102 protein-coding genes, 1 tRNA gene and 1 riboswitch (1 of these 104 running past the window's edge) are annotated in these 115,343 nt (G+C 67.0%); of the genes, 56 read left to right on the top strand and 47 right to left on the bottom strand.

What is annotated here, in order from left to right; all coding sequences use genetic code 11:
* From B9C43_RS38255 to B9C43_RS38270, 4 genes are all read right to left on the bottom strand, one after another.
* The coding region (locus B9C43_RS38255; RefSeq protein ID WP_143446895.1) for a sigma factor-like helix-turn-helix DNA-binding protein at window positions 1-233 on the bottom strand (233 nt) is incomplete at its 3' end.
* A 315-nt stretch (window positions 234-548) separates the two neighbouring features.
* A tRNA-Val gene (locus B9C43_RS38260) sits at window positions 549-620 on the bottom strand.
* A gap of 37 nt (window positions 621-657) precedes the next feature.
* The gene (locus B9C43_RS38265; RefSeq protein ID WP_033383559.1) at window positions 658-1,119 is read right to left on the bottom strand and encodes a peroxiredoxin; all 462 of its coding nucleotides are present in this window, start codon (window positions 1,117-1,119) and stop codon (window positions 658-660) included.
* Window positions 1,120-1,213: 94 nt separating this feature from the next.
* Window positions 1,214-1,645 (bottom strand): DUF3052 domain-containing protein, encoded by a 432-nt coding sequence (locus tag B9C43_RS38270; protein WP_033383571.1) that lies wholly within the window; start codon window positions 1,643-1,645, stop codon window positions 1,214-1,216.
* 345 nt (window positions 1,646-1,990) lie between these two features.
* Between B9C43_RS38270 and aceE the strand changes: the two genes are divergently transcribed.
* A complete protein-coding gene (gene aceE, locus B9C43_RS38275) occupies window positions 1,991-4,765 on the top strand; it encodes a pyruvate dehydrogenase (acetyl-transferring), homodimeric type (protein ID WP_033383560.1) in 2,775 nt (924 codons plus the stop codon).
* Here the strand turns inward: aceE and B9C43_RS38280 are convergent.
* The gene (locus B9C43_RS38280; protein ID WP_235039090.1) at window positions 4,708-5,988 is read right to left on the bottom strand and encodes an MFS transporter; all 1,281 of its coding nucleotides are present in this window, start codon (window positions 5,986-5,988) and stop codon (window positions 4,708-4,710) included. The genes aceE and B9C43_RS38280 overlap by 58 nt on opposite strands.
* Before the next feature lie 344 nt (window positions 5,989-6,332).
* On the bottom strand, window positions 6,333-7,568 hold the full coding sequence (locus B9C43_RS38285; RefSeq protein ID WP_084431983.1) for a M14 family metallopeptidase: 1,236 nt from the start codon (window positions 7,566-7,568) through the stop codon (window positions 6,333-6,335).
* Between the two features lie 80 nt (window positions 7,569-7,648).
* On the opposite strand from B9C43_RS38285, the gene B9C43_RS57005 reads away from it, so the two are divergent.
* The gene (locus B9C43_RS57005; RefSeq protein WP_160096996.1) at window positions 7,649-7,813 is read left to right on the top strand and encodes a hypothetical protein; all 165 of its coding nucleotides are present in this window, start codon (window positions 7,649-7,651) and stop codon (window positions 7,811-7,813) included.
* Here B9C43_RS57005 and B9C43_RS38290 read toward each other — a convergent pair.
* Together B9C43_RS38290 and B9C43_RS38295 are read right to left on the bottom strand one after the other, a co-directional pair.
* Window positions 7,810-10,203, bottom strand: coding sequence for a helix-turn-helix transcriptional regulator (locus tag B9C43_RS38290; protein WP_327224251.1), 2,394 nt, complete (start codon window positions 10,201-10,203; stop codon window positions 7,810-7,812). The two genes, B9C43_RS57005 and B9C43_RS38290, sit on opposite strands and share 4 nt — an antisense overlap.
* The gene (locus tag B9C43_RS38295) at window positions 10,200-11,639 is read right to left on the bottom strand and encodes an Hsp70 family protein (RefSeq protein ID WP_084431989.1); all 1,440 of its coding nucleotides are present in this window, start codon (window positions 11,637-11,639) and stop codon (window positions 10,200-10,202) included. The genes B9C43_RS38290 and B9C43_RS38295 overlap by 4 nt, the downstream gene beginning before the upstream one ends.
* A gap of 445 nt (window positions 11,640-12,084) precedes the next feature.
* Between B9C43_RS38295 and B9C43_RS38300 the strand changes: the two genes are divergently transcribed.
* The 3 genes from B9C43_RS38300 (at window position 12,085) to B9C43_RS38310 (ending at window position 16,727) form a co-directional block, all read left to right on the top strand.
* Complete coding sequence (locus B9C43_RS38300) at window positions 12,085-13,404, top strand: IniB N-terminal domain-containing protein (RefSeq protein ID WP_084431992.1); 1,320 nt, start codon at window positions 12,085-12,087, stop codon at window positions 13,402-13,404.
* A 117-nt stretch (window positions 13,405-13,521) separates the two neighbouring features.
* On the top strand, window positions 13,522-15,321 hold the full coding sequence (locus B9C43_RS38305; RefSeq protein ID WP_084431995.1) for a dynamin family protein: 1,800 nt from the start codon (window positions 13,522-13,524) through the stop codon (window positions 15,319-15,321).
* The gene (locus B9C43_RS38310) at window positions 15,318-16,727 is read left to right on the top strand and encodes a P-loop NTPase family protein (protein WP_084431997.1); all 1,410 of its coding nucleotides are present in this window, start codon (window positions 15,318-15,320) and stop codon (window positions 16,725-16,727) included. The genes B9C43_RS38305 and B9C43_RS38310 overlap by 4 nt, the downstream gene beginning before the upstream one ends.
* A gap of 52 nt (window positions 16,728-16,779) precedes the next feature.
* On the opposite strand, the gene B9C43_RS38315 is transcribed toward B9C43_RS38310, so the two are convergent.
* Window positions 16,780-20,856, bottom strand: coding sequence for a LamG-like jellyroll fold domain-containing protein (locus B9C43_RS38315; protein ID WP_084432000.1), 4,077 nt, complete (start codon window positions 20,854-20,856; stop codon window positions 16,780-16,782).
* A gap of 61 nt (window positions 20,857-20,917) precedes the next feature.
* The gene (locus B9C43_RS38320) at window positions 20,918-21,892 is read right to left on the bottom strand and encodes a helix-turn-helix domain-containing protein (protein WP_033383578.1); all 975 of its coding nucleotides are present in this window, start codon (window positions 21,890-21,892) and stop codon (window positions 20,918-20,920) included.
* 271 nt (window positions 21,893-22,163) lie between these two features.
* Here B9C43_RS38320 and B9C43_RS38325 point away from each other — a divergent pair, with 271 nt between their 5' ends.
* Window positions 22,164-26,612 (top strand): S8 family serine peptidase, encoded by a 4,449-nt coding sequence (locus tag B9C43_RS38325; RefSeq protein WP_160096999.1) that lies wholly within the window; start codon window positions 22,164-22,166, stop codon window positions 26,610-26,612.
* 115 nt (window positions 26,613-26,727) lie between these two features.
* Window positions 26,728-26,886, top strand: a complete 159-nt coding sequence (locus B9C43_RS57010; RefSeq protein WP_160097001.1) for a hypothetical protein — start codon at window positions 26,728-26,730, stop codon at window positions 26,884-26,886.
* Here the strand turns inward: B9C43_RS57010 and B9C43_RS38330 are convergent, their stop codons facing one another.
* Window positions 26,887-28,062, bottom strand: coding sequence for a GNAT family N-acetyltransferase (locus B9C43_RS38330; RefSeq protein ID WP_084432007.1), 1,176 nt, complete (start codon window positions 28,060-28,062; stop codon window positions 26,887-26,889).
* 38 nt (window positions 28,063-28,100) lie between these two features.
* On the opposite strand from B9C43_RS38330, the gene B9C43_RS38335 reads away from it, so the two are divergent.
* Window positions 28,101-29,141 carry a saccharopine dehydrogenase family protein gene (locus tag B9C43_RS38335; protein WP_084432010.1) on the top strand — a complete coding sequence of 347 codons (1,041 nt, stop codon included), beginning with the start codon at window positions 28,101-28,103 and terminating at the stop codon, window positions 29,139-29,141.
* Here the strand turns inward: B9C43_RS38335 and B9C43_RS38340 are convergent.
* The 3 genes from B9C43_RS38340 to lipA all read right to left on the bottom strand — a co-directional run bounded on the left by B9C43_RS38340 (window position 29,133) and on the right by lipA (window position 31,265).
* Complete coding sequence (locus tag B9C43_RS38340) at window positions 29,133-29,423, bottom strand: hypothetical protein (protein WP_084432013.1); 291 nt, start codon at window positions 29,421-29,423, stop codon at window positions 29,133-29,135. The genes B9C43_RS38335 and B9C43_RS38340 overlap by 9 nt on opposite strands.
* Window positions 29,424-29,474: 51 nt before the next feature.
* Entirely contained in the window at window positions 29,475-30,164 is a 690-nt protein-coding gene (locus B9C43_RS38345) for a DedA family protein (RefSeq protein ID WP_084432016.1), read from the bottom strand.
* Between the two features lie 99 nt (window positions 30,165-30,263).
* Complete coding sequence (gene lipA / locus B9C43_RS38350) at window positions 30,264-31,265, bottom strand: lipoyl synthase (RefSeq protein WP_084432019.1); 1,002 nt, start codon at window positions 31,263-31,265, stop codon at window positions 30,264-30,266.
* A gap of 140 nt (window positions 31,266-31,405) precedes the next feature.
* Here lipA and B9C43_RS38355 point away from each other — a divergent pair, with 140 nt between their 5' ends.
* Window positions 31,406-32,890, top strand: coding sequence for an alpha/beta hydrolase (locus B9C43_RS38355; protein WP_143446897.1), 1,485 nt, complete (start codon window positions 31,406-31,408; stop codon window positions 32,888-32,890).
* Between the two features lie 66 nt (window positions 32,891-32,956).
* Window positions 32,957-35,509: a M14 family zinc carboxypeptidase gene (locus B9C43_RS38360; RefSeq protein WP_235039091.1), complete on the top strand. Its 2,553-nt coding sequence runs from the start codon at window positions 32,957-32,959 to the stop codon at window positions 35,507-35,509.
* Here B9C43_RS38360 and B9C43_RS38365 read toward each other — a convergent pair.
* Both B9C43_RS38365 and B9C43_RS38370 read right to left on the bottom strand, forming a co-directional pair.
* Window positions 35,493-36,404 carry an oxidoreductase gene (locus B9C43_RS38365; RefSeq protein WP_084432029.1) on the bottom strand — a complete coding sequence of 304 codons (912 nt, stop codon included), beginning with the start codon at window positions 36,402-36,404 and terminating at the stop codon, window positions 35,493-35,495. The two genes, B9C43_RS38360 and B9C43_RS38365, sit on opposite strands and share 17 nt — an antisense overlap.
* A 19-nt stretch (window positions 36,405-36,423) precedes the next feature.
* Window positions 36,424-36,924: a hypothetical protein gene (locus tag B9C43_RS38370; RefSeq protein ID WP_084432031.1), complete on the bottom strand. Its 501-nt coding sequence runs from the start codon at window positions 36,922-36,924 to the stop codon at window positions 36,424-36,426.
* A 130-nt stretch (window positions 36,925-37,054) separates the two neighbouring features.
* Between B9C43_RS38370 and B9C43_RS38375 the strand changes: the two genes are divergently transcribed.
* The 5 genes from B9C43_RS38375 (at window position 37,055) to lipB (ending at window position 40,994) form a co-directional block, all read left to right on the top strand.
* Entirely contained in the window at window positions 37,055-37,648 is a 594-nt protein-coding gene (locus B9C43_RS38375; protein ID WP_033383598.1) for a TetR/AcrR family transcriptional regulator, read from the top strand.
* A gap of 14 nt (window positions 37,649-37,662) precedes the next feature.
* Window positions 37,663-38,595 carry an LLM class F420-dependent oxidoreductase gene (locus tag B9C43_RS38380; protein WP_084432033.1) on the top strand — a complete coding sequence of 311 codons (933 nt, stop codon included), beginning with the start codon at window positions 37,663-37,665 and terminating at the stop codon, window positions 38,593-38,595.
* A gap of 175 nt (window positions 38,596-38,770) precedes the next feature.
* Complete coding sequence (locus tag B9C43_RS38385; protein WP_084432036.1) at window positions 38,771-39,661, top strand: TIGR01777 family oxidoreductase; 891 nt, start codon at window positions 38,771-38,773, stop codon at window positions 39,659-39,661.
* Complete coding sequence (locus B9C43_RS38390; RefSeq protein WP_033383593.1) at window positions 39,658-40,272, top strand: phosphatase PAP2 family protein; 615 nt, start codon at window positions 39,658-39,660, stop codon at window positions 40,270-40,272. The genes B9C43_RS38385 and B9C43_RS38390 overlap by 4 nt, the downstream gene beginning before the upstream one ends.
* Entirely contained in the window at window positions 40,269-40,994 is a 726-nt protein-coding gene (gene lipB, locus B9C43_RS38395) for a lipoyl(octanoyl) transferase LipB (protein WP_033383595.1), read from the top strand. The genes B9C43_RS38390 and lipB overlap by 4 nt, the downstream gene beginning before the upstream one ends.
* Window positions 40,995-41,177: 183 nt before the next feature.
* On the opposite strand, the gene B9C43_RS38400 is transcribed toward lipB, so the two are convergent.
* Window positions 41,178-41,513 (bottom strand): hypothetical protein, encoded by a 336-nt coding sequence (locus B9C43_RS38400; RefSeq protein ID WP_033383602.1) that lies wholly within the window; start codon window positions 41,511-41,513, stop codon window positions 41,178-41,180.
* A 187-nt stretch (window positions 41,514-41,700) separates the two neighbouring features.
* On the opposite strand from B9C43_RS38400, the gene lpdA reads away from it, so the two are divergent.
* The 3 genes from lpdA to B9C43_RS38415 all read left to right on the top strand — a co-directional run bounded on the left by lpdA (window position 41,701) and on the right by B9C43_RS38415 (window position 46,480).
* Window positions 41,701-43,071, top strand: a complete 1,371-nt coding sequence (lpdA, locus tag B9C43_RS38405; RefSeq protein WP_033383603.1) for a dihydrolipoyl dehydrogenase — start codon at window positions 41,701-41,703, stop codon at window positions 43,069-43,071.
* Window positions 43,072-43,123: 52 nt separating this feature from the next.
* On the top strand, window positions 43,124-44,860 hold the full coding sequence (gene sucB, locus B9C43_RS38410) for a 2-oxoglutarate dehydrogenase, E2 component, dihydrolipoamide succinyltransferase (RefSeq protein ID WP_084432039.1): 1,737 nt from the start codon (window positions 43,124-43,126) through the stop codon (window positions 44,858-44,860).
* A gap of 105 nt (window positions 44,861-44,965) precedes the next feature.
* Window positions 44,966-46,480, top strand: coding sequence for an LVIVD repeat-containing protein (locus B9C43_RS38415; protein ID WP_084432042.1), 1,515 nt, complete (start codon window positions 44,966-44,968; stop codon window positions 46,478-46,480).
* Between the two features lie 45 nt (window positions 46,481-46,525).
* Here the strand turns inward: B9C43_RS38415 and B9C43_RS38420 are convergent, their stop codons facing one another.
* On the bottom strand, window positions 46,526-48,004 hold the full coding sequence (locus B9C43_RS38420; protein WP_084432045.1) for a leucyl aminopeptidase: 1,479 nt from the start codon (window positions 48,002-48,004) through the stop codon (window positions 46,526-46,528).
* Window positions 48,005-48,181: 177 nt separating this feature from the next.
* Here B9C43_RS38420 and B9C43_RS57015 point away from each other — a divergent pair, with 177 nt between their 5' ends.
* Genes B9C43_RS57015 through gcvT form a run of 3 tightly spaced genes read left to right on the top strand, consistent with a single transcriptional unit; the run spans window position 48,182 to window position 51,016 of the window.
* Complete coding sequence (locus tag B9C43_RS57015; protein WP_160097003.1) at window positions 48,182-49,435, top strand: APC family permease; 1,254 nt, start codon at window positions 48,182-48,184, stop codon at window positions 49,433-49,435.
* 26 nt (window positions 49,436-49,461) lie between these two features.
* The gene (locus tag B9C43_RS38435) at window positions 49,462-49,914 is read left to right on the top strand and encodes a DUF2269 family protein (protein ID WP_033383611.1); all 453 of its coding nucleotides are present in this window, start codon (window positions 49,462-49,464) and stop codon (window positions 49,912-49,914) included.
* A gap of 10 nt (window positions 49,915-49,924) precedes the next feature.
* Window positions 49,925-51,016 (top strand): glycine cleavage system aminomethyltransferase GcvT, encoded by a 1,092-nt coding sequence (gcvT, locus tag B9C43_RS38440; protein WP_084432057.1) that lies wholly within the window; start codon window positions 49,925-49,927, stop codon window positions 51,014-51,016.
* Here gcvT and B9C43_RS38445 read toward each other — a convergent pair.
* Window positions 51,013-51,303, bottom strand: coding sequence for a hypothetical protein (locus B9C43_RS38445; protein WP_084432060.1), 291 nt, complete (start codon window positions 51,301-51,303; stop codon window positions 51,013-51,015). The two genes, gcvT and B9C43_RS38445, sit on opposite strands and share 4 nt — an antisense overlap.
* 101 nt (window positions 51,304-51,404) lie before the next feature.
* Here B9C43_RS38445 and B9C43_RS38450 point away from each other — a divergent pair, with 101 nt between their 5' ends.
* Window positions 51,405-52,496 (top strand): branched-chain amino acid aminotransferase, encoded by a 1,092-nt coding sequence (locus tag B9C43_RS38450; protein WP_033383615.1) that lies wholly within the window; start codon window positions 51,405-51,407, stop codon window positions 52,494-52,496.
* A gap of 357 nt (window positions 52,497-52,853) precedes the next feature.
* Here B9C43_RS38450 and B9C43_RS38455 read toward each other — a convergent pair whose 3' ends face one another.
* A complete protein-coding gene (locus B9C43_RS38455; protein WP_033390177.1) occupies window positions 52,854-53,051 on the bottom strand; it encodes a hypothetical protein in 198 nt (65 codons plus the stop codon).
* Between the two features lie 64 nt (window positions 53,052-53,115).
* Between B9C43_RS38455 and cobU the strand changes: the two genes are divergently transcribed.
* The 4 genes from cobU to B9C43_RS38480 all read left to right on the top strand — a co-directional run bounded on the left by cobU (window position 53,116) and on the right by B9C43_RS38480 (window position 56,945).
* The gene (gene cobU / locus B9C43_RS38460; protein ID WP_033390178.1) at window positions 53,116-53,643 is read left to right on the top strand and encodes a bifunctional adenosylcobinamide kinase/adenosylcobinamide-phosphate guanylyltransferase; all 528 of its coding nucleotides are present in this window, start codon (window positions 53,116-53,118) and stop codon (window positions 53,641-53,643) included.
* A 12-nt stretch (window positions 53,644-53,655) separates the two neighbouring features.
* Window positions 53,656-54,693 carry a nicotinate-nucleotide--dimethylbenzimidazole phosphoribosyltransferase gene (cobT, locus tag B9C43_RS38465; RefSeq protein ID WP_084432063.1) on the top strand — a complete coding sequence of 346 codons (1,038 nt, stop codon included), beginning with the start codon at window positions 53,656-53,658 and terminating at the stop codon, window positions 54,691-54,693.
* Window positions 54,693-55,406 carry an adenosylcobinamide-GDP ribazoletransferase gene (locus tag B9C43_RS38470; RefSeq protein WP_084432066.1) on the top strand — a complete coding sequence of 238 codons (714 nt, stop codon included), beginning with the start codon at window positions 54,693-54,695 and terminating at the stop codon, window positions 55,404-55,406. The genes cobT and B9C43_RS38470 overlap by 1 nt, the downstream gene beginning before the upstream one ends.
* A gap of 552 nt (window positions 55,407-55,958) precedes the next feature.
* Window positions 55,959-56,945 (top strand): aldo/keto reductase family protein, encoded by a 987-nt coding sequence (locus B9C43_RS38480; RefSeq protein ID WP_033390181.1) that lies wholly within the window; start codon window positions 55,959-55,961, stop codon window positions 56,943-56,945.
* A 51-nt stretch (window positions 56,946-56,996) separates the two neighbouring features.
* On the opposite strand, the gene B9C43_RS38485 is transcribed toward B9C43_RS38480, so the two are convergent.
* Window positions 56,997-57,644: a DUF3043 domain-containing protein gene (locus B9C43_RS38485; protein WP_084432073.1), complete on the bottom strand. Its 648-nt coding sequence runs from the start codon at window positions 57,642-57,644 to the stop codon at window positions 56,997-56,999.
* A 56-nt stretch (window positions 57,645-57,700) separates the two neighbouring features.
* On the opposite strand from B9C43_RS38485, the gene B9C43_RS38490 reads away from it, so the two are divergent.
* Together B9C43_RS38490 and B9C43_RS38495 are read left to right on the top strand one after the other, a co-directional pair.
* The gene (locus B9C43_RS38490) at window positions 57,701-58,744 is read left to right on the top strand and encodes a glycerate kinase family protein (RefSeq protein WP_084432076.1); all 1,044 of its coding nucleotides are present in this window, start codon (window positions 57,701-57,703) and stop codon (window positions 58,742-58,744) included.
* 92 nt (window positions 58,745-58,836) lie between these two features.
* On the top strand, window positions 58,837-59,202 hold the full coding sequence (locus B9C43_RS38495; RefSeq protein ID WP_033390186.1) for a HesB/IscA family protein: 366 nt from the start codon (window positions 58,837-58,839) through the stop codon (window positions 59,200-59,202).
* Between the two features lie 62 nt (window positions 59,203-59,264).
* Here the strand turns inward: B9C43_RS38495 and B9C43_RS38500 are convergent, their stop codons facing one another.
* A complete protein-coding gene (locus B9C43_RS38500) occupies window positions 59,265-59,456 on the bottom strand; it encodes a hypothetical protein (protein ID WP_143446898.1) in 192 nt (63 codons plus the stop codon).
* Between the two features lie 165 nt (window positions 59,457-59,621).
* Here B9C43_RS38500 and B9C43_RS38505 point away from each other — a divergent pair, with 165 nt between their 5' ends.
* Together B9C43_RS38505 and B9C43_RS38510 are read left to right on the top strand one after the other, a co-directional pair.
* Window positions 59,622-60,554: a carbohydrate kinase family protein gene (locus tag B9C43_RS38505; protein ID WP_033390188.1), complete on the top strand. Its 933-nt coding sequence runs from the start codon at window positions 59,622-59,624 to the stop codon at window positions 60,552-60,554.
* Window positions 60,551-61,030 carry an XdhC family protein gene (locus B9C43_RS38510; protein WP_084432079.1) on the top strand — a complete coding sequence of 160 codons (480 nt, stop codon included), beginning with the start codon at window positions 60,551-60,553 and terminating at the stop codon, window positions 61,028-61,030. The genes B9C43_RS38505 and B9C43_RS38510 overlap by 4 nt, the downstream gene beginning before the upstream one ends.
* On the opposite strand, the gene B9C43_RS38515 is transcribed toward B9C43_RS38510, so the two are convergent.
* Window positions 61,023-62,375, bottom strand: coding sequence for a decaprenylphosphoryl-beta-D-ribose oxidase (locus B9C43_RS38515; RefSeq protein WP_200825894.1), 1,353 nt, complete (start codon window positions 62,373-62,375; stop codon window positions 61,023-61,025). The two genes, B9C43_RS38510 and B9C43_RS38515, sit on opposite strands and share 8 nt — an antisense overlap.
* A 3-nt stretch (window positions 62,376-62,378) precedes the next feature.
* Window positions 62,379-64,304 carry an asparagine synthase (glutamine-hydrolyzing) gene (gene asnB / locus B9C43_RS38520; protein WP_084432082.1) on the bottom strand — a complete coding sequence of 642 codons (1,926 nt, stop codon included), beginning with the start codon at window positions 64,302-64,304 and terminating at the stop codon, window positions 62,379-62,381.
* Between the two features lie 198 nt (window positions 64,305-64,502).
* Here asnB and ctaC point away from each other — a divergent pair, with 198 nt between their 5' ends.
* Together ctaC and B9C43_RS38530 are read left to right on the top strand one after the other, a co-directional pair.
* Window positions 64,503-65,435 (top strand): aa3-type cytochrome oxidase subunit II, encoded by a 933-nt coding sequence (gene ctaC, locus B9C43_RS38525; protein ID WP_051897082.1) that lies wholly within the window; start codon window positions 64,503-64,505, stop codon window positions 65,433-65,435.
* 20 nt (window positions 65,436-65,455) lie between these two features.
* Window positions 65,456-65,854, top strand: a complete 399-nt coding sequence (locus tag B9C43_RS38530; protein ID WP_033390192.1) for a cytochrome c oxidase subunit 4 — start codon at window positions 65,456-65,458, stop codon at window positions 65,852-65,854.
* A gap of 176 nt (window positions 65,855-66,030) precedes the next feature.
* On the opposite strand, the gene trpD is transcribed toward B9C43_RS38530, so the two are convergent.
* A complete protein-coding gene (gene trpD, locus B9C43_RS38535; protein ID WP_084432085.1) occupies window positions 66,031-67,071 on the bottom strand; it encodes an anthranilate phosphoribosyltransferase in 1,041 nt (346 codons plus the stop codon).
* 5 nt (window positions 67,072-67,076) lie between these two features.
* Entirely contained in the window at window positions 67,077-67,487 is a 411-nt protein-coding gene (locus B9C43_RS38540) for a hypothetical protein (RefSeq protein WP_033390194.1), read from the bottom strand.
* A 130-nt stretch (window positions 67,488-67,617) separates the two neighbouring features.
* Here B9C43_RS38540 and ctaE point away from each other — a divergent pair, with 130 nt between their 5' ends.
* The 5 genes from ctaE (at window position 67,618) to qcrB (B9C43_RS38565) (ending at window position 73,705) form a co-directional block, all read left to right on the top strand.
* Entirely contained in the window at window positions 67,618-68,247 is a 630-nt protein-coding gene (ctaE, locus tag B9C43_RS38545; RefSeq protein WP_084432088.1) for an aa3-type cytochrome oxidase subunit III, read from the top strand.
* Window positions 68,248-68,308: 61 nt separating this feature from the next.
* Window positions 68,309-69,148, top strand: a complete 840-nt coding sequence (gene qcrC, locus B9C43_RS38550) for a cytochrome bc1 complex diheme cytochrome c subunit (protein ID WP_084432091.1) — start codon at window positions 68,309-68,311, stop codon at window positions 69,146-69,148.
* A 47-nt stretch (window positions 69,149-69,195) separates the two neighbouring features.
* A complete protein-coding gene (qcrA, locus tag B9C43_RS38555; RefSeq protein ID WP_051897083.1) occupies window positions 69,196-70,335 on the top strand; it encodes a cytochrome bc1 complex Rieske iron-sulfur subunit in 1,140 nt (379 codons plus the stop codon).
* Window positions 70,332-71,990: a cytochrome bc1 complex cytochrome b subunit gene (gene qcrB, locus B9C43_RS38560; protein WP_084432094.1), complete on the top strand. Its 1,659-nt coding sequence runs from the start codon at window positions 70,332-70,334 to the stop codon at window positions 71,988-71,990. Before qcrA ends, qcrB (B9C43_RS38560) begins: the two co-directional genes overlap by 4 nt.
* 128 nt (window positions 71,991-72,118) lie before the next feature.
* Window positions 72,119-73,705 carry a cytochrome bc1 complex cytochrome b subunit gene (gene qcrB, locus B9C43_RS38565; protein WP_084432097.1) on the top strand — a complete coding sequence of 529 codons (1,587 nt, stop codon included), beginning with the start codon at window positions 72,119-72,121 and terminating at the stop codon, window positions 73,703-73,705.
* Here qcrB (B9C43_RS38565) and B9C43_RS38570 read toward each other — a convergent pair.
* Complete coding sequence (locus tag B9C43_RS38570; RefSeq protein WP_033390200.1) at window positions 73,702-73,989, bottom strand: Lrp/AsnC family transcriptional regulator; 288 nt, start codon at window positions 73,987-73,989, stop codon at window positions 73,702-73,704. The genes qcrB (B9C43_RS38565) and B9C43_RS38570 overlap by 4 nt on opposite strands.
* A 34-nt stretch (window positions 73,990-74,023) precedes the next feature.
* Window positions 74,024-74,410: a cupin domain-containing protein gene (locus B9C43_RS38575; RefSeq protein WP_033390201.1), complete on the bottom strand. Its 387-nt coding sequence runs from the start codon at window positions 74,408-74,410 to the stop codon at window positions 74,024-74,026.
* Window positions 74,411-74,462: 52 nt separating this feature from the next.
* Here B9C43_RS38575 and B9C43_RS38580 point away from each other — a divergent pair, with 52 nt between their 5' ends.
* Window positions 74,463-75,425, top strand: coding sequence for a helix-turn-helix domain-containing protein (locus tag B9C43_RS38580; RefSeq protein WP_084432100.1), 963 nt, complete (start codon window positions 74,463-74,465; stop codon window positions 75,423-75,425).
* Here B9C43_RS38580 and B9C43_RS38585 read toward each other — a convergent pair.
* Together B9C43_RS38585 and B9C43_RS38590 are read right to left on the bottom strand one after the other, a co-directional pair.
* The gene (locus B9C43_RS38585; RefSeq protein ID WP_084432103.1) at window positions 75,422-75,922 is read right to left on the bottom strand and encodes a hypothetical protein; all 501 of its coding nucleotides are present in this window, start codon (window positions 75,920-75,922) and stop codon (window positions 75,422-75,424) included. The genes B9C43_RS38580 and B9C43_RS38585 overlap by 4 nt on opposite strands.
* Window positions 75,923-75,965: 43 nt before the next feature.
* On the bottom strand, window positions 75,966-77,663 hold the full coding sequence (locus B9C43_RS38590; RefSeq protein ID WP_084432106.1) for a DEDD exonuclease domain-containing protein: 1,698 nt from the start codon (window positions 77,661-77,663) through the stop codon (window positions 75,966-75,968).
* A 175-nt stretch (window positions 77,664-77,838) separates the two neighbouring features.
* Here B9C43_RS38590 and B9C43_RS38595 point away from each other — a divergent pair, with 175 nt between their 5' ends.
* From B9C43_RS38595 to B9C43_RS38615, 5 genes are all read left to right on the top strand, one after another.
* Window positions 77,839-79,182 carry an NYN domain-containing protein gene (locus B9C43_RS38595; RefSeq protein WP_084432109.1) on the top strand — a complete coding sequence of 448 codons (1,344 nt, stop codon included), beginning with the start codon at window positions 77,839-77,841 and terminating at the stop codon, window positions 79,180-79,182.
* A gap of 7 nt (window positions 79,183-79,189) precedes the next feature.
* A complete protein-coding gene (locus B9C43_RS38600) occupies window positions 79,190-81,331 on the top strand; it encodes a tetratricopeptide repeat protein (RefSeq protein WP_084432113.1) in 2,142 nt (713 codons plus the stop codon).
* Between the two features lie 155 nt (window positions 81,332-81,486).
* A complete protein-coding gene (locus tag B9C43_RS38605; RefSeq protein ID WP_084432115.1) occupies window positions 81,487-84,219 on the top strand; it encodes a glycosyl hydrolase family 95 catalytic domain-containing protein in 2,733 nt (910 codons plus the stop codon).
* Window positions 84,220-84,280: 61 nt separating this feature from the next.
* Window positions 84,281-85,042 (top strand): hypothetical protein, encoded by a 762-nt coding sequence (locus B9C43_RS38610; protein ID WP_033390209.1) that lies wholly within the window; start codon window positions 84,281-84,283, stop codon window positions 85,040-85,042.
* Between the two features lie 10 nt (window positions 85,043-85,052).
* Entirely contained in the window at window positions 85,053-87,014 is a 1,962-nt protein-coding gene (locus tag B9C43_RS38615) for an NPCBM/NEW2 domain-containing protein (protein WP_033390210.1), read from the top strand.
* A gap of 58 nt (window positions 87,015-87,072) precedes the next feature.
* Here the strand turns inward: B9C43_RS38615 and B9C43_RS38620 are convergent, their stop codons facing one another.
* The 6 genes from B9C43_RS38620 to B9C43_RS38645 all read right to left on the bottom strand — a co-directional run bounded on the left by B9C43_RS38620 (window position 87,073) and on the right by B9C43_RS38645 (window position 94,136).
* On the bottom strand, window positions 87,073-88,698 hold the full coding sequence (locus B9C43_RS38620; RefSeq protein WP_235039092.1) for a glycoside hydrolase family 13 protein: 1,626 nt from the start codon (window positions 88,696-88,698) through the stop codon (window positions 87,073-87,075).
* 46 nt (window positions 88,699-88,744) lie between these two features.
* The gene (locus tag B9C43_RS38625) at window positions 88,745-89,614 is read right to left on the bottom strand and encodes a carbohydrate ABC transporter permease (protein ID WP_084432118.1); all 870 of its coding nucleotides are present in this window, start codon (window positions 89,612-89,614) and stop codon (window positions 88,745-88,747) included.
* A complete protein-coding gene (locus tag B9C43_RS38630) occupies window positions 89,614-90,579 on the bottom strand; it encodes a carbohydrate ABC transporter permease (protein ID WP_084432121.1) in 966 nt (321 codons plus the stop codon). The genes B9C43_RS38625 and B9C43_RS38630 overlap by 1 nt, the downstream gene beginning before the upstream one ends.
* A complete protein-coding gene (locus B9C43_RS38635; protein WP_084432124.1) occupies window positions 90,557-91,915 on the bottom strand; it encodes an ABC transporter substrate-binding protein in 1,359 nt (452 codons plus the stop codon). Before B9C43_RS38635 ends, B9C43_RS38630 begins: the two co-directional genes overlap by 23 nt.
* A gap of 111 nt (window positions 91,916-92,026) precedes the next feature.
* A complete protein-coding gene (locus B9C43_RS38640; RefSeq protein ID WP_033390214.1) occupies window positions 92,027-93,034 on the bottom strand; it encodes a LacI family DNA-binding transcriptional regulator in 1,008 nt (335 codons plus the stop codon).
* Between the two features lie 55 nt (window positions 93,035-93,089).
* Complete coding sequence (locus B9C43_RS38645; protein WP_084432127.1) at window positions 93,090-94,136, bottom strand: HEAT repeat domain-containing protein; 1,047 nt, start codon at window positions 94,134-94,136, stop codon at window positions 93,090-93,092.
* A gap of 60 nt (window positions 94,137-94,196) precedes the next feature.
* Here B9C43_RS38645 and B9C43_RS38650 point away from each other — a divergent pair, with 60 nt between their 5' ends.
* The 5 genes from B9C43_RS38650 (at window position 94,197) to B9C43_RS38670 (ending at window position 100,185) form a co-directional block, all read left to right on the top strand.
* Window positions 94,197-95,789: a D-alanyl-D-alanine carboxypeptidase family protein gene (locus B9C43_RS38650; protein ID WP_235039093.1), complete on the top strand. Its 1,593-nt coding sequence runs from the start codon at window positions 94,197-94,199 to the stop codon at window positions 95,787-95,789.
* A gap of 129 nt (window positions 95,790-95,918) precedes the next feature.
* Window positions 95,919-96,119 carry a hypothetical protein gene (locus B9C43_RS38655; protein WP_051793850.1) on the top strand — a complete coding sequence of 67 codons (201 nt, stop codon included), beginning with the start codon at window positions 95,919-95,921 and terminating at the stop codon, window positions 96,117-96,119.
* 414 nt (window positions 96,120-96,533) lie between these two features.
* On the top strand, window positions 96,534-97,586 hold the full coding sequence (locus tag B9C43_RS38660) for an NlpC/P60 family protein (protein WP_033390218.1): 1,053 nt from the start codon (window positions 96,534-96,536) through the stop codon (window positions 97,584-97,586).
* Between the two features lie 97 nt (window positions 97,587-97,683).
* Window positions 97,684-99,021 (top strand): hypothetical protein, encoded by a 1,338-nt coding sequence (locus B9C43_RS38665; RefSeq protein ID WP_084432130.1) that lies wholly within the window; start codon window positions 97,684-97,686, stop codon window positions 99,019-99,021.
* Between the two features lie 9 nt (window positions 99,022-99,030).
* On the top strand, window positions 99,031-100,185 hold the full coding sequence (locus B9C43_RS38670; protein ID WP_084432133.1) for a glycosyltransferase family 4 protein: 1,155 nt from the start codon (window positions 99,031-99,033) through the stop codon (window positions 100,183-100,185).
* Between the two features lie 71 nt (window positions 100,186-100,256).
* Here the strand turns inward: B9C43_RS38670 and B9C43_RS38675 are convergent, their stop codons facing one another.
* Genes B9C43_RS38675 through B9C43_RS38700 form a run of 6 tightly spaced genes read right to left on the bottom strand, consistent with a single transcriptional unit; the run spans window position 100,257 to window position 104,383 of the window.
* Window positions 100,257-101,210 carry an ROK family glucokinase gene (locus B9C43_RS38675; RefSeq protein WP_033390223.1) on the bottom strand — a complete coding sequence of 318 codons (954 nt, stop codon included), beginning with the start codon at window positions 101,208-101,210 and terminating at the stop codon, window positions 100,257-100,259.
* Window positions 101,204-101,584: a hypothetical protein gene (locus B9C43_RS38680; RefSeq protein ID WP_084432136.1), complete on the bottom strand. Its 381-nt coding sequence runs from the start codon at window positions 101,582-101,584 to the stop codon at window positions 101,204-101,206. The genes B9C43_RS38675 and B9C43_RS38680 overlap by 7 nt, the downstream gene beginning before the upstream one ends.
* A complete protein-coding gene (locus tag B9C43_RS38685; RefSeq protein WP_084432139.1) occupies window positions 101,581-102,741 on the bottom strand; it encodes an ArsA family ATPase in 1,161 nt (386 codons plus the stop codon). Before B9C43_RS38685 ends, B9C43_RS38680 begins: the two co-directional genes overlap by 4 nt.
* Before the next feature lie 8 nt (window positions 102,742-102,749).
* Entirely contained in the window at window positions 102,750-103,190 is a 441-nt protein-coding gene (locus tag B9C43_RS38690; RefSeq protein WP_033390226.1) for an SRPBCC family protein, read from the bottom strand.
* Window positions 103,191-103,213: 23 nt separating this feature from the next.
* Entirely contained in the window at window positions 103,214-104,002 is a 789-nt protein-coding gene (locus tag B9C43_RS38695; RefSeq protein ID WP_084432142.1) for a metallophosphoesterase family protein, read from the bottom strand.
* Window positions 104,003-104,011: 9 nt separating this feature from the next.
* Window positions 104,012-104,383, bottom strand: a complete 372-nt coding sequence (locus tag B9C43_RS38700; protein ID WP_033390228.1) for a hypothetical protein — start codon at window positions 104,381-104,383, stop codon at window positions 104,012-104,014.
* 41 nt (window positions 104,384-104,424) lie between these two features.
* On the opposite strand from B9C43_RS38700, the gene B9C43_RS38705 reads away from it, so the two are divergent.
* On the top strand, window positions 104,425-106,218 hold the full coding sequence (locus B9C43_RS38705; protein WP_084432145.1) for an AMP-dependent synthetase/ligase: 1,794 nt from the start codon (window positions 104,425-104,427) through the stop codon (window positions 106,216-106,218).
* A 4-nt stretch (window positions 106,219-106,222) separates the two neighbouring features.
* On the opposite strand, the gene B9C43_RS38710 is transcribed toward B9C43_RS38705, so the two are convergent.
* Entirely contained in the window at window positions 106,223-106,774 is a 552-nt protein-coding gene (locus tag B9C43_RS38710) for a hypothetical protein (RefSeq protein WP_084432148.1), read from the bottom strand.
* A gap of 241 nt (window positions 106,775-107,015) precedes the next feature.
* Between B9C43_RS38710 and B9C43_RS38715 the strand changes: the two genes are divergently transcribed.
* From B9C43_RS38715 to B9C43_RS38725, 3 genes are all read left to right on the top strand, one after another.
* Complete coding sequence (locus B9C43_RS38715; protein ID WP_033390231.1) at window positions 107,016-107,768, top strand: lysophospholipid acyltransferase family protein; 753 nt, start codon at window positions 107,016-107,018, stop codon at window positions 107,766-107,768.
* A 20-nt stretch (window positions 107,769-107,788) separates the two neighbouring features.
* Window positions 107,789-108,292 carry a polyadenylate-specific 3'-exoribonuclease AS gene (locus B9C43_RS38720; RefSeq protein WP_033390232.1) on the top strand — a complete coding sequence of 168 codons (504 nt, stop codon included), beginning with the start codon at window positions 107,789-107,791 and terminating at the stop codon, window positions 108,290-108,292.
* Between the two features lie 194 nt (window positions 108,293-108,486).
* Complete coding sequence (locus B9C43_RS38725) at window positions 108,487-109,512, top strand: 6-phosphofructokinase (RefSeq protein ID WP_033390233.1); 1,026 nt, start codon at window positions 108,487-108,489, stop codon at window positions 109,510-109,512.
* A 189-nt stretch (window positions 109,513-109,701) separates the two neighbouring features.
* Here B9C43_RS38725 and map read toward each other — a convergent pair whose 3' ends face one another.
* From map to B9C43_RS38740, 3 genes are read right to left on the bottom strand one after another with little or no spacing between them, the layout of a single operon-like run.
* Window positions 109,702-110,469, bottom strand: a complete 768-nt coding sequence (map, locus tag B9C43_RS38730) for a type I methionyl aminopeptidase (RefSeq protein WP_033390234.1) — start codon at window positions 110,467-110,469, stop codon at window positions 109,702-109,704.
* Between the two features lie 40 nt (window positions 110,470-110,509).
* Window positions 110,510-111,202, bottom strand: a complete 693-nt coding sequence (locus B9C43_RS38735) for a hypothetical protein (RefSeq protein WP_084432151.1) — start codon at window positions 111,200-111,202, stop codon at window positions 110,510-110,512.
* Window positions 111,183-111,416, bottom strand: coding sequence for a pyridoxamine 5'-phosphate oxidase family protein (locus B9C43_RS38740; protein ID WP_084432154.1), 234 nt, complete (start codon window positions 111,414-111,416; stop codon window positions 111,183-111,185). Before B9C43_RS38740 ends, B9C43_RS38735 begins: the two co-directional genes overlap by 20 nt.
* A gap of 92 nt (window positions 111,417-111,508) precedes the next feature.
* Between B9C43_RS38740 and B9C43_RS38745 the strand changes: the two genes are divergently transcribed.
* Window positions 111,509-111,739 carry a helix-turn-helix domain-containing protein gene (locus tag B9C43_RS38745; protein ID WP_084432156.1) on the top strand — a complete coding sequence of 77 codons (231 nt, stop codon included), beginning with the start codon at window positions 111,509-111,511 and terminating at the stop codon, window positions 111,737-111,739.
* Complete coding sequence (locus B9C43_RS38750; RefSeq protein WP_033390237.1) at window positions 111,736-112,320, top strand: pentapeptide repeat-containing protein; 585 nt, start codon at window positions 111,736-111,738, stop codon at window positions 112,318-112,320. The genes B9C43_RS38745 and B9C43_RS38750 overlap by 4 nt, the downstream gene beginning before the upstream one ends.
* 26 nt (window positions 112,321-112,346) lie before the next feature.
* Here B9C43_RS38750 and B9C43_RS38755 read toward each other — a convergent pair whose 3' ends face one another.
* Window positions 112,347-113,036 (bottom strand): group II truncated hemoglobin, encoded by a 690-nt coding sequence (locus B9C43_RS38755; RefSeq protein ID WP_084432158.1) that lies wholly within the window; start codon window positions 113,034-113,036, stop codon window positions 112,347-112,349.
* Window positions 113,037-113,089: 53 nt separating this feature from the next.
* Here B9C43_RS38755 and B9C43_RS38760 point away from each other — a divergent pair, with 53 nt between their 5' ends.
* Window positions 113,090-113,431, top strand: a complete 342-nt coding sequence (locus B9C43_RS38760) for a winged helix-turn-helix transcriptional regulator (protein WP_084432763.1) — start codon at window positions 113,090-113,092, stop codon at window positions 113,429-113,431.
* Between the two features lie 20 nt (window positions 113,432-113,451).
* A riboswitch (cobalamin riboswitch) is annotated at window positions 113,452-113,646 on the top strand.
* Window positions 113,647-113,755: 109 nt separating this feature from the next.
* A protein-coding gene (locus B9C43_RS38765; protein ID WP_200825895.1) for a ribonucleoside-diphosphate reductase subunit alpha crosses the window boundary here: on the top strand, window positions 113,756-115,343 show its beginning. Its footprint extends 1,865 nt past the window's final position; 1,588 of the gene's 3,453 nt are visible here — the first part of the coding sequence; it begins with the start codon at window positions 113,756-113,758; its stop codon lies beyond the right edge, outside the window.

Genomic DNA, 115,343 nt, shown 5'->3' on the forward strand with positions numbered 1-115,343 from the left:
ATCACCGTCGCCGGCATCGTCGGAAATGCCTGCAGCAACTCACGAATCCGCGGTTCCACAGCATCCACAATGGACCCCTTCGGCTGCCGCACGTACTTCGGCGGCGCATCCGAGGCCAACGCGGCGCGCACCGTGTTCCTTGAGACGCCCAACACCCGGGCGATCGCCTTGATCGGCAACCCTTCCGCCCGGTGCAACCTGCGAATCTCAGCCCAATCTTCCACGGACAACACCCTTCGTCCTCCCTGGCTCGGCTCGAGCCAGAGTCACCGGACAGGGGGTCAAAATTCGGATGCCACGCCGGGGTCAGTTTTCACGTGCCGTCGACAAAAGGTGAGGAGTGCGCACCGTGGAAGGTCTTGAGCTCGTCCCAAAAGAAGGGGCCGAGGCGGCGAAGCCGCGTGCGCTGGTCCAGACGAAACGCGCCCAGCGCTGGAAAGTGAGGAGCTCGCACCGTGGGGGGTTTGGGGGGCTCGGCCCCCCAAAATGATGACGGCCGACCCGGCGAGCCCGAGCAAAGCGAGGCGAGCAGGGTCGGCCTGAGGCCGTGGGCGCAGCAGGGTTCGAACCTGCGACCCCCTCCTTGTAAGGGAGGTGCTCTTCCGCTGAGCTATGCGCCCTTCTCCGGCGGTACCGCTTGGGTACCGCCGCTGACAATCATGCCAGGTCGGCTACAGCTTTTTTCCAGCCCTCCTGGTCGCGTGCGTCTCCGGGCTGGTTGACCTCGGTGAAGCGGACGACTCCTGCCTTGTCGATCAGGAAGGTGCCGCGCACGGCCATGCCCGCCTTGTCGTTGAACACGCCGTAGGCCTTGGCGACTTCGCCGTGCGGCCAGAAGTCCGAGAGCAGGGGGAACTGGTAGCCCTGCTGTTCGGCCCATGTCTTGAGGGCGAAGACGTGGTCGACCGACACGCCGAGGACCTGGACGTCGGCGTCGTTGTACGTCGCCAGTTCGTCCCGGACCTGGCAGAGCTCGCCTTGGCATTTGCCGCTGAACGCGAACGGGTAGAACACCAGCAGCACGTTCTTCTCGCCTTGGAAGGACGAGAGAGTCACCGGCTGCTTGTTGTAGTCGTTGAGCGTGAAGTCCGGTGCCTTCGTGCCGACCTCGACTGTCATACCCGTGTCCTCCCAGGTGCTGCGCGGAGTCTGTCGCTGCCCAGCCTAGTGCGCCCGTCTGGGCGACGTCCCAGACGGTTCGCTCCTTGGGATCTCAGCGGCGGGTGTTGGCTGACTTCGGCGACACCAACCTGGTCGCGGTCCAGTCGTCGCCGACACTGATGTTCGACGTCTGCGCCATGCCAGCTGTCGACACCGCCTCCGAGATCTCGCTCGGCTCCACGTGCCCGTCGCGCCCCGTTTTCGGTGTCAACACCCAGATGACCCCGGTGTCGGCGAGCGGACTGCGGACATCAAGGAGCGTGTCGGCGAGGTCTCCGTCGTCTTCCCGCCACCACAGCAGGATGACGTCCACCACCTCGTCAGCGTCCTCATCCAGCAGGTCGCTACCGCTGCGCTCTTCGATGGCGGCACGCACGTCGTCGTCGACGTCCTCGTCCCAGCCGATCTCCTGGACGACAATGCCTGGTTCGATCCCAAGCTTCTCGGCGACGCCTGCTTTGCCGGCGTCTCCCGCGGCCACCACGGCTTCCACTCCTCCATGTGAACCAATGCGGCGCCGGAGGCACCGCGTGTTAGGCGATAGCGAACACTTTCAGTACCCGACTGCGCAACCGTCCACACCGGTTCAAGCCCCAACTGTGTCCGCGCGGGAGTCCAACCGTGCCCGCACTATGGTGACGGTATGCATCGGATCGTCCCGTGCCATGTAGAGGCAATACCACTCCTGTGAGTGTGGGGGACACCGCCATCGGGTTACTCACCAGTAGTGATGACGTGAGACCCGATCGGGACGACGATGAGGTATGACGCACGCCAACCGGGTTGAATTGGCGTAGGAAACAACGAGAGAACCAGGCGAGGAGACCCCTTGGCCCCGCAGACCAACTCAAACAGCGCCAGTGCCCCTGGCAGGGTGCACGTTATCCGCGACGGCCTCGCCGCCCACCTGCCCGACATCGACCCGGAGGAGACGTCGGAGTGGCTTGAGTCGTTCGACGCCGTGCTCAAGGACGGCGGGCAGCAGCGTGCTCGCTACCTGATGCTGCGGCTGCTCGAACGCGCTCGGGAGGGCCGCGTCGGCATTCCGTCGCTGACGAGCACCGACTACGTCAACACCATCCCCACCGAGCAGGAACCGTGGTTCCCCGGTGACGAAGAGGTCGAACGCCGTTACCGTGCGTGGATCCGCTGGAACGCGGCGATGACCGTGCACCGGGCGCAGCGCCCCGGTGTGGGTGTCGGTGGCCACATTTCGACGTACGCGTCCTCCGCGACGCTCTACGAGGTCGGGTTCAACTGGTTCTTCCGTGGCAAGGACCACCCTGGCGGGGGCGACCACGTCTTCTTCCAGGGCCATGCGTCGCCCGGTATGTACGCGCGCGCGTACCTGGAGGGCAGGCTCGCGGAGAACCAGCTCGACGGCTTCCGGCAGGAGTACTCGCACGCCGGGATGGGCGGCGGCCTGCCGTCGTACCCGCACCCGCGGCTGATGCCGGACTTCTGGGAGTACCCGACGGTCTCCATGGGTCTTGGCCCGATGAACGCCATCTACCAGGCCCGGTTCAACCACTACCTGCACGACCGGGGCATCAAGGACACGTCCGACCAGCGAGTATGGGCGTTCCTCGGCGACGGTGAGATGGACGAGCCGGAGTCGCGTGGCCTGATTCACGTCGCGGCCAACGAGGGCCTGGACAACCTGACCTTCGTGATCAACTGCAACCTGCAGCGGCTGGACGGCCCGGTGCGGGGCAACGGCAAGATCATCCAGGAGCTGGAGGCGTTCTTCCGCGGCGCGGGCTGGAACGTCATCAAGGTCATCTGGGGCCGTGAGTGGGACACGCTGCTGCACGCCGACCGCGACGGTGCGCTGGTCAACTTGATGAACACCACACCCGACGGCGACTACCAGACCTACAAGGCCAACGACGGTGCCTACGTGCGTGAGCACTTCTTCGGCCGTGACCCGCGGACCAAGGACCTGGTGCTCAACCTGGACGACCAGGAGATCTGGAACCTCAAGCGCGGCGGCCACGACTACCGCAAGGTCTACGCGGCCTACAAGGCGGCCACTGAGACGCACGGCGCGCCGACGGTGATCCTGGCCAAGACGATCAAGGGCTACAACCTCGGCTCGCACTTCGCGGCGCGCAACGCGACGCACCAGATGAAGAAGATGACCCTGGACGACCTGAAGGGCTTCCGCGACACCCTGCGGATCCCGATCAGCGACGCCGAGCTGGAGAAGGACCCGTACCTGCCGCCGTACTTCCACCCGGGCATGGACTCCGCGGAGATCCAGTACATGGTGGAGCGGCGCCGTCAGCTCGGCGGATTCGTGCCGGAGCGCCGCGCCAAGTCCAAGACGCTGGTGCTGCCCGGCGACAAGGTCTACGACGTGATCCGCAAGGGGTCGGGCAAGCAGGAGGTCGCCACCACGATGGCGTTCGTCCGGCTGGTGCGCGACCTGGCCAAGGACCCGGAGATCGGCGCGCGGATCGTGCCGATCATCCCGGACGAGGCCAGGACCTTCGGCATGGACTCGATGTTCCCCACGCAGAAGATCTACAACCGGCAGGGCCAGCTGTACACGTCGGTGGACGCCAAGCTGATGCTCGCCTACAAGGAGAGCGAGCGCGGCCAGATCCTGCACGAGGGCATCAACGAGGCCGGGTCGACCGCGTCGTTCACCGCCGTGGGCACGTCGTACGCCACGCACGGCGAGCCGATGATCCCGATCTACATCTTCTACTCGATGTTCGGGTTCCAGCGCACCGGTGACGGCCTGTGGGCCGCCGCCGACCAGATGACCCGCGGGTTCGTCCTGGGCGCCACGGCAGGCCGTACGACGCTGACCGGTGAGGGCCTGCAGCACAACGACGGCCACTCGCTGCTGCTCGCGGCGACCAACCCGGCCGTCGTCTCGTACGACCCGGCGTGGTCGTTCGAGGTGGCGCACATCGTCAAGGACGGTCTGCGTCGGATGTACGGCGATCAGGCGGAGGACATCTTCTACTACCTGACCGTCTACAACGAGCCGTACCAGCAGCCCGCCGAGCCGGAGGACCTGGACGTGGAGGGCCTGCTGCGCGGGCTGTACCACTACAAGGGAGCGCCTGCGGGCAACGGCCCGAAGGCGCAGATCCTCGGTTCCGGTGTGGCGTTGCCGTGGGCGCTGAAGGCTCAGGAGATGCTGAACGACGAGTGGGGTGTCCAGGCGCACATCTGGTCGGCCACGTCGTACTCCGAGCTGCGTCGTGACGCCGTGGATGTCGACCGGCACAACCTGCTGCACCCGGAGGCGGAGCCGCGCGTGCCGTACGTGACGTCGGTGCTCTCGGAGACCGAGGGCCCGGTTGTGGCGGTGTCGGACTGGATGCGTGCGGTTCCGGACCTGATCCGGCCGTGGGTGCCCGGCGACATGGTCAGCCTCGGCACGGACGGGTTCGGCTTCTCCGACACCCGCCCGGCCGCGCGGCGGCACTTCCTGGTGGACGCCGAGTCGATCGTCGTGGGTGTGCTGGCCGCGCTGGCCCGCCGCGGCGAGGTCGACAAGGCCAAGGTGGTCGAGGCGACCAGGAAGTATCAGCTGGACGACGTGTCCGCGGCCGGTCCGCAGACCTCGGACCCCGGCGTCGCCTGAGTCGTCGCCGGAGTCACCGGTGGCGTAGGTGTGGGCGGCCTTTTCCGGCCGCCCACAAGCGTTTCCGGGGCAAGGGTCCACAAGCCGAGCGCCAGCACCGAGATGACCGCGGACATGGTGAAGGCGGCCTGGTAGGACCAGAAGTCGGCGACCGCGCCCGCCAGCAACGGCCCGATGATGGCGCCGAGGTCGGTGGTCATCTGGTAGAACGCCAGCACTGGGCCGCCTCGGACATTGGTGCCGATCAGGTCGGCGACGGTCGCTGTCTGCGCCGGGCTGATCAAGCCCGATCCGACGCCCGCGACGAGCGAGGCGACGTAGAACATCGGCAGTGAGGCCGCGAACGCCAGCAGCAGCGACCCTGCCGTGAGGATCACCAATCCGGTCACCACAACCGGTTTACGCCCGCGCAGGTCGGCGATCCGGCCCGAGATGAGCAGGACGGACGCGGTGCCGACGGCGTAGATCGACAATCCGATGCCCGCGGCGGTGCTGGACTCGTGCAGTGCTGCGACCACGAACAACGGGATGAGGGAGAACCGGACTCCGAAGGAGATCCAGCCGACCGCGAACGCCGACGCCAAGGACGAGCGGTACGCCTTGTGCCGCAGTGCCTGCCGCACCTTGAATTCCGGCTGGTCGCGGATGTCCGAGGCGTTCTTCTCACCGGACTGCTTGAGCAGCAGCCAGATGACCACGGCGGCGAGCATCGTGCCGGAGCCGTAGATGATGAACGGCAGGCGGATCGACTCACCCGCGAACACACCGCCGGCCAGCGGGCCGGCCATGTTGCCCAACAGGAAGCTCGTGGACCACAAGCCGGAAACCCGGCCCCGCAAGCCGACCGGGCTCAACCGGAGAATGAGCCCGACGCCCGCGACGGTGAACATCACCGACCCGATGCCCGCGACCGACCGGAACACGAGCAGCTGCCAGTACGTCTGGGCCCAGCCGCACGCGCCGGTGGCGACGGCGTTGATCACCAAGCCCCACAACAGAACGGGCCGCTCGGCCAACCGGGAGATCAGCTTGCCGCTCGCCGGGGCGAAAGCCAGCCGGACGATCGCGAAAGCGCTGACGACAAAGGAAGCGGCGGTGACCCCGACGCCGAAAGTGGTCGCGAAAGCGGGAACGACCGGCGCCATCATCCCGAACCCAATGGCCACGAGGAAGCACGCCAGCACCATCACCCAGACTTCGCCGGGTACCCGTTCACGACTCACCAGCACATCCCCAGAGTTATCCACAAGGACATCAAACCCCCAGGCCAGTCCGGGTGGGTGGCCGTGTGAGCGCGACCACCCACCCATTTCCTGTCACACCTGCCCGGTACTTTGGGTCATCGGGGGGTGCTCGATTCGGACTCGAGTTTCTGTCGGTGCCCTCCGCTAGCCTGCCAGCGGAACTCTGCCTACGCGCGGCACCAAGCCAGCTCCCTTTCCTCGAATGCCACATCATTGAGGGCACCGAGCACTCCAAACGACCCCGCAGCTCGAACGGCACCTGAGCCAGCGGCAACCGTGCTCCCAAACGTTGGTGGCATTGAGCGCTCCCAGCGCCGAACCTTTCAGCAGCGGGCGACTGGCGTGCCTGCGACCAGTTCGAAGTCGGCGCGGGCATCAAGCAGCAACGGGATCAGCGGCCGGGCCTGTTGGGCCAAAGGCACGAGCCTGCCGTCCCCGTCACGCCGAGAATCCACGCCGTGCAACGACAACTTCTCGGCCACCTGCGTGTACTGCGTCGCGGTCAAGCGATACCCGCAAGGCGGGTTCGGCTCGACCTCACCGGCCGGCGGTGCCTCGTTGTCCGCGCCACCGAAGAAGATCGGACCACGCTGGAAAGGCGCGGTCAACCGGCTCACCGTGGTCGCGGTCTCCAGTTGAACGCGGCGCTCGACGACCAGTTTCAGAGTCCCGTCAACCGCGTACTGATGGGAAACGACGCGGCGCCGGGCGGCCGCGGGCACGTCCTCGCCGGGGTTCGGGTCGACGTTGGTCTCCACGAGCAAGCCGAGTGCGTGCTTCAAACCCGTGGTGTTGCGCAGGATCCGCTCTTGCCCGTCACCGGCGATCTGCTCGGTCGGCTCACCGGTCACCGGGTCGATCAGGAAGCCGTACACGCCACTGGTCAGTCCCCGTGATTCCACCGCGGGACGGATGTACGACCGGGACAGCACCTCAGACTCGTCATGCACCCGCTTGTGCACGTTCAGGTTCCGCGGCCACAGCCACAGCACGTCCTTGTCGTACACCAACGGCCGGGGCCCGAACTCGTGCAGGTCGTGCACGATGTCCGGCTGGTAGTCCCGGATCACCCGCGCGAACGTCCGGCCCTCGGGAGTTTCCAGAGCGATGTGGTCACGGTTGATGTCGACACCGTTGGCGTTGCCGCGTGTGTCGGCCTCCCGCCCGTCGGGGTTGGCGTTCGGAATGAACAAAAGCGTGGTTCCCGGTGGGACGGAGTCCTTGCCGTAGGCCAAGTCCCGGATCTTGATCAGGCACGCCTCCCGCCCGGCCGGTTCATCGCCGTGCTGCGAGCACAGGAACAGCACGGTCGTCGGCCCGCCTCGGCCGACCCGCACCAGATGGATCGGACGGCCCTGCACGGACGTGCCGATCTTGCTGACGTTCACCTTGCGGCCCAGCTGCCCCAGCAACTGGTGTTCCTCGGCCATCGTGGTCCACCGGGCGCCCTTGGACAGCTCGAAGCCCGTGCGTGGCAAGTCCCCAGTGGCAAGTGCAGGTAAGCCCGACAACAGTAGGCCGGCCGCGGTCAGCGCGGCCAGTTTTCCGGATATACCCATGTCATGGGACGTCACCAGACGGCGACACCGGCTGTCAACGGTCGCCCGTAGGGTTGCTGTTATCGTGCTGAATGCTTTCGGTGAAAGCGATCTTGCGCTTGGTCCAGCTGACCGTCCGGACGCGGCATGTTCCGCCGAGGTCGTTGGTGACGTCGTCGGAGAACTGCCAGGAATGCGCCCGCCGCTGGCAGCAGTCGGGTTACGACCCGGCGGCCAGATGCCCCAAGCACCCGATCGGGTATTAATTCCGGGTCGTCAGCGCGCGCAGCTGGTTCAGCAGTTCGCTGCGGCTGCTGGCGCCGAGGCGTTGGCGCATCCGGGCCATGTGGTGCTCCACGGTCTTGGCCGAGATGAACAGCTGGTCGCCGACCTGCTTGTACGTCATGCCCTGCAGCACCAGCGCGGCGACTTCCTGCTCCCGTTCGCTCAACGGCGAAGTGGCGGCCGGAGCCGGGTCGGTCACGGCCTGTTTGCCTTGCAGTTCACGCGCGCAGTCCAGCAAGGTCACCATGGCCTTGCGGTCCGAGGTGCGGATCGCGGCCTGACCGGCCAGCCGCGAGCCGTCCCAGACCAGGCCCATGTCGTGCAGGCCACGGGCGGCGGCTTCGGCGCGGACCGGGTCGACCTTGCCTGACACGATGTCGAGCCAGCACTGCGCGGCTTCGCCCAGTGCGCGTCCGAACCGGCTGTGGTTCTTGGCAAGCGCGGCAACGTGGTCCGCGGCTTCCGAAGGCTGTTCGGCGACGATCGCGGCGTGCAGGCCACCCCAGTGCAAGGTCGTGGTCCACAGTCCCGGGTCGCCGAGCTGCGCGGTCAGGGCGTACGCCTCCCGCAGGTGCGGACCGAGGCGGGCCTGGTCGCTCAGCTTCGCCGCGGCCACGACGAATTCGCCGAGCGGCAGGATCGTGAACAGGTCGACCGGGTGCCGCACAACGGCTTCGCACGCCTGCGCCCAGATCCGGCGCAACGCCTGCACGTCGCTGCTGCGCCGAGCGATACCGACCTCAAGGGCCACGGCGAACAGCCAGTCTCGTGGCTCACGTGGCCGTGTCTCGGCCAGATGCTCCGCGGCAGTGGACAGTTGGCCACGGATCATGCAGATCCACGCCTGCAGCAACCGATGCCGCGTGGCCAGCAACGGCCCGCCCATGTTCGACTGCACGGCCCGGTCGAGCACGGACTCCGCGACGCCCAGTTCACCGCAGTGCAAACCGACCAGCGCGGCCAGCGCGGCGGGACTGTCCGGCAGCAGGACTCCGCGCCCGGCAGGCTCGAGCAACCCGGCCGCACGGACCAAAGAGGACAGTGCGTCGACCGGGGAACCGCAGACCGATTCGCGAACGCCTTGTGCCATCAGGGAAGCGGCGCCCGACAGCAATGTGGGCAGGCCGTCCGGCGAGTCGACGTCGACCAGCTGACCGGTCCCGATCAGGCCGATCGCGGCGAATGACGTGTCACCGGACCAGCGGTACAGCTCAGCGCTCCGGCCGAGCTGGCCGCGATGCGCCAGCGCGGTCGCCGCGACCCTTGCGCCGTCCGCCTTGTCCTCCGAGCCGGAAATCGCCTGGTCAGCAAGGCGCATCGCGGAATCGAGGTCACCGGCCAGCGCGGAAGCGTGCGCCCAACCGGCGGCGCACTGCGCCACTGGACGCCCAGCGGACACGGCCGCGGCGAACAACTTCGCCGACAACGCTGGGTCCTCGGTCAGCGATTCGTGTGCGGCGGCGTTGAAGGCAGCCGCGACACCAGCACCACCGACACCGCTGCCGAGCAGCGAACGAGCCAACGGCAGCACGGACTCGCCGCGCTCCAGCAGAAGCTCGGCAAGCCGTTGCCGGACAGCCAAAGCGCGCTCGGCGGGAATCACCGCGCGGATCGCCCGGTGGCAGATCGGCAGCAGGGTGCCGTCGTGCCCGAGCAATCCGGTGGCCCGGGCCGCCTCCATCACGGTTACGACATCGTTGGCATCCCGGCCGAGCAGGCTCGCCAGCAGATCGGTCCGTAGCCCGGCCCCGGCCTGCGCGGCCAGCACGTACTGCAGGACGTCCGGCTCGAGGAGATCCAGGTCGTAGCGGAACGCCGCCAGGGCCGCGTCCGGGACTTCGGTCACCGGCCGTGACGACATCGCCGACACGAGACGATCCACGTACGCCGGAACACCGCCGGTCTGTTTGAACAGGAACTCCACGAGTTCAGCCGCGGGCGCCGCGCCGAATGCGCCGGACGCATGCGAACGAACTTGAGCGCGGTCCATCGGCGCGAGCATCACGGTCTGCCCGAGCGTCCGAGTGAGCTCGCTCAGCTCGGTCGAGCGGGGCCACGGCCGCAGCGCGATGATCAGCCGCGGCACGTCCGCTTCGGCAAGTTCCCGCAGGCGGGCGGCGGGCAGCTTGTGGGCGTCGTCGATGACCACGGCCGCCTCCGCATCCCCAGGACGGTCGGTCACGCGGATGCCCGCGTTCTCGTACACGCGCCGGAAAGCCTTGAGAACAGTGGTTTTGCCATAACCGCCCGGGGCGATGACCGCCAGCGCCACGGGCGCCAAGGGGTCGGCCTCGGTCGCGTCCAGCACTCTCTTCGCCGCCTCGTCCATGACGGTTGTGGTTCGTGCTCGGGTCGCTGTTCGTTGGCTCAACGGCCGTCCTCGCCTGTCTTGGTGGCAGTGGATGACTTGGTAGCGCTGGACTTCTTCGACGACGACGAAGAAGAAGGCGGTGGCTGGCTGGGTGTGGCGGTCGGGGTGACGGCCGGGCCCGACAAGGGCGTCGGCTTGCTGTTGTTGACCGGCGCGACCGCGGAGGACCCGGGAGCCGGTGGTTTCGGGGGATCCTCACTGCGCATGTAGAACGTCAGACCGACGCCCGCGGCCAGCACCAGCGCGCTGACTCCGCCGACGAGCTTAGGTTTTCCGGTCAAGGCCCGCATCGCCTTGCGCGGCGCGGGCAGTTCCAGCGGCGTGACCTCGATGTGCGGCCGTGGCGGCGGTGGTGGTGCCTCGTCTGAGGAGGTCACGGGTGCCGGCGCGGCCTGCGGGGCTGGTGCGAGACGGCTGGCCACGATCGCCGCGCCGCGGGCGCATGCGAGTTCAGGCTCCGGTGCGATCACCGTGCGGCTGGGCACTTCGGCTTTGACGAGCTCGCTGACCAGCGGAATCCGGGCGCTGCCGCCGGAGACTACGACCGTTTTCAGGTCGGTGGCCGGACGGATGATCCGCAGCAGTTCCTCGATGCCCGCCTGGACCGAAGTCCGGATCATCTCCTCGAACTCTGCCCTGGTCAGCAGTATTTCCCGGACTGTTGCCTCGGTGCTGGCCGACAGGAACTCCTTGGCGGCGACGCATTCCTGGCGCAACCTGGCCAGTTTCGGCCACGCGTCGGGGTCGGCGGGGTCGATCCCGCCACCTTGGTTGCGCACGTACTCGAAGACCACGTCGTCGAAGCTGTAGCCGCCGTTGGAGTCGACGCTCTCCGCGGAGTTGAGCACGTCGAACGTGCCGACCTGGGAGCGGCGGACCACGGCGACGGCGAGGCCCGACGCGCCGAGGTCATAGACGCCCAGTGCGTCACCTGGCTGCACGTCTTCCGCGGCGGCGTGGTTCTCGCTGATGGCGACGGGTTCGGGCAGCAGCGTGACGTTGTCGAGGTTGGTCTGGCGCAGTGCGCGGTGCAGCAGGCGCCTGCGGTGATTTCCCCAGTCCGCGGGGTGGGTGACCACCACATGCTTAGGGGGTTCGCCCTCAGCGGTCGACACCTCGTTGACCGCCCAGGTGATCAGCACGGCGGTGAGCGTCTCGGCCGTGCAGACCTCACGCCCGACCATCAGGGGAACTTCGTCGCCGATCCGCCTGGCGAAATCGCGCGCGGCGTTGGCGGGGTCGCTGGCCGCGTTGCGGTCGGCCGCGTCGCCGACGACCACCGTGCCGTCAGCCGCGAAGTACACCACCGTCGGTGCGGTGGCGGTGCGCTCGCCGAGCTGCACAGCCTCGGCGTCGCCCCAGGTAGAGCCGTTCTGACGGCAGAGCGCGGCCGCGGTGCGGCAGGTGCCAACGTCGATCCCCAAGACGTATGGCATGCAGGAGTGCCTTCCGTACTAGATCGATCGGGCCCCCGTCCGGGTTACCCCCGAATGGGTCACATCTTCATACCAACCCCGCGCTCGCGGCGGTGAATCGGATCGGAACTCATAGGGGGATACCCTAATGCCCCTAATGGGGGAAACAGCCTAACCCTAGTCGGGGGTGGTGATGACTCGGAGTGATCCCCGATGCCGGGGGTGGGCCCCAGGCCATAACTTTCTGGGGCATCGCCGGGCAGCCATGGCCTGGCTCACTGACCAAGATCGACAACGGTGTCGCCCTCGGTGAGTGGAACGAGCAGCTTGTGGTGACCGCCGAAACACCGGTGTCGATGGCCTGCAGTGGATATGCACTGGCTGGCCCCGGGTGCCGCACCGTCGGATCGAGATCACCGCACTGCTGCCCGGTTGTTGCCCCTGTACCCCACTAGGAGAGATTCCCTTGGTTCGCGACGAGGCTCCCCAGCCGACCCCTGCCCCTGCTCCGGCCGCCGAGGCGACTGCGACCGCCCCTGGCGCCGAGGCGTCGGCCGGTGGTTCCGCGGAGCCCACCACGCTGCACGACTTCTGCCTGAACCTGCTCAACAACGCCGACGCGATGAAGGCGTTCGAGCTGGACCCGCAGGGCTGCCTGGACAAGGTCGGCCTGGCCGACATCACCCCGGCCGACGTGCACGACGTTCTTCCGCTGGTGACCGACCTGGTCCCGACCGGCGTCGGTGACCTGCCCGCACTCAACGGCCTCGGCGGCGTCGGCGACGTGTCCGGCCTCGACGCGCTTGGCGGCCTGCCCAGCCTGCCGAGCGTCCCCAGCCTGGACAGCCTGACCAGCGGCGTGACCCTGGACGGCGAGGCCGGTGCCGACGGTGGCTGGGCCCAGCTCGGTGCCGAGACCCCGCTGGGCGCGACCGGCGCCGCCGGCGGCCTTGACGCCTCCCTTGACGGTGCCCGTCTGGGCTACCAGGCCGGCCAGAGCACCCCGGTGGGTGACTTCGGCGTCGGCGGTGAGGTCAACGCCGGGCTGGACAGCGTGTCCGCGAACGCCGGTGTCTTCACCCCGTTCGGCAACGTCGAGGCCGGTGCGCACCTGATCGACGGCGACGCGGGCGGCCTGGCCTACGGCGGCATCTCGATCGAGGGCCCGCTGGACAAGGACATCAGCCTGACCACCACCGACGGCATCGGCCTCAACCAGGAGATCATCCCTGGCCTGTCCGGCAACGTCACCGACATCGCGGGCAAGGGTCTGTCCGACCCGACCGCGGTCACCGGTGCGCTGCTCGGCGCCGTGCCCGCGCTGCCGGCCATCCCTGGCCTGCCGCAGCTGCCGATCAGCGACCTGCCGATCCCGGAGCTGCCCGTGGACCTGCCTGTCGACCTGCCTGTCGACCTGCCGCTGCCGGCCAACGCGCCCGCCGCGGTCGACAGCCTGCCCACCGACGCCGTCACCGACGTGGTCAGCGACGTCCAGGGTGCCGTTCCGACCGACGTCGTCGGTGACCTGCCCGCGGTCGGCGACCACCTGCCGAACGTCGGCGGCCTGCTGCCCGACCTCCCGGTCAACCTGCCGGTGGACCTGCCGTCGGTCAACGTGCCGAACGTTTCCGACGTCGTGTCGAACCTGCCGGTTGTCGGCGGCGACGCCAGCGGCCACAACGTCGTCGGCGACGTGGTCGGCCAGACCGGTCTCGGCAATGTGATCAACGACAACCCGGTCACCGACGTTGTCCACAACGTCGTCCCGGACCTGGGCCTGCTGTAAAGAGCCCAGCTCAAACGGCCGGAGGCCGGGTTCTCCCTCGGGGGGCGGACCCGGCCTCCGGCTTCTTTTGCCTCCGATGGTCTTCACCCGATCGGTCGAGCAGGGCACACTGTTCGGGTGACTGCGGCGACCTGGCTCGAGGTGCTGGACCAGACCATCGGGGCATCCGTCGTCCACCACAGACCTGATCTGGCCGAACGCCTGCGGGCCAAACGGGCCCAGCTGCTCGACCCGCAGATCAGGGTGATGGTGATCGGCGAGGCGAACCAAGGCAAAAGCCAGCTGGTGAACGGCTTGGTGAGCGCTTCGGTGTGCGCGGTCGGCGACGACGTGACGACTGTGGCCCCCACGATCGTGCGCTACGCCGAGAAACCTGTGGCCGCGCAGTTGCTGCACGACGGCCAAGGCGCGGAACCACAACGCATGCCGATCCCGGTCGACCAGGCGACCAACCGCGGCAGCGACTCGGTGATGACCGAAGTCCGGATCCCGCGCCAGATCCTCGCGGCCGGGCTCGTGCTCATCGATACGCCCGCTGTCGGCAATCTGCACCAAATGCGCGCGCAGAACACCTTCGCGGCGCTCAGCGGAGCCGACGCGGTGCTGCTGGCGTCGGACGCGTCGCAGGAGCTGTCCGCGACGGAACTCGAGTTGCTGCGCCAAGTTCACCGGATGTGCCCGACGATCCTGGTGGCACTGACGAAGATCGACCTGACGTCGCGCTGGCGGCAGGTGGCCGAGCGCAACCGGGAACACCTTGCCAAAGCGGGACTCCAGGCCTCGGTGGTGCCGGTGTCGTCGGCGCTGCGGCTGCGTGCGGTGGCCAACGACGACGAAGCGCTGAACGCGGAGTCCGGCTTCCCCGACTTGATCCAGCGGCTGCGCACGGACGTGTTGCCGGTCGCGTCGAACCCGACCGCGCGCCAGAACTTCGCCGCGATGACGGGAACGGTCCTCGCGGAACTCGTCGGCCAGGTCAACAAGGAACTCGCCGCGCGGCCGGACGACCGCAACTCGCCCGCGGTCGCGGAGTACATGGACGCCCAGAAGAAGATGGCGGACCTGCGGCGCCGGTCGACCAAGTGGCAGAACGTGCTGGCCGACGAGATGGCGGACCTGGTCGCCGACCTTGAGTACGACCTGCGCGACCGTACCCGCAAGATCCTGCGGGAAGTGGACAACGCCTACGACGAGGCGGACCCGGCGAAAACCTGGGACCAGTTCGAGGAATGGCTCAACGAGAACCTGACCGAAGCGGCCCAGACGAACTTCAACTGGCTGGTGGAACGGTCGTGGTGGGTGGCCGACCGGGTGGCGGAGTGCTTCCCGGAGCGCACGGACCTGTTGCCCGACAGCGTGATCCCGGCGGACGCGGACATGGATCCCGGCGACCCGAACCGGCCGAAGCTGGAAGCCTTCACAGTGGGCCAGAAGGTTTTCAGCGGTATGCGCGGTTCGTACGGCGGTGTGCTGATGTTCGGTCTGATCACCACCCTGGCCGGACTGCCCCTGCTGAACCCGATCTCCATCGGTGCCGGTCTGGCACTGGGCGCGAAGGGCATCGGGGAAGACGGTGAAGCGCGGCTCAAGAGGCGCCAGCAAGCGGCGAAAACGGCCGCCCAGCGGCACGTGGACGACTTCTTCCTGAGGTTCTCCAAGGACTGCAAGGACGCCGCCCGCCGGATCCAGCGCGGGCTGCGTGACCACTTCGCGGAGCTGGCGGAGCAACTGCAGCAAGGACTGGCGGACGCGGCGGCGGCGGCGCAGAAGTCGGCGCAGGTGGAACTGGCGGCCCGGCAGCGCCGCGACCAGGAGCTGCGGCAGGCGTTGACGCAGTTGAAGGAACTGCACGGGCAGATGACCCGGATAGCGGGGGCACTGCCTGCGTCGAGGAACCCATTGGAGATCTCCGCGTGACCCGTACCGTCGACGAGGCGGTCTGGGCGATCCTGCACGAGGCTTTGCGGCTCTACCAGGACAGCCCACGAGCAACGAACTGGCTGCGTCACCACATCACCAGGTTCGATTCGCCACTGCGGATCGCGGTGGCCGGGCGCCCGGGAAGCGGGAAGTCGACGGTGGTGAACGCGGTCGTCGGGGACGAGGTGGCCCCGCTGGAAGTCGACGGCCCGGTCTTCACCTGGTACCAGGACGGTCCGCAGCCAAGGGCGACGGTCTACATGCGACACGGACCGCCGGTGGAGCCGCCGATCGGCCGGATGGGCCGGCGGATGGACATCGACCTGAGCCAGTTCGAATCCGGTGGCGTCAACCGGATCGTGGTCGACTGGCCGGCGCGGGTGTTGCGAGACGCGACCCTGATCGACACACCGCCGATCGCCGACGAGATATCGGAGCAGATCGCGGCGGAAGCCGACGCGCTGTTGTACGTGACGCCACAGGTGCACGTCATGGACGTCCGGTTCTTGCAGTCCACACAGGACCATCCAGTGGCCCGCGCGGCACCCGTGAACGGGATCATGCTGTTGTCCCGCGCCGACGAGGTCGGTGGTGGCAAGATCGACGCATTGACCACGGCCAAACAGATCGCCCGCAGGTATCGGCGTGATGCCCGGGTGCGCGGCCTGTGCCAGAACGTGGTGGCGGTGTCGGGATTGATCGGCCAAGCAGGCCGGACAATGCCGGACGAGGAATACCAGTCGTTGGCCGCACTGGCGACAGCACCTCGTGCGCAGACAGAGGAGTTGCTGCTGTCAGCCGACAGGTTCACCCGCGCCGAGCACATGTTGTCGGCCTCAACGCGCCGGGAGCTGGCAGACCGGCTGGGGATCTTCGGAATCCGCTTGGCGCTGACGTTGATCAGGCAGGGTGCGGACAGCCGGAACAAGCTGGCGTCGGAGTTGGTGCAGCGAAGCGGGTTGAATGAGCTACGAGACTCCATTGGCCGGTTGTTCGTGGACCGCCGCGAGGTTTTGAAGGCCCGGTCGGCGTTGCTCGGCTTGGACGTCGTGCTGCGGATGGAGCCTCGGCCGGGCGCGGCGAAGCTGGTGACTGAGGTGGAGCGCGTCCTCGCGGGCGCGCACGAGTTCCACGAGCTCCGGCTTCTCGGCGGGTTGTTGTCCGGCCGGACTCGCCTCCCGGAGGAGCTCGGTACCGAGGCCCAACGGCTGATCGGCGGTTATGGCACGGATTTGGATGCCCGCCTGGGGTTTGACCGCGAGGCTACGCAGGCCGAGGTGCAGAACGCGATTTACGACGCGTTGGCGCGTTGGCGTGAGCAGTCGGAGAACCCGATGCTGGGTAGTGCGGAACGTGACGCGGCGAGGGTAGTTGTGCGCAGCTGCGAGGCGATGCTGACCTAGGAAAGGTTGAGGCGCGACGGCCGTACGGCCATCGCGCCTCACCCTCGCCCGTCTAAGACACCGGGGTGGTTCGATCGCTGGCGATCTCTGCAGCCGAGAGCGTCCGGTTGTAGACCCGGACATCATCGATCAGCCCGGAGAAGTACTCACCCCAAATCAGGTTCCCGCCGATCCGAAGTGGATTCCCGGACACGGTCATGCTCTCGGCGCTAGGAGCCGTGGCAACCTGAACCCCGTTGACGTACAACCGAATAGTCGTAGCGTCATAAGTCACGGCAAGGTGAGTCCACGTGTTGGCAGGCACGGCCGCCGTACCGTCAACAAACCGGTCATCCGCGCCAACTCGCAGCCACGCCGAAGGGCGAGAACCCGCGTTGTCACTGTAAAGCCCGTACGACAGACCGTCAGGTCGTTCCTTCAACAACACTGTCCGCCAAGCGGCCCCGACGGACGACGGGCGAACCCAGGCCTCAAGTGTCATCCCGTTCGTGAGATCCAGCAGGTTCGAGTCCTCAATGGTCACGAGGTCGTTGACGCCGTCGAACGAAAGAGCCCCGCCGGTGTTCCCTGCGCCCCATGAGGCCCCGGCGATCGTCCCGTGATGCCCGTTGCCAGTCCGGTCATTCAACACCGAACCAGAGCCCTCGTTGAAGTTGTACGCGGCAACTGGCGGAGGAGGCCCGACGTTGTTGACCGTCACCGAAACCGCAGCCGACGTAGCCGAGTTGCCGACAGCATCCCGCGCCACCGCGGTGATCTGGTGCGGACCGTTGCCCACGGATCCGCTGTTCCAACTGAGCGTGTACGGAGCCGCGGTGTCCTCAACCCCGACATTGACACCGTCAACCCGGAACTGAACGCCAGCAACGCCACCGGCGTCCGAAGCATTGGCCGTCACATTCACTGTCCCGGCGACGGTGGCGCCGTTCGCCGGAGCCGTGACCGAGACAGTAGGCGGAGTCGAGTCGCCAGTGACCGCGGCGGAAGCCTGATTCGAAGCAGCCGACGAGTTCCCTGAAGTGTCACGGGCGACGACCCGGTAGTAGTACGTCCCCGCGGCCAACCCGGTGTCCGTGAAGTTGGTCGTAGTCACGGTCGCGACCTTGTTGGCAGGGCTGGGAACGGACACCGGGTTGGCGAACCGGTGCACGTCATACCCGGAAACGCCCACGTTGTCCGTAGACGCGGCCCACGACAGCGCCACAGTCCCGACTCCGCCTGTGGCGGTCAGGCCCACAGGTGCCGTTGGCGGAACCCCGTCGCCGGCAACGGGAACGTCCTTGTTCGCCAGGACTTCAGCCGCGGACAGCGCCCGGTTGTAGACCCGGACGTCATCCATCTGCCCGGCGAAGTACTCGTTCCACAACAGGTTTCCGCCCAGCCGCAACGGCGACGTCGATGTGGTCATCGGCCCGGCGGCCGGAGCGGTGGCGACCTGTTCTCCGTTCACGTACAGCCGCAAGGTGGTTCCGTCGTAGGTCACCGTGAGATGCGACCACGCGTTGGCGGGCAATGCTGGCCCGTTGACGAACCGGTCTCCGCCAGAACTCGTGAACCAGGACGAGGAGTAGCCCGGCCCAGAGGAGTAGAGGCCGTAGGACAGATTGTCCGGACGTTCCTTCAGAATCACAGTCCGCCAGTCGGTCACTGCGGAAGGCCTGACCCATGCCTCCAATGTCATCGCGTTGGTCAACCGCAGGTCTGGAGCGTCCGCAATGGTCACCAGGTCGTCGACACCGTCAAACGACAGTGCACCACCGGTGTGCCCAGCGGCCCAGGCTGCCCCGGAGATCACCCCGTTGTGCCCCTTGCCAGTCCGGTCGATCAGCGCCGACCCAGCACCGTCGTCGAAGCTGTAGGCCGCCACCAGGGAAGGATCTCCGCCGGAGACCCGGGCGAAGTCGGCCCGATAGGTCGTATCGGTTGTCCCCACGAAGATGTCCTGAACCCGTGGCCCGCCGTGCGCCCAGTTCTGGAACTCGTACGTGTCCGCGCCGGCGACCTGAGTCTGTGCGGCGGACAGCGACAACCGGGATCCTTGAATTCCTTGCAGCGTGAACGGAGCCGGTCCGGACTTGCCGCTCACCGAAGCCGTCAAGCCGGACGGGTTCGTCTCGATCGTCAAGGTGCTGACGCGAGGATCCAAGCGCTTGCTCGCCGTGGTCACCGCACCGGTCCGGTCTGCCGCGGTGAGACGCAACTCAAGGTAAGCGGGATACTCGTGATCGGGGGCGGGGAAGCTTCCACTGGCCACGCCAGGGAAACTCGTCAGCTGGTGCTGGTGGCAGTTGTCGATCGTCGGGCAGTGGTGCAGGACTACCTGCCAGTTCAGCGCCGACGCGGGCAGGGCGCCTTCCTCAGGATCCACCGCGGTCCCGCTGAAGTTGACCGTGTCCCCGACAGCCCAGGACGTGACCGGCGTATTGATGGTCACGTTGGGCGGAGTCGTCCCGGCGAAGACCCGCTTCGAAGCGACATCGCTCAATCCGGCTGGGTCGCTGACCCGCACGGAGACGTTGTACACCTTGGCGGTTGTATAAGTGCGGGAGATCGTGGCACCGGTGCCGTCGTTGAAGTTCCCGTCGCCGTCCAGGTCCCACGCGTACGACAGCGTCGCACCTTCAGGATCGTTCGACGCCGACGCGTTGAACGACACCGTCAAAGGCAGGTTGCCTTGGGCGGGCGAAGCCGTGATCGCGGCGACCGGAGGCTGGTTGCCGGAGTTGTACCGGAACCGCCGAACCTCGCCCGCCGCGATGTCCACATAGAACAGATCGCCGTTCGGGCCGATCTTCAGGTCCACCGGGAAAGCGTTGTTCTTGAAGGCGATCCGGGTGGCCGGGTCCGGCACGCCGCCCGCTCCCGGGAACATCGTCCAGATGCAGCGCCTGCTGTAGTCGGCGAAGAACAACGCACCCTTGTACTGCGCGGGGTAGGAGTTACCGTTGTAGAAGGCCGCGCCGGACACTGCGGAACCGGTCGCGGTCTCACATCCGTCGCCCGGCACAACCGCATCACCGTGGTTGTACGTGTAGTGCGGGGGAGTGTTGGGCACGGCCCCGCTGTAGATCCGTTCACACATCGTCAAACCGAAGTTGTACCCGCCGGACCGCTGGTTGCCTTCCATGCACGGCCAGCCGAAGTTGTCGATCGAACCGTCGATCGGGTTGGTGATCCGGTTGATCTCCTCCCAGGTTCCCCAGCCGACGTCCCCTGCGTAGATCTCGCTCGTCCCCGGCCGGAATGCGAACCGGAACGGGTTACGCAACCCGGCCGCCACAACCCGGCGCGCGTTCGCGTCGGGGCTGCTGATCATCGGGTTGCCGGGAGCGCCTTGTCCCGTGGTCGGGTCGATCCGGATGACGGTGCCGTCGAGCCCCATAGGGTCGCTCATGGTCTGGTAGTCCTGCGAGCGCAACGCGCCGCCTTCAGCGGTTGGCGCCGTCTGCGTACCGCCAACCGGAACAGGCGGGTCGCCGCACGGGTTCTTCGGGCTCCCGGCTTGTCCGTAGTCCGCCCAGTTGAAACTCGCGCCGTCACCGGCGCTGGCGTAGAGGTAGCCGTCCGGCCCGAACTTCAGGTCACCGACCGAGTGGCTGGGGAACTGCTGGCACCAGTCCTCGATCAGGACGTGTTCGGCACCTGAGGCATCCAATCTGGACAAACGGCCCGAAATGACACAACCGTCACCGGTCGCGCCGGGCGGATTGGGACACGAGTCACTTGTGGCATTTGGCGTACCCCATCGCGGTGCTGTCGCACCGATAGCCGCGTCGTGTGCGTAAAGCACATACACCGACGGGTCGTTCGGGAAGCTTGGCGACAGCGCGAGACCCATCATGCCGCGGTCGAGTTCGTTGTAGACCTTCGTCCGCATGTCGGCGAACACGCTCGGCGTGGCGTCGCCGAGGCCGTCGAACACCTTGATGACACCGCTTTTCTCGGCGACGAAGACGCGGCCGTCCTCGCTGAAGTCCACCGACATCGGCTGTTCCAGGTTACGGAAGATGGTCTGCTCGGTGAACCCGGCCGGCAGTGCCGATGCCTGCGGCGCGGCCGTGGAGATGACCACGAGCGGCGCGAGACCGCAGACGAGCGTGATGGCAAGGGGTTTCCACTTTGGCCGCATACGCCCCTAACCGTTGATAACGCGGGTTTCGTTACGTGCCGGGAAAAACGAAAAACGGGAACTAGATCCAGCCGCGTTTGGTGGCTTGCCAGATGAGCTGGATTCGGGTACGGACACCGGTGATCTTGATCAGGTCGTGTAACCGGCGTTGCACCGTTCGGGTGCTCAGGCCCAGTTGCGCGGCGATCGACTGATCGGTGAGACCAGCCAGGAGTAACGAGAGCAGCCGCATGTCACCCGCGGTCGGCTCCTCACCGGCGTGATCTTCGTCCAACTGCCCGGCGGCGCCGACCAGGATCGGTGTCGAGGACTGCCAGAGCGTCTCGAACAACGCGATCAGGGCGGCCAGCAAGCCGCTGGGGTGCAAGAGAATCGCGGTGGTCTCGTCACCCGGCTCCGCGTCGATCACCGGGACGATCGCCAGGTCGTCATCGCCGATGACCAGCTTCAGCGGCAGGTCGGCCGCGATACGTGCCTCCTCGCCACGGGAAACGGCGTCTGAGACCTCGTACGGATCTCCTGGCAGCAAAAGCAGTTCGCGGTCGTAGATGACCCGGAACCGGACCCCTTCGGCGAGCGCGTCGTACTCAGCGTCATTGTCCTGCGCGGAAACCGCCACGACTGGCGGCTTGACGAGGCCGCGCACCTCCTTGCGGGCATTGCGCTGCAACTGGTCCACACGCTGTGCGATCGCTTTGGCGCCGTGCACCACTTCCACGAACCCGGATGGGTCAGCGCGGCTTCGATACTCGTTGGTAAGCAAGGTGATCCGGGCCCGGATCTCACGCAGTTCCTGCTCCCTGCTCTGCACGAGCGGGCCGAAAGCAAGGTCCGGAGGGGCAGGTCTGTACCGCCTTTCCGGGCCGGGCATGACGGTGGCCATGCCCCGGGTTTCCAGCGACAGCAGCAGTTGCGCCGCCTGCAGGGGATCGATCGCCAGATCTTCGGCAAGTTCAAGGTCGGTGGCCGCGGACAGTCGCAGCAAAGCGCGGTAGGCGGTTTCCTCGGTGGCGGTCAGGCTTGCGACGTCATGCATGCGACCCCCTTGTTGGTTCTTTTCCTGCTACTTCGTTTCTCCGCCGGAAAACGTGACGGAATCACGCCATGTCATCAGTCCGCCACCGTCAGGCATGGAGCGCAGCGTATCCGACTGCACACAATCCGAAGATCCCTCCGTGTTACGTCTTGGCGATCGATGGGGGTGAATGTCCTTCTCGGAGGGCCGAAAAGTGTTTTGACGGCCGTGCTTTGCGCCGAGCGGCCCAATGTCGCGGCCCATTCGCGGATTGCCGCGAGACAGGAGCGCTATGTCCACGCGTAGACGGAGCGGCGGGTTACTCAGGGCGGCTTTGGTCGCAGTGCTCGCTTTCGTCCTTGCGACTGTGTATTCGAGTCATGCAACGGGTTCCGCTGGTCCGAACAGCGGAACTTCGGCGGCCGGACAGGTCAACCCGGCGTCCAAGATTGACAGTGCTGTCACGAAATCACTGACAGCGGCCGGTTCCATCACCTTCTTCGTCGAACTGGCCTCGCGGGCCAACCTCAGCGCGGTGTCCTCGACCGGCAGGGCGGGCACCCAGCGGACCGCGGATGTGTTCGCCACGTTGACATCCCACGCGGACCAGACCCAGGCCGGGCTGAGGGAACTGCTCACCTCCCGGGGCGCGGAGTTCACCCCGTTCTGGATCGTCAACACCATCAAGGTCACTGGGGACGCCGCGCTGGTCGACGAGATCGCCGCGCGGCCCGAGGTCAAGCAGATCCTGCCCGAGCGGTCCTACGAGCTGCCGCAGCCGACGCCCGCCGAGGAGCTGGCGCAGATCAACGCGGTGGAGTGGAACATCGACCGGGTACGGGCCAACAAGGTCTGGAGCGACTTCTCGGTCCGGGGCGAGAACGTCGTCGTGGCCAACATCGACACCGGCGTCCAGTACACGCATCCCGCTCTGGTTGGGAAGTATCGCGGGAACAAGGGCGACGGCACCTTCGACCACAACTACAACTGGCACGACCCGTCCAAGGTCTGCGGCAACCCGTCGCTCGCGCCGTGTGACAACAACAACCACGGTACGCACACGATGGGCACCATGGTCGGTGACGACGGTGGCGCCAACCAGGTCGGTGTCGCGCCGAACGCCAAGTGGATCGCGGCCAAGGGCTGCGAGGCCAGCAGCTGCTCCAACACCGCGCTGCTGTCCTCCGGCCAGTTCATCGTGGCGCCGACCGACCTGAATGGACAGAACCCACGGCCGGACCTCGCACCGGACGTCGTGAACAACTCCTGGGGCGGTGGCGGCAACAACCCGTGGTACCAGGCGACGGTGGACGCCTGGGTCGCCGCGGGCATCTTCCCGGCGTTCTCCAACGGCAACAGCGGTGCGCTGGGCTGCAACAGCTCTGGCTCACCGGGTGACTACGCCGTGTCCTATTCGGCCGGTGCGTTCGACGTCAACAACGCCATCGCGTCGTTCTCCTCGCGTGGCCCGGGTGCGGGCGGCTTGATCAAGCCGAACATCGCCGCGCCGGGTGTCGCGGTCCGCTCGTCCATCACCAACAACGGTTATGGCTCGTTCAACGGGACATCGATGGCCTCGCCGCACGTGGCCGGTGTGGTCGCACTGATCTGGTCGGCGTCCCCTGCCCTCGCGGGCGACATCAACGCCACCAAGGCGTTGCTGAACCAGACCGCCGTGGACACGGACAGCGCCCAATGCGGTGGTACCCCGCAGAACAACAACGTCTGGGGCGAAGGCAAGCTGGACGCGTTCGCGTCGGTCGAGTCCGCGCCGCGCGGTCCGACAGGTGCCATCGCGGGCACGGTCGTCAGCGGCGGCAAGCCCGCGGACGGTGTGAAGATCGAGATCAGCGGCCCGGCCACGGTGGTCAAGACCACTGGTGCGGACGGCAAGTTCACCCTCGACCGGGCCCCTGTCGGCAGCTACACGGTCAAGGCCAGCAAGTTCGGCCTGGTGACCAAGGAGCAGAAGATCGTCGTGGAGGAAGGCAAGACGGTCGCGGCCGACTTCGACCTCGCCGCCGCGCCGAGCTTCACGATCAAGGGCGTGGTCAAGGCTCCGGACGGCTCGGCTCTCGGCGCCGCCGAGGTCTCCGTGGCCAACACCCCGGTGGCCGCGGTGAAGACCGATCCCGCCGGTGCGTACACGCTCAGCGTTCCCGCTGGGACCTACGAGGTTGTCGCGGACTACGGCCGTTGGCTGCAGCCGCAACGCAAGAGCGTCAACGTCAGCGGAAACGTGACCGCGGACTTCTCGCTCGAACCCAAGGTCGACGCTTACGGCTACACGCCACGGCATGTCGCGCCGTCCTGGGTCGCCGCGTCGACCGCGCTGTCGCTGACCGGTGACAACGCGTCGGCGAACGTCACCTTGCCGTTCCCGGTTACGTTCTACGGCAAGACATACAAGACCGCAGCCGTGCACACCGACGGTTACCTCGCGTTCGCGGGTGTCGGTGCGCCTGGTGGCGCGATCCCGGCACCGGCCGCCCCGAACGGCGCGATCTACGCCTTCTGGGACGACCTGGTCGTGGACGCGCAGGCGAGCGTGCGTACGCAGACCGAAGGTGCCGCGCCGAACCGCCGGTTCATTGTGGAATGGCGGGACGTGACGGTGAAGTCGGCGCCGGGCAGCCGCCTGTCCGTCGAGTTGATCCTGACCGAGGGCGGCCGTCTTCAGCTGCAGTACCAGGGCATCGACCCGTCCAACCCGGCTGAGTCCGGCGCGGGCGCCACAGTCGGCCTTGAGAACGAGACCGGCACGGTCGCGTTGCCGTACTCGGTGAAGAAGGCCTACCTGGCCGACACCACCGCCATTTCGGCGCGGGTGCCGAACACCGGTCTGGTCCGCGGCACGATCATCGACGCCAACGACAAGCAGCCGATCGCCGGCGGCTCGGTGGCGTTGCAGCGCTCGGGCAAGACCGTGAACGCGGTGTCCGACTCGACCGGGTTCTTCCAGGCCGAGGTCGCTCTGGGCAGCTTCACCGTCGTGACGAGCCAGCGTGGCTACGAGACCGATCGGGCCAACCTCACTGTCGGCTCTGAAGGCACTGTCCTGGTCAAGGACTTCGCCCTGCGGACACCGGCTTTCGAGGCGAACCCGTCGGCGCTGGAAGTCATCGTGCCCGCGGGGGAGACCCGCAACCGCACGGTGACCATCCGCAACTCCGGGTCCGCCACCGGAGCCTGGGAGTTCAAGGAGGTCAGCGGCGGCACGACCGGTGAGCCGGAGGCACAGGCCAAGGGCTTGGTGGCGAAGGCAAAGGCACAGGGCGTGAAGGGTTACGACCCGAACGCCCGTACCACGGTCGGCCTGGACACCGCGGACGTCAGCAAGGCGGCGGCACCGCTGTCGCCGGGTGACTCGCTGAAGTCGTTCCCGCTCAACGAACTCACCAAGGGCTGGGGCGCGGGCTTCAGTTCGGGCAACGTATGGGTGTCCGACGCGAGTGCGACGACCTCCGGCGCGGTCGCGCGGTACGGCACCGACGGCGCATTCGGCCAGACCTTCCCGTCGAACTTCGGCGGGTGGCCGGGCGACTTGGCGTTCGTGCCCAGCCGCAACCTCGTCTGCCAGGTCACTGTCGGCGGGGACAACGCGATCAAGTGCCTCAACCCGCAGACCGGTGCGCTGGTCAGCAGCATCACCGGCAGCCCGTGGACCTCGATCTCGCAGCGTGGTCTGGCGTACCGGGCCGACGATGACACGTTCTACATCGGCGGCTGGAACGAGGGCACGATCTACAAGGTCAAGGGTCTGTCCTATCCGGACCCGGGTGCGCTGGTCAGCAGCTGCCGTCCGGCGGCGAGCCTGACTGCGATCTCCGGCCTGGCGTACTCACCGCGCGGTGTGCTGTGGGTCGCGACGAACTCGTCGACCGACACGATCGCCGCGCTGAACCCGGACACCTGTGCCCAGGTGGCCACGGTTCCCGACCCGGACGCGACGACGACGTTCTCCGGTGCCGGTCTTGAACTCGACGAGACCGGGAACCTGTGGGTGATCTCGCAGTCGTCGGCGGGCAAGAGCAAGGCGACGCTGATCGAGTCCCCGATCCCGAGCTTCGCCGATGTCCCGTGGCTGTCGCAGAGTGCCGTGACGGGCACCCTCGCGGCGGGTGTGGGACAGCAGATCGAGGTCAGCATCGACGCGACCAACCTCAAGCCGGGCGTGCACGGCGCGAGCATCTTCCTGGTGACGAACTCGGCCAAGCGGTCGACGATCACCATCCCGGTGAAGGTGATCGTGCCCAAGGCCCGGATCGGCGTCGACGCCGGTGGTAGTGGCGGTGTGGACGCGCTCGGCGACACCTGGAGCCCGGATCAGGCGTACTCCACCGGTGGCCTCGGCTGGCTCGGCCAGTCGTCCAAGCCGGTGAGCACGACCGAGGCGATCTCCGGAACGTCCGAGCAGTCGCTGTACCAGACCCAACGGGAAGGCGCGTACGAGTACCGCTTCGACGGGCTGGCCAAGGGCGTCTACCAGGTCGAGCTGAACTACGCCGAGCTCGGCTGGACCGACCCGAACGCCAGGCTGTTCGACGTCATCATCGAGGGCAGGCTCGTCACGCCCGCGCTGGACGTCGCCGGTGAGGTCGGCGGGTTCGCGGCCCTGGCCACTTCGCAGTTCGTCCAAGTGGACGACGGTCAGCTCAACGTCCGGTTCGTGACACGGGCGGGTGCGCCGATCGTCAACGGGGTGCGAGTGACCGAACGGCCTGATCGCACTACTCCGTAACGCTGATTGCTGAAGGTGGCCCTTGCCCGGCATGATCGGGCAAGGGCCACTCTTCGCTGCTGTGGTGAGGTGGAAGTGTTACAGGACACGGACATCACCGCGATCGCCGGCAACGATGCCGTCCAGCTTTCGCTGGAGCCGCCGGGAGTACAAAAGCGTTCTCGCCGCGCGGCGCGAGCTGCTGGGTGACGACCATCCCGACACGGTCGCCACCCGCCACTCACTGGACCGGCTGCGCCAGGGCGGGGTGGTCGCCGCCAGCCATCTGGTGTGATCAGAACTCCGAAAAGAAGTACGGGACATTCCGCGGGAACAGCTTGGCCAGCTCCGAGACCGCCTCCGCGGGTACGGAACCGAAGCCGCGCACGGCAATGTCCTCCGGAGAAAGCACTCCGTAAACCAGGCCGGAGAAACCCGCCGCGGTCAGTGTCACGGTCGGGTCGCCGGACGTGACCTCCAGACTGCTGGATGTGCCGTCCAGCATGTACTTCCCGGCGATGAAGTCGTCGTCGACGATCTCGACGCCCACGCGGCCCTCGCCGACCTGCATGCCCTGCAACGCTTCCACGGACAGCACCCGGGCCATGGGCGCGCCCCCGGTCGGGAACGACACTTTCGTCTCCACGTGCACAGCCAGGTCCGTGGCCCACAGCTCGGGGAACTCGTCCGGCGCGACCGTGACCTCGATGTCGGCCACTTGGTCCACGTGCCGGGCGAAGAACTGCAGCAGCAGCGCGCGGCCCAGCGGGCTGGTGTACAGCAGGTTCCGTGCCTGGAGCGTCCCGCCATGATCAGTGATGCGGTAGACCGACGCACCGATGATCTCGTCGCCCGATTTGGCGGTGAGCAGCCAGTTCTCGTTCTTGTCGCGCAGCTGGACGGCACGCTCGTCGGGGAACACCGAGAAACCGTGTCGCTGGGACAGCAGACGCTCGGTGAATTCGCGGTAGAGCGGGTAGCCGGAGTCGATCTGCTGCCACTCGGTGCTGCCGGGCAAGTCCGCTCGCAGCAGATGGCCGAGGTCGGCGGGGTTGAACCGGACGTTGCGGACCTTGGGCGTGCCGACGAAGCCGAGCCTGCCGTAGAACGACGCCCGGAACGGGTACAGCGCGGACACAACATGGCCCTCGTCGCGTACCTGGCCGAACAGCTCAGTCAGCAGAGCCCTGATGTGCCCCTTACGTCGCACGTGCGGCTGCGCGGCCACGGCCGCGATACCGGCCATCGGGTACACCGTGCCGCGGACGTTCTGCCGCATCGAGATCGAGGTGCCTTCCGCGACGGCGACGCCGTCCTCCTCGGCGACGAGGGTCAGTCCGCCGCCGGCGTAGTCGACGCGGCCCTCTCGCATCTTCGTGCGGCCCTCCTCGGGGAGAGGTGAGCGGCTGAAGGCGTATTCCAGCGTCCGGAAGTCCTCGCGTTCGTCCGCAGGGACTCTGCGAATCTGCATCCAGTGCAACCTATCTACTCGGCGGTAGCATCTCGCGTATGACGTGGATGGTGTACGGCGCCAACGGGTATACCGGCAAGTTAGTTTCCCGGCTGGCCGTGGCCCGAGGGGAACGGCCGATCCTCGCCGGGCGCAGCCCCGAGGTCCGGGAATTGGCCGCTGAGCTGGGCCTGAACCACCGGATCTTCACGTTGGGCGCAGCCGCGGACAACCTCGACGGGGTCGACGCGGTGGCGCACTGCGCGGGCCCGTTCTCGGCGACCTCCAAGCCGATGGTGGACGCGTGCCTGGCGACCGGGACGCACTACCTGGACGTCACCGGCGAGATCGACGTCTTCGAAGCGATCTTCGCCCGGTCCGACGAGGCCGCCGCGGCCGGAGTCGTGCTGCTGCCCGGTTCGGGCTTCGACGTGGTGCCCAGCGACTGCCTGGCGGCCTCGCTGGCCGCGGCGCTGCCCGGTGCCGTGGAGTTGAAACTGGCGTTCATCGCCGGCGGCGGGTTCAGCGGCGGCACGCTGAAGACCACGGTCGAGGGAATGGCGACGGGTGGACGGGTCCGCAAGGACGGCGTGCTCACGACTGTCCCGATTGGACACTCGACCTTGGTGGTGCCGTTCCCGTCCGGCAAGCGCAGCGTGCTGTCGTTGCCGTGGGGCGACATCTCGACCGCGTACCGGTCGACCGGAATTCCGAACATCACCAACTACATGGGCGTCGGCCTGCCCGCGGGCGTGGTCAGCCAGGTGCAGCAGCTCTCGGCGCCGCTCATGCGGACACCCTTGGCGCAGCGGATCGGCAAGACGGTGGTCGGGCTGATCTCCGGGCCAGGGCAGAAGCGCCGAGCCGGCAACCGCTCCGAATTCTGGGGTGAGGCTCGTTCCGAGGACGGCCGAACCGCCAGCGCCACCCTGGTCACGCCCAGCGCCTACGACATCACGGCCGATGCGGTCGTCCGGATCGCCACCGGGATCGGCGGGGTCGAGCCGGGTTCGCACACTCCGGCCACGGCGTTCGGCGCGGACTTCGTGAAGACCTTGGACGGCGTGACCGCCGGTCCGATCACGGTCACCTCAGGCTGACCTCGTGAACCGCAGGAGCCACGCTCCCTCGGTGATCTGATCGGAGTCGAACCGCCAGCCGTGCTGCTCCGCGAGCTTGATCAGGTCCTGTTTCGGTACTTCGCCGAGCCGGAACCAGTCGAACTCCAGGGCCGGCCCGGTGGCGGCGCCGAAGAAGCCGGTCGCGGCCGTCCGCTGGTCCTGGTCGTTGCGCCTCCTTGGCAAGAACATCGTCACGATGGCGCACAGGATGATCAGGCCCATCGAGCCCAGGAACAGGGCGTAGCCGATGTCAGAGGTCAAGGCGGATCCAGGCCATGACCAGGGTCATGGCGACTCCCGCGACCAGCACGCTCAGGCTGACTCGGTCGCGGGTTCCTCGATCTTCGCGGTCGCCGCGGCGAGGGCCGCTGCCTTGGCCTTCTTGCGCTTGCGGATCGTCCACACCACGAACAGCGCCAGCACCAGCCCGGCCACCACGACCAGGCCACCGGTGTTGAGGTACTTCTCGATCTGCTTGGCGGCCTCGCCCAGTGCGGCGCCGATCGAGATGTGGGCGAGTGACCACGAGGCGGCGCCGAGCACCGCGGCGGGCAGGAACTTGCGGTACGGCAGGCCTGCGGTTCCGGCGGCGGCAGGCATCAGCGTGCGCACGACCGGCAGCCAACGGCCGAAGAACACCGCCCAAGCCCCGCGTTTACGCAGGATGCCGGTGGTCTTGTCCCAGCCTTCCGCGCCGTACTTCTGGATCAGCTTGGTCTCCCGCAGTGACGGCCCGAACCGGCGGCCGATGGCGTAGCCGATCGAGTCACCACAGGCCGCTGCCACCGTGACCACGGCCCACAGGATCAGGAACCGGGACAGCGAGAAGCCGCCAGGGCCGGCGGACACCGTGGTCGACGCGATCAGCAGACCGGCTTCACCCGGGGCGATGAACCCGAGCCCGATCGTGCATTCCAGCAGGATCAGCCCACCGGTCGCACCCACAAGCGCGGGCTGCGGAAGCTGCGCGAGCCATTCGAGTACGTCGCTGACCAAGGCCACGGGTTACGTCCCTCCCCTGTTTCGGGCTGTTCGCCCATTGAGAGACGCGTATCCCAGTACCGCGGTTGCACGGACGTCCCCCAGATCTTGGCGTCCACCCTACCGGGAAAGCAGCGAGCCGATCTCCTGGCTGGCCGGGCCCTGCTCGGCCAGGTGCGCGAGGTGCTCGGGAACCGGCTGGCCGCGGTGGGCCATGGCCTGGGCGTAGAGCCGTCCCGCGCGGTAGGAGGACCGCACCAACGGCCCGGCCATCACGCCGGCGAACCCGATCTTCTCGGCCGCCTCCTTGTGCTCGACGAACTCCTCCGGCTTCACCCACCGGTCGATCGGGTGGTGCCGCGGCGACGGGCGCAGGTACTGGGTGATCGTGACGATGTCGGTGCCCGCCTCGTACAGGTCACGCAGCGCCTCGGTGACCTCTTGCGGCGTCTCGCCCATGCCCAGGATCAGGTTCGACTTGGTGACCAGGCCGAACTCACGGGCCTTGGTGATCACCTCGAGCGAGCGCTCGTAGCGGAAGCCCGGCCGGATCCGCTTGAAGATCCGGGGAACGGTCTCCAGGTTGTGCGCGAGCACCTCCGGCCGCGAGCCGAACACCTCGGCCAGCTGGTCGGGGTCGGCGTTGAAGTCCGGGATCAGCAGCTCGACGCCGGTGCCCGGGTTCAGCTCGTGGATCTGGCGGACCGTCTCGGCGTACAGCCAGGCGCCGCCGTCCTCCAGGTCGTCACGGGCGACACCGGTGACCGTCGAGTACCGCAGGCCCATCGCCTGAACCGACTCGGCCACCTTGCGCGGCTCCTCGCGGTCCAGCGCGGCGGGTTTGCCGGTGTCGATCTGGCAGAAGTCGCAGCGCCGAGTGCACTGGTCGCCGCCGATCAGGAACGTGGCCTCCCGGTCCTCCCAACACTCGTAGATGTTGGGACAGCCGGCCTCCTCGCACACCGTGTGCAGGCCTTCCCGCCGGACCAGGCCTTTGAGCTCGGTGTACTCCGGGCCCATCCGCGCCTTGGTCTTGATCCACGGCGGCTTCTTCTCGATCGGCGTCTGGCTGTTGCGGACCTCGACACGCAGCAGCTTTCGTCCTTCCGGCGCCACAGTCACGGATCAAAGGTTACGCCTCGTCCAGACGTGTCCGGGGTCACGCGGCCCCCTAGGGGATCAGCCATTCCCCAGGCCGATGTGAGGCTGCCGGATGATCCTTAGCGTTGGCCAGGTCATTGACGACTTCCTGGGGAGGAAAGATGCGACCACTCATCTTGGCGCTCGGCGCCTTGATCGTGGGCACGCTCGTCACACCGACCACAGCCAGCGCGGCACCGGCATGGGCACCGTGCCCGGACGGACTGGCACTCGAATGCACGACGGTCAGCGTGCCGCTGGACTACCGCAAGCCCAACGGCACGAAGATCGACATCGCGGTGTCCCGCAAGAAGGCCGCCGACCCGGCTACGCGGCGCGGGATCCTGCTGCTCAACCCCGGCGGCCCTGGCGGTCCTGGGCTGGACATGCCGCTGCTGGTCGACCAGGTGGCGCCGCAGCGCCTGAAGGACGCGTACGACCTGATCGGGTTCGACCCGAGGGGCACCGGCCGCAGCACGCCGAACACGTGCGCTCTGACACCCGAACAGTTGGACGGTTCCAAGGTCATTCCCTACCCGGCGGCCAATGGTGACATCTCCGAGTCGGTCGCGTACGCGCGTCAGGTCGCCAAGCAGTGTTTCGAGCATTCCGGCGACCGGCTGCCGTACGTCACCACAGCCAACACCGCGCGGGACATGGACCAGATCCGGGCCGCGTTGGGCGAGAAGAAGATCTCGTACTTCGGCGGGTCGTACGGCTCATACCTTGGTGCCGTGTACACGACGTTGTTCCCGCAGCAGTCCGATCGGATCGTGCTGGACAGCGTGGTCGACCCGCGGGGCATCTGGCGTGGCGTCTGGCAGAACTGGGGCGCGGCGGTCGAGGAACGCTTCGAGGACTTCGCGAAGTGGGCGGCCGAGCGTGACTCCACGTACGGCCTCGGCGCCACACCGCGGGCGGTCCGGGCCACGTACTTCGAGTTGACGGCCAAGCTGGACGCGCAGCCCATCGAGGGCATCACCGGCAATGTCCTGCGCGGTGTCACCCGAGGAGGGCTGTACGCCGACCAGGTATTCCCGACGATCGCGGAACTCTGGCAGGCGGTCAAACGCGGCGAGGCGGGGCCGATCGTCAACTTCCCGATCACGCAGGGCTTCGCGGCGACGCTGTGGGGCATCGCGTGCGGTGACGCTTCCTGGCCTCGGCACACCGGGCTTTACCAGTGGCAGGTGCTGGCCGACCGGAAGAAGTACCCGCTCACCAACGGGATGCCGTCGAACGTGTGGCCGTGCACGTTCTGGCCGTCAAAGCCGATCGAACCGGCGGTCCGGATCACTGACCGTGGCCCGCGCAACGTGCTGCTCACCCAGAACCTGCGTGACCCCGCTACTCCTTTGGTGGGCGCACGGAACATGCGGACAGCATTGGGCGACCGCGCCAAGCTGGTGACGGCCGATCAAGGCGGCCACGGTACGTACCTGACGACCGACAACGCTTGCGTCAACGAGATAGGGACAGAGTTCCTGGTGAACGGCACGCTCCCGGCCAAGGACGTCCATTGCGGACCTCCGGCGCGATCACTGTCGGCGACGGACGCGCGGGCCGAGGTCGCGCGCAAGCTCTGGCAGAGGCAATTCCCCTTCTGAGGAAGGGTTGACAGCCGCACCTCCCAGTTGACTGACTTGCCGCAGTTCACTGGGAGGTGCTTTTTCGTGCATTTACGTCCGGTTGGCAGAGTGCTCGCCGCATCGGCGCTATCCCTGCTCACGGTCATCACCCTGGCTCCGGCCGCGGCTGGCGCGCCGTCGCGGTCCCCGAAAGGGGAGGAGCCGGGCAACGGCCCGGAGCGCAACGAGGTCGCGGCGGTCGATCCGCCGTCGATCGGAATCGCCGCGCGGTCCGCGTCGGGCGAGAACAAACTCGGCTCGCGGGAAGGCTATCCACGCACCACACAGCTGCGGGTCTACCCCGAGGACCCCGCTGACAAGGCCATCAAGCTGGGGCTGGCGCCGTATCACGCGATCGCGCCGAAGCTCAACGAGCTGCAGGGCCGCAGCAACCGGATCTCGGTCGAGGTCGTCGGCCAGTCCGGCCTCGGCCGCGACCTCTACCTGGTCACGCTGACCGCGCCGGAGCGGCCGTCGGAGACGCGCCAGCAGGAGCGCTGGCGCGACAAGATCGAGAACGATCCGGCCGCCGCGGCTCGCGACCGCCAGCTCGCGCGGGAGTACAAGACGCCGATCTGGATCAACAACAACATCCACGGCGACGAGTGGGAAGGCACCGACGCCGCGCTGCGGCAGATCGAGTACCTCGCCACCACCAGGGACCGCAAGGCGCTGGACCTGTTGTCCCGCAACAGGGTCTACTTCAACGTCACGGCGAACCCGGACGGCCGTAACCTCGGCACCCGGGCCAACGCCAACGGGTTCGACCTCAACCGTGACTTCGTGACGTCGTCGCAGCCCGAGGGCATCGTGATGCGTGACATCGTCAAGACGGTCCAGCCGGTGATGATGCTCGACGAGCACGGTTACGTCCCCGGCACGCTGATCGAGCCGACGGGTCCGCCGCACGGCCAGAACTACGACTTCGACCTGTACATCAAGCACGGCTACGCCAACGGGTTGAACATCGAGAAGGCCGTCAAGGCGCTCGGCTACCCGGAGGCGCAGGACACGCAGATCCCGTTCCGGGACTACCCATCCGGCGAATGGGACGGCTGGGCACCGATCTACACCGCCCAGTACTCGATGTTCCACGGCGCGATCTCGTACACGATCGAGATCCCGATGCGGGTCAACCGGGGCGACTACAACCTGCCGGAGACCGAGCTGCGCCGCCGCTCGGCGATCAACACCGACGTGTCCGAGGCGAGCATGAAGGCGAGCCTCGATTACGTGCACGACAACCGGTCCGCGTTGATCGCCAACCAGATCGAGATGTTCCGGCGCGGCGCCGCGGGTGAGGCGCAGCGGTTCATCCCGGACGGGTTCGTGCCCGGGTTCGGTCCCGAGGACCGGTTCACCACGAAGTTCCCGCGTGCGTACGTGATCCCGGCCGGAGCGACCCAGCGGTCCGGTGCGGCGGCGGCTCGCCTGGTCGACCTGCTTGTCGCGCACGATGTCCGGGTGCGTCAGGCTGACCGGCCGTTCTCACTGGCGGGCCGGACCTACCCGGCTGGTTCGTACATTGTGGACATGCACCAGCCGAAGCGTGCGCTGGCCAACGTGATGCTGGAGCAGGGGCGCGATGTGTCGGCGAGTGCCGAGGTGATGTACGACATCTCCGGGTGGAGCCACCGCTTGCTGTGGGGTGCTTCTGTGGACATCGTCCAGGGCGGTGACCTGCGGGTGTCGAGCAAGCCTGTGGTCGCGGCCTCGCCGACCGGCGGCGTGGACGCTGGCCCTGGGCAGGACTTGGCGATCACTGTGCGGGACGGCAAGGACGCGGCGGCCGTGAACGATCTGCTCGGCCGTGGCATCGAACTCAAGCGCAGGGCCAACGGTTCGGTGATCGTCCCGGCTTCGGCGCGGGTCGCGGCTCTGCAGGTGGCCGACCGGTACGGCGTGCGGTTCAGCCTGGCGCCTGCCGGGGATACCGGGGTGGTGATGAGGCGGCCGACCATTGCGGCGGCAGTCGGCCCGGATGAGCTGTTCGCGTTGCGGGACATGGGCTTCGAGGTACGGCCGGTGTCCACGGACGCGTTGAACGCGGGCTTCGATCTGTCCAGGGTGGACGTTCTGATGGTCTCGTCCGGCCTGCGTTACGACCTGCTCAACGCGTCGGCCAAGGCAGCCGTCGACGCCTTCGCAGCACGCGGCGGCGTGGTCACACGTGGCGCGACCGGGTCGAAGTTCAATGCCGACGCGAAGTTGCTGGACGTGACCGCGGTGGCCGGGCGCGGCGACGCGAACGGGATCGTCAACGTCATCAACGGCACCGGCCCGATCGGCGCCGACGCACTGGCACAGTCCTTTGTGTACTCACCGCAGTGGTTCACGGACCTCGGCACGGGAGTGACGGTCGAGCAGCGTTATGCGACCGGCAACCCGCTCGCAGCCGGGCATTGGCGTCCCAACGAGGACGGCACCGGTGGACCGCAGGCCGCGAGCGGTCAGGCCGTCGTGGTTTCGGGCACCGACGAGCGCGGCGCCAAGGTCGTGATGTTCGGTACGGAGCCGTTGTTCCGTGCGCACCCCAAGGGCATGTACGCCCAGGTGGCCAACGCCGTCTACTGGAGTGCCACTAGAAATCCGGTGTGACGCCGGTCAGTTCGGCTGTCACGTCCCAGAGCCGCCGCCCCAGCTCCTCGGAGAAGGCGGCGGCTCTGGGCCGCACCTTCTTGGGTGAGCCCCAGAGTTCCATCACCCACTTAGGACCGAAGTAGTCCCCGCTGCGCACACCTGGCTCGGTCGCGGCGCGCAGTTGCGGCAGGGCGCCGACCTCGACCGACTGGCAGAACTGGGCCATGCCCCACTTCAGGACCGAGCCGACGACGTTGTTGGTGGCACGCAGCTTCATCGAGTTGCCGACCAGCTCGGTCGCCGCCATGCCCGGATGTGCGCCGGTGCTGACCAGGTTGAGCCCTGCGGCTTGCGCGCGCCTGCCCAGCTCGACCATGAAGATCAGGTTGGCCAGCTTGGACTGGCTGTAGCTCGTCGAGATCGAGTACCGGCGGCGTTCGAAGTTCGGGTCGTCCAGGTCGAGTCCCCAACCGCGGGCGGCCTGACTGCCGACCGTGACCACCCGGCCGTCCTTGATCGCGGGCAGCAGCAGCCATGTCAATGCCGCGTGCCCCAGGTGGTTCACGCCGAACTGCAGCTCGAAGCCGTCCGTGGTCCTGGTGAACGGCGTGCCCATCACGCCCGCGTTGTTCATCAGGATGTCCAGCTTGTCGCCAGTCCGTTCGCGAACCTGCGCCGCGGCTTTGCGGACCGAGGACAGGTCGGCCAGATCCAGCTCGACCAGTTCGGCGTTGCGGCCGATCTCGGCGACCGCCCTGTTGCCGCGTTCGGTGTCACGGGCCGCGACCAGCACGCGTGCCCCCATCCCGGCGAGGACTTTCGCACTGCGCAGGCCCAAACCGGAGTTGGCACCGGTGATCAGCGCGGTGCGCCCGGTCTGATCGGGGATGTCGGCCTCGGACCAGTTAGCCATTCGGCGAATATATGCCGCCTCAGGCGCTTGCCACGAGCCTGCGAAGGAGTTGTTCCACCGGGCTGTGCCGACGAGAGGGCTTTTGTGCTGCCGTTCGGAGCAACGTCTGGAAGGCCGCGCCGACCCGGGTGATCTCCTCGGTCGGCTCGTGCGTCTCGGCCAGTCCGGCGGCCAGCGCCAGCGTTCGCTGTTCGGCCTGCAGCTGTGGCCACAGCGCCTCGTAGCGGTCGGCGTGCGCCTCAAGCACCGCGTGCAAGGTCGCGTTGTCCGCGACCGCCTTGCGCCACGCGTCGGAGATCGCGTCGACCAGGTCGATCGACGGATCACGGTCCGCCTCGGCCAGCACCATCCCCAGCCTGCCGGTGAGCTTCAGCGTCCACCGGTAGTGCAAGGCCAGCAGCAGCTCGGCTGGGTCGCTGAAGGCGGGGGACGTGGGCAGTGGACCGGCGGGATCCTTTTCCGCGCGGACCAGTACCGAGTCAATGGCGTCGCGACGCTCGTAGTAATCCGTCCAGCTCATGGCGTCCCTCTCCCTGCCGTGAGTTGGGTCATACCGCTGGTCTGCGGCATACCGTCGGTATGTTCCGACACGGCCAACATACCACGAGTACGTACCGACGGTATGTCCTAAAGTTGTGAGGATGGCAATGATGCGGTCGCGTCGCGCGGACTACTCGGAGTCCACCAAACAAGCGTTGGTCGACTCCGCATCCGACCTGTTCACCAAGAACGGGTATGCGGCCACGTCGCTCGACGCGATCGTCAAACGCGCCAGGGTCACCAAAGGCGCGCTGTACCACCACTTCAGCGGCAAGCAGGCCTTGTTCGAAGCGGCTTTCCACCAGGTCGAGACGCGCGCGATGGCGCAGCTGACCAAGGCCATCGACGGCGGCGGCTCGCCGTGGGAACGCGCGCTGGACGGCGTGCAGGAGTACATCAAGGTCTGCCTTGACCCCACCTACCAGCGGCTGGTCATCCGTGAGGCGCCAGTGGTGATGGGCTACGAGCGCTGGCGCGAATGCGAGGAGCGCTACAGCTTCGGCATCGTGCGAAGCGTGCTCGAAAGCCTCATCGAGGCAGGTGAACTCGGTGATGTCCCCATCGAGGTGACCGCGCGGATGATGTTCGCTTCGCTCGCCGCGGGCGCGCAGATCATCGCCGAGGCGTCCGACCCGAAGAAGGCCAGTGCCGAAGTGTTCACCGCCTTGATCCACATGATCGAAGGGATAAGGCGGGACCGCTGAGTTACGTTAGATCCGTGGAATTCAGGATCTTTACCGAACCGCAGCAGGGTGCCACCTACAGCGACCTGCTCAAGGTGGCCAGGGCAACCGAGGACGCCGGCTACGACGGGTTCTTCCGGTCCGACCATTACCTGAGAATGGGTTCGGCCGACGGGCTGCCCGGGCCCACCGACGCGTGGACCACGCTGGCCGGGCTGGCCGTGCAGACCAGCCGGGTCCGGCTCGGGACCCTGATGACCGCCGCGACCTTCCGGCTGCCAGGGCCGCTCGCGATCACCGTCGCCCAAGTCGACCAGATGTCCGGCGGGCGGGTGGAATTCGGCATCGGCAGCGGCTGGTTCGAGGCCGAGCACACCGCGTACGGCATCCCGTATCCCGCACTCGGCGACCGTTTCGACATGTACACCGAACAGCTCGAAGTGATCACCGGGCTGTGGACGACGCCGTTGAAGGAGAAGTTCTCCTACACGGGCAAGCATTACCAGGTCACCGACTCGCCCGCGCTGCCGAAGCCCGCGCAGCGCCCGCGTCCACCGGTGATCATCGGCGGCAGGGGAGCCAAGCGCACTCCCGCGCTGGCCGCCCGGTTCGCCGACGAGTTCAACGTGGCCTTCGCGGAAGCTCCCGTGGCCAGCGAACAGTTCGAGCGCGTCGACGCGGCCTGCCGCGCCATCGGCCGTGACCCCGCCGGGATGATCCGCTCCATCGCTCAGGCGGTGTGCGTCGGCTGGGACGACGCACAGGTCGCCCGACGTGCCGCGGCGATCGGCCGTGACGTCGGCGAGTTGAAAAGCAACGGACTGGCGGGCACCCCGGCCGAGGTGGTCGACCGGCTGGGGCAATGGCGTGAGCAGACCGGCGTCAGCCGGATCTACCTGCAGGTCCTGGACTTGCACGACCTCGACCACCTGGAACTGATCGCCGCTGAGGTCGCCCCTCAGCTCTAGCCGCGTGTCCACCATTCCAGCACCGTGTGTCCACCACTCCAGCACACCGAAATTCCCTCGCGGGCGATGAACTTGGCGATTTCGTGGTGCCGCAATGGTGGACACGCTGTGCCCCAATGGTGGACACGCGTGGGCGGATCGGCGCGTTTGGGCGATCCTCATTAGGATCGGGGCTATGCGCGTCGTCGTCGCCGGGTCGTCCGGCATGATCGGGACAGAGCTCGTTTCGGCGCTGCGACGCGAAGGGCACGATGTGCTGCGGTTGGTACGCCGCGCGTCGTCAGCGCCGGATGAGCGGTCGTGGGACCCGCCGGCCGGCAAGATCGAGGACGGCGCGTTGGACGGCGCCGATGCCGTTATCAACCTGTGCGGCGCGGCCATCACGCTGACCAGGTTGAGCAACGCCCGTAAGCAGCTGTTGCTCGACAGCCGTGTCGAGCCGACCGAAGTGCTCGCGGCCGCCGTCGCCGAACGCGAAATTCCTTTGCTGGTCAACGCTTCCGCCGTCGGTTACTACGGCGACACAGGCGGCCGCGTCGTCGACGAGACGACCCCGCCTGGCACCGGGTTCCTCTCCCAGATGTGCAAGGAATGGGAAGCCGCGACGCAACCCGCCGCCGACGCGGGCGCCCGCGTGGCGATCCTGCGGACCGGGCTTGTGCTCAGCAAAGAAGGCGGATTGCTTGGGCCGCTGCGGTTGCTGTTCTCGTTCATGCTCGGCGGGCGCCTCGGTGACGGACGCCAGTACATGCCGTGGATCCACCACGAGGACCACATCAACGCGGTGCTGCACATCGTCAACACCGAGAAGCTGGCCGGGCCCGTGAACATGACCGGGCCGAACCCGGTGACGAACGCGGAGTTCACGCGTGCCCTGAGCCGCGCGCTGGGCAGGCCGGCGCCGTTCGTCGCGCCGAAGTTCGCACTGCGCCTGGCATTGGGCGAACTCGCTGACGAAGGCGCGTTGGCCAGTCAGCACGTCATCCCGAAAGCCCTGCAGGACAACGGCTTCACGTTCCGCTACAACACCGTGGACGAAGCCTTGGGGTCGGTGGCCAAGCGTTGACCCGGGCCTACGCCTGGGGGATCGCGCTGGTCGCTGTGTTCATCCTGCTCGGAATCTGGGTACGCGACTCGGCGTGGCCGCTCGACCTGGTCGTCGCCGACGCGATGTGGGGCTTCTGGCAGACATCCGGCGGTGACGTGGTCTGGGTGATCACCGACATCCTGGGGCCCGTACTGCCGATCGCGATGTTCTTCGTGATGGTGTTCTTCGCCGTGCGGTTGCGGCGAGACGCGTACGTGCTGAACGTCCTGTTGCGGTCCATAGTCCTGTTGGCAGCGTGTCGAATGGTGTCGTTGTTCAAGGGAGTGTTCGAACGGGACCGCCCACGGGACTATGTGGACTTCAGCTATCCCAGCGGACACGTCGTATCCGTCGCCAGTGTCGCGTTCACCGGGATAGTGCTGTGCGGCTGGCTCGCACGACGTTTGCTGCGCCGCGTGATCGTTCTCGGTGCGACACTCGTCGTGATTGCCGCGGCCTGCCGTGTGTTGCTGGATGTGCACTGGGTCACGGACGTGCTCGGCGGCACGCTGGGGGTGACGGGAACTGGCCTGCTTGTCGCGGCGGCGTTGCACTTGATCCCGCTGCGGGAGCGTAAGGTTTCAGGGTGATCGAGACATCCTGCCGTGCCGCCACGCAACCCGTGGACACGCGTGAGATCGGCACTATCGACTACCTCGCCGCGTGGGATCTGCAGCGCGAGCTCGCCGAGGCCCGTGCCTCCGGCACCGGGCCCGACACCCTGCTGCTGCTCGAACACCCTTCGGTCTACACGGCGGGCAAGCGCACCCAGCCCGACGAGCGGCCGACCGACGGCACACCGGTGATCGACGTCGACCGCGGCGGCAAGATCACCTGGCACGGCCCAGGCCAGCTGGTCGGCTATCCGATCGTGCAACTGGCCAACCCGATCGACGTGGTCCAGTACGTCCGCCGGATAGAAGAAGCACTGATCGCCGTGTGCGCAAGGCTCGGCCTGCGGACCGGCCGCGTCGAAGGCCGCAGCGGCGTCTGGCTGCCCGCCGACTCCCGCGGCCCCGAACGCAAGATCGCCGCCATCGGCATCCGCGTGCAGCGCGGCGTGACCATGCACGGCTTCGAGATCAACTGCAACGCCGACCTGTCGGCTTTCGACCGGATCGTGCCGTGTGGAATCAGGGACGCGGGCGTGACGTCACTGAGCTGGGAGCTTGGCCGGGACGTCACGGTGGCGGAGGTGCTGCCTTTGGCCCGTGACCTGGTTCTTGAGGCGCTGGAGGGCACCTTGCCGGTTGCCGACCACTGGCTGCCGCGCGCCGAGGCGCCCGGAGTTACGTTCGCCCTGAAGTCCTGACCTGACCACCACGCCCGACCTAGACAAACCCCATCCCCAGAAAGGACACCCCGCGCCACTCCCGGGGACGTCCCCTGGCCAGTCTATCGGGATAAGGCCTGGTCAAGAGGGTTACTGGGCGGTTGTGGACAGCTGGATTCGCGAACGGATCCATTCGCGAACGTGATTGTCCACAACCCGCCGTCAGGCGTTGCGGCGCTTGTCCTCCTCCGCCTTGCGGCGGGTGTACTCGCGCATTCGCTGTGGGTAGCCGACCTTGTTCGTGTCGTAGACCGGGATGCCGAGTTTCTTGCCGAGGTGGTACGCCGCCTCGTCGTTCTCGATGCGCCTGCGGGTCCACTCGCCGTCGAAGGCGACGAGGACCACAGTCGTGTGTGTCACATTGGTGCGTGGTTCGACGTAGGCTTCGACACCTCGCCTTGACCGAGCCCATTCGGCCAGGTGATCAGTGTCTTTCGAGGTGGCGGTCCGCGTCACGCCCGGCCTGGGCTTGCGGCGCAGTTTGTCGAATATCCCCACCTGGACGACCTCCCTTGCTGCCCTATACCGGACATTCTGCTCCGACGACCTGAGACACAGCTGTGCGGTGGCTGAACACACCTGGCCAGTTCGCAAGCCTGCCGTATGAAGTGACAAGATGGCGTGTGGTCGGACCAGGGGCCTTACCCGGCTGGTCCGAAAAAGACGAAGCTGTCGAGGAGACCTTGTGAGTGACACCTCCGCTGACCTGGTGATCTTGGGTGGCGGGTCGGGCGGTTATGCCTGCGCGTTTCGCGCCGCTGAGCTCGGCCTTTCCGTGATCGTGGTGGAGAAGGACAAGCTCGGCGGGACGTGCCTGCACCGTGGGTGCATCCCCACGAAGGCGCTGCTGCACGCCGCCGAGATCGCCGACAACGTGCGTGAAGGTGACCAGTTCGGGGTCAAGAGCTCGCTCGAAGGCATCGATATCAATGGCGTGAACTCGTACAAGGACGGCGTGGTCAGCCAGCTGTACAAGGGCCTGCAGGGCCTGGCGAAGCTGAACAAGGTCCAGATGGTCGAGGGCACCGGCACGTTCGTCGCGCCCAACGCGGTCGACGTCAACGGCACCCGCTACACCGGCAAGAACGTCGTTCTGGCCAGCGGGTCGTACGCCAAGACGCTGCCCGGCCTCGACCTCGGCGGCCGGATCATCTCGTCCGACCAGGCGCTGAACCTGGACTACGTGCCCGAGCGGGTCGTCGTCCTCGGTGGCGGCGTGATCGGCGTCGAGTTCGCCAGCGTGTGGCGCTCGTTCGGCGCCGAGGTGACCATCGTCGAGGCCCTGCCCCGGCTGGTCCCGCTGGAGGACGAGTACGCGTCCAAGCAGCTTGAGCGCGCCTTCCGCAAGCGCGGCATCAAGTTCAAGACCGGCGTGCGGTTCACCGGCGCGACCCAGACCGACGACGCGGTCACCGTGTCGCTGGAGTCCGGCGAGCAGTTCGAGGCCGACCTGCTGCTGGTGGCCGTCGGCCGTGGCCCGAACACCGCCGCGATGGGCTACGAGGAGGCCGGGGTCAAGATGGACCGCGGCTTCGTGCTCACCGACGAGCGGCTGCGCACGAACCTGCCGAACGTGTACGCGGTCGGCGACATCGTCCCTGGCTTGCAGCTCGCGCACCGCGGCTTCCAGCAGGGCATCTTCGTCGCCGAGCAGATCGCCGGGCAGAACCCGAAGGTGATCGACGAAGCCGGTATCCCGCGCGTGACGTACTGCAAGCCCGAGGTGGCGTCGGTCGGCCTGACCGAGGCCGCCGCCAAGGAGAAGTACGGCGACGTGCAGACGCTGGTCTACGACTTGGCCGGAAACGGCAAGAGCAAGATCCTGAAGACGTCCGGGGGCGTGAAGGTGATCAAGGCACCGGACGGCCCCGTGGTCGGCATGACCCTGGTCGGTGAGCGAGTCGGGGAGCTCATCGGTGAGGCGCAGCTGATCTACGGCTGGGAGGCGTACCCCGAAGACGTCGCCCCGCTGATCCACGCACACCCAACGCAGACCGAAGCCATTGGCGAGGCCTTCCTCGCCCTTGCCGGCAAGCCCCTGCACGTGCACGGCTGACGCACGGGCTCGAGGTCAGCCAAGCTCAAACGCACGAGGAGTAAGCGAAACCATGGCCTTCTCCGTCCAGATGCCGGCCCTCGGTGAGAGTGTCACCGAAGGCACGGTCACCCGGTGGCTGAAGCAGGTGGGCGACACCGTCGAGGTCGACGAGCCCTTGCTGGAAGTCTCCACCGACAAGGTCGACACCGAGATCCCGTCGCCCGCCGCCGGTGTGCTCGAGCGCATCGTCGCCCAGGAGGATGAGACCGTCGAGATCGGCGCGGAACTCGCGGTGATCGGTGACGGCAGCGGCGCGAGCGACAGCGAAAGCTCCGAGCCGCAGCAACAGGAAGCACCGGACCCACAGCCGGAGCCCCAACAAGAGGCCCAGCCTGAGGAGCCGGAGCCTGCCCCGCAGGCGTCCGCGTCGTCGTCCGGTGGTGGTTCGGCGTCGGGTACGCCGGTGACCATGCCGGAGCTCGGCGAGAGCGTCACCGAGGGCACCGTGACCCGGTGGCTCAAGCAGGTCGGTGACTCGGTCGCGGTCGACGAGCCGCTGCTGGAGGTCTCCACCGACAAGGTGGACACCGAGATCCCGTCCCCGGTGGCGGGCACGCTGCTGGAGATCACCGCGGCCGAGGACGAGACCGTCGAGGTCGGCGCCCAGCTGGCGATCGTCGGTTCGGCCGACGCGGCGCCCGACCAGAAGGCACCGGAGCCGAAGCCGGAACCCAAGCCCGAGCCGAAGCCCGAGCCCAAGCCGGAACCGAAGCCCGAGCCCGCCGCCCAGGCCCCGGCGCCCAAGCCAGAGCCGAAGCCAGAGCCCAAGCCCGCTCCCGCCCAGCAGCCCGCGGCGGTCAACGGCAGCAACGACGCCCCGTACGTGACGCCGTTGGTGCGCAAGCTGGCGTCGGAGAACGGCATCGACCTGTCCACAGTGACCGGTACCGGTGTCGGTGGCCGGATCCGCAAGCAGGACGTGCTCGCCGCGGTCGAGGCCGCGAAGAAGCCCGAGCCTGCCCCGGCGGCGGCTGCATCCGCACCGGCGGCCCCGGCTGCGCCCGCGGCGGCCGAGGTGTCGGCACTGCGTGGCAAGACCGAGAAGCTGTCGCGGCTGCGGCAGATCGTCGCGCAGCGCACCCGCGAGTCGCTGGCGGTCTCGGCGCAGCTCACGCAGCTGTTCGAGGTGGACGTCACCAAGATCGCCCGGCTGCGCGGCCAGGCCAAGGACTCGTTCCTGGCCCGCGAGGGCGTCAAGCTGACGTTCCTGCCGTTCTTCGCCAAGGCCACGGTCGAGGCGCTCAAGCAGCACCCGAAGCTCAACGCGTCGATCAACGAGGAGGCCAAGGAGGTCACCTACCACGGTGCCGAGCACCTGGGCATCGCGATCGACACCGAGAAGGGCCTGCTGAACGCGGTCATCCACAACGCCGGTGACCTCAACCTGACCGGCCTCGCGCACAAGATCGCCGACCTGGCCGCCCGTGCCCGGTCGAACAAGATCAAGCCCGAGGAGCTGGCGGGCGGCACGTTCTCGCTGACCAACCTGGGCACCGCGGGCGCGCTGTCGGACACCCCGATCATCCTGCAGCCGCAGGTGGGCATCCTGGGTGTCGGCGCGGTCGTCAAGCGCCCGGTGGTGATCACCGACGAGAACGGCGCCGACTCGATCGCCATCCGCTCGATGGTCTACCTGTCGCTGACCTACGACCACCGCCTGGTCGACGGTGCGGACGCCGGTCGTTTCCTGACGACCATCAAGCGCCGCCTGCAGGAAGGCAACTTCGAGGCCGAGCTCGGTCTGTAAGGCACTCCCCGAACGGCCCCGCACTCCCGGTGCGGGGCCGTTCGGCTGTCCGGTCACGACGTTCGGACGTAGCTGGGCTGGTCTGGCCTTTGCCACGCTCGGTGCATGAAAGTACTCACAGCGTTGACTGCGGGCCTGTTGACGGCCCTGACTGTGCAGGACGCGTCAGCTGCGCCTGTGGCCACTCCGCAGCAGGGGGCTGAGGAAGTACGCCTCGCGCCGGCGGCCAAGAACGTACGGCTGCGCACCACGCTTCCCGGTACCGAGCGGGCGATCTCGATCGCGTTCGCCCAGTACGGCCGCCAGGATGTCGCGTTCGTCAGCAGCGAGTCCGGCTTGCAGACCTTCGACGTGACCGACGTCGACAACCCGAAGCTCCTCGACCACCTGACCAAGCAGGAGATGGCGTTGCCGGGCGACGATCCGTCGCAACGCTTCTGGGAGAACGAGGACATCAACGTCGACCCGAAGCGCAAGCTCGCTTTCCTTGCCCGCGAGGTGAACTCGTTCGGTCGCGCGTTGCCCGGCGACCGGCCCACGGGCAACTACATCGTGTCCGCGGTGAACCCGGCGGACCTGAAGATCCTGGCGTTCCACCGGCAGAACACCGGCCACACTTCGACGTGCGTCAACGACTGCCAGTACCTCTGGACGGCAGGGCGGGACAGGTCGGCGGAGAACACCGGCCGGATCTACGTCACGGACATCCGCGATCCCCGCAACCCCAAGGAGTTGCCGGTCTCGGTGGACGTCCGCGGCGCGGGCAAGATCACGCATGACGTCCAGGTCGACGCGATGGGAATCGCTTGGGTCGCAGGCGATGACGGCACGCGCGGCTACTGGACTGACGGTTGGCACCGCGATCCGTTGACGGGCATGTTCCGCAAAGCCACGGCGGCGGACCCGGTTCCGTACGCGGGCGGCAACGTGCCGCAGATCGACATGCCGACCCGGTTCACGCACAACTCGTTCCGCCCGGTCGGCCGGACGTTGTTCGACGGTCCGCGCCCGACTCGTGAGAACCCGGCGGGCAGCCTGCTGCTGCACACCGAGGAAGCGTTCGGGTCGTCGACGTGCAAGGACCAGGGCCGGTTCGTCATTTCTTCCTTGCGGGGCACGGAAAACGGCGAAGGCTGGGGGAGTACGCCGAAGGAGATGAAGACCGTCGGCGTGTGGAGCCCGGACGACAAGGAAGGCACCTTGCCCGGTGACGTCACGTGTTCCGCGCACTACTTCGACGTGCAGAACCGGATCGTCGCCTACTCCTGGTACGAGCAGGGAACCCGGTTCATCGACATCTCCAACCCCGCCAAGCCGATCCAGATCGGGTACTGGCGGCCGGACGCGGCGACCTCATGGGCGCCCTACTGGCACAAGGGGAACGTCTTCGTCGCCGACATCGTGCGCGGCGTCGAGATCGTGTCGCTGACCAAGGGTGCTTACGAGGCGCAGGAAAACGGGACCAACGTCCAGCTGGTCACGGGCGGCCCGGTGAAGGTCAAGGTCGGGCCGGGCGACAAGCAGCGCCTGCCGCTCGTGCCGCACCCGGACTACGGCTACGCCTGTCCGATGATCGCCAGCCGAGGCGGCTGCGGCCCAGGCTCAAGTAGCTGCTGCTGACGAAAAGGCCCCCTTGCGCGCAAGGGGGCCTTTTCGCTTGGTATGTCAGCCGTTCTCGGCGATGTCCGCCAGCGTTGCCGCGATCGTCCTGACCGGAACGCCTGTGCCGCCGCGGGTGGTGTAGCCGAACGGGCCGCCGCTGTTGTACGCCGGGCCTGCCACGTCGATGTGCGCCCACTCCAGGCCGTCGGGCACGAACTCCTTCAGGAACTGGCCCGCGGCAAGCATTCCGCCCCAGCGGTGGCCGGTGACGTTCGCCAGGTCGGCGACTCGGGAGTCCAAATCGGACCGGAGCTCGTCCGGCAGCGGCATGGCCCACGCGTTCTCGCCGACGGCCTGGCCGATGCCGGCCACGCGGTCGCGGAAGTCGTCCGAGCCCATCACGCCCGCGGTGCGCTTGCCCAGCGCGACCACCTGGGCGCCGGTCAGGGTCGCGGTCTCGATCAGGTAGTCCGGGTTGTCCTCGCCAGCACGCACGATCGCGTCGGCCAGGATCAGCCTGCCTTCGGCGTCGGTGTTGAGCACCTCGACGGTCTTGCCGCCGTACATCGTCAGCACGTCACCCGGGCGGTACGAGGTGCCGGACGGCATGTTCTCGGCGATCGGCACGGTCGCGATCACTTCGAGCGGGAACTTCAGCTTCGCCGCGAGCACGACCGCCGCGACCACGGCCGCCGCACCGGACATGTCGGAGGTCATCTCGTCCATGTTCGCCGCAGGCTTGATCGAGATGCCGCCGGTGTCGAACGTGATGCCCTTGCCGACCAGCGCGACCTTCTTCGACGCCTTGGGGCCCTTGTAGGCCAGGCGAACCAGCCGGGGCAGCCGGGACGAGCCACTGCCGACGCCGAGGATGCCGCCGTAGCCGCCCTTGCGCAGCGCCTTCTCGTCGAGCACCTCGACGGTCAGCCCGGCGGCCTCACCCAGCTTCGCCGCGCGCTCGGCGAACGACGCCGGGTACAGGTCGTTGGGTGGGGTGTTGATCAGGTCACGAGCGGTCGCCACGGCCTCGGCGATCGCGGTGGCCGCCTTCAGCGTGGCCTTGTTGTCCTTGTTGCTCGCCGCGGAGAAGTCCACGCGGCCGACCGGGCCGTCGCCCGCGTCCGATTTGTACTCGGTGAAGGTGTACCCGCCGAGCACAGTGCCTTCGACCGCGGCCTGCAGGTCCACAAGAGACAGGAAGCTGTGTGCGCGCTTGACACCGGTCAACGCGCGGGCCGAGGCACCGGCCGCGCGGCGGACCTGCTCAGGCGTGGGGTCGGCCTTGCCGAGGCCGACCGCGAGCACCACGCCCGCCTTGAGCTTGCCGAGCGTCGGGACCTTCACCGTCTCCTCGGCCTTGCCGGTGGCACCGAGGCTGGTCAGCACTGCGACGAGCGATCCGTCGAAGACGGCGTCGACGGCCTCACCACCCGGAGCGAGGGTGAAGCCTCCGCCGTCCTGCTGCACTGTCCCGATCACCACGACGTCGGCCGTGATGTCGGTGACTGCGTTGTCGGACAGGGCGAGTTTGGGGGCGGTCACTGGCTACTCCTCGTCGGGACGGCTGATAGTAAGGGATGCTAACGACCCCACCCTGGCACGTGACCCGTCAGGGTGACCCACGACTTGCTGCCAGAGTCGAGCATCGGTATGGAGAAAACGAGTGAACCAAGTGCCGAGCTGTTCCTGTGCACCGGGCCGGTCTGACACTGTGTCCGGGTGCAACCTGCCGTCCCCGACCGGCTGAAGGTGACCGCCGGAGTGGTGCCTGGGCTGTCCGCGATGCTGGGGGCCGGGCTGCTGGTCGCCATCTCGCCCGCGGCGGCCGAGGCCGGGACCTGGCTGCTGCTCAGTGTCGTGATCGCCTTCCTGGCCGCGTTGTGCGGCGCGTTCTCCACATCGGACCAGTCGCGCCGGTTCGTCGGGATCGGCGGTGGATACCTCTACAGCCGCCACCAGCTGGGTGTTCTGCCTGGCCGGATGGCTGGCAGCACCGCGTTGGTCGGCCGGATCGTCGCGGGTGCCGCGATCGCGGGCACGTTCGGTGTGTACGTGGTGCCGCAGTACCCGGTGACCGCTGCGATCGTGGTGAGCCTGATCGCGGCGGCGGCCGACGCGCTCGGCGTCAGGCCTTCTCGCGGCGTGACGACGGCCGTGCTCGTGATCACACTCCTTGGGCTCGCGTTGTTCGTCGCTGTGGCGTTCGCGATCGCGCCGCCGGAGGCGTTACCGCTGCCCGCGGACGTCGAAGGCGGTATCAACGGCACGGACGATCCGAGCGGGCTGCTGGCCGCCGCAGGTCTGATGTTCTTCGGTTTTCTCGGGTTCGAGCAGGTCACGTCCTCCTCCGAGCAGGAGTACACGGTCCGCCAGCTGCACGTCGCCATCCCGGTGATCATGGTCGGCACGCTGGTGACCACCGTCGCCGTCGCCGGTGCCGCACTGCACCAACTCGGCGGCCCCAGGCTGGCGCTGTCGCCCGCGCCCCTGATGGACGCACTCGCCGCCGCCGACGCCCAGTCGTTGCAGCCGTTCATGGCCGGAGTCGCCGGGATCGCCACACTGTTCGGGCTGCTGATGGCGATCGGTTCGATCAGGCGCACGCTCAGCGCGATGGCCGAGTTCTCCGACGTCCCGCCCGCGTTGGCGATCGTGGGGTCGCGTGGCGTCTCCGCGCCTGCCGCTGTGCTCAGTGGCGCGGCTGTGGCCGTCGCCGCGGCGTTGCTCAACCCGCCGCAGGCGATCGGCGTGGCCGCGTGCCTGCTGTTGTTCTACTACGCGTTCACCAACGCGGCCGCCCGTCTGCTCATGCCCGCGGACCGCACATGGCCGCGTCGCGCGGCGTGTTTCGGACTGGGCTTCTCGGTGCTCATCGGGATGAACATGTCGGTGAAATACCTGGTCGTCGTGGTGCTCGTGATGATCGTCGGCTGCGTCGCCGGCGCCATCAGCTCGAGGTACGCCAGAAAGTAGCCAGCCAGCCCGAGGGGAGATCGATCATGCGTGAGGTCCTGCTTCTCGGCCACATCTCCTTCGCCGCGATCTGGATCGGCAGCCATATCGGCATGCTGGCCATCGGGTCCCGTGCCTTACGCGAAGGCCCGGAACGCACGGTGCAGTTCATCCACGATTCGGACTGGCTGGGCAACCGGCTGCAGGCCGTCTCCGCGATCCTGGCGCTGCTGTTCGGCATCGCGCTGGTCGTCGTGGTCGGCTTCTCCTTCGGCGACCTGTGGATCCTCCTGGGCATCCTCGGCTTCATCATCCTGTTGATCATGGGTATCGGCTACCTGACGCCGCAGTCGCGCAAGATCCTCGAGGCCGCCGAGCAGCACGGCGCCGGCGCGCCCGACGTCCAGGCGAAGATCAAGACCGTCCGCCGGGTGGCCATCGCGCAGGCCGCGGTGATGCTGCTGATTGTCCTCGACATGGTCGCCAAGCCCGTCTTGTAAGTTCGCTGACGTGACTGAGCAGCTGCTACGAGGGCCCTTGCACGACCTGCACGCGAGCCTTGACGCCACCTTCGCCCCGTTCGGGGGCTGGGAGATGCCGATCCAGTACAAGACGGGCGTGGTCGCCGAGCACACGGCGGTCCGCGAGAACGTCGGCATCTTCGACGTGTCCCACCTGGGCAAGGTCCGGGTGACCGGGCCGGGCGCGGCCGACTTCGTCAACCGGTGCCTGACCAACGACCTCAACCGGATCGCACCGGGCAAGGCCCAGTACACGCTGTGCTGCACCGAGACCGGCGGCACGGTCGACGACATCATCGTCTACCTGGTCGGCCCGCAGGACGTCTTCCTGGTGCCGAACGCGGCCAACACCGCCGAGGTGGCGCGCAGGCTGATCGAGGCGGCGCCGGAGGGCATCTCAGTCACCGACGAGCACCGCCAGCACGCCGTGCTGGCCGTGCAGGGCCCGCGTTCGGCGGAGCTGCTCGACGGCCTCGGCCTGCCGACTGAACTCGAGTACATGGCGTACCGCGACGCCGAATGGCGTGGCCTCAAGGTGCGTGTGTGCCGTACGGGCTACACCGGTGAGCACGGCTACGAGCTCATCCCCGCGTGGGGCGACGCGCCGGTCGTATGGGAGGCGCTGCGCGAGGCGGGCGGCGTGCCGTGCGGGCTGGGCGCCCGGGACACGCTGCGCACCGAGATGGGCTACCCGCTGCACGGCCACGAGCTGTCCCTGGAGATCAGCCCGGTCCAGGCCGGGTCGACGTGGGCGGTCGGCTGGAAGAAGGACGAGTTCTGGGGCCGCGAGGCGCTGATCGCCGAGCGCAAGGAACCCGCGCGGCGGCTGCGCTGCCTGCGTGCGCTCGACCGTGGCGTCCCGCGTCCGGAGATGCCCGTGCTGGACGCCGACGGCAAGCAGATCGGCGTGACCACGTCCGGCACGTTCTCCCCGACGCTGAAGACCGGGATCGCGCTGGCGCTCATCGACACGTCAGCGGGCATCGACGTCGGTGCGGAGGTCACGCTGGACGTGCGTGGCCGCAAACTGCGCTGCGAGGTCGTGAAGGCGCCGTTCGTGCAGACGAATGTAAAGAGCTAGATGCTGGCGAGCGCCGCGATCAGCAAGATGACGGTGAGTACGAGGGTGAGCACGAACGGGCCGCCCTCGACGTCACGCGGGAAGAACTTCTTGTTGTGCTTGCGGCGCCACCACACCGCCCACCACACCGCGCCGAGCAGGCCGAGGATGATGCCGAAGACGCCGATCCACGCGTAGCCGACCAGCACCAGCATGCCCAGCCCGAACGGCATGATCGCGCCGACGGTGGCGACCCGGAAATCCGAGCCGGTACCAGCGCTCACGGCGTTCTGTTGTGTGTTCGCCACAGCGCCATCGTAGTGCGCGCGGCGGGGTGTACCCGAAAGTAGGACGTCCGATCCTCGGGATACGGATTTTCTTCGACGCTAACGACGATTAACGTACTCCCATGACGTCCACGCTGTCGTTCACCCAGACCTCCAGCCCGAACCCGGCGACCCCGGAGCGGCTCGCGGAGGTACTGGCCAATCCTGGCTTCGGACAGCACTTCACCGACCACATGGTGACCATTCGCTGGAGCAACGACCAGGGCTGGCATTCCGCCGAACTCGAGCCGTACCACCCGCTCACGCTCGACCCGGCCGCCACCGTGCTGCACTACGGCCAGGCGATCTTCGAGGGCCTCAAGGCCTACCGCCACCAGGACGGCTCGATCGTGGCGTTCCGCCCCGAGGCGAACGCCGAACGGTTCCAGAACTCCGCGCGCCGGATGGCCATGCCGGAGCTGCCGACGGCACTGTTCATCGAGTCGCTGCACCAGTTGCTGGCGGTGGACGGCCGATGGGTGCCCGACCGCGCCGAGGCTTCCCTTTACCTGCGGCCGTTCATGATCTCCGACGAGTCCACTTTGGGCGTGAACCGGCCTGCGAACCACTACCTGTACGCGCTGATCGCCTCACCTGCGGGCCCGTACTTCGCCACCGGCGTGAAGCCGGTGAAGGTGTGGCTCTGCACGGACTACGTGCGCGCGGCGCCCGGTGGCACCGGCGCGGCCAAGTGCGCGGGCAACTACGCGGCCTCCTTCGTCGCGCAGGCCCAGGCCGTCGAGCAGGGCTGCGACCAGGTGGTCTGGCTGGACGCCGTAGAACGCCGGTGGGTCGAGGAAGTCGGCGCGATGAACCTGTTCTTCGTGTTCGGCAACCGGCTGGTGACGCCGGAGCTGTCCGGTTCGCTGCTGCCCGGCATCACCCGCGACAGCCTGCTGACACTGGCCCGTGACCACGGGTACACAGTGGAAGAACGCCGCGTGTCCACAGAGGAGTGGGAGAAGAAGGCCGAGTCCGGTGAGCTGACCGAGGTCTTCGGCTGCGGGACGGCCGCGGTGATCACTCCGGTGGGTTCGGTGAAGAGCACTGCGGGTGAGTTCACCATCGGCGGGGGGCAGCCTGGTGAGGTGACCATGAAGCTGCGGCAGGCCCTCAATGACCTGCAGCGCGGTGCGGCTCCGGATCCTCACAACTGGCTGCACCGGTTGGCGTAGGAAGGTTTCCGGCGCCGCTGTGGTTACTTCGGCGCGCTCTGTGGTCACCTTCGGAGCGCTCCTGTGACTGGTCGGCGCGATTTGGTGTGGAGCCTCTGCGCCGCAAAAGGCAGGGAAAGCGGGCAGGACCTGCGGCCCTGCCCCGCCGACAAGCTTATTTGCGGCGCTACTCCACACAAAATCGCGCCGACTACTGCTTTTGGCGCGCCTCTTTTCGTGGCTTGGGCGCGCTTCCGCTTGGGTTGGGCGTGTCTTGGTGTTGTGGTTGGGTGCGCCTTTTCGTGGTTAGGGCGTGCCTTCCGCGACCTGTTCATCCTCGACCTGCCGCAAGCCCCCTGGAGCTTGCACTGGTCGCGACTAGGGCGCGTGCAGGCTCATCGGGCCGTAGACCTCGGCCTCGCCGTGCAGCAGTGTCACCCGATCGACTCCGGCGGCCAGCAGGTCCTGCCATGAGTCCCTGAGCCAGTCCTCGGCCTCGGTCTGTCCGGCGAACAGCGTCTCGTCGCCGGGGATGTCTCGGCCGCGCTCGTCCTGACAGCGCCATCGATAGTCCACATCGACTCCCGCTCAAGCGGTAACTTTGGCCCGAGGCTATGTCACCCGGCGACGTGAGGGACATGTGACGCGCAGGACACTGGTTTTGGGCGGGGCACGATCCGGCAAGTCGGCGCACGCGGAAGGCCTGCTGCCGGCTGACGAAGAGGTCCTGTACGTGGCCACCGGCCGCCGGGACCCGAACGATCCGGAGTGGACGGCGAGGATCGACGCGCACATCGCGCGCCGTCCGCATACGTGGCGCACGGTCGAGGCATCCCGTGAGCTCGCCGACGTGGTGCGGGCCGCGAAGGGCTGGACGCTGGTCGACGACATCGCCACGTGGCTCACCGGCGTGATGGACGCGGCGGGTGCGTGGGAGGGCGCGGGCCTGGATTTAGTCCGCCGGGAAGGCGCGATGTTGGTCGAGGCGGTCGCGGCGACCGAGGCACGGGTGGTGCTCGTGTCGGCGGAGGTCGGCCTGGGCGTCGTCCCGCACACGCGCTCTGGCAGGCTCTTCCGCGACGAGCTCGGTGCCCTCAACACCGCATTGGCGCAACGCTGTGACGAGGTCCTCCTGCTCGTGGCCGGTATTCCGATGCGGTTGCGTTAACGGAGGTTTGGGGTGTTCCCGTACGTTTCCCCACCCGACGAATCGGCTAAGCGCGATGCGCTGGCCAGGCAGGATCGGCTGACCAAGCCGGCTGGCGCGCTGGGCAAGCTCGAACAGCTCGGGGTGTGGGTGGCGTCGTGCCAGGGCGTCTGCCCGCCGAAGCCGTTCACCCGGCCGCGCGTGATCGTGTTCGCGGGTGACCACGGCATCGCGGCCAAGGGTGTCTCGGCGTATCCCACCGAGGTCACCGGGCAGATGGTGGCGAACTTCCTCAACGGCGGCGCGGCGGTGAACGTCCTCGCCACGACGGCCGGTGCGACGGTTCGCGTGGTCGACATGTCGGTGGCCTCGGACGTGGCCGAGTCCGTCGCCGAGTTCAAGGTGCGCAAAAGCTCGGGCTCGATCGACCACGAGGACGCGTTGACCGAGGACGAGGTCAAGGCGGCGGTCGAAGCGGGCAAGACCATCGCCGACCAGGAAGTCGACGGCGGCGCGGACCTGCTGATCGCCGGGGACATGGGGATCGGCAACACGACCCCGGCCGCGGTGCTCGTGGCCGCGCTGACGGGTGCCGAACCGGTCGCCGTGGTCGGCCGTGGCACCGGGATCGACGACCAGACGTGGATGCGCAAGACCGCCGCGATTCGTGACGCCCTGCGCCGCGCCCGCCAGGTCAGCGCGGAACCGATGGCGTTGCTGAAGACGACGGCAGGCGCCGACATCGCCGCGATGGCAGGGTTCCTCGCCCAGGCATCGGTCCGCAAGACCCCGGTCATCCTCGACGGCGTGGTGTCGACCGCGGCAGCGCTGGTGGCTGAAGAGTTGGCGCCCGGTGCGCGGCTGTGGTGGGTGGCCGGGCACCAGTCCACCGAGCCCTCGCACAAACTGGCACTCGAGCAGCTGGGCCTGGAACCGTTGCTGGAGATGGACATGCGCCTCGGCGAAGGCTCCGGCGCGCTGGCGGCGTTCCCACTGGTCGCGATGGCGACCCGGATCCTGGCGGAGATGGCGACGTTCCAGGACGCCAACATCTCCGGACCCGCGGACTAGTGCTGCTCGCCTTTTCCTGGCTCACGGTCCTGCCCATCCGCGTGGACCACGTCGACGCCCGGGCAGGCCGCCGCGCGATCGCGGTGGCACCCGTGGTCGGCGCGGTCCTCGGGCTGCTTGTGGCGGCCGTGTTGCAGGGGGTGCCGGGACTGCTCGGCGGGTTTCTGTGCGTCGGGCTCGTGGCTCTGGCGACTCGGGGTATGCACCTCGATGGCCTGGCGGACACGGCTGACGGCCTGGGGTGTTACGGGCCGCCTGAGCGCGCGTTGGCTGTGATGAAGGAGGGCGGCGTTGGCGCTTTTGCTGTCGTCGCCCTGATCGTTGTGCTTGGGCTGCAGGCGGTTTCTCTTGGCTCTGTCCACTGGGGAGCCGTGGTGGTGGCCTTCGCGGCGGGACGGGCGGCTTTCTCGTGGTGCTGCCGTCACGGCGTGCCCGCCGCCCGGCCCTCCGGGCTCGGTGCGCTCGTGGCCGGGTCGCAGCCGGTTTACGCGCCGGTCGGGTGGCTTGTGTTTCTTGGGGCGGTGGCGATTCCTGTCGTCCCGTCCCGGCTTTGGGCCGGTCCGCTGGCCGTTGTGGTTGCCGCTGCGGTGCTTGTGGCTTTCGTGGCGCACGTGCGCCGACGACTCGGCGGCATCACCGGCGATGTTCTCGGTGCCGCGTGTGAGCTGACGGTCACCGTCGTGTTGGTCGTCTGTGCTCTGGCTTCATCTTGAGTGCCCTTTGCGCGGCTTTCTGCGGCAGGTCAGGGTTTTGGACTGCGATGTCGATGAGCTGCGCGAGGTAGTGGCTGTTCACTGACTCGACCTCGACCAGAGCTTGGAGGTCCTCGGCAGAGCCGGACAACCTCGTGCGATAGGCCGCGTGCGATGTAGGCGTAGCCCGCGACAACTGACGGGGACCCGCCCTCCCGCAGCCCATCGACCGCAGTGGGCTCTGTATCGCGCAGTACGGCGAGGCCCGCGTATGACTCGGCATTCCCTGGCGCTTCAGCGATCGCAGCTGCGAAGTATTTCGCCGCCTCGGCCGGATTGCCCCCGCAGTGCGCCATGACCTCGGCGATGGCGATGTACCCGGACCTCTCCATGAACGGGCAGCGTAGCCAGGCTGTGTACTCACGACAGCGCGCGGACTTGATGCATGCGAGGCAGTTATGGGTCACGATCGCACCGGCGCCCACCACGGCGGCCGCGACCACGTGCTCGTCGTCAGGTCTGGACAGTCGAACTGATTAGCGTTGCGAAGGATTTGGCCGCTAGGTTGGGCACATGGAGTTTCGGAGACTGGGCCGCAGTGGCCTGACGGTCAGTGAGATCTCGTACGGCAACTGGCTGACGCACGGGTCTCAGGTTGAGGAGGAGCAGGCGGCAGCCTGCGTGCGGGCGGCTCTGGACGCCGGGATCACCACGTTCGACACCGCGGACACCTACGCCAACACCGCCGCGGAGTCCGTGCTCGGCCGGGCGCTGGCCGGCGAGCGCAGGGAGAGCCTGGAGATCCTGACCAAGGTCTACTGGCCGACGGGCCCGGGTGGCCCCAACGACAGCGGCCTCGGCCGCAAGCACATCATCGAGTCGGCGAACGCGTCGCTCAAGCGGCTGCAGACCGACTACATCGACGTCTACCAGGCGCACCGGTTCGACCGGACCGTTCCGCTCGAAGAGACCATGCTCGCCTTCGCCGACCTCGTCCGGCAGGGCAAGGTCCTCTACATCGGTGTTTCAGAGTGGACCGGCGAGCAGATCACTCGGGGTGCCGCGCTGGCTCGCGAACTGCAGGTGCCGTTCGTGTCCAACCAGCCGCTGTACAACATGATCTGGCGAGTCATCGAGCCGCAGGTCATTCCCGCTGCCGAGCGCGAAGGCCTCAGCCAGATCGTGTTCTCCCCGGTCGCGCAGGGCGTGCTGACCGGCAAGTACCTGCCCGGCCAGCCGGTTCCCGCCGGGTCACGGGCCACCGACGAGTCCGGCAAGAACTTCGTGTCCCGCTGGCTGCGTGACGACATCCTCGAGCGGGTGCAGCAGCTCAAGCCGCTGGCCGAGGAGGCCGGTCTGACGCTGGGGCAGCTCGCGGTCGCGTGGGTGCTGCAGAACAAGAACGTCGCTTCGGCGATCATCGGCGCTTCCCGGCCCGAGCAGGTCACCGAGAACGTCAAGGCCGCGGGCAAGGTCCTGGAGAAGGACCTGCTGGACAAGATCGACGCGGTGCTCGACGGCGTCGTGGTCGACGACCCACGGCTGACCCAGGTGCCCTGAGAAAGCGAGAACCTCCAGGGGCCCGGCCCCTGGAGGTTCCTCCACAACGCGTCAGCGGGGGATCGGGTCACCCGGGCGCAGCCGCGGCTTCGGCACGCGCAGCTTGCGGATCTGGCTCGCCCGCACGAACGCGTACCAGCCGATCGAGCCGCCCTTGACGATCTCCTTCGGGAACCTCTCCCTGGCCAGCTTGGTCACCCGGCGGCCGTTGATGATCCCTTCGAGGATCATCATCAGCAGCATCGCCAGGCACAGCAGCGTGGCGTAGTTCTGGATCGCGGGGTTCGGCACGAGCAGCGCGACGAACACGACGATCGCCAGCGGCATGAACAGGCCGAGCAGGTTACGCCGCGAGTCGACCACGTCACGGACATACGCCTTGACCGGGCCGCGGTCACGCGGCATGAGGTACTTGTCGTCACCGGCCATCATCCGCTCGCGGCGCTCAGCGGCCGCGGCGCGACGCTCCTGCTTCGACGGCTTGGTCTGCCGGGCACGGCGCATCGCCTCGCGGGTTGTCTGCGGCGCGGGCGCTACCGGGCCGCGCCGACGGGCCTCCGCGTCGCGGCGCTTCGGCGTGGGCGCTCCTTTGCCCGCCGTGTAACCCTTTTTGGTGAGCTCCGCCTCGACAGCGACGTCTGTCTCCTCGACGTCGGTGGCGTCGGTCTTGTCGGCTGAGTTGCGGCGCAGGAACCTCACGTCTCATAGGTTATGACAAGCCCTGATCGTGTGGTTCGCCGGATACGCTGCGATCTGTGCGCGTACTGATCGCTCCTGACTGTTTCGGCGGCACGTTGTCCGCCCCTGAGGCCGCCCAAGCGATGGCCGACGGGTGGCACGCGTCCGCCCCGGACGACGAGCTGGTGCTCCGCCCGCTCACCGACGGTGGTCCTGGCTTCGTGGATGTGCTGCACACCGTGCTTGGCGGCACGTTGCACACACTCGAAGTCACCGGACCGCTCGGCGAGCCCGTGACGGCCACCTGGCTCGAACACGATGGAACGGCCTATGTCGAATCGGCACAGGCGAACGGCCTGCACCTGGTACCCAAAGCCGACCGCCGCCCGCTCGACGCCACCACGCGTGGCGTCGGCGAGCTGATGGTCGCCGCGCGCGATGCAGGCGTACACACGATCGTCGTCGGTCTGGGCGGTTCGGCCACGACCGACGGCGGACAAGGAATGCTGGAAGTCGCGGCGCCGATGCTCGATGCTGCGAGCACGTCTCCGGCGGTTGACTGGCCCAAGATCATCGCCGCGACCGACGTGGAGAACCCCCTGCTCGGACCGCACGGCGCCGCCCACACCTTCGGGCCGCAGAAGGGTGCGTCCCCGCAGGACGTCGACGAGCTGGAAGCCCGTCTCGAAGCCTTCTCGGCCGGGAAAGGACCGCATCTGCGCGACCAGCCGGGTGCTGGTGCCGCGGGCGGCCTCGGCTTCGGGCTGTTCCTGCTCGGCGCGACCAGGGTGTCCGGCGCGGGCCTCGTGCGGGACCTGACCGGGCTGGACAAGGCGATGGCGACCGCCCAGTTGGTCCTGACCGGCGAAGGCAGCTTCGACTGGCAGTCGCTGCGCGGCAAACTTGTGACGTCTGTCGCATCGGCGGCCGCCGAACGCGGCCTGCCGTGCCTGGTCCTCGCCGGTCAGGTGAGCGTGGGACGCCGGGAGGCCGCGGCAGCGGGCATCGAGGCGGCGTTTGCCGTGGTCGAGCACGCCGGATCGGTCGACGCGGCGTTCGCCGACCCCGCGGGCACGCTCGCGGCGCTGGCCAGACACGTCGCGTCCCAGTGGTCGGCATGACCACCTGGACAGTCGGACACATGTGTCACCATGGAATAAGACACCACGGCGATGTGTTCGCACCGCTGTAGTCGGATCTTCAAGGGAGTGCCATGACGACCGCGCAGGAGAACACGACCGAAGCGGCGACCACGCACGGCGTGACGTTGACCGATACTGCCGCGAGCAAGGCCAAGGCGCTGCTCGAGCAGGAAGGTCGCGACGACATGCACCTGCGGATCGCCGTCCAGCCCGGGGGCTGCGCCGGTCTGCGGTACCAGCTGTTCTTCGACGAGCGTGCGCTCGACGGCGACCTCTACCGTGACTTCGGTGGCCTCAAGGTGGCCGTCGACCGGATGAGCGCGCCGTACGTCGAGGGCGCCGTGATCGACTTCGTCGACACCATCGAGAAGCAGGGCTTCACGATCGACAACCCGAACGCCACGGGTTCGTGCGCGTGCGGCGACTCGTTCCACTGAGTCGTCAGACGAACGGAAAAGGGCCGCTGTCCTGGTCTGGGACAGCGGCCCTTTCAGTTGCTCTACACGTACTCGTCCAGGTCCTCGACCTGGGCGTGGCACTTGTCGGTGACCTCCCACGACGGCGCCAGTCTCGGCAGCGGCGGGTGCGACGGGGACTGTCGGACTGATGGCGGGATGTCGGCGCAGTCGGCGATCAGCTCGTCGATCGAATCGGCCTCGGTGATGTGCACGAACGCCACGTTATTGACCACGATTAGAGCTGGACAGGCTTACCAACCGGTAGTGTGCTGAGGCAGCCGATGAACCACCCGCATGGGTGGCCGCGTCGGGTGTCTTGCCGGACCTAGTTGCCCGTACGAGACAGGAGGGCTGAAGTGCCCGTAGCCGTATCCGGAAGCATCGCCAGCGATCATCTGATGCACTTCCCGGGCCGCTTCGGCGAACAGGTAGTTCCCGAGCAGATCCACCGGCTCTCCCTCAGCTTCCTCGTAGACGACTTGCAGGTACGGCGCGGCGGGATCGGCGCCAACATCGCGTTCGGTATGGGTGTGCTCGGCGCCAAGCCGGTGCTGGTCGGCGCGGCCGGCAAGGACTTCGGTGACTACCAGTCATGGCTGGAGCGCCACGGGGTCGACTGCAGTGGCGTGCACATCTCCGAGACCGCGCAGACCGCCCGGTTCGTCTGCACGACCGACGAGGACATGTGCCAGATCGCGTCGTTCTACGCCGGTGCGATGGCCGAGGCGCGCAACATCGAGATCAAGCCGATCGCCGACCAGGTCGGTGCGCTGGACCTGGTGATGATCAGCCCGGACGACCCCGAGGCGATGATCCGGCACGCGCAGGAGTGCCGTCAGCGCGGCTACACCTTCGCGGTGGACCCGTCCCAGCAGCTGGCCAGGATGACCGGCGAGATGGTCCGCGAGTTCGTCGTCGGCGCCAAGTACCTGTTCAGCAACGACTACGAGTGGGAGTTGCTGCTGAAGAAGACCGGCTGGTCCGAGGCCGAGGTGCTGGAGAAGGTCGGCATGCGGATCACCACGCTCGGCGAGAAGGGCGCGGAGATCGTCGACCGCAAGGGCCCGGTCGTGCACGTGACCGCGGTGCCCGAGCTGACCAAGGCCGACCCGACCGGCGTCGGTGACGCCTTCCGCGCTGGCTTCCTGGCCGGTCTGTCGCACGGCTTGGACCTTGAGCGGGCCGCGCAGCTGGGGTCGTACATCGCTGTGCTGGTTCTGGAGACCATGGGCCCGCAGGAGTGGACGTTCGACGCCGCCGAGGCCGTGACCCGCATCAGCGGCGCGTACGGACCCGAAGCCGCACAGGACATCGCAGCCGTCCTGCCATGAGTGGCGACCCTTCGTGCGACGTGGCGCACGGCAAAGCAGCCCCCGAGGTCGAACACCGCGGCTTGGTCGCGGTGTTCGACACCCCGGTCGCCCAGCACCTCGTGCGTTACGCCAAAGACTTGGGCTACAACGCTTTCGTCTACGAACCGGGTGAGGCTCTGCCCGAGCTGGACGGCTCGTACGACGTGGTGGTGACCAACCACCACCGGGAAGAGCTCGGCACCGTACTGCGTGACGTACTGGCCTTCCCGGTGCGATGGGTTGGTGTGATGGGAAATCCGCGGCACGAAGGCCCGCATGTCAAGGCGCTCAAGGACCTTGGCGTGCCCGACGAGCAGATCGCACGCGTGCACCGGCCGGTCGGGCTGAACATCGGGTCCCGTACGCCACCGGAGATCGCCATCGCGACCATCGCGGGCCTTGTCGCGGACCGCAATGGCCGCCCTGGCGGGTTCGACTTCCAAGCCTCTATGTGAGATTGAGCCTGCGGCTCATGTCCGAGACGAAAACGCCTTCCGGGTCGACGGAATCCCGGATCTTGCGCCACTCGTCGAGCCGCGGGTACATCTTCGCGAAGGTCTCCGCGGACGTGCGGGAGTCCTTCGCAGTGTACAGCCGTCCGCCCGCCGCGAGCACGGCCTCGTCCAGTTCGTCACACACGCGGCCGAGCCCGTCCTTGATCGGGAAGTCGACGCTGAGCATCCAGCCAGGAGCCGGCCACGACAGCGGCGCCTGGTTCGCCTCGCCCATCCGCTTGACCACGTTGAGGAACGAGTAGTGCCCCGATGTGGCGATCCGGTGGCAGATCGCCTTGAACTCGTCCTCACGTCCAAAGGGGACGGAGAACTGGTACTGCAGGAAACCCTTGGAGCCGTAAGCCCGGTTCCACTCGCCGAGCATGTCGAGCGGGTGGTAGAACCGGGTCAGGTTCTGGATCTGGCCGCGGGCGCCGCCCTTGGGCACCGTGCGCTGCCACAACTCGTTCACCAGGCCGAAGGTCAGCTTGTTGGCCAGCCCGTTGGGGAACAGGTCGGGCAGCGTCGCCAGCTGCGGGGCGTCGAACTTCAACGGCTGGCTGCGCAGCTTCGGCGGCAGTTCGTCCACTGTGGCCAGTGAACCGCGGGAGAACGTCGCCCGGCCCATCCGGCTGTCGGAGGAGATCAGGTCCGGCACGGCCATCGAATAGTCGTACGCCAGGTCCGAGCCGTCCATGAACAGCGCCAACGTCTCGTCGAGGCTGTTGGTCCGGTCCGCGTCGACCACGAAGTAGGCCGTCTCGGTCTTCTTCATCCGGATCGTGGCGCGGGTGATGATCCCGGTCAGCCCGATCCCGGCGACAGTCGCCCAGAACAGCTCCGAGTCCGGCTTCAGCGTGCGAACTTGCCCGTCCGCGGTGAGCAGGTCCATCGACACCACGTGGTTGCCGAAAGTGCCCGCCGAATGGTGGTTCTTGCCGTGGATGTCGTTCGCGATGGCGCCACCGACGGTCACCTGACGCGTCCCCGGCAGCACCGGCACCCACAACCCGTGCGGCAGCGCCTCACGCATCAGCTTGTCGAGGCTCACACCGGCGTCCAGGTCGACAAGACCCGAGCCGGGATCGATCGAATGGATCCGGTCCAGCGCGGTCATGTCGACGACCAGGCCACCCGCGTTCTGCGCCGGGTCGCCGTAGGAGCGGCCGAGACCACGCGCGATGACGCCACGCGAGCCCGCCGAAGTCACCGCCTTCGCGATGACCTCGACGTCCGGCGTGGACAGCACAGTGGCGACGGATGGGGCGGTACGGCCCCATCCGTGCAGCGTCCGGAGTTCTGTCACGGGTCAGAGCCGGACCGGGTAGTGGGGCTCGGGAACCTGCGGGCGGATCCGGCCTTCGGCGAAGATGCCGTACCAGATCATGAACACCAGCAAGGCCCACAGCCGCCTGCTGTGGTCGATCTCGTTGCGGCGGTGCTCTTCCAGCATCTCCAGCACGGCCGCCTTGTCCAGGAACGGGTCGGTGGCCGAGTCGCGGATGATCCCGGCGGCCCACTCGTACATTTCCTCACGCAGCCAGTGCCGCACCGGCACGGGGAAGCCGAGCTTGCGCCGGTTGAGCACGTGTGCGGGCACGATGTCGCGCATCGCGGCACGCAGCGCGTACTTCGTGGTCTCCTTGGTGATCTTCTCCTCGAGCGGGATGCGCGAGGCGACCTTGAAGACCTCCGGGTCCAGGAACGGCACGCGCAGCTCGAGCGAGTTGGCCATGGTCACCTTGTCGGCCTTGACCAGGATGTCGCCACGCAGCCACGTGAACAGGTCCACGTGCTGCATCCGGGTCACCGGGTCCCAGTCCTTGGAGATCCGGTAGTACGGCGCGGTGACGTCCATGTGGCCGATCGCCGGGTTGAACGTCCGCAGCACCCGCTGGATCTGGTCGTCGCGGAAGATGCGCGCGTTGCCGTAGTAGCGCTCTTCCAGCTTCAACGCGCCGCGGCGCAGCAAGTCCTTGCCGCGCTTGCCTTCCGGCAGCTTCGTCGACAGGTTGCCCATCGCCTTGCGCAGCGCGCCGGGCACCTTTTCGAACGCCGCCAAGGAAATCGGCTCGCGGTAGATCGTGTAACCGCCGAACAGCTCGTCCGCGCCCTCGCCGGAGAGCACCACCTTCACGTACTGCCGGGCCTCGCGGGCGATGAACCACAACGGCACCAACGCCGGGTCGGCCACCGGATCGTCCAGGTACCACACGATCAGCGGCAGGGTCTCCATCACTTCCTGCGGGGAGACCGTGCGGACCACGTGTTTCACGCCGATGGCCGCTGCCGATTCGGCGGCGACGTCCACTTCGGAGTAACCCTGGCGCTCGAACCCGGTGGTGAACGTGATCAGGTCCGGGTTGTGCTGTTTGGCCAGTGCCGCGATCGCGGTCGAGTCGATACCGCCGGAGAGGAACGAGCCGACTGTCACGTCAGCGCGCATGTGCTTGGCGACCGAGTCGCGCATCACCGCGGCGATGTCCGAGTGCAGCCGGCCTGACTCGTACTGGCTGACCGACAACGGGCGGAAGTTCGGGTCGAAGTACCGGTTCATGGTCATCGTGCCGTCCGGCGTGACCGTGAACGACGTGCCGGACTCGATCCGCCGGACCGTGTCGTGCATGGTCTCCGGCTCCGGCACGTACTGCAGGACGATGTAGTGCTGCAGCGCCGTCTTGTCCAACCGCGGCGACATGCCCAGCGTGCGGCCCAGTGCGAGCAGGCTCTTCTTCTCGCTGGCGAACGCCATCCCGCCGGGGCCGGACGCGTAGAACAGCGGCTTGATGCCGAACGGGTCCCGCGCGCCGAACAGCGTCTGCCGGTGCGAGTCCCAGATCAGGAACGCGAACATGCCGCGGAAGCGCTTCACGACATCGGGGCCGTAGAAGTGGTACGCGGCCACCATCGCCTCGGCCTCGCCGTCGGTGGCGAACTTGAGGTTGAACTCGCGTTTCAGATCCGCGCGCAGCTCGAGGTAGTTGTAGACCTCGCCGTTGAACAGGATGGTGTACCGGTTCGGCGCCTCCACCGGGCCCCAGTGCAGTGGCTGGTGGGAATGCGCGATGTCGACGATCGACAACCGGTTGAAGCCGAAGATCACCCCGCGGTCGGCCCACGTGCCGCTCTCGTCGGGGCCGCGGTGCCGCTGGCAGCGCAGTGCCGCGTCGACCGCGCTACGGGCCGCGTCGGCGTCGAGTTCAGAGGGGCAGACCAGGCCAAGCAGACCGCACACGCTCTCGGATACCTTCCGGTCGAGTGGTGTTTGAATGGCCAGTATGCCCTCTGCGGGATTCGGCGCGACGCGCGCAGGGCCCTGATCCACGTCACATATGTCGCTGAGCTACGCTCCCGCAGGAGCGAAACGCTCAAAGACTTGCTTGCAGAGCCGAGCATCAAACCCTGCAAGTCGCGGCAAGGAGGAGAGCGAACGGTGAGCCAAGAGGAGCGCTCGCGCAAGCGCAGGCTGGCCAAGGTCATCGGGCTGGTCGGCCTGGTCGCGTTCGCGGCGACCGGCTGCTCGACCGATGAGGTGCTGCGGTTCGGCTGGCCGGTGGGTGTCACCGAGCAGGCCGACGACATGCGCAGGCTGTGGACCGGGTCGGTGATCGCGTCACTGGTCGTCGGTGTCATCACGTGGGTGCTGATCCTGTGGCCGGTCGCGTTCCACCGCAAGAAGGGCGACAAGCTGCCCCGGCAGACCCAGTACAACAACGTGCTGGAGCTGATCTACACCGGTATCCCGGTGATCATCGTGGTCGTGCTGTTCGTGTTCACCGCGAGCACCGAGAACCGGGTGCTGGCCAAGACCGACAAGCCGGACCTGAAGGTCCAGGCGCTGGCCTTCCAGTGGAACTGGGACTTCAGCTACCTGGAGTCCAATGGCACCAAGCCGACCGTCCAGGGCGGCGGCGAAGTGCACACGGTCGGCAGCACGCGGGAGATCCCGCTGCTGGTCGTGCCGGCCGGGCGGGTGGTCGAGTACCAGCTGCGGGCGCGGGACGTGATCCACTCGTTCTACGTGCCGGAGATGCACTTCAAGCGGGACGTCTTCCCGTACCCGGAGAAGAACAACCAGGACAACACGTTCCAGAACAAGATCGACCGTCCTGGCTCGTTCGTCGGCCGGTGCGCGGAGCTGTGCGGCTCGTACCACGCGTTCATGAACTTCGAGGTCCGTGCGCTGCCGGGTGAGCAGTTCGACCAGTACCTGCGCCTGCGGACCCAGATCAACCCGCGCACCGCGGCGCCGTACACCGCCGCAGAGGCCTTGACGCAGATGAACTGCGGCGAGCTGTGCACGCCGTACGCGGTGACCACGTCTCCGTTCAACCCCGACCGCACCGCGCGGACGGCTTCGGGCTGAGGGGCACGGGAGAAGGAACCATGAAGGTCGAAGCCAAAATCTTCCACATCTGCACGGCGTTCTTCTTCGCCGCGGCGATCCTCTACGGCTTCTGGGCCAAAGAGGTGGTCGGCATCGTCGGGCTGACCCTGACCGGCGGCCTGTCGCTGATCGTCGGCAGCTACTTCAGCTTCGTGGCGCGCCGCGTTGAGGAGCGCCCCGAGGACAACCCCGAGGCCGAGGTCAGCGACGGCGCGGGTGAGCTGGGCTTCTTCAGCCCGGGCAGCTACTGGCCGGTCGGCTTGGCCGCGTCGGCCGCGCTGACCGGGTTCGCGCTGGCGTACTTCCACATCTGGCTGCTGGTGATCGGCATCGTCTGCATCCTGATCACCGTGGGCGGCCTGGTCTTCGAGTACCACACCCAGCCCGACAAGGACTGACACACAACTGCATCGCGAAGGGCCTCCCGCTGTCGAGCGGGAGGCCCTTCGCGCATGTACGGCGCGACCGAGCCGCGCCCGCATGGCCTTCACCGCTGAGCGCGACGTTCTCGTCGCGGTCACCGCGTGCGCCGCCGAGGGCGTATGTGGCCAGGCCCGGCCGGTTCAGGTCGAGATCACTTAGCCAGCGCGCTCGACACGGCCACCCAACGGTCCAACAGGGTCGCCGCTGCGCCCGAATCCACCGCATCGGCGACCTGGGAGAGCCCGGCCGCCAGATCGGCTGCCAGATCGCCCGTGAAGCCCCGATACGCGGCCACCGCGCCCGCTGCGTTGAGCAGCACCGCGTTGCGGACGTGGCCCTGCTCGCCTGCCAGCACCTGCCGGACAACTTCGGCGTTGTGCTTGGCGTCTCCGCCGCGCAGGTCCTCGGGTGTGCAGAGGTCGAGCCCAAATGTGCCCGGATCGATACGTTCGGACCGCACCGTTCCGCCGTCGACGACCCATGCCGAAGTCGTTGCGCACGTGGTGATCTCGTCGAGTCCGTCGTCACCGCGCACAAGCAGCACAGACGCGCCACGCAGTGCGAACACCTCGGCCATCACCGGCGCGAGACGTTCGAACGCGCAGCCGATCAGGCCAGCCGCGGGCTGCGCCGGGTTGGTCAACGGCCCCAGCACGTTGAATGCCGTGGGAATCCCCAACTCCGAGCGCACGGGACCGGCGTGCCGCAGTGCCGGGTGGTACACCGGCGCGAAGCAGAAGCCGATGCCCAGTTCCTCGACGCACCGCGCGACACCCTCAGGGCCCAACGAGATCGCGATGCCCAGAACCTCAAGCACATCCGCGGTTCCCGCCTTGGACGACGCCGACCTGTTGCCGTGCTTGACCACGGGTACCCCGGCGGCAGCCGTCACGATCGCGCTCATCGTCGAGATGTTCACGCTGCCGGACCGGTCACCGCCCGTGCCGACCACGTCGACCGCGCGGATGTCCAGCGCGACCCTGGTGGCGTGCTGCAGCATCCCCGCCGCCATCCCGGCGATCTCGCCCGGCGTCTCGCCTTTCCCGCGCAGACCGACGGCGAACCCGGCGATCTGGGCGTTGGTGGCGTTGCCGGACATGATCTCGTTCATCGCCCACGAGGTGTCCTCGGCGGTCAGGTCACCGCCGCCGACTAAGTGGTTGAGCAGCGCCGGCCAGCTGTCGCGCCGCATCGCGCTCAGCCCCGGACGGTGGGCAGTTTGTGCGACCGCAGCACGTCCGCGACCGTCTCAGCGGCGGTCAGCGGGTCGAGCGGGTGCACGAGGACGGCGTCCGCCTGCGACCACGTCGCCAGCCAACGGTCGTCCTTGCGACGCACCGCGATCACGATCGGCGGGCAGTCGTCGATCTCGTGCTTCAGCTGGCGGCACAGACCCATGCCGCCGGTCGGCTGCGCCTCGCCGTCGAGGATCGCGAGGTCCGTGTCGCCCGCGTCCATGTGGTAGATGACGTCGGCGACCGTCTCGGCCTCGACGAACGTCACCCTGCCCAGGTCAGCGGCCGGGCGGCGGCCGACGGCTGTGATGATGCTCTCCCGCACCTCGGGCCGGTGGCTGAAGACCAGGATCGTCAGCGGCTGCGTGCTCATATCTCCAGCGCCCTCCGGCTCTCTCACTAGGCCTGATCACGACCAGTGGAATGCTATCGCCACGGGCCCGCGACACGGCCCGCGACCCAACCGGTACCCGACCGGGCGAGGCGGATAACCGCAAGACATAATGCGTCGCGTGACAACAGCTACGCCTTCGATCAGCCAGCGTGTGCACTCGCTGAACCGGCCGAACATGGTCAGTGTGGGCACCATCGTGTGGCTGTCCAGTGAGCTGATGTTCTTCGCCGGACTGTTCGCCATGTTCTTCACGGTGAAGGCGCAGAACTCCACCGGTCACTGGCCGCCACCGCTCACCCCCGGCGGCGAGCCGATCCACCTGGACGTGGTCTTCGCCACGCCGTTCACGGTGATCCTGATCCTCTCGTCGGTCACCTGCCAGCTCGGCGTGTTCGCGGCCGAGAAGGGCGACGTGTTCGGCCTGCGCCGCTGGTACACGCTGACCCTGGTGATGGGTGCGATCTTCGTTGCCGGCCAGGGCATCGAGTACGTGAACCTGATCCAGGAGGGCGTCACCATCCCGTCCGGCGGGTTCGGCACGGTCTTCTACCTGACCACCGGCTTCCACGGGCTGCACGTGATCGGCGGTCTGATCGCGTTCGTGTACCTGCTGATCCGCACCCGGATGAGCAAGTTCACGCCCGCGCAGGCCACGGCCGCGATCGTGGTCTCGTACTACTGGCACTTCGTCGACATCGTGTGGATCGGGCTGTTCGCCGTCATCTACATCGTGCCCTGACGCTTTCGCATGTAGCGGATAACCGAAACCCGAACTGACTCCAGCAAGGTTGCCCATCACCATGACGAGTAAGAAGGCGGAAGCCGCCGGGGAGAGCAAGGCGGCGCGCAAGCAAGCCCGCTCCTCCAAGCGGCGCCGGCGGATCTCCGGCCTGCTCGCGTTGGGCGTGGCGCTCATCGGTGTCGGCGCGTTGTACAGCGCGATCGCCCCCGAACCGCAGACCGCCAACGCCGCACAGGACCCGGCGTTGGTCCGCAAGGGCGAGCAGATCTACAACAACACCTGCATCACCTGCCACGGTGAGGGCGGCCAGGGTGTGAAGGACCGTGGCCCGAGCCTGATCGGCATCGGTGAGGCCGCGGTCTACTTCCAGACCTCGACCGGCCGGATGCCGATGGCCGCGCAGAACGCGCAGGCCGAGCGCAAGCCACCGAAGCTCTCCCCCGAGGAGATCGACGCGGTCATCGCGTACATCGAGTCGAAGGGCGCGGGCGGCCCGAAGCTGCCTGAGGAGCACGGCCAGCAGCTGCGCGGGGACAACCCGGCGCGCGGTGGCGAGCTGTTCCGGATGAACTGCGCTTCCTGCCACAACTTCACCGGTCGTGGTGGTGCGCTGTCGTCCGGCAAGTTCGCGCCCGAGCTCGACCCGGCGACCGAGGAGCAGCTTTACGCGGCGATGCTGTCCGGTCCGCAGAACATGCCCAAGTTCTCCGACCGCCAGCTTTCGCCGGAGGAGAAGAAGGACATCATCGCGTACGTCAAGTCGGTGACCGACGGGAACAACAACCCCGGTGGCGCGCCTCTGGGCGGACTCGGACCACAGTCCGAGGGTCTGATCGCGTTCATCGTGGGGATGGCGGCGCTGATTGGCATCACGTTGTGGATCGGAGCCAAGTCGTGAGCGAGCAGAACAAAGAAGGCCTGCCGACCGAGGCCGAGCTCGCCGAGATGGACCGCGACCAGCTGCTGAAGCTGGGCGGCAAACTCGACGACGTCGAGCTGGTCGAGTACACCGACCCGTGGCCGGTCAAGGGCACCAAGGCGGAGAAGCGCGCCGAGCGCGCCGTCGCCGCGTGGTTCACCTTGGCCGGGCTGTCCGGGCTGGCGTTCATCGGTGTGTTCCTGTGGTGGCCGTGGCACTACGCCCCGGCCAACACCGACGGTCACGTCCTGTACCTGCTGTACACGCCGTTGCTGGGGCTGACCCTGGGTCTGTCGATCCTCGGCGTGGGTGTCGGCGTGGTCATGTACGCCAAGAAGTTCCTGCCGCACGAGGTCGCGGTGCAGCAGCGGCACGAAGGCCGCTCGACCGAGCTGGACCGGCAGACCTTCGTCGCGCACATGGCCGACGCCGGTGACCGCAGCACGATCGCCCGCCGGTCGATCATCAAGCGCTCGGCGCTGTTCGGTGCGGGTGCGTTCGGACTGGCCACCGCCGCGTTGCCACTGGGCAGCCTGATCCACAACCCGCACAAGGACTCGACCAACGAGAACGGCCTGTGGCACACCGGCTGGCTGGCGCACGACGGCGAGCGCGTGTTCCTGCGCCGCGACACCGGCGACGCGCACGCCCTCGAGCTGGTCAAGCCGGAGGACCTGGACGCGGGCTCGATGGAGACGGTGTTCCCCTTCCACGCTCCGAAGAGCGCGTCCGGCGGCGTGGACTACGCCAAGCTGGACGGCATGCTGGCCGGTACCGAGCGGGTCGACGAGCACGAGCTGGTCGAGGCACTGCGCCGCTCGGACAACCCGGTGATGCTGATTCGCCTGCGCCCCGAGGACGCCAAGCGGGTGGTCAAGCACCAGGGCCAGGAGGACTTCAACTTCGGCGACTACTACGCGTACACGAAGATCTGCAGCCACCTCGGCTGCCCGACCTCGCTGTACGAGCAGCGGACCAACCGGATCCTGTGCCCGTGCCACCAGTCGCAGTTCGACGCGTTGCAGTACGCCAAGCCGATCTTCGGGCCCGCCACGCGCAAACTGGCGCAGTTGCCCATCGAGGTCGACGAGGTGACGGGTTACCTTTATGCCCGACACGACTTCAACGAGGCGGTCGGACCGGCCTTCTGGGAGCGTAAGTCATGAGCGGTCTCACCACGCCAACGAAACAGCAGAACCCGGCGGCCAAGATGGCCGCGGCGGCTGGTAACTGGGCCGACGACCGGCTGCACGCCGCGGGTGGCCTGCGCAAGCAGCTCAACAAGGTCTTCCCGACGCACTGGTCGTTCCTGCTCGGTGAAGTGGCGCTGTACAGCTTCATCGTGCTGCTGCTGTCCGGTACGTACCTCGCGCTGTTCTTCGACCCGTCGATGCAGCACGTGGAGTACCAGGGCGCGTTCACCAACCTGCGTGGCCTGGGGATGTCGCGGGCCTACGAGACCGCGCTGAACCTGTCGTTCGAGGTGCGCGGTGGTCTGTTCGTCCGCCAGGTGCACCACTGGGCGGCGCTGCTGTTCATGGCCGCGATCGTGCTGCACATGTTCCGCGTGTTCTTCACCGGCGCGTTCCGCCGCCCGCGTGAGACGAACTGGGTCATCGGCATCCTGCTGTTCATGCTGGGCGCCATCGAGGGCTTCGCCGGCTACTCGCTGCCGGACGACCTGCTCTCCGGTGCGGGCCTGCGGATCATGTCGGGTCTGATCCTGTCCATCCCGGTGATCGGCACCTGGGTGAACGCACTGCTGTTCCGCGGTGAGTTCCCGGGTGAAGAAGTCATCCCCATGTTGTACACCGCGCACATCCTGCTGATCCCGGGCATCCTGCTCGCGCTGGTCGCGGTGCACGTGGGTCTGGTCTGGTACCAGAAGCACACCCAGTTCCCCGGTGTCATGCGCACCGAGAAGAACGTCGTCGGCGTGCGGATCATGCCGTACTTCTCGCTGAAGGGCGGCGGCTTCTTCGCCATCGTCGTCGGTGTGACCGCACTGCTCGGTGGCCTTTTCCAGATCAACCCGATCTGGAACTTCGGCCCGTTCAACCCGGCGCACATCTCCGCGGGAACCGTGCCCGACTGGTACATGGGCTGGACCGACGGCCTGATCCGGTTGTGGCCCGCGTGGGAGGTCTACCTCGGGGACTACATGATCCCGGCGGCGTTCTTCCCGTTCATGCTCGGTCTGCCGTTGCTGACCGGTATCGCGGCGGTGTACCCGTGGATCGAGCGGAAGTTCACCAAGGACTACGCGCACCACAACCTGCTGCAGCGGCCGCGTGACGTGCCGGTCCGCACCTCGCTGGGTGCCATGGCCATCACGTACTTCATGGTCGCGCTGCTGTCGGCCGCGAACGACGTGCTGGCGGAGAAGTTCGACATCTCGCTGAACGCGACGACCTGGATGGGCCGGATCGGCCTGCTGGTCCTGCCGCCGCTTGCGTACTTCATCACCTACCGCATCTGCCTCGGCCTGCAGCACGCCGACCGCGAGGTGCTGGCGCACGGTGTGGAGACCGGCATCATCAAGCGGCTGCCGCACGGTGAGTTCATCGAGCTGCACCAGCCGCTCGGCCCGGTCGACGACCACGGCCACCCGATCCCGCTGGCCTACCAGGGCGCCGCGGTGCCGAAGAAGATGAACAAACTCGGCTCCGCGGGCCGTCCGGTCCGGGGCACGCTGCTGACCCCCGACCCGATCGAGGAGACCAAGGCGCTGGAAGCGGCCCGCGCCGCCCAGCACAACGGTCACGGCAACGGCCAGGTCGGCGAGCACAGCGAAGGACCAGGCTCGCACAGCCACGGCTGAGTCTCGTAGTACCCACCAGGACCCCCTCCCCATCCCGGGAGGGGGTCCTGTCTTATTCGGGACCTACGTCCCTGGGTGCCCGCTATCCGGTGTGAACAGAATGAAAGGCGGGGACCTGGGGAGGCGCCGTGAGCGGATTGACCACACCGACAAAGGGACCGAACCGGGCCGCGAAAGCCGCGGCCGCGGCGGGGAACTGGGCTGACGACCGGCTGCACGCCGCGGGCGGGATCCGGCGCCAGCTGAACAAGGTCTTCCCGACGCACTGGTCGTTCCTGCTCGGTGAAGTGGCGCTGTACAGCTTCATCGTTTTGCTGCTTTCCGGGACCTATTTGGCTTTGTTCTTCGATCCCTCGATGCAGCACGTGGAGTACCAGGGGGCGTACGCGAACCTGCGGGGCGTTCAGATGTCCCGGGCCTACGAGTCCGCGTTGAACATCTCGTTCGAGGTGCGCGGTGGTCTGTTCGTGCGCCAGGTGCACCACTGGGCGGCGTTGCTTTTCATGGCTGCCTTGGTGCTGCACATGTTCCGGACGTTCTTCACCGGCGCGTTCCGGCGGCCGCGTGAGGCGAACTGGGTGATCGGGATCGTGATCTTCCTGATCGGCACGGTCGAGGGCCTGACCGGCTACTCGCTGCCGGACGATCTGCTCTCCGGCGCCGGGATCCGGGTGACCTCGGGCTTGATCATGTCCATTCCGGTGATCGGGACCTGGCTGAACGCGTTGCTGTTCCGCGGCGAGTTCCCTGGCGAGGAGTTCATCCCGTTCATCTACACCGCACACATCCTGATCATCCCCGGCATCATTCTCGCGCTGGTCGTGGTGCACGTCGGCCTGGTCTGGTACCAGAAGCACACCCAGTTCCCCGGGCACCTGCGCAAGGAGTCCAATGTGGTCGGTGTGCGGATCATGCCGTACTTCTCGTTGAAGGCAGGCGGTTTCTTCGCGATCGTGGTCGGCGTGATCGCCCTGCTCGGCGGGTTGTTCCAGATCAACCCGATCTGGAACTTCGGGCCGTTCAACACCGCGCACATCTCCGCGGGCATCGTGCCGGACTGGTACATGGCGTGGACGGACGGGCTCGTCCGGCTGTGGCCCGCTTGGGAAATCTCGTTCTGGGACTACACGATCCCGGCCGCGTTCTTCCCGTTCGTCCTCGGGCTGCCTTTGCTCACCGGGCTTGCCGCGGTCTACCCCTGGATCGAACGAAAGTTCACAAAGGACTACGCGCACCACAACCTGTTGCAGCGGCCGCGTGACGTGCCGGTCCGGACTTCGTTGGGTGCCATGGCGATCACGTACTTCATGGTGATGCTGCTGTCCGCGGCGAACGACGTGTTCGCGGAGAAGTTCGACATCTCGTTGAACGCGACCACGTGGATGGGCCGGATCGGGCTGCTTGTGTTGCCGCCGTTGGCCTACTTCATCACGTACCGGATCTGCCTTGGCCTGCAACGGTCTGACCGCGAAGTGCTGGCGCACGGCATTGAGACCGGCATCATCAAACGGTTGCCACACGGCGAGTTCATCGAGCTACACCAGCCACTGGGTGACCGTCCGCTCGTGTACCAGGGCGCGGCCGTACCGAAGAAGATGAACAAACTCGGTTCGGCCGGTCGCCCGGTCGCCGGAACACTGCTGAGCCCTGACCCGGTCGAGGAGACCAAGGCACTGGAAGCGGCTCGGCGCAACGGTCATCCAGAACAGCGCTAGTCGGCGTCCTCGGAGCCGATCGAGAAGGCGGCTTCGGTGTCCTGCCGGGAGTAGGACCGGAACGCGATGTGCGTGTCGGTCGCGACCACACCGGGGATCTTGCTGATCCGGCCGGGGATCAGGTCGGCCAGCTCCTCGTGCTTGGCCACGCCCATGATCGCGATCAGGTCGACGTCACCGGCGCACGAGTACACCTCGGTGACGCCGGGGACATCGGCGATGGCCTGCGCGGTCTCGGGAATGCTCGCCGCATCCACCTGGATCATCACGATCGCCTTGATCACGGGTGTCCTCCCTGGTCGTCTGCCAAGGCACAGACTAGACCGCGACGTGACCCGTGGTGACGTCGATGTGCCCTGGCACATCGTCGTGTCGATCACCCACTGACAGCGTCCCGGTCGGCTCGACCAGCAGGACGGACGCGCCCAGCTTGGACGAGGGCTTGTGGAACGTGCCGCGTGGCACGACGAATATCTGCCCCTGCTGCAGCGTGACCGTGCGCTCGCCGGCGTCCTCGCGTAAGCCGATCTCGATCTCGCCACTCAGGACCAGGAAGAACTCGTCGGTGTCCTCGTGCACGTGCCAGACGTGCTCGCCGGCGAACTTCGCGATCCGGACGTCGTAGTTGTTGATGTACGCGATGATCCGCGGGCTCCACGGTGCGTCGAAGCCTTCCAGCGCGGCGGTCAGGTCGATCGGATTCATGGCTTGATCCTCCGGCCTGGTGCGGCGGTGCGGTGAGTGCTAGGAATTGCACATGCCGCAAGAATCCTCGCACCGGGTGGCGGTGATCGTCGACGAGGGGTCGAACCCGTTCGAACTGGGCGTGGCCACCGAGTTGTTCGGGCTGCGGCGGCCGGAACTGCACCGGGACTGGTACTCGTTCACGGTGTGCGCCGCGGATCCGAGCGTTCGGATGCACCTCGGGATGTTCACGATGAGCGGCATCGCGGGCCTGGAAGCCGTGGACGCGGCGGACACCGTGATCGTCCCGAACCGCCCGGATCCGCTGAACACTCCGGGTTGTGCGGTCCTGTCAGCGATCGCTCGCGCGGCGGACCGTGGCGCTCGCTTGGTCAGCTTCTGCACGGGGACTTTCTCGTTGGCTGCCGCGGGTGTCCTCGATGGACGCCGTGCGACCACGCATTGGCAGTGGGCTGACGAATTCGTGGCGCGATATCCGACCGTCCACCTTGAACCGGACGTGCTTTTCGTCGACGACGGCAATGTTCTGACCGCGGCGGGCAGTGCGGCGGCTCTCGACCTTGGGCTGCACCTGATTCACCGCGATCACGGCGCGGAGATCGCCAACGCGGTGAGCCGTCGGCTGGTGTTCACCGGTCGCCGGGACGGTGGCCAGCGGCAGTTCGTCGAACGCCCGATTCCGGACGTCCCGGACACGTCGCTCGCGCCTGTCCTGGAATGGGCCCGGTCCCAGCTGGGCCAACCGTTGACGGTGGCCGATCTGGCCTCGCGGGCGGCCACGAGCCAGGCGACGTTGCACCGCCGGTTCCGTACTGAACTCGGGACTACGCCCCTGGCTTGGCTGACCGGTGAACGCATTTCGTTGGCGTGCCGTCTGATTGAACGCGGAGAACAGCGGTTGGATTGGGTGGCGCGGGAAAGCGGCTTCGGCACGGCCGCCAACCTGCGGATACAACTGCGGCGGCACACGGGGTTGAGTCCCTCCGCGTACCGCCGCAGGTTCGGTCCGGTCTAGCGCTCGTCGTACTTCACCTGGATGCGCAGCGCCGGTGCGGTCGGGGAGTCGCAGTGGTGCTCGATATCGGCGGCGAAGCGGGTCACGTTGCCGTCCGCGGTGCGCTCGAGTTCCATGATGTCGACGGTGGCGTAGTCGTCTGCGCAAGACAGCGCCCCGGAGCGGCCTCCGGCGATCACCCTGATACCGACGCCGGTCGGGTTCTCGCTGATAGAGCGGACGTTCTCGTATCTCCCGGTCGTCAGTTGCTCGCCGGGGCTGAGCTCGACCCGCATCCACTCGAAGCCGTTGGCGCTTTCGCCGTCGAGGTTGAGCAGCCCGTCGTACTGGAAGACGTTCACGGTGTACCAGGTGTCGGGCTGGACATACGTGGGGAACGCACCTGGTTCGGTGGTGAAGGTGAAGGCACCCACCGAGTCCTGTGCTGCGGCCGAAGCTGCCCCGAATGTCAACAAACCTGCAGCGGCCAGCGCGAATGCGCGCGCGATGATGCGCACTGAAACCCCCTCATGTTCTGTTGGTGGCCGCAGGCTATCCAGCTCAGTCGAGCTGTGGACCGCTCCAGACTGATTCCGCGCGTTTCAGCCATGGCCGCCAACTTGCCGCCGAAGCCGCCGGGACTGTCCATGGAGCAGTGCACCGGACCATCCGTGTCCCGGGCTTCTCAAGCCAACGCAGCACGGCCCCAACCTCCTCGTGCGGCGCGCCGTACAGCGGCCCAGCCGACGGGATGACGGTCTCAGCGGACGACACAAGCATCTCGACGACCGGCATCGGGGCTACACCGCGAGGAGCGTTGCCCGCCGACGCGAGCCTGCCGTGCCGGACCACAGCAAAGTTCCAACCGCCCGTGCCGTCCGGGCGTGCTGCGACGAGCTCGGCGATCGAGGCGAGTGACGCGAGCCGCTGGCCATGGTCAAGTGCTCGCACGAGCAGAGCAAGGCGGTCACGTCCCTCAGCGGCTTGCTCAAAACGCTGTGCATCTGACAACTGCACCAATCGCGCGGCGGCGCGCCATAACGCGTCCACGCGGTGTCCCGCGACAAGACCGCGCACTGCCTCTACGTAGGGCTGGTACTCGTGGACGCTCTGGTGCCCAGCGCACGGCGCGCCACATCGGCCAATTTCTGCCAACAGACACGGTGTGCCCTTCGGTGACCGCGCCGGGATGCGCTGAGTGCACGGCCGAATGCCCGTACCTTCTTGCAACGCGACGGCCGCGCCCTCCGCGGAGCGCTGCGAGCGGAACGGTCCGAGCGAGCCGTCGCGAGGCGAGCGGACTATCGACAGCCGTGGGAATGCCTCGTCGGTGAGCGTGAGCCACCACGCTTGGTGCTTGTTGCGGGAACGTCGGTTGTACGTCGGTTTGTGCGCCGCAAGCAGACGTAACTCCCTGACCTCAGCCTCAAGGGCGTGCGCGCAGGTCACGGAGTCGACGCGGACAGCGAGGCCAACCATCTCGCGCAGCCGACGACGTGTCTCACTGGCCGTGAAGTACTGACGGACACGGCGGCGCAGGTCGGACGCGGTGCCGACGTACAACACCTCCTCGCGCGGCCCACGGAACATGTACACGCCTGGCTCGTTCGGCAGATCGGCCGCGAGCGTACGTTTGCGGCGCTGCTCGGGCGTGACCTCAGGTATGTAGTCGAGCAGCTCCTCCAGGGACTGCACACCGACGGAGCCGACGCGTTCAAGCAGACCGTGCAGGACGTCGACGGTCGCTCGCGCGTCAGCCAGTGCCCGGTGAATGGGCGTCGTACTTGCACGGAACAGCTGGGCCAAGGCGGACAGACGGCAACTCGGTGCCTCCTCGCGGCTCAGGACGCGTCTTGCGAGACGCGCCGTGCACACAACGGCCGGGCGCGGCCAGTGGTAGCCGTAACGACGGCACGCAGCTTTCATGAAACTGACGTCGAAGCCCGAGTTGTGCGCGACCAGCACCGCGCCCGCGGCGAATTCGAGGAACGCGGGCAGCACCTCGATCAGCGGGGGCGCCTGGTAGACCATGGCGTTGGTGATGCCGGTGAGCGCCACGATCTCCGGCGGGATGCCCCTGCCCGGGTCGACCAGCGTGGCGAACTCGCCGATCACCTCGCCGCCGCGGACCTTGACCGCGCCGATCTCCGTGACCGAGTCCTGCTCCGCGCTGCCACCCGTGGTCTCCAGGTCGAAGACCACGAAAGTAGTGGTCCGCAACGGCGTGCCGAGTTCGTCGAACGACAGCTGCGTGTTCATCGGGCGAGACACTAAGGGTCCACACCGACAGTTTCTGATTGTCCTCGCTTCGCTCGGACGGGCTTTGTCACCAAAGCCGACCACGTCAGCCGGACCGCACCGCGAGGGGACGACACTGGGTGGACTAACTGGAACCCAGCGGGTCATTTAGACCTCGGCCAACTAATCTGGAGAGATGGCGCCGCGCGAAGTGGACGAGGCCGACGAGCCGGTGGACGAGCTCGCCGAGACCTCCGAGGTGGAGTGGGACGGCATCCCCGATGCCGTGCGGTCCCGCCTTGCCGAAATCGGCGCCGAAGCCATCAGCGGCCTCAACCGCGTGGACATCCCGCAGCAGCTCAGAGCGGTCGCCAAGTTCGCGCCAGCCAAGCGTGCCCGGCTGGGTGGCTCGCAGATCATGGCGGCGCTGCGTGACTCCAACAGCTTCCGCACGGCGGTGGTCGAGTGGTGCCGTGAGCATCGGCCCGCGGTGCTTGAGGTCAGCGGTGCCGAGCCTGTCGCAGCCGCGGCCGCGGCGGTGCTCCTCGGCGACGAGACGGCCGTGCACTACATCGAGCTCGTTTCGCGCCGTGCGGGCGACGCCGTGCTCAGAGCCGAACGAGATGCGGCGCTGACCAGGGCCGACCGCTTGGAGAACGAGCTCAAGCAGACCAGGGGAGAGCTCGAAGTCGCCCAGGGCGCCGCGGACCTGGTCCGCGCGGACGCCGAAATCGAGCTCGACCGGCTGCGAAAGCGTTTGCGCGAACAAGGCGTGAAGCTCCGCGAGGCCAAGGACGCGGCGGCAGCGGCCGCTGAGGAGATGGAACGCCTTCGTGTCGAAGTAGCGGCCCAGATCGCCGACCTCACGAGCCAGCGAGACCGCGAACGTGAGCGTGCCGAAGCCGAACGCAAGAAAGCCCGCCGCGCCGAAGCGGACGCCGAGGTCGCCCGCCAATCCGCCCGCGAAGCCCGGCAAGCCGACGAAGTCCGCCTCGCCCTGCTCGTGGACACATTGGACGGGGCGGTCACCGGGTTGAGGCGCGAACTGGCCCTCGGTGGTGGTGGCCCACGTCCCGCCGACCTCGTCCGTGGTGCCACGGCAGCCCAGGGCACCGTCGGCCGTGTCGAGGACCCGGCCGCGTTGGACCGTCTGCTCGCGTTGCCGTCCGTCCACCTCGTCGTGGACGGCTACAACGTCACGAAGACCGGCTATCCCGACTTGCCTCTGGCCGATCAACGCGAGCGCCTCACACACCAGCTGTCGGCCCTCGCGGCGCGGACGTCGGCTGAGGTCACGCTCGTGTTCGATGGTGCTGGCGTTGTCGCCGTGCCGTCGGCTGCACCTCGCGGGGTGCGCGTGCTGTTCAGTGACCCGGGTGTGCTCGCGGATGACGTCATCCGGGCATTGGTCGCCGCGGAGCCCGAGGGACGGCCGGTGGTTGTCGTGACCTCGGACCGTGCCGTGGCGGATTCAGTGCGGCGACGGGGTGCGCACCCAGTGCCGTCCGCCGTGTTGCTCTCGCGGCTCGGCAGAGTCTAGGAAGGCCATGACCGACTTCGAGCTGAGTGGATCGTTCGAAGGTGGAGCAGCACAGAACATCTACGGCTCGATGTCCCAACTCGGTGACGTCTCCGGGCCAGGGTGGGTCTCCGTCACACCACCGTTCGCCCGCGTCGAGCATGCGGTCCGCGGCCGCGACAAGATGCTTGACCAGTTGGAGAAGTTCACTGGGCTGGTTGTGCTGTCGGGCGCGGGAGGCTTCGGCAAGACGACCGTGGCCTTGGCACTGGCTGCTCGGATGAAGTCCGTGCGCAAGGTGTGGTGGGTTGATGCCACGACGTCGGACAACCTGGTGGCCGGTATGCGGGAAGTCGCGTTGTCCGCTGGCGCCCCGCGCGACGACGTGTCGGCCGCGTGGCGAGGTGAGATGTCGGCCCCAGACCTGTTGTGGCGCAAGCTGGACCAGTCCCCGCCATGGTTGCTCGTGATAGACAACGCCGACGAGCCGTCACTGTTGAAGGACTGGATCCGGGTACCTGAGCGTGGCCTGCTGCTGGTGACGAGCCGCGAGTCCCGCAACTCGGTGTGGGGACGCCGCGCACGTGTCGTCCCGGTCCCTGTGTTGTCCCAGATGGACGGTGGTGCTGTGCTGCATGAGCTCGCGCCCGAAGGCGGGACTCGCGCGGAGGCCGAGACTTTGGCTGCCCAGCTGGGTGGGTTGCCGCTGGCGCTGTTGGCTGCGGGCAATCTGCTGAAATTGACGCGTGACACCCCGGAATTACCGGGTGTGGACGAGCCCAAGACGTTCGTGGACCTGATGGACCAGATCGCCGCGGTGACGGTGGACGAACAGGTCGCACGCACCTGGGAATTGTCTCTGGATGCGCTGGAACGACGAGGTTTCGCTGTCGCTCGGCCCTTGTTGCGGCTGCTGTCCTTCATGGCGCCGCAGCTAGTGCCAACGATGATGCTTGACGCGGCGATCATGTCCCGCTTCGAGATGTTCAGTGAGGTGACGCCGCAGGATGTCGCGCAGGCGCTGAGGGAACTGATCGGCGTCGGGCTGGTGACGCATGAACCAGTGCAGAACATCGACTGTGTCACGATGCATCCGTTGGTAGGCGACGCGACCCGTCACCATGTCGACGCTGTGCAGGACGTTCTTGTCTTCAGCATGCTCTATCTGGAATTAGTCCGTGCCGGGATAATCTCGCTCGGCGTCCTTGCTTTGACACATCTGCCTCGAATGGTGCTGCTTCTTCGGCATTCCAATCAAGCATTGGATATTATAGGTCCGAATATTCAAGAGATTCTGGATATCCTGGTGTCTGCTGTTCGGTCGAATCCGACGGGCATTGTTGATGGCGAGCAGGTGGCAGATTCGCTGAGGTTGTTAAGCCAATACTTTGGGGAGCTTGGGCAGCTTCTGGACGGCCTGAGCGACAGGCTCTTCTTGCTTGACTCGGAAACCTTGGGCCCGGAGGACCCGGTCTACCTTTCAGGTAGTGGAGAGTTGTTGCTTGCTCCTGGTGCGGCGCAAGACGGGGAAGTTCGGCGGCGAGGATCGTATGAAAAAAAGTTGGCGCGACTGGATGCCGAAGAGCCGGTGACGCAGCGCACTCGATTCAATCGAGCCTTCCATCTGAAGAAATTGGGGCGGGTTGCCGAGGCGGAAACTGAGTACCGGGCAATTCTCGCGACGCAGGGCGACGACGTCAGCGAGTCTGCCGATCTTCAATCGAGTGCTCACCTCAGTCTGGCCTACATCCTCTTGGAGCGTGGTGACCGGACTGGAGCCGAGGCTGAACTACGAGCTGTGCTCGCAGAGGACACGTCCGTGCTGGACGCTCGATTTCCCGGACGGGTCCAACACGTTGAGCACGTCCTCGCCTGCTTGGCGTGGTTACGTGGCGATACAGCCGAAGCCGAGGCCGATTTTCGGAGGATCTTCGCGGATTGCTCCGCCAAGTTAGGCCCAGAGCACACGCACACGCAGCGTGCGCACCACTTCATGGCCTACGTGACCTGGCAGAGGGGCGACTTGACCACGGCCGAGACCGAGTTTCGGCGTCTGGTCGCGGATTGCAGGCGTGTTCTAGGGGAGCGCAACCCTAGGACGGTCGCGGCATCCAAAGGCTTGGCGGCAGTGGTCGAGGAGCGTCGGGCGGCGAGTAGCTCCGATCTATAAGTGGTCAGGTCGTGACCATCTCTACACCAATTTATAGGCCTCTAGCTGCTGTTTCACCCACCTGAAGGCTGGCATGTTGACGGGTTGAAAAGGTTTCCATACAGTCAGCTTCGGCTATACATCCGATCTTTAAGCGAGCTCAGTGTGGAGTGCGGATGGATATCTCTCGTCGAGGGCTGCTGGGTGGCGCGGTCGCGGGAACGATGCTCGGGGTCCTGCCCACGGCTCAGGCGCAGCAGCAGGGGATCGACTGGCCGCGGTTCCTTGGGGCTTGCGACATGGTGTGGCAGCGGGTGCCGCGTGCTTGGTACGAGGGACCGTTTCTGGGCAACGGGTTTCTGGCCGCTGCGGTCTACCGGGAGCCTGGGGCGAACGCAATCCGCATCACCGTCGACCACAGCCAAGTGCAGGACCACCGTCCGCAGTTCGGCAACGAGTGGGGCGTCGCGCGGCTGCCCGTCGGCAAACTCCTGCTCACGCCGAAGGGCACCATCACCGGCGTCGACATGCGTCTTGAGCTGTGGAACGCCGAGCTCACCGGAACCATCAAGACTGATCAGGGTGACGTCGGGATCCGGCTGTTCGTGCACGCGGAGACCGATCTGCTCTGCCTGGAAGTCCACGGCGACCACACTCTGGTCTTCGAACCGGCCGAGGCACTGAGTCCGAGAACCATCCGGGAACCACCGCCCGCGAACTTCCCCCGCAACCCGAAGCCGATCACCAAGACCGAGCGCGACATGACTGTCGTGGTGCAGCCAATGGTCGCGGGTGGACAGACGGCTACGGCGTACCGCAAGCGTGGCAACACGTTGCTGCTGTCGGTGAAACACACCTATCCCGGCGTTACCGCCGAAGACCAAGTCAAGGACATCGTCCGGTTCGCCAGGCCCGAGCGCCTGCTCCGGCAGGAACACCAGAGCTGGTGGCACGCCTTCTACCGGAAGAGCTTCCTGTCCATTCCGGACGAACTGCTGCAGAGCTTCTACTGGATCCAGCTCTACAAAATCGCTTCCGCCTCCCGGCACAGTGGCCCGATCATGGCGACGACCGGCCCGTGGATCGAGCCGACGCCATGGCCGTCGCTCTGGAACAACCTCAACGTCCAGCTCGAGTACTGGCTGGCGTACGGCTCCAACCACCTCGAACTCGACCCGATCCCGAGGACGATCAAAGCCACCCAGCGGATCCTGATCGACGCCCTGCGGCCGCAGTTCCGTGGCGACTCGATGGGTGTGCGACGCAGCACCGACGCCCAGTTCGACGACGCGGGGTTCGTCGGCGCGCCAGGATTCTCCTCACCGGACCCGGAGATCGGGAACCTGCCGTGGATCCTGCACAACGTGTGGCTGCACTACCGGCACAGCATGGATCCGGCGATCCTGGACATCCTGTTCCCGGCTTTGCGCCGGGCGATGAACTACTACCTGCACTTCCTGAGTAAAGGCATGGACGGCAGGCTGCACCTCGCGCCCACGTTCTCCCCGGAGTACGGCACCGCGCCGGACTGCAACTTCGACCTCGCGCTCATCCGGTGGAGCTGCCGGACGCTGCTGGAGATCAAGCCGGACGATCCGCTCGCGCCCAAGTGGCGTGAAGTGCTCAGCACACTCGTCGACTACCCGGTCGACGCCAACGGGTTCATGGTCGGCACCGGCGTGCCGTTCGCCAAGTCGCACCGGCACTACTCGCACATGCTCGCGGTGTACCCGTTGTATCTGGTCAGCGTCGAAACCGGGCAGCGGGCGCTGATCGAGAAGTCGCTCAAGCACTGGATCAGCTTCGAAGGCGCGCTCCGCGGCTACAGCTTCACCGGGGCGTCGTCGATCTCGGCGGGACTCGGCCACGGCGACGACGCGCTGAAGTACCTCAGGGAGTTCGTCGCCCGGTTCGCCCAAGCCAACACGATGTACTTCGAGGCCGGTCCGGTCATCGAGACGCCGCTGTCCGGTGCGCAGTCGGTGCACGACATGCTGTGCCAGAGCTGGGGCGGCGTGATCCGGATCTTCCCCGCTGTTCCCAGCACCTGGCGTGACGTGGCACTGCAGGACTTCCGGACCGAGGGCGCGTTCCTGGTCACGGCGTCAAGGAAGGACGGCAGGACCGAGTTCGTCAGGGTGCGTGGTCTCGCCGGCCAACCCCTCAAACTCAGGACGGACATCCCGGACCCAGAGGTCCACGGCGCGAGGAAGTGGCACCGGGAAGCCGACGGAACGCTGGTGATCGAGTTCGACCAGGAAGTCCTGATCCACCAGGCAGGCGCGCGGCCGGACCTGACCATCAAGCCCGTACCGATCAGCACACCGGCAAAGCCGTGGGGCCTGCCCGCGCTGCCGAACCAGCCAACGCTCACCGTGGACCTCGCAGCCGCACTGAACAACGACGGCTTCACCAACGAGTTCCAGATGAACGACGGGGACTTCGACGGTGCGGGCAACACCTACCCCGCGGCGCAGCTCCCGCAGACCGGCCACGCTGAGGACGACGGAATCCCGTTCGAATTCGTCAACGGCAACGAAGGCGCCCCGAACAACATCATCCCCGCCGGGCAGACCATTCAGCTCCCGCCTGGCAAGTACCCGACCATGCACTTGCTCGCGGCCAGCGACAATGGCAACACCAACACAAAGCTGACTGTCACCTACGCCGACGGGACCGCCCAGGTTCCGTTGCAGATCACCGACTGGCGGGCATCGCCCGCGTTCGGTGAGACGGAAGCCCTGCGGACCAGGCAAATGCACACCCGAACCGGACCGGCCGAGACCAGGCTTTCGATCTTCCACCAGAAAGTTCCGCTCGACCCGGCTCGCGAACTGCTCTCCGTCACCCTGCCCGCGGCCGCGAAACCCAGGCCGCACATCTTCGCGATCACCCTGCAGAAACCGTAGCGAACCTCCGCCGCACCCTGCCGAAGGAGGAAAAGTGACCGAAAACATCAATCGTGCCCCAATGAATCGACGCAGCGCATTGGCGCTCGGCGCGGGCGCTCTCGGCGCGCTCACCATGGGTACGGGCACCGCATCTGCCGCCGCATGGCAGCTCAGGTGGAGCCCGGACCCGGCCAGGGACGGCCTGAACGCCTTCGAGGGCCTGGAAGACGACCGGGCCAACTCGCACTCGGGCGTGAAGCACATCTATGTCGAGGGCGACCACTGGCGCTTCGACATGCACACCCGTGACCGCGACGGCTCGGACCGGCAGCGCAACGAGTGCAAAGGCATGCGCCAGAACGGCAGCATCCTGAAAATCAACAAGGACACCACCTGGCGGCTGTCGTACCAGGCGTTCTGGCCGAGCTCCTTGACCGCGACCACCCGGTTCACCCACATCATGCAGATGAAGGTGCAGGACGTCGGCGGTCCACTCTGGACGCTGACACCGCGGCAGAAGAGCAAGCCGACGCTGACCGTGCTGACGCTGAAGGACGACGACTCCAACACCGAGCACATCCTCGGCGACTACGCGCCGCTGCAGAACAAGTGGATCGACATCGAGTTCGAGTTCAAGGCGTCCAACAGCGGCGGCTACTTGGCGTGGAGCATCAAGGAAGGCTCGACCGTCAGGGCCAGCGGCCGCACGACCAATGTGGACCTGTGGCGGGACAAGAACTACCTGCGGCCCAAGTGGGGCATCTACCGCAGCATCGAGAGTTCCGGGCTGCAGAACACCTATCAGCTGATCCGCAACTACCGGGCCTACCAGCTCGTCTGAGAGGACACTGGTGAAAAGACTTGTAGCACTGGCGGTCGGGCTCGCCTTCGTCACGGTCCCGGCCGCCCCCGCCGCGCAGGCGCTGCCGGACAAGCTCGCACTCACCCCGCCGATGGGGTTCAACAACTGGAACGCCACCGGCTGCGCGATCGACGAGAAACTGATCAAGGACACCGCGGACATCTTCGTCACGCAAGGCCTGAAGGACGCGGGCTACCAGTACGTGAACATCGACGACTGCTGGGCGGCACCGCAACGCGACGCCAACGGAAGGCTGACACATCACCCCGAGCGATTCCCCAGTGGTATCAAGGCCATCGCCGACTACGTGCACTCGAAGGGCCTGAAGCTGGGCATCTACACCAGCGCGGGCACGCAGACGTGCGCGAAGACCATGCCGGGTGCCCTGGACCACGAGGAGGTCGACGCGCAGACGTTCGCCGACTGGGGCGTCGACTACCTGAAGTACGACAACTGCAACAACGAGAACCGGCCCGCGCTGGAGCGCTACACCAAGATGCGTGACGCGCTGAAGAAGACCGGCCGGGACATCGTGTACTCGATCTGCGAGTGGGGCCAGAACAAGCCGTGGGAATGGGGTGCCGACGTCGGGCACCTCTGGCGGACCACCGGCGACATCAACGACACCTGGCCGAAGGTCGTCGAGATCCTCAAGAAGAACGCGCCATTGGCGCAGTACGCCAAGCCGGGTGCGTGGAACGACCCGGACATGCTGGAAGTCGGCAACGGCGGCATGACCGAGACCGAGTACCGGTCGCACTTCAGCCTCTGGGCGATGATGGCCGCGCCGCTGTTGATCGGCGCCGACCTGCGCAAGATCTCCCCGGCGAACATGGACATCCTGCGGAACAAGGAGATCATAGCGCTGGATCAGGACCGCTTGGGTGTCCAGGCTCGCGTGATGTCCCAGGTGGACGGCAAATGGGTGTTCGTGAAGCCGTTGGCCAACGGTGACACCGCGGTCGCCTTGTTCAACGAGAACGACACCGCGGCCAAGGTAGGTACTTCGGCGTCGGCATTGGGACTTCCGAGGCGTCCCGGCTACACCGTACGGGACTTGTGGCAGCACAAGGACTTCCAGACTGCCGGTGAGATCTCCGCGATGGTTCCGGCGCACGGCACAGTCGTGTACCGGGTGTCGGGTAAGAACTGGTGGAACGCGCAGCCGCTGGTGAGTGCCGGCTTGGAGCTCGGTGCGAACGTCCCGGGCATTCCGGCGAGGATCACGCCGGTCGGCCGAGCCTTCGAAGCGACCGTCACGGCGACGAACCACGCGGTGGTTCCCGTGATCAACCCGCGTGTCCGTCTGACGGCGCCTCCCGGTTGGCGGGTGGAAGTCATTTCCAGGCAGCAGAAATGGGTACTGCGAACCGGCGAGTCGATATCCGGGCGATGGCGGATCTGGCCGGCGGCGACCGGTACTCCCGAGCTGACCAGCAGCGTGGCGTTCGGCGACGTCACCATGACGAGCAAGACCGAGTTGATCGTCCCGAGGGCGGTGCCACGTGGCACGTCCGCACTCGGTGACGTCCCGTCAGCTTGGGAAAGTGGTGGTTACGGGCCTGTCGAACGGGACATGTCCAACGGCGGCTGGCAACCCGGTGACGGGAAACCGTTGACGATCAACGGCAACGTGTACGCCAAGGGCCTGGGCGCGCACGCGCCGACCCAGATGGTGTTCTACCTCGACGGCAAATGCTCGGGCCTGACCTCGATCGTCGGCATCGACGACGACCGCAACGACGCCAACAAGGTCGGCTCCGCGTCATTCGAGATCTGGGCCGACGGTGCCAAGGTCGCCGACAGCGGTGTGCGGACATGGCGCGACGACCCGATCTCCATCTCCGCCGCGCTGGCCGGTGCGACCTATCTGCGGCTGGTGGTCACCGACGGCGGTGACACCTACAGCTACGACCGAGGCGACTGGGCCAACCCCACCCTCACCTGCTGAAACAAAACGGCTCCTCCCACCTACCTCTCGGCAGGTGGGAGGAGCCGTGCAGGGATATTCAGAAGGTTCGCAGCCAGACCGCGGTGTCCGCAGGCAACTGGTCGCCCCGCAGCGGCCCGCTGGCCAAGATGATCGATTCGTGCCGGGGCAGCGGTACCGGCTCGCTCGACAGGTTCACCATGCACGTGAACCCCGGGTCACGGGTGAACGCGATCACGTCTGCCAACGACATGACCCAGCTCATCTCGCCGTCACCCAACGCAGGCTCATCCCGGCGGATGCGCAAAGCCTTGCGGTACAACGACAGCATCGAGTCCGGATCGGCCGCTTGGGCGTCGGCGGTGTACCCGGCCCATTCCTGCGGCTGCGGCAACCATGACCCGCCCGTGCCGAAGGAGAAGGGTGGTTTCTTGTCGCCCCAAGGGATCGGCACCCGGCAGCCGTCACGACCCGGGTCGGCGTGCTTGGTCCGCTCGAACACGGGGTCCTGCCGCAACTCGTCCGGGATGTCCTCGATCTCCCACAGGCCCAGTTCTTCGCCCTGGTAGACGTACACGCCACCGGGCAAGGCCATGGTCAGCAACGCCGCCGCGCGGGCCCGCCTGGTCCCCAGATCACGGTCGACCGGGGTGCCGTGCCTGCGGTCGGCGAACTCGAACCCCGTGTCGCCGGACCGGCCGTAACGGGTTACGTGCCGGGTCACGTCGTGATTGGACAGCACCCACGTCGGCGGCGCGCCCACCAGCGAGTGGGAGTCCATACTGGACTGAATGACCTCGCGCAGCCGCTTGGCTTCCCACGGACAGGACAGGAAGTCGAAGTTGAAGGCCGAGTGCATCTCGTCCGGCCGCAGGTAGCGGGCGAACCGGATCGGGTCGGGCAGCCACATCTCGCCGACGAAGATCCGCTCACCGGGGTACGAGTCGGAGATCTTGCGCCAGGCGCGGTAGACCTCGTGCACACCGTCCATATCGGAGTACGGCAGCGGGCCGGTGGTCGCGCCGTGCACATCGGGCAGTGCCGGGTCTTTGATCAGCCCGTCGGCGACGTCGATCCGGAACCCGTCGATACCCCGGTCGAACCAGAACTTCAGGACGTCGAGGAACTCGGCGTGCACCTCGGGGTTGGTCCAGTTGAAGTCCGGCTGGCGGGAGCTGTAGAGGTGCAGGAACCACTCGCCATCAGCTACCCGGGTCCAGGCCGGTCCGCCGAACCGCGACTGCCAGTCGTTCGGCGGCAGCTCGCCGTTCTCGCCGCGGCCGGGGCGGAACCAGAACCGTTCCCGCTCGGGCGATCCCGGGCCGGCGGCCAGTGCGGCCTTGAACCACGGGTGCTCGTCGGAGGCGTGGTTGGGCACGATGTCGATGATGATCCGGATGCCGAGCGCGTGTGCCTCGGCGATCAGCAGTTCGGCTTCCTCGAGTGTGCCGAACGTCGGCTCGATGTCCCGGAAGTCGGAGACGTCGTAACCGCCGTCGTCCATCGGGGACGGATACCATGGGCAGAACCAGATCGCGTCGATTCCCAAGTCCGCCAGGTAAGGCAGGCGTGCGCGGACACCGGCGAGGTCACCGATCCCGTCGCCGTTGCCGTCGGCGAAACTACGGATGTACACCTGGTAGATCGCCGCGTCACGCCACCAAGCCGTTGGCGTGTCCGGAGATATCTCATTCGTAACGGACACGGTTGGGTTCCTCCCTGTGAGTTACGAGTGGTTACGACCACCGGGCTCAGCCCTTGACGCTGCCGGCGGTCAGGCCGGCCAGGATGTGACGTTGGAAGAACAGGAACAGCAGCACCATCGGGACGCTGGCCAGCACGAGACCGGCGAGCAGGATGTTGAGCGGCATGTCGATCTCCATCCGCTGCAGCGCCACCGACAACGTCTGCTTGGTCGGGTCGGGGAACACCAGCAGAGGCCAGATGAAGTCCTTCCATGCGGCCACGATGGCCAGGATCGACACCACGGCGAGGATCGGCTTGGAGATCGGCAGCACGATCCGCCAGAGGATGCGGATCTGGCCCGCGCCGTCCAGCACCGCCGCTTCGAGCAGCTCACCGGGGATCTGGTCGAAGAACCGTTTCAACAGGTAGATGTTGAACGCGTTCGCCGCTGCAGGGAACCAGATCGCGGTGGGCGAGTTGATCAGGTTGACGCCGAAGATCGGCAGATCGGTGATGGTGACGTACGTCGGCACCAGCAACGCGGACGCGGGCACCATCAGCGTGGCCAGCATCAGGGCGAGGATCTTGTTGCCCAGCACCGGACGCAGCTTCGACAACGCGTACGCGGCCGGTACGTCGACGGCCAGCTGGATCAGCCAAGCGCCGAGCGCGACGAGCACGGTGTTGCCGAAGTAGGTGAGCAGGTTCAGCCGTTCCCACGACTCGCCCCATACCTCGGGATGCCACTGGGTGGGGATCACCGTCGGTGGCGTGCGGGCGAGTTCGGTGGGATCCTTCATCGCGCCCGTGATCGCCCAGTACATGGGAAAGATGAACGCCAGCAGGAACAGCAGCATGACGGCGGTGAACACCGTCCAGTAGATGGCTTTGCCGCGGCCGCTGCGCAGCTGGGTCGGCGAGACCAAGGTACGCATCAGTCCTCGCTCCTTGTCCTCGTCAGCCGCAGATAGAAGCCGGAGAAGATGGCCAAGGCGATGAGCAGCAACAAGCTCATGGCACTGGCCGAGCCGAAGTCGTTGTACGTGAACGCATACCGGTACAACAACAGCAGCACGGTGACCGTGGACTCCTCTGGGCCGCCGCCGGTCATCACGTACGGCTCGGTGAAGACCTGCATCGTGGCCACGATCTGCAGCAGCAACAACACCAGCAGTACGAACTTGGTCTGCGGGATGGTCACGTGCCACAGCCGTTTGAACAGTCCGGCACCGTCCAGTTCGGCCGATTCGTAGAGCTCACCCGGAATCGTCTGCAACGCGGCCAAGTAGATCAACGTCGTCGAGCCCATGTTGGCCCATGTGGACACGATGACCAACGAAACCATTGCCGTGCTTGACGAGTCCAGCCACGCGCCGCCGGGCAAGCCGACCGCGCCGAGCGCCGCGTTGGCCAGACCCGGGCCCGGGTTGTAGATCCACTTCCACAGCATCGCCACGACCACCGGCGGCAACATCACCGGCAGGTACACCGCGACCCGGAAGAAAGCCTTGGCGTGCCGCAACTCGTTGAGCAGGACCGCGGTCACGAACGGCACCGCGAACCCCAGCACCAACGCGATCACGGTGAACTCCAACGTGTTCAGCCACGCGGTGGCGAACAGCGGGTCGGCGAACAACCGCTCGAAGTTGTCGAACCCCACCCACTTGGGCGGATCGACGAAGTTGACCTCCTGGAAGGACAACAGGATCCCGCGCACGATCGGGTACCAGGAGAACAACGCGAAGACCACCAGCGCGGCGGCCAGCAACCCGTACGCGGTCAGGTTGTCGTTGACCTTGCGCCGCAGCCTGGAAACCGTTTTGCCGGCGGGCGGGACCTCGGCAGGCCAGGCGATCTGGCCTGCCGGGGCCGGTGCCTCACTTGACTTGAGCGAGGGCACTGTTGACCTTGGCTTCCGCGTCGGACAGCAGCTGGTCGATGTTGGCGTCCTTGTTGGTCAGCACACCCTGCATCACGTTGTCCAGCACGGCGTAGACCTGCTGGGCGTTCGGTGGCTCCAGGTTGCCCTTGAGCCTGGTGTTGCCCTCGAGGTACGCCGCGAAGTTCTTCTCGGGCACGTTGGCGTACTTGGTCTTCAGCTCGGCCTGCTTGGCCCTGGTGTCACCGGTGTAGATGTCCGGGGTGGGGATCGCGGGCAGGCCGATCGGCTGCTGCTCAGCCAGGTACTGGTTGATCCGCTGCTCGATCCGGTTCGGGTCGAGGTACTTCCAGTCGATCCACTTCAGACCGGCCTTGATCTTCTCCGGCGACGCCTTGGGGTTGATCATGTATCCCTCGCCGCCGAGCAGCGTTCCGGAACCAGGCAGCGCGGCGACGCCGTAGTCGTCGTACTTGCCCTTGAACTCCTTGACCAGCACTGGGACGTTGTCGGGCGCACCCAGGTACATACCCAGCTGGCCCGCTCCCATCAGCCGCTGGACGTCGGTGGCCTCAAGCAGTTGCTTCTCGCCCATCGAGTTGTCGGTCCAGCGCATGTCCTTCAACAGCTGCAAGGCCTGCTTGACCTTGGCGTTGTTGAAGTCGGCCGTCCACTTCTCGCCTTCCTGCCTGGCGATCTGGCTGCCCATGGCGTACGCCCAGGTCACCAGGTGCCAACCGCCCTGGTTGTTCTTGCTCAGGTCGGCGAAGCCGATGGTTCCGTTGCCCAGCGCGGAGATCTTCTTGGCCGCGTCACGCACCTGGTCCCACGATGTCGGCGGCTTGTCCGGGTCGAGGCCCGCCTTGGTGAACAGCGTGCGGTTGTAGAGCAGGCCCATCGAGTAGTTGGCGGTCGGCAGGCCGTAGATCTTGCCGCCGCGGTCCTTGAAGATGTCCAGCAGCGCGGGTTGCAGCTGCTTGACCACCGCCATGTCCTTGATGTGCTCGGTGATGTCCGCGGCCTGCCTGCGGGCGATGATGTTGGCCGGGTCGGTGAAGTAGACGTAGTAGACGTCCTCGAGCTGGCCACCGGCCAGTTTGGCCGAGAAGGTCTTGGGGTCCATGAACCCCTCGTGCGGCACGATGTCGATGTCCGGGTTGAGCTTTTCGAACTCCGCCACGTCCGCGTCGAAGATCTTGCGTTCGATCGCCTGGCTGCTCGGCGGTTGCCCGGTGACGGTGATGGCGACCTTGCCACCGGGTGCCGGCTGATTCGATGACTCGCTCCCGCAGGCCGACAGGCCTAACGCCGTGACGGCGACTAAGAGTGTCGTCCTGCGGGTGAGGGTTCTCTGCATGGCAAGCGCCCCATCTCAGCTATCCAACGACGCTGTGTGATGGCGCTCACCCTAAGAGAAGCGAACGCGAGAGCGCAATATGTCGATGAGACTTCGCAAGTAACGAACAGCTCACCGTGTGCTGGGTGCAGTCGACCCCCTGACGACGAGTTCCGGCTCGAACAGCAGCTCTTCATCGGTCACCGAAGCCCCGTTGATCTGCATAGTCAGCAGTTCGACCGCGGCGCGGCCCATGGCTTCGATCGGCTGGCGGATGGTGGTCAACGGCGGGTCGACACAGTTCATGAACGCGGAATCGTCGTACCCGATCACTGAAACATCTTGCGGGACCGACAGCCCTTGACGGCGTACCGCGCGGATCGCGCCGAGCGCCTGCGGGTCACTGGCGCAGACGATGCCGGTGATCCCACGTTTGACCAGGCGAGCGGCCGCGGCCTGGCCGCCTTCCAGCGAGTACATCGCGTGCTCGAACCAGTCCGGTTCCACGTCGATGTTCGCCGCCTTCGCGGCGGCCTCGAACGCGTGCTGTTTGCGGCGGGAAGGCACGTGGTCATCCGGCCCGAGAACCATGCCGACCTTGGTGTGCCCCAGCGACACCAGGTGCGTCAGCGCCTGCTCGGCGGCGACCGCGTCATCACACGAGACCGTGGGGAAACTCAGATCCTCGATGGCCGCGTTGATCAGCACGGTCGGCAGGTTGCGCTCGGTCAGCCTGGCGTAGTGCTCATGCGCGGCGTCCGCTTGCGCGTAGTTGCCGCCGGCGAACACAACGCCGGAGACGTGCTGCTGCAACAGCAACTCTATGTAGTCGGCCTCGGTGACGCCGCCCGCGGTACGGGTGCACAGCACGGGCGTGAAACCCTGCTGTGCCAACCCGTTGCCGATGATCTCCCCGAACGCCGGGAAGATCGGGTTCTGCAGCTCAGGCAGGACTAGTCCGACCAGTCGAGCCCGTTCGCCCCGCAGCTGGGTCGGTCGCTCGTACCCCAGTACATCCAGTGCTGTCAGCACCGCGGTACGGGTACTCTCCGAAACACCCGGCTTCCCGTTGAGCACCCGGCTCACGGTCGCCTCACTCACCCCGACCTTGCGGGCGACTTCGGCAAGTCTTCGCGTCATGTCCGCAACTATAAGACAATCCTTGCAGTCCGCTTGCGGCCATTTGCAGTCAGCGTCATGACCGGGCCACCGCGCGCAGCTCTTCGCGGGTCTCCGGCAGACCGGCCTTGCGCAGCCAGATCAGCGGGTTCGCGATCTGCCCCCAGTTGCGGTCGTGCTCGGCGATCGCCGACACGAACTGCCGTTGAACCGGCGTCAACTTGCCATCGAACGGGGCCGGGAACGCCTTCGCCAGCAGCGGGCCCCAGTCGCTGTCGACGGTGTAACCGCTGCCGAGCGGGACGACAGCCAGTGCGGCGGGCAGTAGCTCCTCGAAGGTCTCGGTCCGGTCGATCGCCGCGCTGATCAGCGTGAACCGGAACCAGCCGTCGAACTGCGGCAACGGTTCGGGAAACCAGCCGTCCGCGGTCGCCGGGTCTTGCAACGCGTCCAGGATCAGCCGCGTGGCCTCTTTGTTGTCCGTGCACGTCAGCGCGGCGCACACGGCAACGGCCGGGTCGGCGTCTTCCAGCAGGGCTGAGGTGTCCGCGCCGATGGCGCCGAGACCGAACACGGCGGCGGCACGTTCTCGCCGGTCGGTGCTGCTGGCGAGGATGCGCTCGAACAGCCGCGCGTCGGCCAGGTCGGGCAGGGCGGTGACGACGCTGAGCGCGGCTTCCCGGACCGTCAGGTCGGGATCGTCGACGTAGGGCAGTGCGGCGGTGTAGATCTCCGGCAGCACCGCACGGCACGCCTGCACGTCCGGATCGTCCGCGTCCTGATAGGTGGCCGACTCGGCGAAGTTGGCCAGCCACTCGAGCAGCGCGGCACGCAGCGGCCGCTCCCGGTCGTCCCACGGGTAGGCGCTTTCGCTGGCCGCGAGGGTGGCCTTGGCAGGCAGGATCGCCGCGATGTAGCGCGCGGCCGGCGCGGTCGAGCTGTAGATCGACCCTTGGTGCAGCACGGACATCTCGATCTGGCTGAGTGCGTACGCCTGCTTTTCCGGATCGTCGTCCAGCAGTTGGGCCAGCAGACCGGGCGTGTCACCGGCGGGTCCGTACGCGTGCTGGAGACTGTCCCAGTCGGGCTCTTCGAGCAATTGGTCGGGTTTCACGCGCGTCATCCAATCGTGTGTCACCAGATCGTGTCGTTACGGAGTACGGATTCGCCCGTTGTGCCTGGTGTGCGGGTTGGTGCGGCGCTGCTGTCGGTGATCGTCATGCTCGGCGCGCAGCCGCCGGAGGAGGCAGGCGTGGCGCCGGGCGCGGCCGTGCCAGACTCCCGGCCCGGTGAGGCGTTCGCCTATCCAGTCGTCGCGCAGCTGCAACGGACCGCCACCGACGTGCAGCGTGAGCTCGGCACGCTCGCCAACGACATTCATCTGGCCGAACAGGCGGTGCGCGAGTCCTCAGCCGCGCTGGACCAGGCGCGTTCCGCGCGCGAAGCGGCCAACGCGGCTGTCCGGGCACGTCAGGCGGACGTCGACCGGTACGCCTCGGCCATCCTGAGCTCGTTCGGCCGCCCCAACCAGTTCCAGGTGCTGTTGCTGGCCCGCTCGCCGGACGACTTCCTCGACGGCTCCAGCCTGATGGCCCGCGTGCAGGAGGCGGAGGCCGAGGAGCTCACCGGCGCGGTGCAACGCCATCAGGCGGCCGTACGCGCGGAGGAAGCGGCATCGAACGCCGCCAAGGCCGCCGCTGACCGTAAGGCGGATCTGGACCGCCGCAACGGTGACGCCACCAACCGCGCGGCGGCGATCACCGGTGAGTTCCGGAGCAAACTGGCTCAGACCAACTCCACAGTCGTGGCCATGCAGCAGGCGCAGCGCACGCGCAACGACCAAACGGCCGCCAATTGGCGTGCTTACCTCGACAAGCTCGCCGCCTCGGGCATCCGCCCGGGGCCGGCGCCGACCGAAGCGACGCTGCAGTCGGGCGAGCGCTTGGTCGTATGGCCGGAGGCGACCATCCGCGCGGTGACCACTGCCGTCGGGGCCCTCGGCAAGCCATACGCGCCGCAAGGCGACGGTCCCGACGCGTATTCGTGCGACGGGCTCACACGCGCCGCCTACGGCTTGAAGGGGTCAGCGGCCGAGCAGATGGCTGTGCTGCAGCCCGTCAACGACCCGCAACCGGGCGATCTCGTGTTCATCGGGCCGGAACGGTATGGCGTGCAGAACGTCGGTGTCGTGCTGGACCCGCGCACGATGATCAGTGCGGACGCACGGCTCGTCGGTGTTGTCGTCACCGACATACCTACGGCGGTTCTCGGGTACGCGCGACCGTCATTGCCTTTGCGGCCCGCGCAACCGGTGCCGCAACGTACGGATTCCGGCTTGGTGTGGCGGTGCGGGGGAGTGGATCTGCCCTCGGGTGGGTGGAGCGGCTACCCCAATGGGCTCATCCCGGCTTCCGCGCTGTGTCCTATAGGGATAGGTGACCACCGGTTGCGGTGCGATGCTGCGTTTTCCTTCCAAGGGTTGGCCGCCGCGTTCGGTTCGGCCTTCGGGCGGCCTATGTGCGTGACTGACTCGTATCGCACGTTCGAGGAACAGGTCCGGTTGTACGGCGTGAAGCCCGCTCTGGCCGCTGTGCCTGGTACGAGCAACCACGGCTGGGGCCTCGCGCTGGATCTCTGCGGTGGCGCGCAGTCGTTCGGGACCGCGGAGTACGCCTGGATGCGTGCCAACGCGGGCCGCTTCGGTTGGCAAAATCCGTCATGGGCATTGCCGGGACGCGGCCGTGAGGAACCGTGGCACTGGGAGTACGGAATTTGACGGTCTTTCGGCCCAAATGTGGCCTGTGACCTGCGCGAACGATAGCCCGTCCAAAACTGTCGGACCTGACCGCTAAGGTGACCTCAATCGATCGAACATACGATCGAACGACTGGCTTGGGAGCTGGACATGGTCGTCGACTGCGACAGCTGTGAAGTGCGCGGGAAGGCTTGCCAGGAGTGTGTCGTCAGCGTCTTGCTCGGCCCGCCGAGCACGGTCGACCTCGACTCGTCCGAACAGCGGGCGATCGATGTGCTCGCCAGCGCTGGAATGGTTCCCAAACTGAGGCTGATTCCCATTACCCCGGTGAACACACCCGAGGTCGCCTGATCAGGCGCCGAACGGTACCGATTGGGCGACGAGCGGCAACAGACCGTGGTGACCTGGGTGTTGTTGTGATCACACCGGGCATCCGGCCCTGCTCCATTGGGGTTTCGGCGATTACTGAGGAAGATTTTGCGTTGACTGGCTGGACGGGTGCCGCGTTCCTTCGTAACCTGTCCGAGATCTCGCGGCCCCCGATCACCCACCAAAGGGTGATGACGTGAGATCGCCGCCGAGTCAGCACCCCAGGCAAGTCGGGGCTGGGAGCTGAACCGGAACACCCCACCGGTTGGGAGAACGTGCCGGCGCTTGGAGTGCGTGTCCACTCGCTTGCTGGCCCGCTCTTTGGGTACCCCCGTGCCCATTGAGCCTGGGTTCCCTTCCCTCGGCGGTAGGAGAGACGAAGGAGACACGCGCGACGTGGCGTCGCAACGACTCAAGCGCGGCATGCGTGGAGCATTGACAGCGTCCGCCATCATCGCGATGGTCAGCACCTCCCCAGCTCCGGCAATCGCGCAACCCCCCGCGGGCAACACCGAATCGGACGCGCTCAAGAGGTACAACGACCTCAACAAGCAGGCCGAGGTCGTCAACGAGGAACTGAACAAGGCCAAGGACGACAAGGACGCCAAGCAGGCGGAGTTGGACAAGGCCACGGCTGACCTCACCGCGGCCACTCAGGCCAAGGACGCGGCGGCGGCCACGGAGGAGCAGTTCCGCGGCCAGGTGGAGAACTTGAGCTCCGCTTCGTTCCGTGGTGCTCGTTTCAACAAGCTGTCCGCTCTGCTCACCGGCACCTCCGCGCAGGACTTCCTCGACAGGTCCTCCGCGCTGAACGTGCTGGCGACCGACAACAACAAGGCTCTGAGCGAGCTGCACAAGGCGGTCACCACCGCCGCGGACTCGGCCACGAAGGCCGCGGACGCGCAGAAGCGGGCCACTGAGGCCCGTGACGCGGCAGCCAAGCTGCAGGCCGACATCGAAGCCCGCAGCAAGGACCTGCAGAAGCAGATCAACGAGGTCAAGTCCGCCGCGAACAGGCTGTCCGCAGCGGACAAGGCCACGCTCAAGGGCACCGAGGACACCGGCGTCTACATCGGCGGTCCTGGTGCCGCTGGTGCAGCTGTGAACGCCGCGCTGAGCCGTCGTGGCGACCCCTACGTCTGGGGCGGTGCGGCTCCGGGTGGCTTCGACTGCTCGGGCCTGACCTCGTGGGCCTACAAGCAGGCCGGCCTCACCATCCCGCGTTCCAGCCGCGCTCAGTTCGGGGTCGGCAAGTCCGTCCCGCTGAACGCGCTGCAGGCGGGTGACCTGGTGTTCTACGGCAGCAGTGCCGGCTCGATCCACCACGTCGCCATGTCACTGGGCGGCGACAAGATCGTGCACGCCTCGACGTACGGCAAGCCGGTCGCGGTGACCACCGTTCGCGGTGGTGGCTCCGACGTGTTCGCCGCCAAGCGGATCGTCGGCTGAGTTTCGACTGTCAGACAGTCGCGAGACGCGACCCCTGGCCGGTGGTGCGGGTCAGGGGTCGCGTCGTTTTCACACACCGGGCAATACGATCTCCCGTGTGGCCCGGTTTCGCGCCCTGTTGGTGGCCGGAGTAGCGATCGCGCTGCTCGGCGGCCTCGCGCTGGTCGCAACCCAGCCGACGGGCCATGACGTCATCGAGCAGGCGCCCGCTCCGGCGCAGGTCTTCACCCCACCGAACCAGGGCGCGGTGGCTCCCCAGACCGACGAGCGCGCCGTCGCAGTCCAGAGCTTGTTGCGCGCGCGGGCCGATGCCCTGCACCGGCGCGACGAGAAGGCCTTCATGGCCAGCATCGACCCAAAGGCCGAACCGGCGTTCCGCGATGCGCAACTGATGTTGTTCCGCAACCTCGCCAACGTGCCGCTGCGTGAGTGGTCGTACTCCGTGGTCACACAGCGATCGCTCGATCCGTCGGTGTTGCCGAACGTGGAAGGCGCCCAGGAGTTGTGGGCGCCGGAGATCGACCTGGTCTACGCGTTGCGCGGCGCCGACCCGTCGCCCACTCGGCGGCCGATGGGCTACCTGCTGGTCAAGCGGGCCAACTCGTGGTTCATCCGGTCGGATACCGACCTGCTCGGCGTGGGCAGGCGGACCTGGCGCGGCCCGTGGGACTTCGGCCCGTGCCTGGTGATCACGACCGGACGCGGTCTCGTACTGACCCACCCGGCCAGGGAGGCGATGGCCAGGCGGGTGGCGGCCGAAATCGACTCGGCCGTGAACGCGGTCAGCAGTGTGTGGGGAACCGACTGGCCCCAGCAGGTCGTGGTCGTGCTGCCGGATTCCAGCGACGAGATGCGCGCGATGGTCGGCTCCAACTTCCCGGTCGAGTCCGTGGTCGCCGTCTCGGTCGCCGACCGGGTCGACACGGACAAGAACTCCGCCGAGGGGCAACGGGTCGTGATGAGCCCGACCAGCGCTGACGCGTTGTCCGTGACCGCATTGCGAATCGTGCTGCGCCACGAGTTCACCCACATCGCCGCCCGAGGCTCCACAGTGGACGGATCGCCGATGTGGCTGCTGGAGGGGTTCGCCGACTACGTGGGCTACCGCGACAGCGGGATCCCGCTCGGGCAGGCCGCGCCGGACCTCAACGCGTCGATGCTCACCACCGGCCCGCCGAGCAGGCTGCCGTCCGATGAGGAGTTCCGCGCGCAGGGCCGCACCCTCGACATGGCCTACCAGCAGTCGTTCTCGGTAGCCCGGTTCGTCGCGGAGAGGCTGGGCGAACCCAAGCTGATCGAGCTGTACCAGGTGCTGGCCAAGGCAGGCCGGGCAAGCCCGGAAGAGATCGATGACCTGCTGGTCTCGGTGGTCGGGCTGAACCGGGAGCAGTTCGTGGCGGGCTGGCAGGAATACCTGCGGGAGACCCTCGGATAGGGTGCTGGCGTGGCTCGGACGCTTCTGGTGACCAACGACTTCCCGCCCCGGCCTGGCGGTATCCAGGCGTATCTGCAGGCATTGGCGACCAGGGTGCCCGCGCGGGAACTGGTCGTGTACGCGCCGTCGTGGGAGGGCGCGGCTGAGTTCGACGCCTCGATGCCGTTCCCGGTGGTCCGCCACCCAACCTCGCTGATGCTGCCCACACCGGACGTGGCCAAGCGCGCCAAGGAGATCCTGCGCGCCGAGTCGTGCACCTCGGTGTGGTTCGGCGCAGCGGCACCACTGGCCCTGCTCGGCCCGTCCCTGCGTGACGCCGGGGCGCAGCGCGTCGTCGCCTCGACACACGGACATGAGGTCGGCTGGTCGATGCTTCCGGTGTCCCGTCAGGCTTTGCGGCGGATCGGGTCCACAACGGACGTGGTGACGTACGTCAGCAAGTACACCCGGTCCCGGTTCGCGGCGGCCTTCGGCCGATACGCGGCACTGGAGTACTTGCCATCCGGTGTGGACACTGGCTTGTACCGCCCGGACCCGGCAGGCCGTGAGCTGGTTCGCAAGCGCCACAACCTTTCCGACCGGCCGACGATCGTCTGCGTGTCCAGGCTGGTGCCCCGCAAGGGCCAGGACATGCTGATCCGTGCCCTGCCCGCGATCCGCCGCCAAGTCCCTGACGCGGCACTGCTTCTGGTCGGCGGCGGAAGGTACTCGGACAAACTCATGGCTCTGGCCAAGGAGAACGACGTCGCCGACGACGTCATCCTGACCGGAACCGTGACGTGGGAAGAACTTCCGGCGCACTACGTCACCGGCGATGTGTTCGCCATGCCGTGCCGCACCCGCGGTAGCGGCTTGGACGTCGAAGGCCTCGGGATCGTCTTCCTGGAGGCCTCGGCGTGCGGACTTCCTGTCGTGGCAGGCAATTCCGGCGGTGCGCCGGAAACTGTCCGCGAGGGCGTGACGGGGCATGTCGTGGACGGCCGTAACGTCACCCAGATCGCCACGCGCATCAGCACTCTGCTGGCCAACCCGGACACTGCGGCCGCAATGGGCCAAGCAGGCCGCGACTGGGTCACGTCGGACTGGCGCTGGGACACCCTGGCCAGTCGTTTGTCCACTTTGCTGTCGGGCGACGGCTCCCGTTTCTCCGCTTTCCGCGGCTGACCGAACGCCGATTCTTGTGTGACACTGTTTTGATGCTCGACTTCCCTCGCCGCGCCGTCAAGCAGGTCGCTCTAGTGATGTCCATTCACGACATCACGGGCCAAAGCGGCCGCGCCGACCAAGCCCGCGTCGTCGCCTAGTTGCGCCGTGCGAATGCGGGCCAGCGGCCGATACCCGGCGCCAGTCACGGCATCGCGGTAGATCTCGCGGGCGTCGTCCAGAAACAGGGGAGCGGACTCCGACACGCCCCCGGCGATCACGATGACCTCGGGGTCGTAGATGTCGGCGACGAGGGCCAAGCCTTCGCCGAGCCAACGCGCCAGCTCAGCCATCGCGCGCAGCGCCACGGGATCACCATCGCGAGCGGCCCCGGCAACCTTCCGGCCGGTGATGGACCGAGCGTCGCCCGCTGCCTCGCGGGCCAGGACCGTCGACTGCCCTGGATGCCCTGCGAGCAGTTCGATCGCGGTCGCACTCAGAGCCGTGCCACTGCAGTACCGTTCCCAACAGCCGGACTTGCCGCACGAACACGGTCGGCCGTTCGGCACGATCCGCAGATGCCCCAGCTCAGGAGCTACACCGTAGGCGCCGCGGAAGATCTTTCCGTCCAGGAGCAGGCCTGCGCCGATGCCCGTGCCGATCGCGATCAGGGTGACGACCTTCGCGCCGCGCGCCGCGCCGTAGCGGAACTCCGCCAGGGCCGCGGCGTTGGCGTCGTGTTCGAGCACCACGGGCAGGTCGATCTTGCGGGAGATCCGCTCGGCCACCGCCGCCCTGCGCCACGCCAAGTGCGGGGCGAACATCACCGTCTTCAGGTCCGTGGCCACGAAACCGGCCACTGCCAGGCCGACCGCCGAGATCGTGTGACGGGCGGTCAACGAGCTGATGACCGAGACAATCGCGTCGTTGAGGGCATCCGCTCCTGACGGCGTGCCCACTCGCGCGGTGTCCAAGATTGTTCCGCGTTTGTCGACGACACCGGCCCGCACGCTCGTCCCGCCGATGTCAACGCCGACTGTCAGCATCTGTCGCCTTTGAAGGGATCGCGCCGGACCTGGATGTGTTGCACCGGCCTATTGTTGCTCCGGGGCTGCTCGGCCGCGCGACCGGGACGTCCGGCAGGCCGGAAACCGGGCATGTGCGGCACACCGGGCTCCCACCTGTCGGCGAGTACCGCCCGTAGCAAGGCAACGATGTCCGCGGCACGGTCCAAAGTCGTCGCCGCCAGCTCGTTCGGTTCGCCGCGCACCAAGGCCCCGATCGCGCACAGTGGACAGTTGTCCGGCGGGCCGTCGTGTTCGGCCGCGACCCGATCCAGGTACGGCCCAAGGCGTTCGGCCACCGCGTCCAGCAGCAGCACGATCTCTTCAAGCAGCCGGGAGCCCGGCTCGGCGCTCACGGCGTCGTCCCGGCGAACTGCAACAGCAGGCCGTCACCGTCCACAGAGGCGTCAGCGACCTCGTATCGGCGCAACACCGCGGGCAACGGGACCAGCCTGCGCATTCCGTCCACTGTGATCGCCAGGTCGTCACCGATCCTTGCCAGATCCACATCGGACTGCTCGGTCAGCGGGATGGCCACGCGCAGAACGTATCCCGCGCCTTCCGGCCGGATCTGCAGCAGCGACGGCGGCCTGGACACGCTGGAGCCAAGCGGGTCCGACCGGCCGTACAGCTCGTCGGCCAACGAAGCCAATGCCTCGAGCCCGACCGGTTCGGCCGCACGGTGTTCGACGACGTGCAGCTCGATCGGCGTGGACGCCCGCAGCTCGGCCAGCACCTCGTCCTGCTCGCCTCGACGCGTCCGCAGCCATGTCGCCGCCGGGCCGCGCCGCATACCTGCCTTGGGCACCAGCCGGTTGGCGATCATCCCGTCCACCCGGATGTCCCGCAGTGCCAACGCGGCAAGCGTGCGCTTGCTCTCGGCGACCACCAGCCGCTCCGGCGTCAGCACCAACCGGACCCCGGTGACCTGCGGATCCGCCAGCAGATCCCGCAGTTCCGCCAAATGCGCGGCCAGCCTCGTGACCGCGTCGACCCAGCCTTGTCGTCCCACACCGGAGACCATTCCCCGAACCGACCTGGCCGGAAACGCGCGCTGCAGATACGTCGCGATCGCGTCGGGCAACGCCAACAGCCGCAGCGTCTCCGCGGTTGGCCCGCAGTCCACCACGACCGTGTCCCAGTTGTCGGTTTTCGCTAATCTGGCGACCTCGGTCAGCGCGAGCAGTTCGTCGAGGCCGGGCACCACGGTCAGCTCTTCGGCGTCCAGCTCGTCCACCCCGGCGCCTGCCAGCACCGCCCGCAGCTGTGCCCGCAGCTCGTCCCAGGCGGAATCGACCAGGCCACGGGTGTCCACGTGGGCCGCGTGCAACCTCGTGTCCACTAGGGAGGGTTCGCCGGTCAGCCGGGTGCCGAACGCGTCCGCCAGCGAGTGCGCCGGGTCGGTGGACACGACGAGAGTCTCGCGCCCACGCCCGGCCAGCCGTACCGCGGTGGCCGCGGCAAGGGTGGTCTTGCCCACCCCGCCCTTTCCGGTGAACAGCAGGATCCGCAAGGCGGTGGTTACAACCCTTCGGCGCGGCGCTTGAGGTCCTTCAGCGCGATGTCCATGATCATCTTCTCGGCCTTGCGGCGGAACATGCCGATCATCGGCACGGCCAGCTGCACCGACAGCGTGTACGTCACCTTGGTCGCGTCGTCACCCTGCGGCTCAAGCAGGTACCGGCCGCGCTGTGACCGCTGCATCTGGCCTTTCACCAGCGTCCAGCTCACCGAGAGGCCGTCCTGCGCCCAGTCGTACTCAAGGGTGTAGGTGTCCTTGAACATGCCCGCGTCGATCACGAACCGGACCTGGGTGGCCTGACCGTCGGCGTCCTGCGCGAGCACTTCGGTCTCCTTCACCGCCCCGGTCCACTCGGGGTACGCGGCGAAATCGGCGATCACGCCCATGATCGTGTCCGCGTCTGCCTCTACGGTGATGGACTGGGTGGACTCGTCGGCCATGCCGGGCAGGCTACCTGGTCAACTCACCAGTGCAGCACGTGCGGCACCTGGGTTCGCTGGAAATGTCCGACATTGATGCAGTCGGTCGAGGCGAACCGCATCCTCGCTGACAGTGGTTGGTGCACGTGACCGAACAACGACCAGCGCGGCCGTTGCTCAGTGATCAGTTCGCGCAGCGCGTACGACCCGAGCTCGGTGCGGCGCGCCACGACGTCGTAGGTGAGTTCCGGCACAGCGGGCGGGATGTGCGAGCACAGCACGTCGACTTCGGTGAGCTTGCCGACAGAAGCGTTGTAGTCGTCCTCGGTGCGCAGGTAGGGAAACCAAGCGCCGGAACGCCGTACCCGCCCGCCGGGCGCGAGCAGCGCGCCGCCGACGAACCCGAACCGCAACCCGTCGATCTCCGCGACCTCACCGTCCAGGAAGGTCAGCCCGTCACGCGCGAACCGTGACCACAGGTCCGGCACGTCGACATTGCCCGGCGTGGCGTACGTCGGCACGGTCATCGCCGCGAACAACCGCGTGTACTGCTCGAAAAGCGCTTCCTGCACCACATCGCTGGCGTTGTCCAGGCTCGACCACAGCGAGCGCGCGTACTCGCCGAGTTCCTTGAGCTGACGGTTGCGCCGCAGCTGCGCGAACTTGGCGACCTTCTCCGCGCCGAACACCCGGCCGAGGATGCCGCTGCCGTGGTCGTGGTAGTCGACGAAGTCGATCAGATCACCGAGCACGACGAGCGCGTCGGCGCCTTCGCCGGCCCTCGCCAGAGCGTCCGAATTGCCATGGACATCGGAAACCACGTGGACCCGCACGAGTTCACTCTACGGCGGGCAACCGGGACGGCGTCCATCCTCGAGTGTGGTCTTCAGGTCGAACGCGATGTTCTTGGCAGCGAACTGACGGCGGGTGATTTCCCGCCGGATGTCACGTGGACCGGGCCGGCCTGGCAGGTCGGCACGCAGGAAGTAGTGCAGGAGCGTGCCGTCGAGCATGGGCTCGAGCCAGACTTCCATGGTCCCGGTCAGCGCACCGCGCACGGTCCACCGCAGTCCTTCGTTGCCGCGGTCGGCGTACACCTCAAGAGTGAGATCCGGCCACAGCCTGCGCCACGAGCCGGGGTTGGCGAACGCGGCTTTGACCACGGGCGGGGGCACGGCGAGGAATGTCTCGTCGACGACGTCCACTGCAGGCACAGGTGCATGGTGTCACGAGGGCTGTACTAAGTTCACGTGACGTGCGGGAATACAGTGCGCCGGCCACGGTAACGGTGACCGACGAAGAGAATCTCACCGACATGGTCTGGGCGAACGCGGATCGCTTCGGTGACGCGGTCAGCTTCCGTCGGCTGGTCGACGGCTCATGGGTGGACGTGACCGCCCGCGAGTTCGCCGCGCACGTACTGGCGGTCGCGAAAGGACTGATCGCCTCCGGGCTGCGGCCGGGTGACCGGGTCGCGCTGCTGTCCAAGACCCGGTACGAGTGGTCGTTGCTGGACTTCGCGATCTGGTCCGCGGGGTGCGTGACCGTGCCGATCTACGAGACGTCCTCGGCCGAGCAGGTCGAGTGGATCCTGTCCGACTCGGGTGCGCGGGCGATGGTCGTGGAGACCGCCGGGCACAAGGCGACCGTCGACGGGCTCGTGGACAGGCTGCCTGAGCTGACGCGGGTCTGGCAGATCGACGCGGGCGTGGACCTGGCTCCCGCTGTCGACGAGCTGACCGCGCTGGGCGCGGAAGTCGACGAGGACGCAGCCCACGAGCTGCACCGCAGCGTGCGTGCCGACGCGGTGGCGACGCTGGTGTACACGTCGGGCACAACGGGTCGTCCCAAGGGCATCGAGCTGACGCACCGCAACCTGCTTGCTGAGGTGCGCGCGGACATCAAGGCGTTCCCGCAGTTGCTGAAGTCGGGCAACTCGATGCTGGTGTTCCTGCCGCTGGCGCACGTGTTCGCCAGGGCGATCTCGATCTGCTGCGTCTACGCCCGCACCACGCTCGGTCACCTGCCGGACGTCAAGACGCTGGTGAACGACCTCGGCACGTTCCGCCCGACCTTCGTGGTCGCGGTGCCGCGCGTGTTCGAGAAGGTCTACAACACCGCCAAGCAGCGGGCGCACGCCGAGGGCAAGGGCAAGATCTTCGACGCGGCCGAGGCGCTGGCGATCCAGTACAGCCAGACGGCCAAGCCGGGGATCGCCCTGCGGGCCAAGCATTTGGTCGCCGACCGGCTGGTGTACGGCAAGCTCCGGCTCGCGCTCGGCGGCCGCTGCGAGGCGGCGATCTCCGGTGGCGCGCCGCTCGGGGCGCGGCTGGCGCATTTCTTCCGCGGCATCGGTGTCCCGGTCTTCGAGGGCTACGGCCTGACCGAGACCTCCGCGGCGATCGCCGTGAACACCAACGCGAACTTCAAGGTCGGCACGGTCGGCAGGCCGGTCGCGGGCGCATCCGTGCGCATCGCCGACGACGGGGAAGTGCTGCTGTCGGGCGACATGGTGTTCTCCGGCTACTGGCACAACCCGGAGGCGACCGGGGAGTCGTTGCGGGACGGCTGGTTCCACACCGGCGACCTGGGCTCGCTGGACGACGACGGTTTCCTGGCGATCACCGGCCGCAAGAAGGAGATCATCGTGACCGCGGGCGGCAAGAACGTGGCGCCCGCCGTGCTGGAGGACCGGCTGAGGATGCACCCGCTGGTCAGCCAGTGCCTGGTGGTCGGCGACCGCAAACCGTTCATCGGCGCGCTGATCACCATCGACGAGGAGTATTTCCAAGGCTGGAAATCCCGCAACGGCAAGCAGGGGACGGTCGCTGAGCTGGCCGACGACCCGGACTTGCACGCTGAACTGCAGTCAGCGGTGGACGAGGCGAACAGGGCGGTGTCGCGGGCCGAGTCGATCCGCAACTTCACCGTGCTGCCGCAGGACTTCAGCGAGGAGCGCGGCGAGATCACGCCAAGCCTGAAGCTGCGCCGCGAGATCATCGCCTCGAAGTACGCCGACCGCATCGAGGCGATCTACGCAGGTCACTAGGTCACTAAACCTGGGCGCCGTTGTCCCCGTCGTCGTTGTGCTGGCGGATCCTCAAGACCACCAGGCCGATGCCGACGGCGGCGGACACCAGCGCGATCGGCGTCGCCACCCGGGTGGCCAAGCCGATCAAACCGGGCGCGACCAGCAGGAACAACGCGATCAGCATCAGCACGAGCGCGAGGATGGTCAGCGGGCTCGGCCGGGGGATGGGTGGCGGCTCAGGCGGGACGTAGTGGTCGTCGTCGGAACTCCACGCCCAGTCCATCTCGGTCTCGTGGCCGCGCCAGCCCGCGGTGGCCGGAGCGGAGATCTCCGGCAGGTCCGGCTCGTCCAGCGGTTCGGATTTCCTGGACTTGGCGGGTTTGTCCGGTTCTTGCTGCGGCGGCGACTCGATGTCCGGCTCGGCCACGGTGTCGTTCTCGGCCACGGTGTCATTTCCGGCCTCGCGGTCCAAGTCGGCTTGCACGGACGAACCAAGGCCTTCGCGTTCCAGGTCGGCGACGATCTGCGCGAAGGCGGCGTCAACGTCCTCCGGTCCGTCTGACCCGCCCTTCATGACCCTCCTCAAGCTCAACCTCGTTACGCCATCGTCGCACGGACACCGGTGCGGTTGGCCAGTTACTTCTGGCTCTTTTGCGCGTTGTTATCCGCGACAGTGCTGATGCTCGACTCTGGCAAGCAAGTCTTCGGTCCTCGCGGCCAAGCGTGGGGACGGTCGCGTTGTGCACGAGCGGGCACACTTCGTAGGCTGTCCGGCGGGCTCATCGCGGGTAGTCAGGCAGGAGGCGCTCTACACGGTGCTGTACTTCTTCATGAAACACGTCCTGCTGGGACCGATCCTGCGGCTGTTCTTCCGCCCGGAGGCGGAGGGGCTTGAGAACATCCCCAAGACGGGCGGGGCGATCCTGGCGAGCAACCACCTGGCGGTCTCCGACTCGTTCTTCATGCCGTTGGTGATCCCGCGCAGGCGGGTGACGTTCCCGGCGAAGATGGAGTACTTCACCGAGAAGGGCATCAAGGGCGCGTTCAAGAAGTGGTTCTTCACCGGCATGGGCCAGATCCCGATCGACCGGACAGGCGGGTCGGCGGCGCAGGCGGCGCTGGACACCGGTATCCGGCTGCTGCGCGAAGGCCACCTGCTGGGCATCTACCCGGAAGGCACCCGGTCACCGGACGGCAGGCTGTACAAGGGCAAGACCGGGCTGGCCCGGATCGCCCTGGAAGCGGGCGTGCCGATCATCCCGGTGGCGATGTTCGGTACGGACATCGCCAACCCGATCGGCTCGAAGATGTGGAAGCCGACGAAGATCAGGGTCAAGTTCGGCAAGCCGCTGGACTTTTCCCGCTACGAGGGCCTGACCGGCGACCGGTTCGTGGAGCGGTCGATCACCGACGAGGTGATGTACGCGTTGATGGAGCTCTCCGGCCAGGAGTACGTGGACATGTACGCCGCGAAGGTCAAGGAGATGCAGACGACCGACGGCAAGGCACCGAACGGCGTGCCGGCCCAGCGGGAGCCGGATCGCATCCCCGAGACCAAGGCCGGATGATTCACAACTAAGGTTGCCGGGTGCGGTTTTTCTACGATACCGAGTTCATCGAAGACGGAGTGACCATCGACCTGGTGTCGATCGGTGTCGTAGCCGAGGACGGCAGAGAGTTCTACGCGGTGTCGACCGAGTTCGACCCGAACAAGGCGGGCCAGTGGGTCCGCGAGAACGTCCTGGACAAACTCCCAGCGCCCGGTGACAAAGCCTGGCGCAGCCGGGCGCAGATCCGCGAGGACCTGATGGAGTTCCTCAGCCCGCGCGGCGAGAGCGTCGAGCTGTGGGCCTGGTTCGCCGCGTACGACCACGTGGCCCTGGCTCAGCTGTGGGGTGCGATGCCCGCGTTGCCGCGCCAGCTGCCCCGGTTCACGCGTGACTTGCGTCAGCGCTGGGAAGACGTGGGCAAACCGCAGCTGCCGAACCCGCCGACGGACGCACACGACGCCTTGGCAGATGCCCGGCACAACCTGGCGCGGTGGAACGTGATCGAGATCGAGCGCCTGCGTAAGGGCTTCCCGGTCCGCTAGCCGTGTCGGCCTTGCACGGCGTGTCCACCGTTCCGGCACGGCGTGTCCACCATTCCAGCACTGTGAAATTCCCTGACTCGTGGTGCGTCCTGCCGCGCCATCCGAAGTGTCCGATTTCAAGTACTGAGATGGTTTCCCGCCTGTTAAGCGGGGGTCGGTTGCTTTACCGATCCAGCCCGTGACACCCTTCACGCATGCGTATAGGCGTACTCACCGGTGGTGGCGACTGTCCAGGGCTGAACGCGGTGATCAGGGCCGTGGTCCGAAAGGGCATCGAGGCCCACGGCTGGGAGATCGTCGGGTTCCGCAACGGTTGGCAGGGTCCGCTCGAAGGCAAGTCGAAGCCCATCGGGCTCGACCAGGTCGAAGACATCCTCACCCGCGGCGGCACGATCCTCGGCTCGTCGCGCACCAACCCGTACAAGATCGACGGTGGCGTTGACCGGATCAAGGCTGTGCTGGCCGACCAGGGGATCGACGCGCTGGTCGCGATCGGTGGCGAGGACACGCTCGGCGTGGCCAAGAGGCTGACCGATGACGGCGTCGGCGTTGTCGGTGTGCCCAAGACGATCGACAACGACCTTGGTGCGACGGACTACACCTTCGGTTTCGACACCGCGGTGCACATCGCGACCGAGGCGATCGACCGGCTGCGGACCACGGCGGAGTCGCACCACCGTGCGCTCGTCGTCGAGGTCATGGGCCGGCACGCCGGTTGGATCGCGTTGCACTCCGGTCTCGCGGGTGGCGCGAACGTGATCCTGGTGCCGGAGCGGCAGTTCAGCGTCGACAAGGTCGTCGAGTGGGTCGAGCGGCGGTTCGAGCGCGAGTACGCGCCGATCATCGTCGTGGCCGAGGGTGCGGTCCCCGAGGGTGGTGCCGAGGTGCTCACCAGCGGCGAGAAGGACGCGTTCGGGCACGTCCGCCTTGGCGGCGTGGGCACGTGGCTGGCCGAGGAGATCGCGCAGCGGACGGGCAAGGAGTCCCGTGCCGTGGTGCTCGGTCACACGCAGCGTGGCGGCACGCCGACCGCGTACGACCGTGTGCTGGCAACCCGTTTCGGTCTGCACGCCGTGGACGCGGTGCACGACGGCGACTTCGGTGTGATGGTCGCGTTGCGTGGCACCGACATCGTCCGCGTGAAGCTGGCCGAGGCCACCGCCGAGCTGAAGACTGTTCCGCTCGAGCGTTACCAGGAAGCCGAAGTCTTCTTCGGCTGATCGACCGCAAATCCACTCAATGCCCCCAATGCTCGCATTGGGGGCATTCTCGTGTCCACAATGGAAATCGAAGAAATGCCGTGCTGACTGCGACCCAAAGGGCAAGCGGCGCCGAGCAATAGTGAGAGTTGTTGCCGTTGACTCTCTAGACTTTTCGGCAAGCGCACATACTGAGCACCAGGCATCAGGTCAGGGCTCGGTCAGGATCACGGGCCCGTCTGGTGTCACCGCGATGGTGTGCTCCCAGTGCGCGGCCCGTGTCCGGTCCGAACTGCGCAGGCCCCAACCGTCCGGATCCGTGGTGAACGTGTCCCGGCCGCCCGCGATGAACATCGGCTCGATCGCGATCACCAAGCCCGCTCTCAGTTTCAGGCCACGCCCGGCTTTGCCCTCGTTGGGCACGTGCGGTTCCTCGTGCATCTTGCGGCCGACGCCGTGACCGCCGTAGCCCGCCAGCAAGCCGTAGCCGTGCGAGCGGCCGACTTTGCCGATGGCGTTGGAGACGTCGCCGAGCCGGTTGCCCACTTTGGCCGCGGCGATGCCCGCGTACAACGCTTCCCGCGTGTGTTCGCTCAGCCGAGCGTCCTCTTCGGTCGGCTCGCCGATGAAGAACGTGATCGCGGCGTCGCCGTGGAATCCGGCGACGTGTGCACCGCAGTCGATGCTCACCAGGTCGCCTTCTTTGAGCTGGTAGTCGTTCGGGATGCCGTGCACCACCAAGTCGTTGACCGACGCGCAGATCACGCCGGGGAACGGCGTCGGCGCGAAGTGCGGGTGGTAGTGCAGGAACGACGACTTGGCGCCCTTCGCCGCGATCACCTCGGCCGCGATGGTGTCCAACTCGCGCAGTGACACGCCGGGAGCCGCCGCTTGTTTGGTCGCGGCCAGCGCCGCGGCCACTACTTTGCCCGCTTCGCGCATCAGCTCTAGTTCGGCAGGTGTCTTGAGTTCGACCATCACGCTCTCCTGGGCTGGGATAATTATCCCAGTATTTTTATCACATTTGCCGGGTGGCGTACCCGGCCAAGGCCGCCCAGTCGACCACCGGCACGTCCAGGCCGCGTTTGTCCAGGTACAGCAACGAACGTTGCCTGCCCTGCACGATCCAGTCCTGTCCGGGGCCGACTTCGTGCTCGTCCGGCAGCGCGCCCGGGATGCGCTCCGGCGTGAAGCCCGAGTCGCCCAGCGTACCGGTGACCAGCAGTGACAGCATGCCACCGGAGTTGCCGTCGTGCCGGTGCCACAACAAACTCGCCGGTCCTGGCTTGCCTTCGAACGGTTGCAACGGACTGACTGTCAGATCTTCACCCACTTCGGCACGCACGGAGTACGGGTGGCCACCGGAGTCCAACGCGGTGAGCACAGCCGTGGGGTACCGGGTGATGGCGTCCTTGATGCGTTCGGACATCGGCACATTCGATGACGGGTACGGCTCCAGCGTGCCGCCGACCGGGGTCGTGTCGAAGACGTGAACACGATCCAGGCTGACGAACATGGGCAGACGCCAGTAGTACCAGTCCATCCTGGCCTGGTACTCCGGATCCTGGAGGTCCTTCGCGTAACCGGGACTGCGGGCATACACGGCACGCCAGAAGTCGGCGAGCTCCTCAGTCCCGGCCACCGTCGCGGGCGCGCTGGCGGTGCCTTGCACAAGCACTGCGGTCGTGCCGTCAAGGCCGCTGCCGGACATGTCGGAGTACCAACAGGGCGACCCTGCCGTCTCGGCGGATGTTGAACACCTTCTGCGGGAACGCGGGTGGTGTCGTGAGCACGATGTGCTGCTTGTCCGGGACCCAGATCGCGGACATCGGATATGCCTGCGGACGGCCGTCCTTGCCGATGGTGGCCAGTTCGACCACGCGCACGCTGGACAACACCTCGGACACTCGGGAGTCGACGTACATGAGCCGGACGCTAAAACCTCAACCGAGGTCGAGGTCAATCCTGTGCTGATTCTCGACTCTGGCAAGCAAGTGTCCGGCACTATTATCGGGCCATGGTTCGACCACCGCTGACCCCCGAGGACCGCGAACGCGGCGTGCGCCTCGGCGAGGCGTTGCGCGCGGCCAGAGCGGGCCGGACAACGGTCGAGGTGGCCGCGGCGGCCGGGATCTCGGTGGAGACCCTCCGCAAGATCGAACACGGCCGGATCCCCACACCCGCGTTCTTCACCGTGGCCGCGATCGCCAAGGCGGTGGATCTCCCGCTGGATAAGCTGGTCGGGTGACTGAGGGGCAGCGGTTCAGCGACGAGGACTGGTACGGCGAGGAACTCGACGGGCGCGCGTACACGAAGTGTTCTTTCTTCGGCGTGGACATGACCGAAGTGGTGAACAACGGCAGCACGTTCGAGGAATGCACGTTCGGCAACGTGAAGTTCAACGCCTCCCGGCACGCAAGTACCGCCTTCGTCAACTGCACTTTCAAGCGCTGCAACCTTTTCGACACCGAGTTCGAAGGGTGCAAGGTCGTCGGCAGCGTGTTCTCCGAATGCACGATGCGGCCGATGCGGGTGCGCGGCGGCGACTGGTCGTTCGCGGTTCTGTCCGGTTTGGACCTGCGTAACTGCGTGTTTCGTGACGTGCGGATGCGGGAGATCGACTTGACCGCGGCCAACTGCGAGAAAGCCGAATTCCTCAACGTGGACTTGGCTTCCGCGCAGCTGGACCGGATCCGGCTCGTGGGCGCCGATTTGCGGGGCAGCAACCTGGCGGCGCTGAACCCGTTCGACGCCGAGTTGAAAGACGCGATCATCGGCGTGGAACAGGCCATGACGATCGCGCAGTCCATCGGTTTCGACGTGCGTTAGACATCTGGGCGCCAGAGATCTGGCCGCTAGAACCAGGGGCGGACCTCACCCCAGCCCCAGGTGGGCATGGGTTCGGCGACGGTGGCCTCGACACCTGGCTGCGAGAACATCAACGCCATCCGCGTACCCCACTCCAGATATCCGACAAAGGCCGACCGGAATTCCGCGTCGGACGGCAGCCCCACTTCGTCGGCGGTGTCGATCAGCACCCGCACCCATTGCCTGCGCTGTTCTTCGGTGAGCGCACGGCCGAGATGCCGGGAGATCATGTGCGGATGGCCGCCGTGCTGCTGTGAGTAGATCTTCGGGCCGCCGAATACCTCACCGAGCCATGCGGCGACGTGTTTCGGGTGGTTCGGGTTCATGCCCGCGAAAACCGGTGCCAGCACAGGGTCTTCCGCGACTTTGCGGTAGAACGCGGTGAAGAGCTTGTCGAACGCCTCGGCACCGCCCGCCCATTCGAACAACGTCGGCGCGAGCGCAACAGGTTCCTCCAGCCGCTTGTCCGTCGCGAACGGCTGGTATTCGGCCAGTTCCGGAATGTCCTGCGGTGCGACCCACGTGACTCGCAGCGTGTACTGGTTCTCGTTGCGGGACAAGTCATAGGTGCGGCAGTAGGGCGACGCGGACAACGCCCGCGCGGCTTTCGAACACGCCGTTTCGAAGTCCCCGGCCAGCTCGGCCGGAACGACGTAGTGCACGTACTCGGTGATCACCGGTGCAGTCGACCACTTTGGCAAAGCCGGTTCAAGTACGTACTTTCTGGTGCGTGAGCGCACGAAGGTACTACTGCCCGGTCGAGTTCGCAGTCGACACCATCGGGGGAAAATGGGCCGTGGTGATCCTCGCGCACCTCAAAGAGGGCGCGCTGCGTTACGGCGAACTACGCCGGTTGATCCCGGACATCACCGAGAAGATGCTCACCCAACGGTTGCGGGAACTCGAAGCCGCCGGTCTGGTCGAGCGCACGGTCGAGTCACAAGCACCACTCGCCGTGTCGTACCGCCTGGCGGACGAGACGCTCAGGCCCGTCCTCGAAGCGCTCTACGCCTGGGGGCAAAGCCGCGCGACCCAGGTCGGGACCAAGATCGAACCAGCGACACGCCGGTAGATCTGGGGGTGTGTTTCTCGCCTGAGCACTACATGTAGGGTCTGCGTCGTCGATGCGACAAGGGAACCCGGTGCGAGTCCGGGACTGCCCCGCAGCGGTGAGCGGGAACGACCGCCGTCATTGAAGCACTGGGCGTGAGTCTGGGAAGCGACGGCCAGTAGGTCCAGGCATGGGTGCCCGCGAGTCCGAAGACCTGCCATCGATGCGTGCGCCGTCCGGCGTGCGCGTGTCCGGAGCCTCGCGGGAAGGCCGGCACGGCGACTTGTTCTGCCGTGCTTCTCGCTGTGGGGTTTTCTGGGCCGTCGGGCTCGCGAGGAGAGGGCTGTGACTGCGACAGCTGTGGGTTTTGAAAGCCGTGTCGCCGACGCGTGCGCCGGTCTGCCCGACGTGGCAGCCGAACTGGTGATCGCCGAAGTCGAGCGCAACATCTACCAGGGCATCACCGACCGCGAACTGGACGACGCGCTGATCATGTCGGCGCGCGCGTTCGTGGAGACCGAGCCGAACTACTCGTTCGTGTGCGCGAGACTGTTGCTGGACAAGCTGAAGCGCGAAGTCCACGCGACCGTACCGGAGGACAAGTACTTCCACGAATACATCCGAAAGGGTGTCGAACTCGACCGGATCGACCCGGACCTGGCGACATTCGACCTTGACCGGATCGCCGCGGCGATCAAGCCGGAACGCGACCTGCAGTTCGGGTTCATCGGCCTGCAGACGCTGTACGACCGCTATCTCCTGCACGAACACGGCGTCCGTTACGAGTTGCCGCAAGCGTTTTTCATGCGTGTGGCAATGGGTTTGTCGATCCGCGAGGACGACCGGGAAGCCCGTGCGATCCAGTTCTACGAACTGCTGTCCAGCTTCGACTTCATGTGCTCGACCCCGACCCTGTTCAACTCGGGGACGACCCGGCCGCAGCTGTCGTCGTGCTTCCTGACCACTGTGGACGATGACCTCAGTAGCATCTTCCAGGGCTACCGCAACAACGCCCTGCTCGCCAAGTACTCCGGCGGCCTCGGCAACGACTGGACACCGGTGCGCGGCATGGGCGCCCACATCAAGGGCACCAACGGCCAGTCCCAGGGTGTTGTGCCGTTCCTGAAGATCGCCAACGACACCACGGTGGCCGTGAATCAGTGTTTCGCTCCCGAAACGTTGGTGTACACGGCAGATGGGGCGCGGCCGATTCAGGAAGTCCAGGTTGGCGACCTGGTACTCGGGGTCAGTGGAAGTTACCGCGAAGTGACTGAGGTTTTCGCCTACGATCAGGTGGATCCGATGGTCGAGGTGAGTGTCAAGCATTCCGTCGAGGCGCTGAAGGTCACCGCGGGACACCCTTTCTACGCGATCAAGGGCGTGCCGATGGGCCAGGACAGTGCCCGGACTCTCAAGTGGCTGGCCAATGGCAAGGTCCAACCCGAGTGGGTGGATGCGGGCAACCTGGAGAAGGGTGACTACATAGCCCAGGTCGTCCCCAAGGAGACCCTGCCGGTTGGAGGATTCACCGAGGACAACGCGCGGCTGTACGGCATCCTGCTGGGCGATGGGCATCTGTCGAAGGACGGCCAGCAGTGGGGCGTCTCGGGCAACCCTGAGTTGGACACACACCTCGACTTCGTGCGTAGTTATCTCTCAGCACGCGGAATCCATTTCTGGGAGTCTGGCAGGGACGAGACCTATCTCCAGATTCACTGGGCTTTCGGGCGCGGAGTGCGTCGTGACTCGGTGACGGGACGGATCACGGGAGCGGGTGACCCGACTCTTCCGTTCACCTATGAGGACCTGTACGACGCGAACAAGAAGAAGCGGATCGCGCGCAGATTCTCGCACCTGCCTCACGCGCAGACGCGGATGTTGCTGAAGGGCCTGCTGGAGACCGACGGCGGCGTGTCCCGTGGGATCGAGATCT

The organism is Kibdelosporangium aridum, assembly GCF_900176515.1.
Lineage (GTDB): Bacteria > Actinomycetota > Actinomycetes > Mycobacteriales > Pseudonocardiaceae > Kibdelosporangium > Kibdelosporangium aridum.

Bases quoted from the DNA above. Each gene is read 5' to 3' on its own strand.
- B9C43_RS38265 (WP_033383559.1), bottom strand. From the start codon at position 1,119: ATGACAGTCGAGGTCGGCACGAAGGCACCGGACTTCACGCTCAACGAC.
- B9C43_RS38285 (WP_084431983.1), bottom strand. From the start codon at position 7,568: ATGGGTATATCCGGAAAACTGGCCGCGCTGACCGCGGCCGGCCTACTG.
- B9C43_RS38295 (WP_084431989.1), bottom strand. From the start codon at position 11,639: ATGCCATACGTCTTGGGGATCGACGTTGGCACCTGCCGCACCGCGGCC.
- B9C43_RS38315 (WP_084432000.1), bottom strand. From the start codon at position 20,856: ATGCGGCCAAAGTGGAAACCCCTTGCCATCACGCTCGTCTGCGGTCTC.
- B9C43_RS38320 (WP_033383578.1), bottom strand. From the start codon at position 21,892: ATGCATGACGTCGCAAGCCTGACCGCCACCGAGGAAACCGCCTACCGC.
- B9C43_RS38325 (WP_160096999.1), top strand. From the start codon at position 22,164: ATGTCCACGCGTAGACGGAGCGGCGGGTTACTCAGGGCGGCTTTGGTC.
- B9C43_RS57010 (WP_160097001.1), top strand. From the start codon at position 26,728: ATGCCGTCCAGCTTTCGCTGGAGCCGCCGGGAGTACAAAAGCGTTCTC.
- B9C43_RS38330 (WP_084432007.1), bottom strand. From the start codon at position 28,062: ATGCAGATTCGCAGAGTCCCTGCGGACGAACGCGAGGACTTCCGGACG.
- B9C43_RS38335 (WP_084432010.1), top strand. From the start codon at position 28,101: ATGACGTGGATGGTGTACGGCGCCAACGGGTATACCGGCAAGTTAGTT.
- B9C43_RS38355 (WP_143446897.1), top strand. From the start codon at position 31,406: ATGCGACCACTCATCTTGGCGCTCGGCGCCTTGATCGTGGGCACGCTC.
- B9C43_RS38365 (WP_084432029.1), bottom strand. From the start codon at position 36,404: ATGGCTAACTGGTCCGAGGCCGACATCCCCGATCAGACCGGGCGCACC.
- B9C43_RS38370 (WP_084432031.1), bottom strand. From the start codon at position 36,924: ATGAGCTGGACGGATTACTACGAGCGTCGCGACGCCATTGACTCGGTA.
- B9C43_RS38375 (WP_033383598.1), top strand. From the start codon at position 37,055: ATGCGGTCGCGTCGCGCGGACTACTCGGAGTCCACCAAACAAGCGTTG.
- B9C43_RS38385 (WP_084432036.1), top strand. From the start codon at position 38,771: ATGCGCGTCGTCGTCGCCGGGTCGTCCGGCATGATCGGGACAGAGCTC.
- sucB (WP_084432039.1), top strand. From the start codon at position 43,124: ATGGCCTTCTCCGTCCAGATGCCGGCCCTCGGTGAGAGTGTCACCGAA.
- B9C43_RS38415 (WP_084432042.1), top strand. From the start codon at position 44,966: ATGAAAGTACTCACAGCGTTGACTGCGGGCCTGTTGACGGCCCTGACT.
- B9C43_RS38435 (WP_033383611.1), top strand. From the start codon at position 49,462: ATGCGTGAGGTCCTGCTTCTCGGCCACATCTCCTTCGCCGCGATCTGG.
- B9C43_RS38450 (WP_033383615.1), top strand. From the start codon at position 51,405: ATGACGTCCACGCTGTCGTTCACCCAGACCTCCAGCCCGAACCCGGCG.
- B9C43_RS38480 (WP_033390181.1), top strand. From the start codon at position 55,959: ATGGAGTTTCGGAGACTGGGCCGCAGTGGCCTGACGGTCAGTGAGATC.
- B9C43_RS38495 (WP_033390186.1), top strand. From the start codon at position 58,837: ATGACGACCGCGCAGGAGAACACGACCGAAGCGGCGACCACGCACGGC.
- B9C43_RS38505 (WP_033390188.1), top strand. From the start codon at position 59,622: ATGCACTTCCCGGGCCGCTTCGGCGAACAGGTAGTTCCCGAGCAGATC.
- B9C43_RS38510 (WP_084432079.1), top strand. From the start codon at position 60,551: ATGAGTGGCGACCCTTCGTGCGACGTGGCGCACGGCAAAGCAGCCCCC.
- B9C43_RS38530 (WP_033390192.1), top strand. From the start codon at position 65,456: ATGAAGGTCGAAGCCAAAATCTTCCACATCTGCACGGCGTTCTTCTTC.
- trpD (WP_084432085.1), bottom strand. From the start codon at position 67,071: ATGCGGCGCGACAGCTGGCCGGCGCTGCTCAACCACTTAGTCGGCGGC.
- B9C43_RS38540 (WP_033390194.1), bottom strand. From the start codon at position 67,487: ATGAGCACGCAGCCGCTGACGATCCTGGTCTTCAGCCACCGGCCCGAG.
- ctaE (WP_084432088.1), top strand. From the start codon at position 67,618: ATGCGTCGCGTGACAACAGCTACGCCTTCGATCAGCCAGCGTGTGCAC.
- qcrC (WP_084432091.1), top strand. From the start codon at position 68,309: ATGACGAGTAAGAAGGCGGAAGCCGCCGGGGAGAGCAAGGCGGCGCGC.
- qcrA (WP_051897083.1), top strand. From the start codon at position 69,196: ATGGACCGCGACCAGCTGCTGAAGCTGGGCGGCAAACTCGACGACGTC.
- qcrB (WP_084432094.1), top strand. From the start codon at position 70,332: ATGAGCGGTCTCACCACGCCAACGAAACAGCAGAACCCGGCGGCCAAG.
- B9C43_RS38575 (WP_033390201.1), bottom strand. From the start codon at position 74,410: ATGAATCCGATCGACCTGACCGCCGCGCTGGAAGGCTTCGACGCACCG.
- B9C43_RS38580 (WP_084432100.1), top strand. From the start codon at position 74,463: ATGCCGCAAGAATCCTCGCACCGGGTGGCGGTGATCGTCGACGAGGGG.
- B9C43_RS38590 (WP_084432106.1), bottom strand. From the start codon at position 77,663: ATGAACACGCAGCTGTCGTTCGACGAACTCGGCACGCCGTTGCGGACC.
- B9C43_RS38595 (WP_084432109.1), top strand. From the start codon at position 77,839: ATGGCGCCGCGCGAAGTGGACGAGGCCGACGAGCCGGTGGACGAGCTC.
- B9C43_RS38600 (WP_084432113.1), top strand. From the start codon at position 79,190: ATGACCGACTTCGAGCTGAGTGGATCGTTCGAAGGTGGAGCAGCACAG.
- B9C43_RS38605 (WP_084432115.1), top strand. From the start codon at position 81,487: ATGGATATCTCTCGTCGAGGGCTGCTGGGTGGCGCGGTCGCGGGAACG.
- B9C43_RS38610 (WP_033390209.1), top strand. From the start codon at position 84,281: ATGAATCGACGCAGCGCATTGGCGCTCGGCGCGGGCGCTCTCGGCGCG.
- B9C43_RS38625 (WP_084432118.1), bottom strand. From the start codon at position 89,614: ATGCGTACCTTGGTCTCGCCGACCCAGCTGCGCAGCGGCCGCGGCAAA.
- B9C43_RS38635 (WP_084432124.1), bottom strand. From the start codon at position 91,915: ATGCAGAGAACCCTCACCCGCAGGACGACACTCTTAGTCGCCGTCACG.
- B9C43_RS38640 (WP_033390214.1), bottom strand. From the start codon at position 93,034: ATGACGCGAAGACTTGCCGAAGTCGCCCGCAAGGTCGGGGTGAGTGAG.
- B9C43_RS38645 (WP_084432127.1), bottom strand. From the start codon at position 94,136: ATGACGCGCGTGAAACCCGACCAATTGCTCGAAGAGCCCGACTGGGAC.
- B9C43_RS38655 (WP_051793850.1), top strand. From the start codon at position 95,919: ATGGTCGTCGACTGCGACAGCTGTGAAGTGCGCGGGAAGGCTTGCCAG.
- B9C43_RS38675 (WP_033390223.1), bottom strand. From the start codon at position 101,210: ATGCTGACAGTCGGCGTTGACATCGGCGGGACGAGCGTGCGGGCCGGT.
- B9C43_RS38690 (WP_033390226.1), bottom strand. From the start codon at position 103,190: ATGGCCGACGAGTCCACCCAGTCCATCACCGTAGAGGCAGACGCGGAC.
- B9C43_RS38710 (WP_084432148.1), bottom strand. From the start codon at position 106,774: ATGAAGGGCGGGTCAGACGGACCGGAGGACGTTGACGCCGCCTTCGCG.
- B9C43_RS38725 (WP_033390233.1), top strand. From the start codon at position 108,487: ATGCGTATAGGCGTACTCACCGGTGGTGGCGACTGTCCAGGGCTGAAC.
- map (WP_033390234.1), bottom strand. From the start codon at position 110,469: ATGGTCGAACTCAAGACACCTGCCGAACTAGAGCTGATGCGCGAAGCG.
- B9C43_RS38735 (WP_084432151.1), bottom strand. From the start codon at position 111,202: ATGTCCGGCAGCGGCCTTGACGGCACGACCGCAGTGCTTGTGCAAGGC.
- B9C43_RS38740 (WP_084432154.1), bottom strand. From the start codon at position 111,416: ATGTACGTCGACTCCCGAGTGTCCGAGGTGTTGTCCAGCGTGCGCGTG.
- B9C43_RS38745 (WP_084432156.1), top strand. From the start codon at position 111,509: ATGGTTCGACCACCGCTGACCCCCGAGGACCGCGAACGCGGCGTGCGC.